90 protein-coding genes, 2 tRNA genes and 3 pseudogenes (2 of these 95 cut by a window edge) are annotated in these 115,343 nt (G+C 55.0%); 22 read left to right on the top strand and 73 right to left on the bottom strand.

The genetic code is table 11. The features are described from left to right. From ACP26L_RS10585 to ACP26L_RS10565, 5 genes are all read right to left on the bottom strand, one after another. Nucleotides 1–28, bottom strand: the beginning of a protein-coding gene (locus ACP26L_RS10585; protein WP_426452487.1) for a DinB family protein. Its footprint begins 470 nt before the window's first position; only the first 28 of its 498 coding nucleotides appear in the window; it begins with the start codon at nt 26–28; its stop codon lies off the left edge, out of view. Between the two features lie 71 nt (nt 29–99). Next, nucleotides 100–1,590, bottom strand: coding sequence for a glycerol kinase GlpK (glpK, locus tag ACP26L_RS10580; protein ID WP_426452486.1), 1,491 nt, complete (start codon nt 1,588–1,590; stop codon nt 100–102). An 11-nt stretch (nt 1,591–1,601) separates the two neighbouring features. Continuing rightward, nucleotides 1,602–2,540, bottom strand: a complete 939-nt coding sequence (locus ACP26L_RS10575) for a transketolase family protein (protein WP_426452485.1) — start codon at nt 2,538–2,540, stop codon at nt 1,602–1,604. Further along, nucleotides 2,533–3,387: a transketolase gene (locus ACP26L_RS10570; RefSeq protein WP_426452484.1), complete on the bottom strand. Its 855-nt coding sequence runs from the start codon at nt 3,385–3,387 to the stop codon at nt 2,533–2,535. Before ACP26L_RS10570 ends, ACP26L_RS10575 begins: the two co-directional genes overlap by 8 nt. A gap of 18 nt (nt 3,388–3,405) precedes the next feature. After that, nucleotides 3,406–4,839 (bottom strand): L-fucose/L-arabinose isomerase family protein, encoded by a 1,434-nt coding sequence (locus ACP26L_RS10565; RefSeq protein ID WP_426452483.1) that lies wholly within the window; start codon nt 4,837–4,839, stop codon nt 3,406–3,408. Between the two features lie 284 nt (nt 4,840–5,123). On the opposite strand from ACP26L_RS10565, the gene ACP26L_RS10560 reads away from it, so the two are divergent. Then, nucleotides 5,124–6,176 (top strand): LacI family DNA-binding transcriptional regulator, encoded by a 1,053-nt coding sequence (locus ACP26L_RS10560; RefSeq protein ID WP_426452482.1) that lies wholly within the window; start codon nt 5,124–5,126, stop codon nt 6,174–6,176. 290 nt (nt 6,177–6,466) lie between these two features. Here the strand turns inward: ACP26L_RS10560 and ACP26L_RS10555 are convergent, their stop codons facing one another. The 16 genes from ACP26L_RS10555 to ACP26L_RS10480 all read right to left on the bottom strand — a co-directional run bounded on the left by ACP26L_RS10555 (nt 6,467) and on the right by ACP26L_RS10480 (nt 34,029). After that, the gene (locus ACP26L_RS10555) at nt 6,467–8,119 is read right to left on the bottom strand and encodes an extracellular solute-binding protein (protein ID WP_426452481.1); all 1,653 of its coding nucleotides are present in this window, start codon (nt 8,117–8,119) and stop codon (nt 6,467–6,469) included. A 72-nt stretch (nt 8,120–8,191) separates the two neighbouring features. Continuing rightward, complete coding sequence (locus ACP26L_RS10550) at nt 8,192–9,067, bottom strand: carbohydrate ABC transporter permease (protein ID WP_426452480.1); 876 nt, start codon at nt 9,065–9,067, stop codon at nt 8,192–8,194. A gap of 22 nt (nt 9,068–9,089) precedes the next feature. Further along, on the bottom strand, nt 9,090–9,962 hold the full coding sequence (locus tag ACP26L_RS10545; protein WP_426452479.1) for an ABC transporter permease: 873 nt from the start codon (nt 9,960–9,962) through the stop codon (nt 9,090–9,092). A gap of 292 nt (nt 9,963–10,254) precedes the next feature. Beyond that, the gene (locus tag ACP26L_RS10540; RefSeq protein ID WP_426452478.1) at nt 10,255–12,510 is read right to left on the bottom strand and encodes a helix-turn-helix domain-containing protein; all 2,256 of its coding nucleotides are present in this window, start codon (nt 12,508–12,510) and stop codon (nt 10,255–10,257) included. A 568-nt stretch (nt 12,511–13,078) separates the two neighbouring features. Continuing rightward, a complete protein-coding gene (locus ACP26L_RS10535) occupies nt 13,079–14,632 on the bottom strand; it encodes an ABC transporter substrate-binding protein (protein ID WP_426452477.1) in 1,554 nt (517 codons plus the stop codon). 130 nt (nt 14,633–14,762) lie between these two features. Continuing rightward, nucleotides 14,763–15,644: a carbohydrate ABC transporter permease gene (locus ACP26L_RS10530; RefSeq protein WP_426452476.1), complete on the bottom strand. Its 882-nt coding sequence runs from the start codon at nt 15,642–15,644 to the stop codon at nt 14,763–14,765. A 31-nt stretch (nt 15,645–15,675) separates the two neighbouring features. Beyond that, on the bottom strand, nt 15,676–16,659 hold the full coding sequence (locus ACP26L_RS10525; protein ID WP_426452475.1) for an ABC transporter permease: 984 nt from the start codon (nt 16,657–16,659) through the stop codon (nt 15,676–15,678). 142 nt (nt 16,660–16,801) lie between these two features. Then, nucleotides 16,802–19,153, bottom strand: coding sequence for an AraC family transcriptional regulator (locus ACP26L_RS10520; protein WP_426452474.1), 2,352 nt, complete (start codon nt 19,151–19,153; stop codon nt 16,802–16,804). 404 nt (nt 19,154–19,557) lie between these two features. Beyond that, nucleotides 19,558–23,049, bottom strand: a complete 3,492-nt coding sequence (locus ACP26L_RS10515; RefSeq protein ID WP_426452473.1) for a hypothetical protein — start codon at nt 23,047–23,049, stop codon at nt 19,558–19,560. A 209-nt stretch (nt 23,050–23,258) separates the two neighbouring features. After that, nucleotides 23,259–24,848 (bottom strand): response regulator, encoded by a 1,590-nt coding sequence (locus ACP26L_RS10510; RefSeq protein ID WP_426452472.1) that lies wholly within the window; start codon nt 24,846–24,848, stop codon nt 23,259–23,261. Continuing rightward, on the bottom strand, nt 24,826–26,616 hold the full coding sequence (locus ACP26L_RS10505; protein WP_426452471.1) for a cache domain-containing sensor histidine kinase: 1,791 nt from the start codon (nt 26,614–26,616) through the stop codon (nt 24,826–24,828). The genes ACP26L_RS10510 and ACP26L_RS10505 overlap by 23 nt, the downstream gene beginning before the upstream one ends. A 229-nt stretch (nt 26,617–26,845) precedes the next feature. Next, the gene (locus ACP26L_RS10500; RefSeq protein ID WP_426452470.1) at nt 26,846–28,030 is read right to left on the bottom strand and encodes a glycoside hydrolase family 88 protein; all 1,185 of its coding nucleotides are present in this window, start codon (nt 28,028–28,030) and stop codon (nt 26,846–26,848) included. Nucleotides 28,031–28,048: 18 nt separating this feature from the next. Further along, a complete protein-coding gene (locus tag ACP26L_RS10495; protein ID WP_426452469.1) occupies nt 28,049–30,154 on the bottom strand; it encodes a TIM-barrel domain-containing protein in 2,106 nt (701 codons plus the stop codon). A 234-nt stretch (nt 30,155–30,388) separates the two neighbouring features. Further along, nucleotides 30,389–30,733: a DUF3024 domain-containing protein gene (locus ACP26L_RS10490; RefSeq protein ID WP_426452468.1), complete on the bottom strand. Its 345-nt coding sequence runs from the start codon at nt 30,731–30,733 to the stop codon at nt 30,389–30,391. A 235-nt stretch (nt 30,734–30,968) separates the two neighbouring features. After that, on the bottom strand, nt 30,969–32,039 hold the full coding sequence (locus ACP26L_RS10485) for a glycoside hydrolase family 88 protein (RefSeq protein WP_426452467.1): 1,071 nt from the start codon (nt 32,037–32,039) through the stop codon (nt 30,969–30,971). A gap of 46 nt (nt 32,040–32,085) precedes the next feature. Next, entirely contained in the window at nt 32,086–34,029 is a 1,944-nt protein-coding gene (locus ACP26L_RS10480) for a beta-L-arabinofuranosidase domain-containing protein (RefSeq protein ID WP_426452466.1), read from the bottom strand. A gap of 152 nt (nt 34,030–34,181) precedes the next feature. On the opposite strand from ACP26L_RS10480, the gene ACP26L_RS10475 reads away from it, so the two are divergent. Then, complete coding sequence (locus ACP26L_RS10475) at nt 34,182–35,069, top strand: AraC family transcriptional regulator (protein ID WP_426452465.1); 888 nt, start codon at nt 34,182–34,184, stop codon at nt 35,067–35,069. Nucleotides 35,070–35,236: 167 nt separating this feature from the next. Here ACP26L_RS10475 and ACP26L_RS10470 read toward each other — a convergent pair whose 3' ends face one another. The 14 genes and pseudogenes from ACP26L_RS10470 to ACP26L_RS10405 form a co-directional block, all read right to left on the bottom strand. Next, complete coding sequence (locus ACP26L_RS10470) at nt 35,237–35,431, bottom strand: transposase (protein WP_426454890.1); 195 nt, start codon at nt 35,429–35,431, stop codon at nt 35,237–35,239. Nucleotides 35,432–35,509: 78 nt separating this feature from the next. Next, complete coding sequence (locus ACP26L_RS10465; RefSeq protein ID WP_426452464.1) at nt 35,510–35,950, bottom strand: DinB family protein; 441 nt, start codon at nt 35,948–35,950, stop codon at nt 35,510–35,512. Continuing rightward, nucleotides 35,938–36,698, bottom strand: a protein-coding gene (locus tag ACP26L_RS10460; RefSeq protein WP_426454888.1) for an IS5 family transposase whose coding sequence is annotated in 2 segments (ribosomal slippage) — nt 35,938–36,359 and nt 36,359–36,698 — 762 coding nt in all. Because the reading frame shifts where the segments join, the coding sequence is not laid out codon by codon here. The genes ACP26L_RS10465 and ACP26L_RS10460 overlap by 13 nt, the downstream gene beginning before the upstream one ends. A 341-nt stretch (nt 36,699–37,039) precedes the next feature. After that, nucleotides 37,040–37,513: a hypothetical protein gene (locus ACP26L_RS10455; protein WP_426452463.1), complete on the bottom strand. Its 474-nt coding sequence runs from the start codon at nt 37,511–37,513 to the stop codon at nt 37,040–37,042. A gap of 219 nt (nt 37,514–37,732) precedes the next feature. Beyond that, nucleotides 37,733–38,038: a tyrosine-type recombinase/integrase gene (locus tag ACP26L_RS10450; protein WP_426452462.1), complete on the bottom strand. Its 306-nt coding sequence runs from the start codon at nt 38,036–38,038 to the stop codon at nt 37,733–37,735. A gap of 151 nt (nt 38,039–38,189) precedes the next feature. Continuing rightward, a complete protein-coding gene (locus tag ACP26L_RS10445) occupies nt 38,190–38,453 on the bottom strand; it encodes an integrase (protein ID WP_426454887.1) in 264 nt (87 codons plus the stop codon). Nucleotides 38,454–38,975: 522 nt separating this feature from the next. After that, nucleotides 38,976–40,319 carry a DUF4179 domain-containing protein gene (locus ACP26L_RS10440; protein ID WP_426452461.1) on the bottom strand — a complete coding sequence of 448 codons (1,344 nt, stop codon included), beginning with the start codon at nt 40,317–40,319 and terminating at the stop codon, nt 38,976–38,978. After that, on the bottom strand, nt 40,306–40,839 hold the full coding sequence (locus ACP26L_RS10435) for a sigma-70 family RNA polymerase sigma factor (protein ID WP_426452460.1): 534 nt from the start codon (nt 40,837–40,839) through the stop codon (nt 40,306–40,308). Before ACP26L_RS10435 ends, ACP26L_RS10440 begins: the two co-directional genes overlap by 14 nt. Nucleotides 40,840–41,177: 338 nt before the next feature. Continuing rightward, nucleotides 41,178–41,960, bottom strand: a pseudogene (locus ACP26L_RS10430) (family 43 glycosylhydrolase); the annotation flags it as partial. A 141-nt stretch (nt 41,961–42,101) separates the two neighbouring features. Continuing rightward, entirely contained in the window at nt 42,102–42,932 is an 831-nt protein-coding gene (locus tag ACP26L_RS10425) for a carbohydrate ABC transporter permease (RefSeq protein ID WP_426452459.1), read from the bottom strand. A gap of 1 nt (nt 42,933) precedes the next feature. Then, complete coding sequence (locus ACP26L_RS10420; protein WP_426452458.1) at nt 42,934–43,866, bottom strand: carbohydrate ABC transporter permease; 933 nt, start codon at nt 43,864–43,866, stop codon at nt 42,934–42,936. A gap of 98 nt (nt 43,867–43,964) precedes the next feature. Continuing rightward, nucleotides 43,965–45,287 (bottom strand): ABC transporter substrate-binding protein, encoded by a 1,323-nt coding sequence (locus ACP26L_RS10415; protein ID WP_426452457.1) that lies wholly within the window; start codon nt 45,285–45,287, stop codon nt 43,965–43,967. A gap of 396 nt (nt 45,288–45,683) precedes the next feature. Then, nucleotides 45,684–48,116 (bottom strand): DUF7594 domain-containing protein, encoded by a 2,433-nt coding sequence (locus ACP26L_RS10410; RefSeq protein ID WP_426452456.1) that lies wholly within the window; start codon nt 48,114–48,116, stop codon nt 45,684–45,686. Between the two features lie 381 nt (nt 48,117–48,497). Further along, the gene (locus tag ACP26L_RS10405; RefSeq protein ID WP_426452455.1) at nt 48,498–49,148 is read right to left on the bottom strand and encodes an IS4 family transposase; all 651 of its coding nucleotides are present in this window, start codon (nt 49,146–49,148) and stop codon (nt 48,498–48,500) included. Here ACP26L_RS10405 and ACP26L_RS10400 point away from each other — a divergent pair. Next, nucleotides 49,141–49,746, top strand: a complete 606-nt coding sequence (locus ACP26L_RS10400; protein WP_426452454.1) for a hypothetical protein — start codon at nt 49,141–49,143, stop codon at nt 49,744–49,746. The two genes, ACP26L_RS10405 and ACP26L_RS10400, sit on opposite strands and share 8 nt — an antisense overlap. Nucleotides 49,747–49,844: 98 nt before the next feature. Further along, nucleotides 49,845–50,192: a hypothetical protein gene (locus tag ACP26L_RS10395; protein WP_426452453.1), complete on the top strand. Its 348-nt coding sequence runs from the start codon at nt 49,845–49,847 to the stop codon at nt 50,190–50,192. A 593-nt stretch (nt 50,193–50,785) separates the two neighbouring features. Here the strand turns inward: ACP26L_RS10395 and ACP26L_RS10390 are convergent. After that, a complete protein-coding gene (locus ACP26L_RS10390) occupies nt 50,786–54,220 on the bottom strand; it encodes a hypothetical protein (RefSeq protein ID WP_426452452.1) in 3,435 nt (1,144 codons plus the stop codon). Nucleotides 54,221–54,499: 279 nt separating this feature from the next. Here ACP26L_RS10390 and spoVB point away from each other — a divergent pair, with 279 nt between their 5' ends. Then, the gene (gene spoVB / locus ACP26L_RS10385) at nt 54,500–56,014 is read left to right on the top strand and encodes a stage V sporulation protein B (RefSeq protein ID WP_426452451.1); all 1,515 of its coding nucleotides are present in this window, start codon (nt 54,500–54,502) and stop codon (nt 56,012–56,014) included. Nucleotides 56,015–56,201: 187 nt separating this feature from the next. Here spoVB and ACP26L_RS10380 read toward each other — a convergent pair whose 3' ends face one another. The 10 genes from ACP26L_RS10380 to ACP26L_RS10335 all read right to left on the bottom strand — a co-directional run bounded on the left by ACP26L_RS10380 (nt 56,202) and on the right by ACP26L_RS10335 (nt 71,253). After that, on the bottom strand, nt 56,202–57,767 hold the full coding sequence (locus ACP26L_RS10380; protein ID WP_426452450.1) for an extracellular solute-binding protein: 1,566 nt from the start codon (nt 57,765–57,767) through the stop codon (nt 56,202–56,204). A 21-nt stretch (nt 57,768–57,788) separates the two neighbouring features. Next, the gene (locus ACP26L_RS10375) at nt 57,789–59,042 is read right to left on the bottom strand and encodes a helix-turn-helix domain-containing protein (protein ID WP_426452449.1); all 1,254 of its coding nucleotides are present in this window, start codon (nt 59,040–59,042) and stop codon (nt 57,789–57,791) included. Then, nucleotides 59,020–60,846 (bottom strand): cache domain-containing sensor histidine kinase, encoded by a 1,827-nt coding sequence (locus tag ACP26L_RS10370; protein WP_426452448.1) that lies wholly within the window; start codon nt 60,844–60,846, stop codon nt 59,020–59,022. The genes ACP26L_RS10375 and ACP26L_RS10370 overlap by 23 nt, the downstream gene beginning before the upstream one ends. 264 nt (nt 60,847–61,110) lie before the next feature. After that, entirely contained in the window at nt 61,111–62,613 is a 1,503-nt protein-coding gene (locus ACP26L_RS10365) for an extracellular solute-binding protein (RefSeq protein WP_426452447.1), read from the bottom strand. Nucleotides 62,614–62,671: 58 nt separating this feature from the next. Beyond that, a complete protein-coding gene (locus ACP26L_RS10360; RefSeq protein ID WP_426452446.1) occupies nt 62,672–65,401 on the bottom strand; it encodes a family 78 glycoside hydrolase catalytic domain in 2,730 nt (909 codons plus the stop codon). A 12-nt stretch (nt 65,402–65,413) separates the two neighbouring features. After that, nucleotides 65,414–66,883, bottom strand: a complete 1,470-nt coding sequence (locus tag ACP26L_RS10355) for a DUF5060 domain-containing protein (RefSeq protein ID WP_426452445.1) — start codon at nt 66,881–66,883, stop codon at nt 65,414–65,416. 18 nt (nt 66,884–66,901) lie between these two features. Beyond that, on the bottom strand, nt 66,902–67,744 hold the full coding sequence (locus tag ACP26L_RS10350) for a carbohydrate ABC transporter permease (RefSeq protein ID WP_426452444.1): 843 nt from the start codon (nt 67,742–67,744) through the stop codon (nt 66,902–66,904). Further along, a complete protein-coding gene (locus ACP26L_RS10345; RefSeq protein ID WP_426452443.1) occupies nt 67,744–68,682 on the bottom strand; it encodes a carbohydrate ABC transporter permease in 939 nt (312 codons plus the stop codon). Before ACP26L_RS10345 ends, ACP26L_RS10350 begins: the two co-directional genes overlap by 1 nt. A gap of 19 nt (nt 68,683–68,701) precedes the next feature. Then, nucleotides 68,702–70,051 carry an ABC transporter substrate-binding protein gene (locus tag ACP26L_RS10340; protein WP_426452442.1) on the bottom strand — a complete coding sequence of 450 codons (1,350 nt, stop codon included), beginning with the start codon at nt 70,049–70,051 and terminating at the stop codon, nt 68,702–68,704. 320 nt (nt 70,052–70,371) lie between these two features. Next, nucleotides 70,372–71,253: a LysR family transcriptional regulator gene (locus ACP26L_RS10335; protein ID WP_426452441.1), complete on the bottom strand. Its 882-nt coding sequence runs from the start codon at nt 71,251–71,253 to the stop codon at nt 70,372–70,374. A gap of 142 nt (nt 71,254–71,395) precedes the next feature. Here ACP26L_RS10335 and ACP26L_RS10330 point away from each other — a divergent pair, with 142 nt between their 5' ends. Then, nucleotides 71,396–72,250 carry a DMT family transporter gene (locus tag ACP26L_RS10330; RefSeq protein ID WP_426452440.1) on the top strand — a complete coding sequence of 285 codons (855 nt, stop codon included), beginning with the start codon at nt 71,396–71,398 and terminating at the stop codon, nt 72,248–72,250. Between the two features lie 75 nt (nt 72,251–72,325). On the opposite strand, the gene ACP26L_RS10325 is transcribed toward ACP26L_RS10330, so the two are convergent. The 3 genes from ACP26L_RS10325 to ACP26L_RS10315 form a co-directional block, all read right to left on the bottom strand. Beyond that, nucleotides 72,326–73,150: an SDR family oxidoreductase gene (locus ACP26L_RS10325; protein ID WP_426452439.1), complete on the bottom strand. Its 825-nt coding sequence runs from the start codon at nt 73,148–73,150 to the stop codon at nt 72,326–72,328. Between the two features lie 86 nt (nt 73,151–73,236). Then, entirely contained in the window at nt 73,237–73,773 is a 537-nt protein-coding gene (locus ACP26L_RS10320; RefSeq protein WP_426452438.1) for a PadR family transcriptional regulator, read from the bottom strand. Between the two features lie 506 nt (nt 73,774–74,279). Beyond that, entirely contained in the window at nt 74,280–75,494 is a 1,215-nt protein-coding gene (locus ACP26L_RS10315) for an IS4 family transposase (protein WP_426452437.1), read from the bottom strand. A gap of 406 nt (nt 75,495–75,900) precedes the next feature. Between ACP26L_RS10315 and ACP26L_RS10310 the strand changes: the two genes are divergently transcribed. Further along, entirely contained in the window at nt 75,901–76,455 is a 555-nt protein-coding gene (locus ACP26L_RS10310) for an SDR family NAD(P)-dependent oxidoreductase (protein ID WP_426452436.1), read from the top strand. Nucleotides 76,456–76,472: 17 nt separating this feature from the next. Beyond that, nucleotides 76,473–77,123 carry an SGNH/GDSL hydrolase family protein gene (locus ACP26L_RS10305; protein ID WP_426452435.1) on the top strand — a complete coding sequence of 217 codons (651 nt, stop codon included), beginning with the start codon at nt 76,473–76,475 and terminating at the stop codon, nt 77,121–77,123. A 471-nt stretch (nt 77,124–77,594) separates the two neighbouring features. On the opposite strand, the gene ACP26L_RS10300 is transcribed toward ACP26L_RS10305, so the two are convergent. Both ACP26L_RS10300 and ACP26L_RS10295 read right to left on the bottom strand, forming a co-directional pair. Then, nucleotides 77,595–78,617, bottom strand: coding sequence for a zinc-binding alcohol dehydrogenase family protein (locus tag ACP26L_RS10300; RefSeq protein ID WP_426452434.1), 1,023 nt, complete (start codon nt 78,615–78,617; stop codon nt 77,595–77,597). Then, the gene (locus tag ACP26L_RS10295; RefSeq protein WP_426452433.1) at nt 78,614–79,561 is read right to left on the bottom strand and encodes an aldo/keto reductase; all 948 of its coding nucleotides are present in this window, start codon (nt 79,559–79,561) and stop codon (nt 78,614–78,616) included. The genes ACP26L_RS10300 and ACP26L_RS10295 overlap by 4 nt, the downstream gene beginning before the upstream one ends. A 224-nt stretch (nt 79,562–79,785) precedes the next feature. On the opposite strand from ACP26L_RS10295, the gene ACP26L_RS10290 reads away from it, so the two are divergent. Beyond that, on the top strand, nt 79,786–80,796 hold the full coding sequence (locus ACP26L_RS10290; protein ID WP_426452432.1) for a LacI family DNA-binding transcriptional regulator: 1,011 nt from the start codon (nt 79,786–79,788) through the stop codon (nt 80,794–80,796). Between the two features lie 189 nt (nt 80,797–80,985). On the opposite strand, the gene ACP26L_RS10285 is transcribed toward ACP26L_RS10290, so the two are convergent. Beyond that, nucleotides 80,986–81,213: a hypothetical protein gene (locus ACP26L_RS10285; protein WP_426452431.1), complete on the bottom strand. Its 228-nt coding sequence runs from the start codon at nt 81,211–81,213 to the stop codon at nt 80,986–80,988. 61 nt (nt 81,214–81,274) lie between these two features. On the opposite strand from ACP26L_RS10285, the gene ACP26L_RS10280 reads away from it, so the two are divergent. Next, a complete protein-coding gene (locus ACP26L_RS10280) occupies nt 81,275–81,559 on the top strand; it encodes a helix-turn-helix domain-containing protein (RefSeq protein WP_426452430.1) in 285 nt (94 codons plus the stop codon). A gap of 56 nt (nt 81,560–81,615) precedes the next feature. Here the strand turns inward: ACP26L_RS10280 and ACP26L_RS10275 are convergent, their stop codons facing one another. Further along, a complete protein-coding gene (locus tag ACP26L_RS10275; protein WP_426452429.1) occupies nt 81,616–82,452 on the bottom strand; it encodes a helix-turn-helix domain-containing protein in 837 nt (278 codons plus the stop codon). Between the two features lie 512 nt (nt 82,453–82,964). Between ACP26L_RS10275 and ACP26L_RS10270 the strand changes: the two genes are divergently transcribed. Beyond that, a complete protein-coding gene (locus ACP26L_RS10270) occupies nt 82,965–83,240 on the top strand; it encodes an SDR family oxidoreductase (RefSeq protein WP_426452428.1) in 276 nt (91 codons plus the stop codon). Nucleotides 83,241–83,298: 58 nt separating this feature from the next. Here the strand turns inward: ACP26L_RS10270 and ACP26L_RS10265 are convergent, their stop codons facing one another. Beyond that, nucleotides 83,299–83,682: a winged helix-turn-helix transcriptional regulator gene (locus ACP26L_RS10265; RefSeq protein ID WP_426452427.1), complete on the bottom strand. Its 384-nt coding sequence runs from the start codon at nt 83,680–83,682 to the stop codon at nt 83,299–83,301. A 144-nt stretch (nt 83,683–83,826) separates the two neighbouring features. Here ACP26L_RS10265 and ACP26L_RS10260 point away from each other — a divergent pair, with 144 nt between their 5' ends. Further along, nucleotides 83,827–84,600: an NAD(P)H-dependent oxidoreductase gene (locus ACP26L_RS10260; RefSeq protein ID WP_426452426.1), complete on the top strand. Its 774-nt coding sequence runs from the start codon at nt 83,827–83,829 to the stop codon at nt 84,598–84,600. A 33-nt stretch (nt 84,601–84,633) separates the two neighbouring features. Here ACP26L_RS10260 and ACP26L_RS10255 read toward each other — a convergent pair whose 3' ends face one another. Together ACP26L_RS10255 and ACP26L_RS10250 are read right to left on the bottom strand one after the other, a co-directional pair. Continuing rightward, on the bottom strand, nt 84,634–85,113 hold the full coding sequence (locus ACP26L_RS10255) for an RICIN domain-containing protein (protein ID WP_426452425.1): 480 nt from the start codon (nt 85,111–85,113) through the stop codon (nt 84,634–84,636). Between the two features lie 529 nt (nt 85,114–85,642). Continuing rightward, complete coding sequence (locus tag ACP26L_RS10250; RefSeq protein ID WP_426452424.1) at nt 85,643–86,446, bottom strand: sialate O-acetylesterase; 804 nt, start codon at nt 86,444–86,446, stop codon at nt 85,643–85,645. Nucleotides 86,447–86,908: 462 nt separating this feature from the next. On the opposite strand from ACP26L_RS10250, the gene ACP26L_RS10245 reads away from it, so the two are divergent. Next, nucleotides 86,909–88,120: a calcium-binding protein gene (locus tag ACP26L_RS10245; RefSeq protein WP_426452423.1), complete on the top strand. Its 1,212-nt coding sequence runs from the start codon at nt 86,909–86,911 to the stop codon at nt 88,118–88,120. Nucleotides 88,121–88,439: 319 nt separating this feature from the next. Here the strand turns inward: ACP26L_RS10245 and ACP26L_RS10240 are convergent, their stop codons facing one another. Beyond that, entirely contained in the window at nt 88,440–88,787 is a 348-nt protein-coding gene (locus tag ACP26L_RS10240) for a DoxX family protein (RefSeq protein ID WP_426452422.1), read from the bottom strand. A 267-nt stretch (nt 88,788–89,054) separates the two neighbouring features. Here ACP26L_RS10240 and ACP26L_RS10235 point away from each other — a divergent pair, with 267 nt between their 5' ends. Next, nucleotides 89,055–90,782 (top strand): cellulase family glycosylhydrolase, encoded by a 1,728-nt coding sequence (locus tag ACP26L_RS10235; RefSeq protein ID WP_426452421.1) that lies wholly within the window; start codon nt 89,055–89,057, stop codon nt 90,780–90,782. Between the two features lie 237 nt (nt 90,783–91,019). On the opposite strand, the gene ACP26L_RS10230 is transcribed toward ACP26L_RS10235, so the two are convergent. The 5 genes and pseudogenes from ACP26L_RS10230 to ACP26L_RS10210 all read right to left on the bottom strand — a co-directional run bounded on the left by ACP26L_RS10230 (nt 91,020) and on the right by ACP26L_RS10210 (nt 95,447). Next, nucleotides 91,020–91,520: a DinB family protein gene (locus tag ACP26L_RS10230; RefSeq protein WP_426452420.1), complete on the bottom strand. Its 501-nt coding sequence runs from the start codon at nt 91,518–91,520 to the stop codon at nt 91,020–91,022. Between the two features lie 296 nt (nt 91,521–91,816). Beyond that, a complete protein-coding gene (locus ACP26L_RS10225) occupies nt 91,817–93,112 on the bottom strand; it encodes a glycoside hydrolase family 27 protein (protein ID WP_426452419.1) in 1,296 nt (431 codons plus the stop codon). A gap of 136 nt (nt 93,113–93,248) precedes the next feature. Beyond that, nucleotides 93,249–93,847, bottom strand: a pseudogene (locus ACP26L_RS10220) (glycoside hydrolase family 43 protein); the annotation flags it as partial. 81 nt (nt 93,848–93,928) lie between these two features. Further along, the gene (locus tag ACP26L_RS10215) at nt 93,929–94,813 is read right to left on the bottom strand and encodes a helix-turn-helix domain-containing protein (RefSeq protein ID WP_426452418.1); all 885 of its coding nucleotides are present in this window, start codon (nt 94,811–94,813) and stop codon (nt 93,929–93,931) included. Nucleotides 94,814–94,934: 121 nt separating this feature from the next. After that, nucleotides 94,935–95,447: a helix-turn-helix domain-containing protein gene (locus ACP26L_RS10210; protein ID WP_426452417.1), complete on the bottom strand. Its 513-nt coding sequence runs from the start codon at nt 95,445–95,447 to the stop codon at nt 94,935–94,937. Nucleotides 95,448–95,591: 144 nt separating this feature from the next. On the opposite strand from ACP26L_RS10210, the pseudogene ACP26L_RS10205 reads away from it, so the two are divergent. Continuing rightward, nucleotides 95,592–95,780, top strand: a pseudogene (locus ACP26L_RS10205) (MFS transporter); the annotation flags it as partial. A gap of 264 nt (nt 95,781–96,044) precedes the next feature. Beyond that, the gene (locus ACP26L_RS10200; RefSeq protein ID WP_426452416.1) at nt 96,045–96,488 is read left to right on the top strand and encodes a hypothetical protein; all 444 of its coding nucleotides are present in this window, start codon (nt 96,045–96,047) and stop codon (nt 96,486–96,488) included. A gap of 123 nt (nt 96,489–96,611) precedes the next feature. On the opposite strand, the gene ACP26L_RS10195 is transcribed toward ACP26L_RS10200, so the two are convergent. Then, a protein-coding gene (locus ACP26L_RS10195; protein ID WP_426454885.1) for an IS5 family transposase occupies nt 96,612–97,372 on the bottom strand; the annotation gives its coding sequence in 2 pieces (ribosomal slippage) (nt 96,612–97,033 and nt 97,033–97,372; 762 coding nt in all). A gap of 108 nt (nt 97,373–97,480) precedes the next feature. After that, a complete protein-coding gene (locus tag ACP26L_RS10190) occupies nt 97,481–100,096 on the bottom strand; it encodes an adenosylcobalamin-dependent ribonucleoside-diphosphate reductase (protein WP_426452415.1) in 2,616 nt (871 codons plus the stop codon). A gap of 349 nt (nt 100,097–100,445) precedes the next feature. Here ACP26L_RS10190 and dat point away from each other — a divergent pair, with 349 nt between their 5' ends. After that, complete coding sequence (dat, locus tag ACP26L_RS10185) at nt 100,446–101,285, top strand: D-amino-acid transaminase (RefSeq protein WP_426452414.1); 840 nt, start codon at nt 100,446–100,448, stop codon at nt 101,283–101,285. A 194-nt stretch (nt 101,286–101,479) separates the two neighbouring features. Here dat and ACP26L_RS10180 read toward each other — a convergent pair whose 3' ends face one another. Beyond that, complete coding sequence (locus tag ACP26L_RS10180; RefSeq protein WP_426452413.1) at nt 101,480–102,322, bottom strand: lipoate--protein ligase family protein; 843 nt, start codon at nt 102,320–102,322, stop codon at nt 101,480–101,482. A 254-nt stretch (nt 102,323–102,576) separates the two neighbouring features. Here ACP26L_RS10180 and ACP26L_RS10175 point away from each other — a divergent pair, with 254 nt between their 5' ends. The 3 genes from ACP26L_RS10175 to ACP26L_RS10165 all read left to right on the top strand — a co-directional run bounded on the left by ACP26L_RS10175 (nt 102,577) and on the right by ACP26L_RS10165 (nt 106,586). Continuing rightward, nucleotides 102,577–104,379 carry a DEAD/DEAH box helicase gene (locus ACP26L_RS10175; protein ID WP_426452412.1) on the top strand — a complete coding sequence of 601 codons (1,803 nt, stop codon included), beginning with the start codon at nt 102,577–102,579 and terminating at the stop codon, nt 104,377–104,379. After that, nucleotides 104,376–105,485: a YqhG family protein gene (locus ACP26L_RS10170; RefSeq protein ID WP_426452411.1), complete on the top strand. Its 1,110-nt coding sequence runs from the start codon at nt 104,376–104,378 to the stop codon at nt 105,483–105,485. Before ACP26L_RS10175 ends, ACP26L_RS10170 begins: the two co-directional genes overlap by 4 nt. A gap of 168 nt (nt 105,486–105,653) precedes the next feature. Continuing rightward, nucleotides 105,654–106,586 (top strand): hypothetical protein, encoded by a 933-nt coding sequence (locus tag ACP26L_RS10165; RefSeq protein ID WP_426452410.1) that lies wholly within the window; start codon nt 105,654–105,656, stop codon nt 106,584–106,586. A gap of 118 nt (nt 106,587–106,704) precedes the next feature. Here the strand turns inward: ACP26L_RS10165 and ACP26L_RS10160 are convergent, their stop codons facing one another. From ACP26L_RS10160 to ACP26L_RS10150, 3 genes are all read right to left on the bottom strand, one after another. Next, entirely contained in the window at nt 106,705–108,069 is a 1,365-nt protein-coding gene (locus ACP26L_RS10160) for an arsenic transporter (RefSeq protein ID WP_426452409.1), read from the bottom strand. A gap of 41 nt (nt 108,070–108,110) precedes the next feature. Further along, entirely contained in the window at nt 108,111–108,272 is a 162-nt protein-coding gene (locus tag ACP26L_RS10155) for a hypothetical protein (RefSeq protein WP_426452408.1), read from the bottom strand. Between the two features lie 217 nt (nt 108,273–108,489). Beyond that, on the bottom strand, nt 108,490–108,717 hold the full coding sequence (locus ACP26L_RS10150) for a YqzE family protein (protein ID WP_426452407.1): 228 nt from the start codon (nt 108,715–108,717) through the stop codon (nt 108,490–108,492). Nucleotides 108,718–108,967: 250 nt separating this feature from the next. Between ACP26L_RS10150 and ACP26L_RS10145 the strand changes: the two genes are divergently transcribed. Next, nucleotides 108,968–109,384: a YjdF family protein gene (locus tag ACP26L_RS10145; protein WP_426452406.1), complete on the top strand. Its 417-nt coding sequence runs from the start codon at nt 108,968–108,970 to the stop codon at nt 109,382–109,384. 325 nt (nt 109,385–109,709) lie between these two features. On the opposite strand, the gene argS is transcribed toward ACP26L_RS10145, so the two are convergent. The 5 genes from argS to ACP26L_RS10120 form a co-directional block, all read right to left on the bottom strand. Further along, complete coding sequence (gene argS / locus ACP26L_RS10140; protein WP_426452405.1) at nt 109,710–111,419, bottom strand: arginine--tRNA ligase; 1,710 nt, start codon at nt 111,417–111,419, stop codon at nt 109,710–109,712. Nucleotides 111,420–111,688: 269 nt separating this feature from the next. Then, a complete protein-coding gene (locus ACP26L_RS10135) occupies nt 111,689–112,174 on the bottom strand; it encodes a GNAT family N-acetyltransferase (protein ID WP_426452404.1) in 486 nt (161 codons plus the stop codon). 112 nt (nt 112,175–112,286) lie between these two features. Next, nucleotides 112,287–113,423 (bottom strand): DUF2264 domain-containing protein, encoded by a 1,137-nt coding sequence (locus tag ACP26L_RS10130; RefSeq protein WP_426452403.1) that lies wholly within the window; start codon nt 113,421–113,423, stop codon nt 112,287–112,289. Nucleotides 113,424–113,652: 229 nt separating this feature from the next. Next, nucleotides 113,653–113,736, bottom strand: a tRNA-Leu gene (locus tag ACP26L_RS10125). Between the two features lie 504 nt (nt 113,737–114,240). Beyond that, nucleotides 114,241–114,324 (bottom strand) — tRNA-Leu (locus tag ACP26L_RS10120). Nucleotides 114,325–114,542: 218 nt separating this feature from the next. Between ACP26L_RS10120 and ACP26L_RS10115 the strand changes: the two genes are divergently transcribed. After that, nucleotides 114,543–115,343, top strand: partial view of an LCP family protein gene (locus ACP26L_RS10115; RefSeq protein WP_426452402.1) — the 5' portion only. It continues 195 nt past the right edge of the window; 801 of the gene's 996 nt are visible here — the first part of the coding sequence; it begins with the start codon at nt 114,543–114,545; its stop codon lies off the right edge, out of view.

Here is a 115,343-nt window from a genome sequence, read left to right as displayed (position 1 = left end):
CGTCTCCGACGATCAGTTGTTTTACCATAGATTCCTTCTCCTCCCTTAGATGAAGTGTAATCTATTCTATATTAGCATATTTTGTAAGAGTTTGGACCGCTATCGGTTAGGGATCACCGAAGCTACTGCACGCTTCCAACCGCCGTAGAGGTTGATTCGATCATCGCCATTCATATTCGGCTCATATAGGCAGGATTCCGCACGTCTCTTCAATAGGTCGTCTATAGAAGACCAATAGCCGACCGCCAGGCCTCCCATATAGACACACCCCATGGCGGAAAGTTCAGCGACACCGGAGCCCCGCACCTGCTTACCCAGCATATCCGCTTGAAATTGCATGAGTGCACGATTCGTGGATGCCCCTCCGTCCACCCGCAGCTCGCGAAGAACGAGCCCTGACTGCGACTGAAGCATCTCAACTGCATCGCACACCTGGTAAGCAATGCTCTCCATCGCAGCCCGAATAATATGCGCCCTGCCGGTTCCACGGTTCATCCCCGTAATTGCCGCTCTGGCATGCGGCTCCCAATAAGGCGCACCCAATCCGACAAAAGCCGGAACAAGATATACTCCTTCATTGCTGGGGGCTTGCGCAAGAAGGGAGTCCATTTCATCGAACGTATCGAACATGCCGAGATTGTCACGGATCCATTTGATACTGTCGCCCGATGTCCGGATAACGGCCTCCAGCGCATACGTCACCGTGCCGCCCTGCCCCCATGCGATCGCCTGTACCAATCCTTCGCCTGCAGGCGGAGGCGCAGTTCCAACATTCATTAATACGGACGTACCGGTGCCATAGGTTGCTTTGGCCATCCCTTCCTCAAAGCAATGATTGCCGAACAAGGCAGCCTGTGAGTCACCGATGAGCCCTGCAATCGGAATGCCGTCGGCCAGCGCCCCGGCACCCTGGGTGAAGCCGAACACCGAATCCGAAGCCTTGACCTCCGGAAGCAAGCTGGAAGGTACGCCGAACAGACGGCATAATTCTTCGTCCCACCGCAGCGTGTGAATGTTGAAGAGAGACGTCCGGCTGGCATTCGTGTAATCTGTCGCGTGAACTGCTCCGCCTGTCAACTTCCAGAGCAGCCAGCAATCGATCGTTCCGGCGAGCAGATCGCCTGCCGCAAGCTTCTCTTGCGCGCCTTCCACATGCTCCAGCATCCACCGCCATTTCGTCGCCGAGAAATAAGGATCCAGCACAAGACCGGTTCTCGTCTTTACGACATGTTCGCAGCCTGACGCTATCAATCGCTCACAGATCTCGGCCGTCCGCTGGCACTGCCATACGATCGCCGGGCAGAGGGGAATCCCCGTCACTCTGTCCCACATCACCGCCGTTTCGCGTTGATTGGTCATCGTCACCGCTGCGAGCTGCTCCGATGATACGGCCGATTTGGCCAGTACTTCCTCCGCATTTTGCAGAACATGCCGATAAATCTCAAGGGCATCGTGCTCAACCCAGCCGGGAGCCGGATAGTGCTGGGTATGCGCGGACGCACTGCCTGCGACCACCAAGCCCTCGTGGTCTACGATGAGTGCCTTGGTGCCTGAAGTGCTTTGATCAATTGCCAGGATATACTTATCCATAGACACCCACCTTAACGTCCCAGAAGGTCGAAGGCAGCTTGTTTCAGACCGCGGACGCTAATGCCGTAATGGTCGAACACCTCTGAGGTTTTCCCCGCAATCGCAGGCTCATCGGGAATGCCGATAATTCGCATCGGTACCGGATGGTGCTGAATCACAACTTCCGCTACCGCGGCGCCAAGTCCACCGTGAATGCTGTGCTCCTCCACCGTGATGATACGGCCTGTCTCTTTCGCTGCACGGAGGATGGCTTCCACATCGAGCGGTTTAATCGTGTGCATGTTGAGGATGCGGCACGATATCCCGCTTTCGCTCAACGCCGCTTCCGCATCCAGCGCCACGCGGACGGTTTCTCCGGAGGCAATGATCGTGAGGTCGGTCCCTTCGCGCATCGTTACGGCTTGGCCGATCGTGAATTCGTAATCGCCCGACTCATATACGTCCTCGACCGGGTTCCTCCCGATCCGGATATAGGCGCCGCCTTCATAGCCGACCAGCGCTTCCGTCATTCGTTTCGTCTCGTGTCGGTCCGCCGGCATGAGCACCGCGAGACCCGGGATGGCGCGGGTTACAGCCAGATCCTGCACCGAATGATGCGACATCCCCAGCGCTCCATAGCTCACGCCGCCGCTTATGCCGACAAGCTTCACATTGGTAGCGGAATAAGCGACGTCCACTTTGATCTGTTCAATACTGCGCATACTCAGGAAGCAGGCGGGAGAAGTGACGAACGGTTTCTTGCCGCTGTGCGCCAGACCGGCGGATATGCCGACAATATTCTGTTCGGCAATGCCGACTTCGACGAATTGCTCCGGATAAGCAGCAGCAAAAGGCGCCATCGCGGCTGATCCGCGGGAATCACTGGCAAGCACCACGATGTCCCGGTCCTCTTGGGCCAGTTTCAGCAGCGTTTCGCAGATGACTTGACGATTCGGTATTTGATTAGCCATGGCTTTGCACCCGTCCTTCCTCCGTCAAACTCTTCAGCTGATCGGACAGTTCCTCCAGCGCCTTCGCAAGCTCCGCGTCGGTTGGCACATGATGATGCCAATGCGGCACATTCTCCGCAAACGATACCCCTTTTCCTTTCACCGTATGGGCCATGATGAGCGTAGGTTTGTTAGGTACGGTCGGCACGGATTCGAAAGCGTCAACCAGAGCCTCCAGATCGTTCCCGTTGAGCGAGACGACATTCCATCCGAAGGAAGCCCATTTCTCGTCGAGCGGGTCAAGTCCCATGACATCTTCCGTCGAGCCGCTGATTTGCAGCCGATTACGGTCCACGATACCGACCAGGTTGTCGAGTTTATAATGAGCTCCTGCCATAGCCGCTTCCCAAACAGAGCCTTCCGCTTGTTCGCCATCGCCCATGAGACAGAACACACGGTACTTCCTGCCATCGCGTTTGGCTGCCAGTGCCATGCCGACAGAGATAGCCAAGCCGTGGCCCAGCGCGCCTGTGTTCATTTCGATCCCGGGGACCTTGTTGTTCGGATGACCAATCAGCTTCGTACCGAATTGGCTGAAGGTAGCAAGCTCCTCCTTCGGGAAGAACCCGCGATCGGCGAGGATGCACCACAGAGATTCTACCGAGTGGCCTTTACTGGCGATGAAACGGTCACGATTCGTATCCTTTGGAGCGGCCGGGTCAATATTCATCACCCGGTAATACAATGCGGTCAGGATATCCGTGTTGCTGAGAGAACCTCCGGTATGTCCCGTCTTTGCACCGTGAATCATGCGCAGAAGATCCATCCGAATCTGAACGGCCTTTTCCCTCAATGCCTTTATCTCCATGGTAGGGCCTCCTTTATTTTATAAACCTGCGCCGCGGAGCCAAGCCTGGATTTCCTGCTCCGTCGGATCTACGGGATCTGGCGTCAACCCCGGTATATAACGGCAGGCTTCATATAATGCAGGGATCGCGTTAGCATGCACGCCAACGGAATGATGGACATAAGGCCCTTGGACGAGCTTTTCTTCCCACAGCGGCCAGTCGTTCACTTCGACCCATACATACGAACCCCGAGTGTAGGGCCCTTGAATGCCCCGGGCTTTGCCGAGGAACAGCTGGTACTCGCCGTGGTCGCCATCGAACCTCGCAAGCGTCATATGGCCTCCCTTGATTTCTCCCTCATGCGTGCCTGGCGCGTGATCGTCGAACAAGAAATGCTTCCGGAGCTTGGGTTTGTCTTCAACCGAAAGGGATACCGGGAAGTTGCCGCAGTGAAAGAGCAGTTCACCATTCGCATTCTCCGGATGCCGAACGGTCAGATCAGCGAAAAACGTAGGGTGCTGGTTCATCGTCGCAGCCTGAGTCATGACCGACGTAATGGCGCCGTGGATATCCGTCTCGCATGTCACGGGGATTTGTTCATCCGTCAGAATCGCATTAGCCAAGCATGGCATAATGCCCATGGCGTCCTGCAAGGAGGACCAGCATTGGATAGCGATCGCCGTACTGCCCGTCTGAATCGCGTACTGCTTCATGGCCACCTTCAGCGCCGCAATCCGTCTCACATCCGACTCAGTCACTTCCGACCAGTCCAGTTTCTCTTTAATGTAATCGACGGCTTCCGCAAGCTCAGAGCTGTTCCCATTCTCGATACGCTTGGAAGCCCTCTGTATATCAACAAGGGTGATCGGATGAATTTCAATGCCGAAGCGCTCGAGCAGCTCACCCTCGTTGCACATCATCGTCCAGAACGATGCCGGACGCGGTCCGATTTGCAGGATACGCAGCCTGCGGAACTGCCGGACGACATTGGCTGCAGCGACGAAGTTCGTGAACCCGCGTTCAAATACCGGATCGTCCACCCTGCTGTTCGTCACATAGGTAAAGGGAACATTGAACCGCCGCAGCACTTTGCCTGTTGCGAACAGGCCGCATTGGGTGTCACGCAGCCGCATGCCGTCCTCCAGGGGAGATTCGTCACGCGGCCCCCACAGCAGGACCGGCTTGCCGAGCGCCTTCCCGACCCGCGCTACGGTATCCTCCGTGCCGAAGTTACAGTGGGGAAAGAATACGGCATCGACGTTCTCCTGCCGGAAGCGCTCCGCGATCAACTCCGCGTTAATGTGGTCATCGTACAGCAAGCCCTCTTGGTTCAGCCCTTCCAGATCGACGATATCGATATCGAGCCCGAAGCTGTCCATCTTCTCCCGGATCATCACTTTGTACCGGAAGGCATCCTCCGCACTGAATACGAAGCGCCTGGTAGGTGCATACCCCAGCTTTAATTTTTTCAAATCGTTATCCCCCTCGGATCGATGAATGGATGAATAGATGATGACTATTACTAAACTAAACAAAACCATATAAACTGAACTAGTTTAGTTATGTTTCCTGTTTTTCCCTGATTCCCCTCTAAATTATCACGATAAAACCCACTAGTCAATTCATTTTTAGTGTATTTTTTATAAACTTTATATTCATGTTTAGTCATAATTAACTTTTGTTTAGATCAATATTGCATATTATGGAGCAGAAGAGTAAACTTAACTTACTAAAAAAAACGAAGGAGGCCTTTTCGTTGAGAATGGAGGACATCGCCCGACTGGCCGGCGTATCCAAATCGGCGGTTTCGCTTGCCCTGAGCGGCAAGCCGGGAATCGGGCAGGAAACCCGCGAACGGATTCTGCAGATCGCCAAAGAACACGATTATCTGCCCAAGCTGCGCAGCGACCAGGCCGGAACGCCTCAGAAGTCCATTACGTTCCTGGTGTTTGCCAATTCGGGGATCGTGCTCCATGAGTATTATCAACAACCGTTTTTTCGGGAGTTAATCCATTTCATCGAGGAAAGGTGCCGGTCGCTTGGTTACTCGCTGATCTTCAGTACAGTCGACTTGGATAAGGACGATCACGAGATCGCCGCTCTTGTGGAAGAGAAACGGAGTCAAGGCGTCATCCTGCTGGGGACGAACTTATCCCGTGCACGGGTGTCCTCTATCGCGCAGCGGCTTCTTCTACCGCTGGTCGTGTTGGATAATTGCTATGAGACGCTGCCGTATCACTTTGTCGGCATCAATAACATGATGGGGGCTTATCAGGCCGGGGTTCACCTTTGTGACCTCGGGCATCGGCATATCGGCTATATCGCCTCAGACGACCGAATTCACAACTTTGAAGAGCGCAAGCGGGGCTTTGCCTTTTCCCTTAAGGAACGAGGCATTGTACTCGAGGAGGATTGCATTTTCTCTGTGGCGCCGACCATTCTGACTTCCCAGGAAGCGTTAAAGCTTCAGCTCGACGCCTATCTTTCGTCGGGCAGAGCGATGCCGAGCGCCTTCTTCTGCGAATGCGACTATATTGCAATCAGCGCGCTGAAGACGTTAGCTGAGATGGGCTTCCGTGTGCCGGAGGACGTGTCGGTCGTCGGCTTCGACAATATCACGGAAGCGAGGATCGTTACGCCCGAACTCACCACCGTTCATGTGGAGAAAGAACGCTTAGCCATACAAGCGGTGGACGTGCTCGTGCGGGATATCGAGAGCGACGTGCCCGTCCGGACCAAAATCGCAGTGGATACGCAGCTTATCGAACGGCAGTCTGCACGGATGTTCACCAAACCGCATCCGGAATGACTACGCATGAAGCACGGGACCCGCGATGATTGCGTCCGCATACTGCAGGGTGAGCTGCCCGGCATCGTCTGCGCTTAGATCGAGCACAGCCTTCTGCGGCAGCCTCCCCCATCGAACGTTCCGCGCAGCTGCAGATGGTGGTTTCTTAGCTCAGCGGATGCCCGGCTGGCGGCGTGCCGCCCAGCTCCTTGTGCAGCAGGGACAGGGGGCAAGCTCCGCAAATTCAGGGCCGTCAGCCACTCCGCCATCCCTATCCTGCGCATTCGCGTCCCCCTCCCTTCCGGATTCATCTACTTCATCTCCGCCTGCTTAGCTGCCGTTTCCCAGAGATCCTTCATCAGGAAGGAATCGGCCTTCTTCGTGCTGTACCAGTCGATCATGAACTCGTCAATCTGCTTGCCCCCGGCTTTCTCCCAGGCTGCCACTGCATCCTGGTACGCCTGGTCCGCCGTATATTTCGATCCGCCCAGCACGGCCTTGAGCCAGATATCGTTAATGTCCTTCGTGACGGTATTCAGCGTCGTCTGCAGCTCCTTGGGCAGCGTAGGCATGTGTTCGCCGAGCGTGACGGTCCGGTATTTTTTGCCCGGATCCATGTAGAGCTTCTTCGCACGTTCATAGATCTCGAGGCCCGCCTTCTGCTCAGGCCTGGACGGGTCGAACTGGCTCGCGATCAGCGAGCACCGCCCATCGAGCAGCCGGGAATACGGCTGGGCAAAATCAGCCGCCCAGGCGACCTCCGTCTTGGTCTTCTCCGGATCGGCCGGCTTCGGGCAGCCCTTCTCATCCAGGCGGTGGTGCGTGCCTTCCAGTCCGAACAACAGGGTACGGCCCGTCGCTTTCCGGTCAAGGAAATCGATATAGCGGATGGCCGCCGCCGCATCCTTCACCCGGGCGTTGATCGCCGTGGTCGCCTGCAGGGGATTCTGCACTTCGGGGATATACTCTCCGGCCGTACTCTTCGGCAGGGAGATCGGCTCAACTACCGCCTGCGGCGCCGATTTGCGGAGTGTCGCCAGATCCGTAACCGTGAATTCAAACCAACTGCCGACATAGGTCGGATAGATCCCGACCCGCCCGTTCAAGAATTCCTGCCTGGCCTTGGCGCCATTCTTGTCATTGGCGAAATCCTTATCGACCAGCCCTTCGTCGAACAAACGCTTCTTGAAGGCAACCGATTCCCTCGTATACTCAAACGCGCGGCTCGGCTGATCGTTCACCAGGCCGTAGCTGGACCCCGGGCTCCCAAACATGCCGTCAATCACATTCTCCGACCGCCAGCTGAGCGCCATGCCGTACGTGTCCTTCTTCCCGTTGCCGTCCGGGTCCCTTTCGGCGAAGGCCTTGGCCACCTGATACAGCTCCTCCGTCGTCTTCGGCACCTCCAGGTTCAGCGCCTTCAGCCAGTCCGTTCGGATGAACAAGCTGTTCAGAGGCGACGTCTCCAGCACCCGCCCGATTTTATAGATTTTCCCGTCCGGTCCGGTGGTTACTTTCTTCAGTCCCGGATAATCCTTCAGCAGCTGCTTATATTCCGTACTGTACTTCTCAATGAGGTCATCCAGCGGCAGCAGCTGTTTCTGGTCGATCAGCGGATTGAGGATGTTCGGGTCGAATTCATTGATGATGTCCGGCGCACTCTGCGAAGCGAACAGCACGTTCCACTTCTGCGCCGGATCCGTGCGCGGGATGGGTACGAAGGTCACGTTCGCCGGCCCGTTCTCATTCAGCCACTTCGTCCAGCGGTTATTCTCGATCTTGCCCTCTGAGGCCGGCACGTTCCCCCGGTCATAGACCGACACGGTAATGTCGCCTTTCTTGTCAGCCGGCCCCTCACCTCCTGCCCCTGACGGGCTGTCGGCCCTCTGCGGTTCGCCGCTGCATGCAGCGATCAGGGCCATCGACAATACGGACAGAACGGCGATGCACTCTTTTTGTCTCATCGGCACGGTACCCCTCTCTATCTTGTGGTATCAACGGACCTGACTCTATTATCCTCACTCTGACGCCATCCCTCACCCTTTCACGGAGCCGATCATCACCCCCTTCACGAAATACTTTTGAATAAAGGGATATACGATGAGCATGGGAACGATGAGTACGATGATCCCCGCGGCCTTGATTCCTTCCTCCACAACATGAACCTGATCGTCCGGCTGGACGAGCATGCCCTGCTGCAGCACGCTCTGACTCTGAATCATCTGCTGAACCAGCACCGATACATTCTGCATCGTGGAGTCATTGATGTAGATCAGCATGCTGAAAAACACATTCCAGTAGGCCACGCCGTAGAACAGGGACAAGGTCGCAAGGACCGGCATCGAGACGGGCAGCAGTACCTGTACGAGCAGACGAACCTCTCCGCAGCCATCCATCCTCGCCGCCTCCTCCATCTCGATTGGAAGCTGCTCGAAATACGTGCGCAGGATGAGCATGTTGTAGGTGCTGACCAGACCGGGCAGCCAGATCGCCCAATAGGAATCGATCAGGCCCAGGCTCTGGACCACCAGGTACGTAGGAATGAGGCCGCCCGAGAAGATCATCGTGAAGATCATGGCCAGGGTCAGTCCCCTTCGGGCATAGAAGAAGGGGCGCGATAACGGATACGCGGCGAGCAGGGTTGTGAGCATGCTCAGCGCCGTTCCGGTGACTGTGATGACGGTACTGTTCCGGAAAGCTTGGAGGATCGACGTGCCGCTCGCCAGCAGCTTATACGTCTCCAGGCTGAAGTCCACCGGCCACAAGGTCACCCGGCCCGTCTGGATAGCTTCCGAACCGCTGAAGGAAAGCGCTGTCAGATGCAGGAGCGGAAACAGGGACGAGCAGGCCAGCACAGCCAGCAGTACATAGTTGACGGCATAGAACACTTTTTCTCCGGGTGATGCACGCATAGGAATCCTCCTCCACTTCTGATTAAAATAACCCTCTGCCATAGCGTCTTGCGGCTCCGTTCACGATCAGCAGCAGCAGGAACGATACGCAGGATTCGAACAGCCCCATCGCGGATGTCAAACTGAACTGGGCTCCCTGCAGGCCTACCCGGTAAATGTAAGTGGAGATGACATCCGCCACATCCTTAACCGCCCCGTTCGACAGGATGAACACCTGCTCGAAGCCCACCTCCATCACCCGTCCCATCGAGAGAATGAGCAGCAGAATCATGGTCGGTGCGATCCCGGGAAGCGTAATGTGCTTGATCTGCTGCCATTTGCCTGCGCCGTCGATGTTCGCCGACTCGTACAATGCAGGGTCTATGGCCGCCATCGCCGCGAGATAGATGATGGCGTTGAAGCCCATGTCCTTCCACACGCCGGCCCCGATGAACAGGGTCACCCACGATCCCGGATTGTACAGGAAGGGGTAGGGCTCACCGAGCAGGCCGGATAACCACTTGTTGAGCGAGCCTTCGATGCCGAACACCGTGATCACCATGCCGCCCACGATAATCCACGAGAAAAAATGAGGCAGATACACCAGCGTCTGGGTGAGCTTCTTGAACCACATCCGTTTCACTTCATTGAACATAACGGCCAGCGCAATGGGAAACGGAAAGGCGACGACAATCTGCAGTACACTCAGCAGCAGCGTGTTCCTGATGATGCGGACCGTGCTGTAGTTATGAAACAGCTTCTCAAAGTTGTCCCAGCCGACCCAGGGGCTTCGCAGCACGCCGTCATATAAGTTGTAATCCTTGAATGCAATGATGATGCCGGCCATGGGGACGTATTTAAAAATCAGGTAGTACAGAACAACGGGCGTGAACATGATCAGCAGCGGGAGGTTCATCTTGAATCTCCGGCGGATGAGCCGCCTTTTTGGGGCAAGTGCTCGGGCATCTCCTGCTGCATCTGTTGGAATGCTGTTCATGGGGATCTCACTCTCCTGCGCTTGGTGAGTCCACTATATCCTCTACGGACGGACGCCATCCATCGCTCATTTTCCCGGAATCAACCGAATTCCCGGCAGAGGAAAAAGGACCGCGCAGACTCCGTGCGCGGCCCCTCCTTCCGCAGCAGGCAGCTCCATCAACAAAAGGGAGCGCATCAACAAAAAGGAGCACATCAACAAAAGGGGAGTGTCAGCCCTTGACCTGCTCCTGCCTGCGATAATCGCCGGGTGTCAGACCCGTCAGCTTCTTGAAGGAGCGTATAAAGGTATTGGGATGCAGGTAGCCGACCCTCCCCGTAATGTCCTGGACCGACTCACCGGTAGAGGAGAGCAGCTCCTTGGCCCGCTCCACCCGAATCTTCGAAAGCTGCTCCGTAAAGTTGATGCCGAGCTCCTCCTTGAACAACCGGCTGACGGTCTTGACATGCACCCCGAACGTGTCACCCAGATGCTGGAGCGATAAATCCGGGTTGGCATAGTGCTCCTCGAGATAGACTTTCATGTCCTGTACGAGCCGGAAGCTCCCCTTGTCCGCCCGAAGCTCCGCCATGCTCTGCGCCAGGCTGGCAAGGATGCCGCGCAGCTCCCGCTCCAGCTCCTCCAGCGTCTCCCATTGATCCACTGCCTGCTCCAGCCGGATCAACCCTTCCTGCAGCCATCCCCCGCTTAGCTCAGGCGGCAGATTCGCCAGCTCCTTCTGGAGGAAAAACACCATGCAGCCTGCCAGGCTGCTCACCTCTTCCCTGGAGTAAAAGCCGCCTCGGATGTCGCTGAACATGCGGTCATACCTGCCCTCCCAGCTGCCATCCCCCGCTCGAAAGGCCATCGCCAGCTCCCGGACGGACTGCAGGGGATTGCCCGGCTTCAGCCTGGAGACCGCGTCCAGCTGCCAGTAGCCCGCGACCGGTTCCGTTCCCAGGGAAGGCATGTAAGCCAGAGCCTCCAACGCCTCCGCGTACGATTCATGCACCTGGTCCGCCGTCCCCACCCAGGTTCCGATGCCGATGGATACCGTGAAGTGCAGATGGTCCTGCACCCAGCGGATCAGCTCATCAGCGAGCCCCTTGATCCGTGCTTCATGAACGGAGCCCTCCCGCCCGGAGGGAGGCAGCCTATGAACCGCCGCCAGCTGCTCGCTGCCCGTCCACTCCGCCCAGATCCCCGTTTCTGCCAGTTCTGCGGTTTCCTTCATGACACCGGACAGCACGAATTTGAGCAGGTTCTGATCCCGGTGGGAATACGTATGGATGAAGGTGGAATACCTGTTGATCTTGATGACGCTTACAACAAAGGAACCGGACTCGTACGGCAGCTTCAGACTGCGCATCTCCTCCTGCCATTCCTCCGGCTGCAGCGTCCGTTCCCCCTCCAGCCACGCGTGAAAGAAGGTTTTTCTTCGGTAGATCAGGTTTTCCTCGTGCTGCTTCTGGTAGTCCCCGGCCTGCTCCAGCAGATGCTCGAGGGCGGATTGAATGAACTTGAACTCATCGTGTCCATCCTTGCGGAACAGCTCCGCACTCTTCTTCTCCGTGTACTGCTGAATCCGGTCGACTATGGACTGTACCGGCCGCATATTACGCCTGGATACGAAGACGATGCCCAGCACGCCCAGCAGGCAAAAGCCAAGCAGGATCAAGATCGAATATTTCGAGAGTGCAGACACAACCCGGAACAGATGCCCATGGGCGACCCCGCTCCGAATGCTCCAGCCGAGATAGTCCGAGGCCGTAGTGGATTGAACAAAGGAGCTGTCATCCGCGTTGGAGTAAATCAGGCTCCCCCCTCTGTCGTAGAGCGACACCTGCTGGTTCTCCAGCGAGCCTGTCATGGACTGCACGAGCCGGGCTACCGACTCGGTTCTGACGTTCACCACGATAACCCCATCGGTGCCCGTGAAGAGAGGCGTATACCGGACGAGGGACAGCAGCTCCCGCGGCTCCTGCTCTGTGAACCCCCGGCGGATCTCCATCCACGGCCGGTTCAGACTTGGCTGGGCCAGCGCTTCCATAATAATTCCCTTGTCGCTGAACTCCTCCAGGGGCGTGACCGATAACGGAGTGAGTACCGTGCCATCATAAGTGCGGTACAAGTAAATGGATTCGATGAGCGGCATAGCCGTCATCATATTCTTCAGCTTCACACCCGGCATGACCGAGGAGTAGAACCGCTCTTCCCTCAGTCCTTTCTTGAAAAAATCCATCATCGTATCATCCGCCGCGATTTCATTGGAGACCAGATTATCGATAAGCTGCAGTTCATTCTCCAGCGATTGCAGCAGCTGACCGGCGAAGATCCGGTTCGATTCGGCCGCTGTTCGCTGCGACACGTCATTAAAGGCCATGAGCAAGCTGAACATCAGCAGGGGAATAAGGAGCAAAAAGATTAGGATATAGGAGAGCGTCCACCGGTGAAACCAAGTTCTTGCCAAAGGTAAGGATGCCTTCAAATTCCACCCTCCTGTCCATGCAAGCGGTTTAATTCTACAACGATATACATTCTCTGGAATATGCTGACATTCCTTCCCCCTATGCATTGCATTGCAGATCTGTCCTTCAACGTCAGCCGGCGGACCCCCGGGACATCACCGTCCTGGGTCTGCCGGCTGACGAAGGAAACTTGCATGGGCCCCGCAATGACCCCTGGGTCATCGCCTGCATATACTGAGTCTGGAAATGATCCACAAAACATCATGTCGCGGAGATTGTCGTGGCACGAATCCCCAGTCTCTTTGAAGGCCGGAGGCAAATCTTTATTCATAGAGTAACGGGCGGCGGCCGCCGCGGTCGTGCAACGATCATTTACGGCGACTCTAGGGATGGCGGAAGATGTTCCCTGAGGAAGGCTGTCGTACGGGTCAGGGACGTGGATGTGGTTGGCTAAGGCCCCGATGCGTCGGCTGCGTCCGTATTAGGACTATTCCGAAAACGTCAAAAACGCCCCACTAGGCTCGAGACCTGGTGAGGCGTTTTTTCACATCCCGCGTTCCTTGATTGGTCTGTCTGTCAGCCGTGCCCCTATTTGCCTCCCTTATCGAGGTAAGCCTGAATCTGCTTCTGCAGCTCGGCACGCAGTTTATCCAGCCCGAGCGGCTTCAACTCTGCATTCAGCTTGGTAAACTGGGCTTCCCAGTCCTGGAACTGTCCTGTCTTGAGCTGCTGGACGAACGGCTCGGTCTTCGAGGCGATATTGGCGAATTCGCCCTTCACATTCGTGTTGTCAAAGGTAAACCTGGCGAGGACCGGGGCGTAATACGTGTCCGGCTTCGCCGAATATTCGTAGTACTTCTTCGCCGTTTCGTCGAGGTCCGCGTTCAGCCGGATCATAGACGGGTTCCAAGTCAGCTCATACCCGGGGAAGCTATAGTTCTTGGACTCACCGAGCAGCTTGATCCCCGTGTCGCCGACCGCTTCCCAGTGCTTGCCGGCAATGCCGTGCTCGAAGAGATCATGATTCTCCCGGGAGGCGAACAGCCAGTCAAAGAATTTCATGGTCCGGTCGATATGCTCGGAGGTAACCGGAATGGCAACCGAGTTGTTGGATCTATAGTTTGTGGCGATGCTCTGCGGCTTCATCTCCCGCACATCCTTGCGGAAGACGAAGAATTCCAGATCCGCCCCGGGCAGCGTCTCCTTCAGCTTCTTCCGCTCCGCCGCATAGGAAGAGATCGTGCCGTAATACGAGGCGGCTTTGCCGGACATGAAGTAAGCTCCGTGGTCCTTCTGGCTCAGCACATCCTTCTCCAGATACTTGCGCCACTCGGCCCACTTATCATACTGCGGGAAGGCGGTTTTCATTGTATTGTACGGGGCCGGAAGCTTCGCCCACTCCGACGCGGGATCTCCCGCAATCACGATGTTCTTGACGGTCTTCAAATCATCCGACAAGTGCACGAAGGAGCTGATTCCGTTAATCAGCATCGGCTTCACGGTCTTCATCACAGGCTCGTCGCTGGCCCAGATATCCTGATAGCCGCTGACCCCTTTCAAGGCGAGAGGCGTCATCCCCTTCTCTTCCGCCAGCACCCGGTCGTAGAACTTCTTCAGATCCGCATAGGAGCTGATCGGGGCCATACCGTATTTCTCCCGCAGGTCCTTGCGGAGATAGATGACCTGGATATCGAAGAAATATTGGGTGAACGGGATTGTATAGATATGGCCGTCATCACGCCGGTTCGCGTCGACGAACTCCGGCGGGAACGCTTTCTTTAATCCCGGGTATGCATCGTTGTTATAGTACTTGTCGAGCAGGGCATAGGCTCCCTGGGGGATGAGCTCCTTGAGGTTCATGAACTCCGCATCGAACACGAAGTCCATCTCTTCCCCGGCGGCCATCATCAGCTTGACCTTCTGTTTATGGTCGCTGATCGGATTCCATTCGAAGCTCAGCTTCGTGTTCAACGTATCCCGGGTCCGCTTCTCAAACTCCTCCAGGACGAGCGGCAGGTCCTTCGGCTGGTCGCCGAACAGCATCCCCTTCAGGGTGACGGGCTCCAGGTCCTTCCCGGAGCCTGCCCCTCCCGGGTCGTCGCTGCCGCAGGCTGCCGTGGTTCCGAGAAGCGCCGCAGCCATTACGGCTGTTATTAGACGTTTTGCTGTTATTAGACGTTTTGCTGTTATTAGACGTTTTGCTTTCATCGATGTTTCCTCCCTTTTGTTCCCCGGCTTGGTTGTGATCCCGGATTCTATATTGATTGGCAGATCAGCCCTTAACTGCGCCGACCATCAAGCCCTTCACAAAATACCTCTGAAGAAACGGATACAGGAGCACGATCGGACCGATCGTTACAACGGTGGTAGCCAGACGTACCGTAATTGCCGGCGGAATGAAATTCGGAATCATAACGTCAGCCGCAATCTGGTTCACATAATCGAGGTTGTTCATGATCCGCTGGATGAGGTACTGCAGCGGGAATTTATCGGGATCGCTGATATAGAGCAGTGCGTCGAACCACTTGTTCCAATAGCCGAGCGCGTAGAACAATCCTACGGTGGCCAGGGCCGGCAGCGACACGGGCAGAATGATGCGGAACAGAATATAGGCATCGTTCGCTCCGTCGATCTTCGCGGATTCCGCCAGCGATTCATCGATAGAGGCGAAGAAGTTGCGCAGCAGGAACATATTCCACGCGCTGATCAGCCCGGGGATGATCAAGACCCAGATGGAGTTCTTCATGCCGAGATACTTCGAGATCAGCAGATAATTCGCCACGAGACCTCCGTGGAACAGCATCGTGAAGTAGGCATAGAAGGCGATGGCGTTACGGTACTTCACTGTCTTGACGGAGATCGCATAGGCCATGGCGCTTGTGAAGATCATCGAGAGCGCCGTACCGGCCACCGTGACGAAGGTCGTTACGCCGTAGGCTTTGTAGATCGTATGGTCCTGGAAGATCAGCTTGTAAGCTTCAAGGCTGAATTCGACCGGGAACAGGGTGTACCCGTCCCTCAGGATCGTGGATTCAGTCGTGAACGAGGAAGATACGACGGCGGCAATCGGCACAATGCAGTAGAGCGAGAACACGGTCAGTATGAGATAAAACGAGAGCTTGAGCAGCTTGTCTGGGACGCTTTCCCGGATCATGGACAGGCTCCTTTCCTAGTTTCATTTGGTCTTAAAATATAGCCGATTCCGGCGCGGTCTTCTTCGCGATATAGTTCACGGTCAGCACCAGCACGAATCCGATGAAGGACTGCAGGAATCCTATTGCGGCCGACATGCTCATATCGCCCAGGTCCATCAGTGCACGGAAAACGTAGGTGTCGATGACGTCGGTAGTCGGGTACAGCGCGGGATTTCTCCCGATAATGGCATAGATCAGGCCGAAATCCCCGTTGAAGATGCCGCCGACCGCCAGAATGGTCAGCAGGATTACCGTCGGCTTCAGCAGCGGCAGCGTAATATAGCGGATCTTCTGCCAGCGGCTGGCGCCGTCCATGGAGGCCGATTCATAGATGTCGGGGTTCATCCCCGCAATCGTCGCCATATAGATGATCGCCCCGAAGCCGGCGCCGTGCCAGATCTTCAGCAGGACCAGGATCGCCGGCCAATACTGCGGCGAGGACAGGAAAGCAATCGGCTGCACGCCGAGCATCCCCAGGAACTGGTTAATGAAGCCCCCCTCCGTCGCCACGAAAGCGGTCATGAACATGGCCACAACCGTCCAGGAGAGGAAGTGCGGGAAGATCATCACGGACTGCGAGATCTTCTTGAACCACCGGCCTCCCAGCTCCGTGACCATGATGGCGATCGCCACCGATGCCAGAGTGCCGAAGGCGATGAACAGGATGTTCAAGAAGACCGTATTCGTGACGATCTTCACCCAGTCATTCGAACGGAAGAAGAATTCGAAGTTCTTGAGGCCGACGAATTCGCTTCCCGTAATGCCTTTGACCGCCTTGAAATCCTGAAAGGCAATCACAATCCCGCCCATCGGCAGGTAGCAGAAGATCAAGAACCAGATCATCCCCGGCAGGGCCAAGGCGTACATGAATTTGTTGCGCAGCAGTTCATAGAAGAAGGCTCCCAGGGCTCCGCGCTGCTTTCCCGAGAGCTTTCCCCGCAGAACCTCGGGCTGATTCATGATCGTATCGCTCATTTCCATCCTCCTTCATTTTGTCTTCGCTTGGCTTCTGTGTATGAGGCTAGATTAGAGGGAAACGGCACACTCCGAAAGTACGGAATCGGACAAAGACACTGTTTTTTCATCCCCCAGGTACTATAAAATCCGGTCAAACCCTTCAATTGCTGCCGATGGCCTCATCCGGACGGTCTGCCTCGTGGGATTTACGGAAATGATCCGGCGTTTTGCCGCTGTATTTCTTGAAGGAGACGTAGAAGTAATTGGTGTTCTCGAAGCCCACCATCTCCCCGATCCGGTTCGCCGGATATTCGGTTCGAAGCAGCAGCTCCTTGGCCTTCTCGAAGCGGTATTCGCTGAGGTACACGTTAATGGATACGCCGACGATCTCCTTGAACACGCGCCTCATGTAGTTCGTCGACAGCCCGCCAACCTCCACCAGCGACTCTACGGTGAGACCCGCGTCCCTGTAATGCTCATGGATGTAATCCTTGATCTTGTCCACGAGCAGCTTGTTCTTCTGCGAGGAATCCCGGTCCCTCTGCGCCACCGCCTTGCCGCACAGCTCCAGGTACCACTCCCGGATCTCCTCCAGGGTCTCCCACTGGTACAGCCGCTGGCCCAGATGGCCGATGCCGAGCCGGAATTCTTCGCCCGCCCCGCCCATGACGGCCGCCGTCCGCGCGGTGGAGACGAGCAGCTGGGTCAGAAGCAGCATGATCTCGTCATAAGAGGTCCGGCTGAGCATGGTCGTATATTCTTCCACTGCCTTGCGGGTCTTGTCCAGGTCGCCGAGCTTGACGCTGTCGACTACCTGCTTCTCCAGTACCGACGCGTGCCCGCCCGGCAGCGGCTCACGCGCAGCCTCGAAGCCGGCGGGAACCAGGCATCCCCTGCCAAGTACCAGCCGGTAGCGGGATGCACTGTATGCGCAGGCCCAAGCGCCCGGAATCTGCGGGAGCTCCTCTGCCGTTGTGCCCATCGCGGCAGAGACGCTGAGCTTCAGATATTGGGCTGCACTCTGACGAATGCGGGTGAGCAGGTCCGCGAGCTCCTCCTCCCTTTGTACTTCCACCTCAGCGCATATCTGGGGGATGATCAGCGTGACAGCATCCCCCTCCTCTTCGAAGGCGGTCACTCCCCACGCGCTGCCGCCAACTTCCTCCGCAATATTGCACAGGGCATATTTCAGGAGGGAAATGTCGGCCGCACTATAAGAAGCGCCCAGCTGGCCGTAATCGTCCAGACGAAGCAGGCAGACCTGCAGCGGCCCATCCCCCAGCTCCATTCCGGCTTCCTTGAGTTTACGGGCCATCTCGGCCGCGTCCGACCAGCCGCCGGCCGTTAGCAGCCGGAGGGCTTCCCTGCGTCTTGCGGACTGGTAGCCCGCCGAGCGGACCTGCAGATCCTGCACCTTGTTCTCGAGATAGTGGAAGGCGCCGGAGAGCAGATCGAATTCCGAGCGGTGAGGCCGCTCTCTCTCCTCCGCCTGCACACTCCTCACGCTTGTGATCAGCCGGTGAATCGGGCTGTAGATCATCCGGGTGAAGAAGGCTGCAGACGCCAGCACGATCAGGAGGAGGATGGCCGTCACCCCCAGAATATCGTTTTTGATTCCGTTCACTTTGCCGAGCAGCGTCTCGTAGTTGATCAATCCGATGAAGGTCCAGCTGAGGCTGTCCGACTTGATATAGAAAGCGCGGTGCTCCTTCCCGTCCAAGGTCAGCTCCAACGTCCCTTTGGACGTTCGGCTCTTCAGGATGTCTTGGACATAAGACTGATCCGACAGGCTGCTGTTGATCTGCGTGCTGTCCGAATGCGACACGACGGTCCCCTGCCGGTTGATGATCATCGACTGGAACGACCGGTTCCCCGTTCCGTTCATCACCATATCCTGCAGCACGCGCTGATCGAGGTTCAGGACCATAGCCCCGTTCGTCACCCGGTCCTCTCTCATATTCAGATACACGATGGAGATCAGATGATGATCATAGGCTTTGCCGTCAAGCTTGAAGACCGCATGCCGCGGAAGGAAGATGCCCGCACGGAAGGGCTCGGTGCTCTCGAGCAGCTTCAGCAGATCCCGGTCGTAGAACTCGTCAAACGGCCGGGCGGTGGACAGGGAGGAGAAGACAAGCTTCTCCTGGAAGTTGAACAGATACACCGAATGCACGAGCGGATTCGAGCTCGCCGTCTCGTAGAGCTTGCTCCCGATGCGCCCCATCTCCTGCGTGCTGTAATCCGTGCTGTAGAAGGCCGGCTGAATCTCCGTGCTGGCGAACACGCCGGCAAAATGCTTATAGGTTGAACTCAGGAGCAGGCTTGCCGTGTTGTACGACTGCTGTATGGCCCGGTCCGTAGAGGAGTTGATCTCCGCCGTCAGGTTCTCGGACACCTTGGTGGTGACGATGATCGTGAGTGCGCCGATGACCAGCAGACCGACGAAGAGATAGGACAGGATAATACGGATCAAGAGTGGTTTGTTCAGCATGAATGCTTTGATTCGCTGCATTAGCGGCCCTCCAGTGCATAATGGCTTCCTTTGTAGCTTCGCAGCTTGGCTTTTGGGGATGCCCCCTCCTTCACTCGAGCGGTAACGAGAGCTCTCGATGACTACTTTCCGATAAGTCAAAAAAGGACCTTTGGGGGTCCCTGCCGGAGCTGCCTATTCGTTGGATGCGGTTACAATTCGTAGTAAAAACAGCATACCATAGGATGGTGTGCTGTTTTTTTAGAGGGATATGCGGATTTTTAAGGGCTGCGGCGGGCAGGACATCCAAGATCGGATATCCTGCCTTCCCTGCTCTTTCAGGCGAGTATGAGGCCGCAGCATGTATGAAACCACGGAAGACACGGCTGTTGGGACTGAGAGGAGGACGCATCCCGGCTGAGCTGCAGGGTCAGCAGGGGCCGTCCCTATCCTAGGTCTGGGCGGCCATCCCGCTGACCTGCGGCGCAGCCGGACGCTTCCTCCCGGATGGTCTTCCCGCCTCCCATCTCACGGATTCGGAGGCCGATGTCCTCCCCGTTCCCGTCCAGCCCCCGGATGGAGAACTCCTGAATCCGGCCGTCCGTAAGCGTGACGAGGATGCGGTCCGCTGAGGGCGCTTCCGCCGACCGGATGGCCGTCGCTCCTTCATGCGGCTCGATAATCGACACGAAGCAGGCTTCCTTCCCCGTGGCGCGGATGCTGACCGTCTTCCTCCTCGCCGGATCATGGCCTGCCGGGTAGTCGCCGCCAAGCGAGGCTTCGAACGCAGCGGCGTTCAGCCCCGACAGGTCGAACACGGCCACGGCCGGCTGCTGAGGGTTGAGCGGCTCGAACGGCAGCGCCTGCGAATAAGGCACGCCCGACAGGTGAACAGGACCTCCGTAGTAATCGGTCCCGGCTGCGGTGCCCTGATCTACGTTCTCGTAACGGGCAGGAAGCTCGGTCACCGGGACGCGCCGGCCATCTTCCAGAATCACGGCAGGGTCTCCCCAGAAGAGCGTCTTCTTGGCCGCCCGGTCGACACTGACGCGAAGCTGCAGCTCGTTGATCCCCTGCAGGGGGACGTTGATCTGCCGCTTGCCCAGAATCCAGGCCCCAAAGCGGCCCTCGGATAGAACCTCCCCATCGCCTGATACTTCGTAGGCGACCCGCTTGTTCACCTGATCGGCCTCCGGGTACCATCCCGTCATGATCTCCTGCCGAGGCGGCCACAGGGAGCGTAGGTGCAGCTTCATCGGTCCCTCTTCGTTGTACAGGATATGCCGGCCGCCCGCGTCATCTCTCCGTATATCGTACTCATGGGCGAATCGGATAAGGGCCGGGCCCCCGCAGCCGTACCAGTCGCAATCTGTTACGAATTGACCCGCTCCATAAGGATCTTCGTTCATCTGCCCGGTGTGCCTGAGATGCTGCAGCTGCGGCGCTTCAAGCCCCTCGAAGCCCTGATAATGGTGCAGCGAGTCGAAGACATGCTCCTCTTCTCCCCGCAGGTAATCGGCCACGAGGACATAATCGTCCGTCACGGCTACGAGCCTCCGCTGCAGCACAGGCTCGGAGTACTCGCCGGTATCTCCCTGTACCCTTGGGATCGCGGGCACTGGCATGTCCCGCCCCTCTATCCACCCTCTCTCCTGCGGGAACGTCTCCGGGTAAGGCGTCTGGCCGCCATAAGGCGGGTCCATCCACCGCGCGGTCGTCTCCACGGCGCAGGCCTGCAGCATGGCTCCGCTGTGGAACAGCAGCCGTTTCGATGCTGCCGGCTCCTGCATGCGCTGATCGACCACGACCATATTGTGGGACAGGGACGCCTGCACCCACATTTTGAACATGAACGATCCATATCCGTACCAAGAAGCCAGCGGACCATAAGCATTCCTGCCATATCGCGTTAGCGCCGTCAGTCCCGTCCGGTCAAAATGTCCGTGATACCCCCCATGCGAGCCGTATTTGACCACCGCCGCCAGCTGATCTTCCGGCCCCGCCCCTTCCTTACGGGACCGCAGGATAGCCAGACCGACATTGTCGGCATAGGCCGAAGCTTCATCATGAACCTCTGCCGGCTCCGGCAGCTCGCCCACACCGTACACGAGATCACGCCGGTAGGCTTCCCGCAGCACGGAGGCATAGGCCGGATCCCGCCATACATGGTAAGCAAGGTCGTACCACCGGATCGTATCCTTCGCCGTGGAATCGTTCGTTCCGAAGAGAATCCCGCGGTGATCGATGAAAGGCAGCATCGCGTCCCAAATATCCTTCACGGTTCGGTAGTTCCGGGTAACCGGCCCATGCTTCGCGAAGGACATGCCGAGGAACGGCTTATCCGCCGACTCCGTCCAAGGGGACAGCATGGCATTACTCCGGTACGAGGGCCGAACCCGCAGATCCTTCAGTCCGAGACCCCAGGGCTCGCAGGCCTGCACCAGCCTTGTGAACATATCTGCGAAGAGGATGACATAGTTGCTCGCCCCTTCAAAATACCAGCCGTCATCCATGATGCCCGTGCCCACCATATCCTTGAAGCCGCCCGGTCCGTCGAGAAAGCGCCGCACCCAGTACATATCCTGGATGGCCAGCGCGCAGAGGAACGCCCCGGCCATGCCGCCCGAAGGGATGTTGTTCGTGTCCCCGTCGGTGATCATCCAATCCGCCTTCTCGATATACAATTGGAACGCGGCCTCGATCCTGAGGTGATCCCCCTCCGAGAAAGCGCCGGAGTCATACAGGAGGTCGTAGCAGGAGGCGGCATCCAGCATGAACTCGCCTTCGTGGATCAATCCCCCGCCGCATACCTTCGGCCCCCTCGGCGTGCGCACCCCGAGCTCTTCGGCAGCCGCGTAGATATGAAAATACGGCGACTCCGTCGCCGGGTACCCATGCTGCGGATCGGCAAACCGCTTCAGCAGCAGAGCGGCTTTATCCCGGTAGGCGGTTCGGCCGGTCAGCTTCCAGGCCACGGCCGCAGCATGCAGGTTGAACCGTTCCGCGAGTTCGAACGCATACGGCCCGCCCGCTCCCCGGGCTCCGGGAACCACCCATTCCTCCGCCCGCCGGACGTAAGCCTCCAGCTCTCTCCGCGCCCACTCGTACTTCTCCAGGTTACGGCGCACCTTAGTCCAGCCGGCTTCGGTATGGATGATATACGGATGGGGCAGCGTCCTGACCGTGTACAGCTTCAGCTCCCGGGCCCGGCTGGAGTCTCCGTTCGGCACGGCGAAGATGCGGTGCTCCTCGTACCCGCCCGGCGCGATGCCTTCGTGCACCTCTGCCGCAAAGCTTACGATGCCCGACTCCCCCGGCCCCAAGAGCAGCATGCCCGTCTCCAGCTCCGTCTTCATGGACTCGTACCCGTAAGCTGCTGTGCCGAGCACGACGGCTTGAGGCTCCTGCGACTGGTTGCTCACGGTGAGATCGTACCGCGCGGTTTCACCAGGCTCCGCGGATCCGGATCGGCGATCGGCATGCAGCCGCAGGCCTCCCTTGGCTTGGAGCCGGATACGGCGGATCGGCAGGGTGTCCGCTGCTTGTTCTCCGCCCGTATACCTCACCGTCAAGCCGACCTTGGCGATCAGCCGCCAGAAGGCCGGCGCCGCCCGCATGGCGTCGAACCGCTCGAAGGCGGCTTCGACCGGGGTCCAGCCTCCCCCTGTGACGGCGAGTACGGCTGTCGTCACCGGAATATATTCGGGCCGGCCGATGTGCAGCGGGTAAACGTTCACCGTCAGCTCCACCGTCGCGCCTTCCGGCGGCAGCCGGAGTTCGAGCGCCAGTGCCTCCCAGTCCCTCCAGTCCTCCGGATGCTCATATTGGAATACGGCTTCCGCTCCGGGCACAATAGCGGCACTGGGGCCTTCTGCGCCTTCTCCCTGTTCCGTAATGCTGAGCCCGTTCCAGGCACGGGGATCCGTTATGCGTATCATGGGTTCGATCGTCCCCTCCTCGTCGTTGAGTTGAATAGAGTTGAGATGAACACCATGGTACACGTTCCAATCCGACATGGGTACATTGATCATAGGAGATTTCTTTAATCCCCAACAATCCCCAACAATCCCCAACGAAAAGGAATCATCAAAATATAACAAGTTGTTTAAAACGAAACCATAAAGAAAAAGAGCAGGACAGGCGCTGATCACGCCCTCCCGCTCTTATACTCGTGCGGCAGCTTGCCGAACTGCTTTTTGAACATGTCGCTGAACTGCCTCGCGTTGTTGTAACCTACTGCTTCGGCGATCTCATAGATCATAAGCTCGGTCTGCAGCAGCAGCTTGACCGCCTGATTCATCCGGATCTCCGTCAGGTACTGCTTGAAATTTTGTCCGGTATGCTTTTTGAAGAAGGAGCTGAAGTAGTAAGGGTTCATATACACCATGGAAGCGATGCTCTCGAGGGTAATATTCTCCTTATAGTTCCCCTCCATATAGTCCTTCACCAGCTTCATCTGCTGCGCTTCCTTCGCTCCGCTTCCGGCCTGAAGCCGGCAAAGGACCGCGCGGAGCTCTGCCGTAACGAACCGCTTCACCTCATCGAAGCGGTCGTATCCCTGCATCGTCCGCAGCCACACCTGCTGTTCCCCGGCGGAAGCTGGAGCGGCAACACCCACCTTCTGCAGCCCCTCCATCAGCTCGAACAGCAGCGTATAACAGCTGGCCACGGCAGCCTCCCTGCTGCCTCCGGCCTCCAGAGCGATCCTCTCGAAGAGCTCACCGAGAATCTCCAGAAGTCCCTCTTCCTCCTTGGCCAGCAGGGACTGCAGGACGGACTCCTTCAGCTCCCCGTGCCACCCGGCAGGCGTTGAGCTCTTCTCCTCCCGCGGCATCCACGGATGGACACGGCCGGCACCGTCAAAATAACTGGCCTGCAGAGCCTCCGCTGCAGCAAGATAGGAAGCCCTGATCCCGCCGAGCCCGGCGGCCTGCCGGCCTACGCCCAAGGTGACGCCCGTCTTCAGATACTCGCGGATCTTCCCGGCCATCTCCTCTGCGAGCTGGAACATATCCCTGCCGGAGGCATGATTGACGATCAGGCACAAGCCTTCCGCCCTGCCCAGCACCACCCCTGCGTCCTGCACCTTCATAAGCTCCTCGCACAGGTTGGTGACGGCAAACAGCAGCAGGCGCTTTTCATGCTCCTCCCAGCTTCCCGATTGGTGCGCTTCAAGCTCCAGGGTCATCACCGTATAGCATGGGAACGGCAGGTCCGCCTTCAGAATCCCGAGCCGGCGTTCCGCCTCCTCCGTCCGGATCTCCTCTTCGGCAAGCCGGTCGAAGATCTCCTCGAGCTGGGACTTCTGGTCCTTCTGCTCGTATACCGCGAGCTTGCCCTTGGAGCTCATCTCCTCGGACTGCTCCCGGACCAGCGCAGCCGCTTTGCCGATCGCCGTGAGCAGGGCGTCCTTCTCGATCGGCTTCACCAGATAATCGACCGCACCGTAAGCAATCGCATCCTTGGCATAGGCGAAATCCTGATAGGCGCTGACGAAGATTACTTTGGTCCGCAGCTTCCGATCACCGGCCCACTTGATGACATCGATGCCGGTACCGTCAGGCATGCTGATATCCGTAATCACAAGATCCGGCTGCCGCTGCTCCATGAGGTCCATAAGTCCCTGTCCCGTCCAGGCCTCCGCTATGATCCGAATACCAAGCTCTTCCCACGGAATCAGCTTCTTCAGCCCCCGGATAATGATCGGCTCGTCATCAGCCAGTATGGCGTTCAGCATCCGTACTCCCCTCCTTCTGGTATGGAAAAGTCATCCGCACCGACGTCCCGATATGGCGGCTGGAGCTCACCTTCAGTCCGAAGTCCGGCCCATACAAGCCTTGAATGCGGTCATGCACGTTCTTCAGACCGATGCTCCCGGGGTCGCCCGCATTCCCGCTCTCCAGTCTGTCCCGGACCTTCTCCAGCGTCTCCTCCGTCATGCCGACGCCATCGTCGTCCACCGTGATGCAGAGGAGCTCCCCGGGCAGCAGCTCCGCCGTAATCCGGATGCTCCCCTTCCCGGACTTCGGCATTATGCCGTGATACACGGCATTCTCGACCAAGGGCTGAATGGACAGCTTCGGGACCGCTGCCCCCAGCAGGCCGGCGTCGAACCGGAAGTCAAGCGAGAGCCGGTGCTCGCCGTACCGGTATACCATCAGGCGGAAGTACTGCTCAATGTTGTTTTTTTCGTCCTGCAGCGTCACGCTTTCTTCCCCGTAATCAAGCACATACTTGAGCTGATGCGAGAGCGACAGGATCATATCGCCGACCTCGTGGTCGTCGCTTGCCACCGCGCTCATCCGGATCACTTCCAGGGTATTGTAGAGGTAATGCGGCCGGATCTGGCTCTTCAGCGCACCGAGCTCCGCCTGCTTCTGCTTGATCTGCGCGACGTACACTTCGTCAATATAGCTCTGCAGCCGGACGACCATCTTGTTGAAGCCGTGGCCGAGCAGGCCGATTTCATCGTCCGTTCTCACGGTCACCCGGGTATCGAAGTTGCCCGACTCCACCTTGGACATCTCCCTGGTGATGCTGCGGATCGGTCCCGAGAAGCGCCTGGAGAACAGGACGGCCACAATGAGCAGCGACACGGCACACAGAAGAATCACGACAACGACGGTGTTCATCATCTGGGTGAGGGTCCGGAACATCTCTTCCTTGTAGACTTCCCCGACCACCTTCCACCCGCTCCCCGCGATCTCCTGCTCCGTCCTTAAGTACTCTTCGGACTCGGCCGGCGTATAGACCTCTCCGATGCGTTCCTCCCGATTGCTGTACAGCACGTTCCCGCTGCCGTCCAGAACATACACCGTATCCTTCGGATTCAGCGCCATCTGCCTGAAGATCTCGTCGAATGCCCCCATGCCCACATCCATATAGAGCGTCCCGACAATATGCTCCTGCAGTCCGGCCATGGAGATGTCGAGGAGATTCCGGGCGAAGGTCATGACCGGCGGGTTCGTTCCGCCATGATACGGCTGCCCGTGGGAAGGGAAGAAGGCCATATTCCTGCTGTTGCGCGTCAGTTCCTCCTTCCAGGCCGGAGCAGGGAACGGCACACGGATGTTCATCGTCTTGTTCTCCTTGGTCAACCGCTGGAACGTCCCGTCCGGGAACACGAAGAAGATGTTCTGCAGGTGGCTGTCCGTATACAGCACCGTCCGCAGGAAGTCGTCCACCGTAGCGGCCAGCCGGTAATCCCCCGCCTTCTTCTGTGCGGAGATCGCTTCGCCGAGATGCCCGTACTTGCCCTCAACCCCATACGAATACATCACCTTGGAGATATTATTGTACTTGGCGTACATGTCGTCGACATTCCGGCCGGCGAACAAGAGCATTTGTTCATAGTTGTTGACCGTGTACCGTTCCATGTAGCCGCTGAAGGTGCTGAGCGACAGATAGCTCAGGGCTAGCAGGGGAACCAGGCCCACGAGAATGAAGGACAAGGTGAATTTGGCGAAAATGCTTTTGCGCAGACGAGAGAAAGTCGACCTGTACACGGGCTCCGCTCCTTGATTTGAACGTCATTTGTATTATCATAACAGGTTCCGGAGGACTTACCTACCGATTCGGGCGGATTCCAGCGAATTCCAGCGCTGGACTGCCGGCTTCGTTCTTGTGACAATAAGGGAAGTCCCTGCACGAGGTGCTGCAGGGACGTTCACGGCTTGCTTATGGAATCCGGACAGCAAGTCTGCATCATCGCAGGAAGGGAGCTATATCGGTGGCTTACCAGTAGGGCTTCCAGTTCTTAAGCACACGGACCAGCGCCTCGAAGTAGTAATAATCGCCCCATAGATTGCACTCGTCGATGCCCATGCCGCGGGGCTTGTTATAGACCGCATGCTTCAGCACACCGTTCGAGCCGGGCAGGTCCGCTGTCGTGTAACGGCGTCCGAGCGCCGCAAGCAGCTCCAGCGCCAGGTCCTCGTATCTCCGCTTATCCGGATCGCCAAGCGGCAGGTGCTTCGTCAGCTCCAGCATGCCGCACACGGCAATCGCCGAGGCCGAGCTGTCCTTCTCCTGCTCCGTGCCTTCCGTGAAGACCAAATCCCAGTACACTACGCCGTCCTCCGGAAGGCGGGTGAGAAAATAGTCCGTCAGCCGCTTCGACAAACCAACGAGTGACTTGTCTCCGGTATAGAGATAGCTCAGCAGGAAGCCGTACATCCCCCACGCCTGGCCGCGGGCCCAGCAGGAATCGTCGGCGTAGCCCTGATGCGTATTGCCGTACTTCGGCGCCCCGGTCTCCACGTCCATATAGTACGTATGGTAGGAGGTGTCGTCCGGACGGACGAGATACTTCGCCGCCTGGGCCACATGCGTCTTCGCATATTCGGCATAGCGTGTCTCGCCCGTTACCTCGGACGCCCAGTAGAGCAGAGGCAGATTCATCAAGCAGTCGATGATCATGCGCCCGCACTGCTCGGGGTCGCTCAGGTCGCCCCAAGCCTGAATGATACCCGCTTTGGGAAAATAACGTGCCGCAAGCAGGTCCGCCGCTTGGAGCGCCGTCCCCTTTGCCGTCTCATTGCCCGTCAAGCGGTACTCGGCAACCGCCGAGAGGGAGTACAGAAAGCCGAGGTCATGCGTCTCGGTCTCGATCTGCTCCTCGATCCGCTGCTTATAGCTCGCCAGCTGGTATTCCGCCGCTTCCCGGTACTTCGCTTCGCCGGTCAGGTCGTACGCGAGCCAGAGCATGCCCGTCCAGAAGCTCGACGTCCATTCGATGTTGCCGATCCCGGGATAGACGTTCCCTTCGCTCGCCGGAGCCGGATACGTGTCTCGGAATACGGGCAGATTGCGCTCGATGACCTCCAGCACGAAGCCTGCCGCCCTTTCGAAATAGGCTCTGCCCAAGCCATGACCGTCCGCCGCTTCCACTGTGCCGCTGTCCTTGATTTCCGTCGTCATTTCTCTTTAAACCCCTCTCTATTGATCCCCGTCGATCGCCGGGTAAGGCTCTTGAACCTGCTCCCAGCCGATGATTCCATACTGCCTTCCCGCGTAACCGCCCTGCCGCGTGATCTCTCCGGCCGTCTCGGCGTTCCAGGTCAGCTTCACCCAGTTGTACGAGCCGTCCCGGTAGGCGAAGGTACTGCCATCGTCCTCATACAAGAGGAACTCTCCGGGCCGGTCGCCGTACACCCTGATGCGGAGCTCGAAGGAGGCATCCTCCGGCACGCTGGTCTGCGGTACAGCAAGCGGCAGCAGCGTATTGTCCTTGACGAACACCGGAATGTGCTCCAGCTTCGGCCGCACGAGGTAAGTGCGTCCGCCGTCGTACCCCTCGCCCGTCCAGAAATCCCTCCACCGCCCCCTTGGCAGGTATACCTCGCGGCTGGAGGTTCCTGTTACCAGCGGAGCCACGAGGATGGAGTCCCCCATCATATAGGCGTCGTCGATGCCGTACGTCTTCGGGTCGTCCGGATAGTCCATCACCAGCGCACGGAACGGAGGCAGTCCTTCGAAGTGATATTTGGCGAAGCTCGTGTACAAGTACGGGATCAGCGACATCCGCAGCTCGAAGAGGCTTCGGCACAGGTCCCTGACTTTCCCGTAATCGTCGAAAAATTCGCCTCGCACATTCTTATCGCGGTCCGTCTGCATCCACGGCGGATTCGGAATGCGCCAGCAGTTCAGCAGCGCCAGCGGCGAGAACACCACCGTCTGAATGCGCCGGATGAGGTCCTCGGCCGATTCGGCCTGCCGGACTTCCGGCGACCAGAGCAGGCCGGAGAAGCCGCAGTTCACGACGCCCCGGATGAACACCTTATGATTGTAAAGATCGCTGTAGAGCACGAACGGCTGCGGCGCTGCGAGGGCGCCGGAAGCCCTTACCTGCGAGAAGGTCCGTTTGCCCGCTGCTTCGAAGGGAGCCGCGATCGCCGACTGGTACAGGGTACCGAGCTGGTTGTGCATCTGCTCCCCGTCCATGCCCGACGGGAATGCCGCGGTATCGGGAAAGGACCAGTTGGAATGCACATAGTCCGAGCTGTCGCATTCGTCCAGCTTGAAGCCGGCGATGCCCTGCTCCACGAACTCCCGGAGATGGTAAGCAGAGAAGACGTCTTTGGCTTCCTTGACCGCGAGGTCGGGCACAAGCCCTTCCCACACCTCTTCGCTCCCCGAGTGCGGCAGCAGTTCTTGGTACATCGGGGAGGTCGGATGCACGAAGAGATGCTCCCACAGATTCACTTTGTAATTCATGCCATAGAGCCGCTCCAGCATCTCGCGGTGCCCCTGAAACCGGCCTTCGTCCCAGACGAAGGAGCAGGAGTAGGCCCGGGTCTGCCAGCCCGGTTCGAAGCCGAACACGTCAACCGGCATCCCGTCCTGCCGGAACCCTTCGGCCAGGCGCATCACATCCTCCGATCGCGCGGCACTGTAAGCGCGGTACCAGACGCCGAGGCCCCAGGCCGGCGGCAGGCAGCCTCCGCCCGAGAACAGGTTATACCGCTGGACCGCGTGCAGCAGGTCCGGCCCTTCGAAGAAGTACACGTCGATGCCTTCAACCGCCGGCACATCGACCACTACGGACCGGTCCCCCTGCGCCATCTGGTAGCCGTACAGCTCGATCTCGGAGGTACCGACCTCCTTGGCTTCGTCCTTCCGGTGCGCGGACGCCCCCTTCGGGAGATTCGTGCCGCAGTAGAAGGCTGCGTATCTGGATGTATCCACGAGCACGCCGTAGCCCGCTGTCGATACGTAGAAGGGAACCGGCGCATGGCTGTCCCCGGTATCGGCTACGGGATCGCTGTTCACGCGGATGACCTTTTTGCGGCCCGTATGATTGGTCCGGTGCAGCTGCAGACCGAAGCCGTAGATCTGCTCCTCCTTCTCCAGCGGCAGCTCAATCTGTACCCCTCTTCGCGTGCCCTGCACCCGAATCTTTTCTTCCGGAATCGGCGGCCGGCCTGCACAGACCAGCTTCTCCAGCGCCTCCCGCTGGATCGGATGTGACCTTAGGTTTACGGGCGTATGTTCCTCCGGCTGGCCCCAGCACAGCTTCCATATGCCGTTCGCGATATTCTCCACAGCAACGTCCTCATTTCCTGGGATGATCCATAGATGACAGCAGTGCATCCCCATGTTTGCCCCTATTATAGTCCTCCCCCAGCCGAATTGGAGTGAGGTTATTTAAGAGGAAAGTGCACTTTTTTAACGATCACGCCGACGGATCTCCTTTTTCCATGAAATTATGATCAAGTCAAAAAGGCCGCCTGCACTCCCAAGGAGATCCGGCGGCCTTCTCACGATTACCTCATCCGATTAGCCCCAAAAGAGGCCCCTATTGTCAGTATCCACAATTTCTAATTGTTTCTCGAAATCCTCGCTAGGCATAATGTCATCTACAAAATGCCATTTGTCCTTGCTATCCCTCCAATAAACCTTCCATTTCGTATCCTCTAATCGAAATTGGGCAATATCAAATTCCACCCATTGATCGCTTCGAAAAGCGGGTCTTTCTTCAACAAGAGTGACGTTATTCCCTCTGATCTTAAATGTCATTCTCATTTGGTTTCTTATCTCTTTAGGAACCTTCGATTCCGTGTATTCGACCATGATTTTTTCAATTCTCTTCTTAGTAAATGCGTCAAGCGGCAAACTTCTCACTTCTTTCTTTTGTCACGGACCATCGATTAGTCTCAAGCCCCGATGCAGCACCAGTACGCTTGTTGCCATCGACAAATCCATAATTTTTAATTACGGGCAAGCTTCGTTTTTTACAGTATACACTAAAATGCCTTTATGCTTAACATCTTGCTTCCTGACAATAACGTTATCGAGAACTCTACGAAAAAAAGAGACTGAAAATCTCATAACAACATGAGATTTCAAGTCTCCATAATCAACCAAAGATCCGGTTCTTCCAGCCCTCCGCTTTAGCCATGGCTTCTACATAATAATAGTCGCCGAAAATCAGCGAGCAGTCCACATGGTGGCCGAGAGGCCGGTTTCCTGTCGCTCCGGTCAGAATGGGACCGAAGCCGGGCCGGTCCCAAACGGCATAGTTCTCCGTCAGCGACTGAAGCATCCACTCGGCTGCATCCTGATAGGTCTTCTGCTGCGCTGCCGGCGCAGCCTCGGCCAGATCGAGCAGGCCCGAAGCGGCAATTGCGGCGGCGGAAGAATCGCGCGGCTCGCCCTGCAGGCTCGGCAGCCTGAAGTCCCAATAGGGCACGCCATCCTCAGGCAGATGGGACAGAAAAAAATCTGCCGCACGCCGGGAGGCCTCCAGGTAACGCGGGTCCCCTGTATTCTTGTAAGCGAGCAGGAAGCCGTACAAAGCCCAGGCCGCCCCTCGGCTCCAGGCGGAGTCCGCTGCAAAGCCCTGTCCTCCCAGGGATTCGAGGAAAGCTCCTGTGGACGGATCGAAGGACAGGATATGGCTGACCGAGCCGTCTTCCCGCATGCCGTACTGCAGGAACGTATCCGCATGGCGCACCGCGATCTGCGCATATCTCGGATCACCGGTTTGTCTGCCCGCCCAGAACAGCAGCGGGAGATTCATGAGGCAGTCGATGATGGCCCACCCCGCCACAGGCTGACCGTCCGGCCCCTGGTTCCATGCCCGCAGGAACCCGCCTGCGGGATTGAAGCGGGCCGCGAGGTAGTTCGCCGCCGCAAGTCCCCGGCGCCGTGCTTCTTCATCCCCGGTCAACGTATGCTTGATCACTGCCGTGGGCAGGAACTGGAAGCCTACGTCATGATTCATCCCCCCCTCGGGATGAAGCAGCCAGGGCTCCATCTCCACGTCCCGTTGCCAGGCGGTGGTCTTATAGCATTCATCCTTCGTCATATCATAGAAGATCCACAGCATGCCGGGATAAAAGCCGGACGTCCACCAATCGCTGCGGCGGAACCGGTAAACCCCGGTGGAGTCGGCATGGTCGGGGATTCCGTCACCCACGGCTTCCATAAGGGCGTTTATTTTCTGTTCGATGCGTTTCCATAGGCCTGGCCTATTAGTAATCCCGCTCTTCACTTCGACACCTCCCCATTACCCGTTCATCCGCCCCATGAGCCCGTACCGGAAAATAGACCGAGTAGGTCTCATCCTTGATCTCATACAGGGGAACGAACCGGAATCCATGGTCGATCCCCACTGTCCGGTAGTACCCCGGACTCCACCACCCGTGATTGCGTTCCCGGTCCGGAGCCAGCATCGTCTCCGGCCGGTCCGGATCGCCGATCAGTATGCGCTCTTCCGCCGTCAGGCCCGCAAGCACGATCGGACCGTCCAGGAAAGCGACGGTGCCCGGCTTCCCCGGAAGAGCCTCGGCCTTCAGCTCCTTGGGCAGCTCGACCGTAACCGTATCACCGCTCTTCCATTCCCTCACAAGCTCCACGAACATGGAGGGCCGCAGCTCTCCCTGAAGGGGAGCAGCTTCACCGCTAACGTTAATCACTGGCTTCCCGCTCAGCCACCAAGGAAGGCGCAGGCGCAGCTTGAAAGGAACGGCCCGGTCGGTCTCAATGGTCAGCCTGTACACGAACCGGTCCGGACGGTGGACCGGGATCGGCGGGAGATCAACCCGGGTGATGGCCGTCATGCCTGTGACAGACCAGCTGCCCAGCGGCTCGATTCCGTGCTGGCCGTCCTGTTCGATCCGCAGCCGGACGGCAGCGCCGCCCATCTCGTATTCCACCTCTGAGGGCAGCCATTGACAAACCGTAAGGCCGTCTTCCTCTTCCATGAAAATCTGCCCTTCATAAGAGGCATTCGCCTGCATCAGAGTACCGTGACAGCACCAGAAGTGCCGTGTCGGCGTTCCCCAGGTCTTCCTGCTGCCGGCACCGAGACCGATGAAGTACGAGATCATGCCGGTCTCCCCATGCTGGTGGGAGAGCACACCGTTGACGAACCGCCGCTCCCAATAATCGGCATAGGCGGGATCTCCTGTCCAGCGGAGCAGCACCTGCGCCAGACGCATCATGTTGTAGTTGCAGCAGTGCTCCTGCCCAACGCCCAGCCTGGCGGCCATGTCTCCCGCAGGCATCCACAGCTCGCCGTTATCCCCGGCTCCTGTCGCGACATAACCGCGCTCGGTTACAGCGCAGCGCCAGAAGGCCTCCACGATCCGGCGGTACCGCTCTTCGCTGGTGACTTCCCATGCCCGGGCCGCACCGAGAATCTCGGGGATCTGCGTGTTCGCGTGCTTATTCGTCAGGATGTCCCGTCCTTCGAGCAGCGCATCGAAGAACCGTCTCCGGTCATATCGGCGGAGGAGCTCCAGATGCTGCTCGCTGCCTGTCACCCCGTACAGATCCGCCCAGGTCTCCAGCATGCCGCCGGTCTCGAGGTCGAGCAGGTCGTCCATCTCTTCCCGGGTGAACCCGTCCGTCCACCGGTGGAACCAGGCCGCCACGCCGGTCATCAGCTCAAGCGCTCTCGTGCTGCCCGCCAGCCGGTACATGTCATAGAGTCCCATGAGCAGCTTGTGAATCGTATAATGCGGAGCCCATACGTACTTCCCCTTGGCGATGCGCTCCATATAAGTCTGCGGAAAAGCAGCCAGCCATTCTCCCCCGTTCGCTTCCTGACATCGCGCCAATTCAGCCACAATGTAATCCGCTTTCGCTTGGACGAGCCCGTCCTTCGTCTGCCCATAGATCGTGGCGGCGGCCGACAGCCAGTGCCCCGTGATGTGCCCGCGCAGCTCGCACGTCGGCGCCTCCCAGCCCCAGTGCCAATGCTCGGGGCCGTCCATACTCGTCGTCGTGGCGCTTGTCGTGCCACCGTTGCCGCTGTAGCTCCACAATCCCGCTTCCAGATAGAAATTCCGCAGCAGGTTCTCGTTCGTCAGACTCAAGATGTACCGCTTGTTGAGCTCCATTCTTGCTTGAAGCGGCCCGGACGCAGGCTTGACCCGGCCCGCCGGGAGCTCTCTCATCACTGGTTTCCCCATTGCCTTACCATCCCCCTTACTTTTTTTACTTTCACACCTCCATTCTAGTTCTTCAATCCAAAGGGGTACATGCACTAACTTTGCGATTGCCTATACTTTTTTTGTTATTTATACTGGGATCAATATCATCATCGGGAAAGGAGCATCCCCTGTTGAACTACGCGATTGAACTGACCGCAGACCGCTTTCCCCTAATCCGGGATATTGGATGGAACCGGACGGACCGCCTGTATTCCCACCCCGACCGGATCCTGGATTACCATGTGTTCCTGTATGTATCCCGGGGCAGCATGCAGGTCGTGGAGGAGGACGCCGCTTTTGTCGTCCGGGAGGGGGAGTTCTTATTCCTTCACAAAGGACTGCATCACTGGGGGCTGCCTCTCACCCCTCCTGGCACCGAGTGGTACTGGATCCATTTCAACACAGGACCGGAAGAACGGACGGATTATAAAGAGCATCCGCCGCTCCCGGGCATCGATTATTACACTCCCGATCATTACCGGTACCAGATTCCCCTCCCGAAATACGGCACGGCAGACCCGGGAACGGAAGAGCGGCTGGCCTCCCTGCTCGCGGGCCTGCAAGAACCCGGCAGCCACCGGATGACAAGGACCAGCTTAAGCGTCTATTCCTTCTTATTGGATCTGCATACGTCCGCCTCGCATGCGGCGAACGGAGCCGTGGGCTCCGGATCGCGCTTGGCTGACCGTGTGATGGCCTACTTGTCCTCCCGTGTCGAAGAACCTTACGATGGAGTCAAGCTGGCCGCCCACTTGAACATGAATTACAGCTATGTGTCCTCATCCTTCAAGAAAGCAACGGGTCAAAGCATCATCGCAGCGCATACCCGGCTCAAGCTGAACATGGCTGTGAAGCTGATCCGGCACAGTACGCTGAACATCGCCGAAATCAGCGAGCGGCTCGGCTACCAGAACCCTTTTTACTTCAGCCGGGTGTTCAAGAAGATATTCGGCGAACCGCCGTCCGCTTACGCACGCCAATTTTATCAGCCGCAGAGCAAGGAGAAGGAGGGGGAATGAGCACCTCCTCCCTCTTCAGTCTTATGGGGGTTCCCCCAGCAAAACGCGGATTTACAACGCTAAGGCAGCCTTCTAAGCTACCTTAAAATGCAAAAAGGCTGCCCGCTTTCGAAATCGGGTTCAATCGAAACATGCTCTAAGATCCGGTCCCAAATGCCGGCGATTTTTCAACGACGGAACCGGCTGTAGACGGTGAACCAGGAGCCGTAATATTCTGGTAAATCCCGCCAGGCCGCACCTGTTCGCGCTACCCACAGCATGGCGTTCAGCATCTGGCGATGGTTGTTCGGGGGTCTCCCTCCTTGCGGTTTTCTTTCGGCCAGCAGCAGGTCCTTGATTTTATCCCATTGGTCGTCACGGATTTCGTATCGTCACATCATGTCTATATTTACCCATTTTATTGGGTCATGGTTTGCATACACGCCCTAGTTCAACATTCCTTAGATAGATGTGGATGTATAGTTCTTATTCAAACACAGTTTTGCAATATAGAAAATTTGACCCATATGTTCAGAGTAATGTGCAGCACATTGGTGAAGCATGTCCAGATTAGTCCTCTCCCGAGTCCTTACTAATTGCTTTTCTTCCAATTTTTCATCACTAATTTCACCGATCATTTCAATAATAAACTTAAATTGATTTTCAATAGTCGTTTCTAATTGGGGTTTCGTTATGAACGTTTGTTCTAACTCAACTTCCCGATTTCTTTCGATTTCTTGCTGCAGGATTCCCCTTAAAATCCTCTCCTGAATATTACCTTCTATATGTTTAATTAATGACGATATACTATGACTCGCTTCGTTCGGCTTCCAATTGAGTTGTTCATCATCAAGCTGACTAATAGCTTTACTAGGGCCTGTATGCAAACCTATGCGAGCCACACCATAATCGAAGCTAGGGTCAAAAATGCCCTAAACGTACAGGCCAATTTATCATAGCGTGTGGCTAATCGGCGATAATTCTTCACTTTATTGAAAAAGCATTCGATCAGATGCCTCTCCTTGTAAATTTCTTTATCCCATTTCCGCGGTTTCCGGCGGTTTTTCTTACTTGGAATCACCGAAGTGGCGGATTGTTCCTTTAAAAGGTGGAGAATCCGGTTGTTGTCATAAGCACGGTCGGCCAGGACCTGCTTTTTCGTTAAGTCCATCTGCTTTAGCATCTCGTAGCCGGTTACTGAGTCATGACATTGGCCTCCGGTCAGCACAAACCGCAGCGGGTTCCCCAGGGCGTCGACGACCGCGTGGATTTTGGTGGTCAATCCGCCTCGGGACCGCCCAATAGCTTGCTTGAGGGTCCCCCTTTTGCACCGACCCCATGCTGATGGACCCGTACAATTGTCGCGTCAATCATGACACTTTCAAAATCAGGTTCAATCGTAACGTGCTCTAAGATCCGATCCCAAATGCAGGCGATTTTCCAGCGGCGGAACCGGCTATAGACGGTAGACCAGGAGCCGTAGTATTCAGGCAAATCCCGCCAGGGCGCACCTGTCCGCGCCACCCACAGCATAGCGTTCAGCATCTGGCGATGGTTGTTCGCGGGTCTCCCTCCTTGTGGTTTTCTTTCGGCTGGCAGCAGGTCCTTGATTTTATCCCATTGGTCGTCACGGATTTCGTATCGTCTCATCATATCTATATTTACCCATTTTATTGGGTCATGGTTTGCATACACGCCCTAATTCTTTTATGAATTTCCCCAAATTTTTTTATTAACCAATCCCGGTTAAATTCATAAGACATAGAATATCCCCCTTGATCTTGACTTGATCTTGATATGATACTAAAAAATTCTAGATATTGGTTGAATTATCATGCACGTTAACGTAATGAAGCTGCCGATCATGTGCCGGCAGCTTCATCATGGTTGTTATGGAGCTATCGTCTCCAGTTACTTCAATTGTCTTTTTCATTATTTTGTTAGGCGATGGGATTACTGCATAATACACAACTATTTCACTATACCTCCCCTCATTCTTTTCCAACTAGGTCAAGTTGAATGGTCTCCTCATCTCCGTTCCACCAAACATGCATTTGCAGAGGCGATTTTGGATTTGCAGATTGACCATTACCACCCGAGGAACCAAGATTGTAAACATGTCCTGCTTTATCTACGCTAGACAGTGTCCCGTTACCATCTTCCCCTCCATCCGTGTCATATTCATAACGTAGCTCCCCAGACGGATTTAACTTTTTGCTGATATATTTCATCATCAGTTTCGATGTGTGATTCTCTTCCCCTTGGGGCTTATAAACAATATACACAGCTGCCCAATGATCAGAATGTCCCCGAAATTCATGGATATATTCCATTTCGGTACCAACTGTAAGATCAGGGATAGTATTTTGTTCCATGCCGATGTACATATTATTTTCCTCATGTTGCTCGCATCCACCAAGTAACAAAATGCCCGCTAATAGCACCAAAAAGATCAATTTCATCAAATAATATAACTCCCTTCTATAAGGCGGAATTCAATATTCCAATTTTAGCATATTTATCCACAATACTGCCCTTTAGTTGAGTGAAGACATTATTTAAGACAGCCTCACCGTCATTTAAAAGAACCGGCGGTAAAGTTCACGACGACGTTCGCCGCGCAGTTGAGCGTAAATTTGAGTGGTTGATGCTTTTTCATGCCCCAACATACCTTGAATAAAATCTCAAGGCGCACCATTATCAAGCAGCTGGCACGCGTAGGTATGACGAAAGCGATGCGGATATACATTTGCTTCGAGCTCCCCCCGGTCCGCAAGCCGTTTTAATACCCACCTGATTGTCGGTATGGTCATTCGTCGTATAGGATTTGTATCTGTTACGAAAAGAGCCTTACAAGAATCCACGCGGCTGGCCAGATACTTCCTTAGCCATACCTTGCACTCCGTTGTGAAGTAAACCTCCCTCTGTTTTGCACCCTTGCCATGGACGATGGCAGAGCAGTTCTCCCAGTTCAGGTCCTCGATGTTCACTTTCTCCACTTCTCCAACCCGGCGCCCGTACTATAGAGGAACTACAGTAGAGCTCGTTCTCTAAGGGATAGGCACGAGATTTTCAAATGAATCACATCTTCCTCGATTAAAAACTTTGGGATTCGCTTCTCCAGTTTAGGTTCTCTTAGTTTTAGTGCAGGATTTGAAGCCAGGTATGCCTCTTCATAAGCAAACCGAAACAGGGACCGAATAAACGGATCCGGTGCCCTAAGCTGCTGGGCTTCAACCGATTTGATTGTTTTGCTAGGTATTCTTTTAGCTGTTGTAATGTAATTTCTGAAATATCAAGATCTCCAAGCTCACTAACCAGCATCCTTAGCTGTAGAGAGTATGCTTTTAATGTGCTTGGACTGAATCCCTGAATACGCTTATCGGCTTCGTACAGTCTCCACAATTCATTTAAGTTCAAGAGAAAAACCTCCCATTAGGCCTATAAATCTAGGGTTGCTCTAATAAGAGGTTTTAATCTGCTTGCACTGAACTTGCACAGTACTTCAAAAACATTAAGGTACTAGCTAAAAATAGTACTCCCCAATATTTGGTATGTGGTCGAAAATATAATTTAAGCGAGGTGATGAGAAAGTGATTTTTTACTTTTTAGGACTAGGAATATTCATCATATTAGTAGTTATTTCAATTATTTACTTTTATAAATTCCGTACAGTTTATTCGCTTTTGTTATTCGCCGTATCAATCGCAGCTATCATTTTTGCGGTCGGAGTTAACTACTTATTATTTCATCGTATGGGAGCCCCTTAAATCCTTGGGATATAAGGCAGCTGGAAGATGAACTATCGTCAAACGCGAAATTCGTACACTTCGCGTTGTGGCTTTTCAAGGTTTATTTTCACATGACGCAACAACGGTTAAAAAAAATTAAAGAAGCATCGTTCAAGCCGATGCTTCGCTTAGGAACCTACTTGCTAATAGGTATCATAATTTCCAGTTCCTTAATGTAATTAGTTTTCGGATATTCATTAGTAACGAAAGTGATTTGCCGATCAGGCTTCATTGCAGGAAACTCCGCAATAAATTCGTATTTCTCTGGATCTTCGACCCGGAATGTATTAGAGGGGATTCTTGTGTTACCTTCCTCGTCCATGATCGAAAGGACGGCTTGCCTGTATGGATTATCTCCAACCGTTCTAAAGTGTACTACAGTCTTGTCCATAAGTTTCTCCACTTGTGTAATCTCCAAGCTGCCAGCTTCTCCTTGTTGGAGCACAATAGGATGTTCCACTGACGGCAAATCATTCAGCACCGCTGTAGTGGCAATTACTTTAAAATTCGGCTCATCCACATAAGGTTTTATGGTTATGGATGAAGGAATAGTTCTGAAAGGGATAAACTCGGTTTCGGAAATCAAATTCATACGGTTATTCATTTTCTCTCCGTTTCCATTTTCAGCAAGGGGTTGCAGCATCGTTCCCTTGTCGTCAAACATAGCATACCGTGGAGCTTCCGACTCCTTCCCGGCAGGAATGACCGAATCCATTACCAAGTGCGTTGTGCTTGGAGCAAGGCGTATTTTTTGTACAGTGATTTTCATATCCCCGTGAGTTTTGCTCATCATGGGAGTGATAATGCGGTTTTCGGAGGATGTCTTCTTCACGGGGAATTCGAACACAAATCTCTCGTGTTCCATGCCCTTGAGGAATACAAGAAGCGTTAGATCAAATGAGTCTGGAAGTTTCTCTGGCATAACAGGCATAAATTGAACAAGGCTGGCAGCCGTTTTCTCATCAGTTGAATTCTCTATATCGGTACCGCTTGCTGTGAAATTCCAGCTCTTCTCATTAATGAGCGGTTCCACTTCTAAAATCTCTTTAATTCCATTGGGTGAATGCTGAACTAGCCCTATCGTTAGACGTGAACCATCATAAAAAACTTCCGAAATTCTAAGGGTAACCCCGTTAAGCGTAACGCTCTGATTGATGGGCGTAATCAGTTTTTTCTCCACTGCAGTTTGCAGCCCCAAGTCACCTGCGACTTTAAATACGGATTCGAACAACGGAATTTGGTTTAGTGTTTGGGCCATGACCGGAGAGACAAAACCTGATCCAATTAAACAAACACCCATGATTGCCGCGGCGGCAGATGCTAATGTCATTTTTCGAGCCAAGCCTTTTGTACGCTTGGAAGGTATTGTGGGTAATGAAGCTAAAGTATTGTCGATACGAGCTCTAACCATGTCAGGAAGTTCAGTAGGATAATGATCGATCATTTGTTTTAGTTCCTTTTCTAAATTAACACGGTTCATAGCAATTCTTCCTTTCAGTGGAGTTTTCAAGCCATCTGGCCAACGTTTGCCGAGCGCGGTGCAGCCGGGTTTTCACGGCCCCTTCCGAAGTTTCCAGAATTTCGGAAATCTGTTTTAAAGACATATCCTCGAAGTAATACAAGACAATGACGGTCCGCAACGTTTCATCAAGCCTGTCAACGGCCTCCCTTAGATCTACTGCTCCATATTCGGAGACGGAGGATGATGCAGTTGGAAATTCACCAACCAACATGTTAGTCTTCTGTCTCTTCAAAATTTTTTTGCATTCGTTAATGAGAATACGGAACATCCATGTTTTAAAATAAGCCGGCTCTTTCAAAGCATGAAGGCCAATGTACGCTTTCAAGATCGCTTCTTGAATGGCGTCGGCGCAATCCTCATCTCTTTTGACGATTGATCTGGCTACACCGTATAGATTCAGTTCCATTTTTTTTATGAGACGGGCAAAAGCTTCACGGTCCCCTTGCTGAGCTAGCCTCACATCTTGTTCCATCTGCACATTATTCGTCCTCCTTATAAACCTCAATACATAGATTAGATCAAAAAGCGGGCTGGTTGGTTATATTGAAATTTATGGAAATACTGAAGACGCGGAACGAAGCAAGCTGAAGAGTGCCCCAACAGGTTCCCTTCATCCGTTAGCTTCTTTATACTATCTGAGTTATCACAAAATATTCATCAAGATATGAAAAAACCACTCAAGATTGAAGTGGTTTCTTTAATAGATAGACTTCCAACAAGGATACTGAACTCTTACCATGTTTTTGTGCCCACTTACCTAAGTTTTTCCTCACTATTTCGGTGCTGCCTCCACGCTATCCTGCCCGTTACTTCAATGGCCGCAAAAGGATGCGGTGGCAGATCAGGCGCAGGCACCTCGAGCTCGGGCAGCCTTCCCCCTGAGGCAAGCCGCAGCCACCCGTCCTCGGTCCAGACGACCTTCTGGATCGCGGTTTCCCTTCCGAGCGGGCTCAGGCCGCTGCCGTCCGGGAGCTGCCGGCTGCAGATATGCACCATGTACCACTCACCGTGCTGCGTTTCGACCAGATATCCGTGGCCCGCTTTTTGCAGTGGGTGATCCGGGTGCCCTGCCGTGGTCAGAATGGGTCCGACCAGCCTGCGCTCGGCCTCGCTGTATTCCTGCATGAGGATGCCTGCGAACCGGCTCTTCTCCTTGCGGAAGTCCCACTGCATATTGAACAGCCACTTGCGCCCGTCCGTATCGTGGAACAAAAAATGGTCGAACCCGCTGGAGTTCAGGTAGATAGGGTCCGACCATGGACTCGTGATCGATGGAGCGGTCACCAGATAGTTATGCAGGTCTTTGTAGACGCCTCGGCGGGCTTTGACATCCGTAACACACAAGTAGAAAGTGCCGTTGTCATAGCTGAGCGCCGGAGCCCAGATACCGCCGGAGCTGGGAGCCCCGAGCAGATCAAGCTGACTCAGCCGGTCCAGGGGTCTGGTCAGCGGCCGCCAATGGACCAGGTCCCTGGAGTGATGAATGACGACACCCGGGAACCACTCGAATGTCGAGGTGGCGATGTAATAATCGTCCCCCACCCGGAGGATGGAAGCGTCCGGCTGGAAGCCGAGAAGAATCGGATTGGTGATGTTCATGAAGAAGAGATCCCCTTTCTGGAACGCCATACGTTGGCCTGCATGAAAAAAGCATCAGCTTGAGTTTCACTGATGCGTTTCCCTGGATGACTTTGGGCAGTAAACCTGCCTTTTTGCCGTTTCCGTTGGATGGATGAACCGCTACCCCTTGGTGGCACCGGCGGCAACGCCTTTGACGAAATACTTCTGAAGCGCGACGAAGGCGATCAAGACGGGGATGATCGAGATCGCCGTACCGGCGAATACCATGTCCCACTGCGAAGCCAGCTCGCCGACGAATTTGAAAATCTCGACGATCATCGTCTTCGGCTCCCCGGATGGAAGCACGAGCATCGGCATCAGGAAGTCGTTCCAGATGCCAAGGCCGTTCAATACGACCATGCTTGCCGTGCACGGACCGAGCAGCGGGAACACGATCCGCCAGAAAATCCCGTAGCTCGAACAGCCGTCGATCGACGCCGCCTCCTCGATCTCCCTCGGGATGCCCTTGATGAAGCTCGTGTAGAGCAGGACGCCGAAGCCGACCGAGCCCGACAGGTAGATCAGGATCGGGGCGCTCAGAGAGCCGTACAGACCGAGCAGCTTCATTTCCTTGAACAGCGGAATCATGTAGACCTGGAACGGGATCATCATGCCGGCGAGGAAGTACATGTACGCCGCGTTCGTCCACTTCTTGTTCGTCCGCTCAATGGCGTAAGCGGCCATCGGGATCACGGCGATCATGAGTACGATGGAGGTTACCGTGAGGATGACGCTGTTGACCATGGCCTCCGGGAAGTCCGTCTTCGTCCAAAGGTACTTGAAGCTCTCCACATAGAAGGTCTGGGGGAAAGCGACGGCGCTGCGCAGAATCTCACCGTTGCTCTTGAAAGCCGAGATCAAGCTGAAGTAAATCGGGAAGAAGAAGATCACCGCGAGCAGAAGGGCAGCCGCAAAGAGCAGGATGTCGAAGATTTTGTTCTGTGTTTTCATGCTACATCTGCACCTCTCTCTTGCGCAGTATACGAATCTGGATCAGCGATACGATCAGGATCAGCAGGAATAGGACTAGGGACAGCGCGGTTCCGTAGCCTTGGCGAAGCTCGCCGAAGCCGACCTTGTATACGATGTAGGTCAGGGTCTCGGTGGCGAAGCCAGGTCCGCCGTCCGTCATGACCGCGATCTGGTCGAAAATCTTGAGCGACGCGATCATCGACAGCATCACGCATACGGTCATGGCTCCGGCGAGCAGCGGGAAGGTAATATGCCGGAACTGCTGCCACCGGTTCGCCCCGTCGATCGACGCCGCTTCCGTTAATTCCGCCGGAATGCCCTGCAGGCCTGCGAGGTAGATGATCATATAATAACCGGACGATTTCCAGACCGTTGTCATGATGATGGCAAGCAGCGCATAATCGGGGTTGCCGAGCCAGTCGATCTTCAAGCCACCAAGCCCCATTCCATCGAGCAGCTGTGTGACCACCCCGAAGTTGTAGTTGAGGATGATCGTCCACACGAAGCCCATGACGATGCCGCTGAGCAGGACCGGGAAGTAGAACACACTGCGGAACAGGTTCCGGAACCAGCGGACTTGGTCTACCACAATGGCCAGCGCGATGGCTGTGACATTCTCCAGCACCACGAGCACGGCCGAGAGAATAAGGGTGTTCTTCAGCGCATTGTGCACCCGCTCGCTGTGCCACATCTCCACGAAGTTATCGAATCCGATATACCGGATATCCGTACTGACCCCGTCCCATGAGGTGAAGCTGAGGTAGATGCTGCTGAACGTCGGTACGATCACGAACAAGGTATACAGCAGAAAAGAAGGCAGAATAAATAAGACGGAAAACGAAATCCAGGGTCTCTTTCTCTTTACAGTCATGGTCTCTGCGGCCCTCCCGGGGCTCGCCAGATTCATTGCCATGCGCGCTCACTCCTATCCGGCTTGCTGGTAGAAACGAAAGCCTCCGCCGTCCGTTCAGCAGAGGCTCCCTCTCTTTCTTTCTATACAACCTCACTTGCTTACTTCTGCATCGCCTTGACTTCGGTATCCCACTCCACATCGGCTTTCTTCATATATTCAGTGCCGAAGTCGCCCTTGGTCAGCCATTCCTGGGCCATCTTGTAGAACCAGTTGCGGAATTGCGGCGGGATCAGATTCTCCCCCCAGAAGTTGTTCATCTGAAGCGACTTCTTCACCTTCGGGTCCGCCATCATGTCGATGACTTCCTTCATCTGAGGCATCGATTCGTACGTCACTTTCTCTTTGGTGGCCGGTATGCCGTTGATCGCCTGCAGGAACTTGGCGTACTGTTCTTTGCTGAAGAAGAATCGGATATATTCTTTCATCGCTGCCGTCTTGTCCGCATCCTTCGCGGCACTTGCGGACAGCGCCCAGCCCGACGGCTGCGGAAGACCGACTACATTGACGCCGCCCTGCTCATCCGGCACCGGATACCAGCCGAAGTCGAAGTTCGGGTCCGCCTGCTTGATCTGTGCGAACATCCAAGGGCCCGAGTAAAGCGCAGACGCTTTGCCGGTTACGAGCATCGATGCCGTCTGGTTATCCGCCGTGCTCAGATAGCCTTTGTCCACGTAGCCTTTGCTGAACAGATCCGAGAATTTTTGCATGGCCTTCATCGGCCCTTCGTCCGTGAAGCTCACTTTGCCCGCCGTACGCTGGCTGTTCCAATCCGGATTCTTGATGTATACTTCGTCGATCAGGAATTTGTTGATCCAAAAGCCCCAGTGAAAAATATCCTTGCCGCCGACCACAATCGGCGAGACGCCCTTGGCCTTCAGCTTCTCCTGGGCGGCGATGAAATCCGCATAGGTCTTGGGCTCTTCCGTAATGCCGGCGTCCTCATACATCTTCTTGTTGTAGATCATCCCCTGCGGCCCGGGCAGAACGATCGGAGCGACATAAGAATTGTTATTGACCTGCGGGATGCTCTCGAATAAACCGTGCAGGTCCGACGGGAGCTCCGCGATTTTGCCCGCGTCTGCGAAGAGCTGCGTATCTCTCATCTCCACCAGATCCGGGAACTCGCCTACGGCATCTTTTGTCTTCAGCCAGTCGAGGTATGCAGCCGACCCGCCCTCACTGATGTTTTTGATCTTGATCGATGGGTTCGCTTTCATAAAAGCGTCCACGGCATCCGCCATCGCCTGCTTGGTCGCCGGATCTCCCGTCGCATAGGCGAGCGTGAACGACACCTCTTTCTTCTCCGGATCGGCCGATGACCCTGCCCCTCCACTCTTCTCCTCGCTGCCCCCGCATGCGGTAATCACCAGGCTCAGGGCTGCAGTGCCCGCCAATACCTTCAGGAACGATCGTTTGCTCATGTGGTAAGAACCTCCCCTTCGTCTATGAACTAAGACTACCATAGGGCCTTCTTTGTTCAAATGCGTTTTTTTAAGCGCGATATGCGGGTATTTAAGAACCTTCAATTATCAAAACGCTAAACACCATGGAATCCCATGCCTTAGGTGCTTCGGACGGAATGGATATTGGGTTCCAGCCGCTGCTGAAGCCGTGTCCGGATAAATAGATTATCCATAGGTATGGACACGACCTCTAAGGCGATCGCTCCGCTCTTCCATCCCATACCCATCCAACGAAGGATCGGCATCCACATTTGTGCGTGATCACGGGATTGATTGACTCCACTAGCAAAAACCCCTTTATTCCGTTGGTGATCTCAATGGAATAAAGGGGTTTTAAGCATCCAGCCTTTTTACCTATTCGTTCACCGCTTCTACTTTGATCCGGTTCAGCTGGAACCGATCCGAAGTGCCGCCGATGAATACCCGTATCGTCTGCACCCCTGCGGTTAACGTCACCGAACGGACCGGCGTGTACGTCGACCAGGCGGTTAGACTGCCCGTTGCGGGGAGCGGGGTCTCCGTTCCGGCATCGGTGCCGTTAAAGGCAAACTTGACTGCTCCACCGCCGCTTGGGGAAGCGTAATCGACACTGACCTTGTACTTGCCTGCGGTCGGAACGTTCACCGTATAGGTGAACCATTCGCCGGCGTCCAGATCGGTCAGCGCATAACCGCCGGTGGAGACGGGCTGAATATCGACGCTGTCCCCGCGGTACTGCCCCCCTGAATTGCCGGCAGAGAGATCGTGATACGTCCGTCCTTCGCCGCTCGCAGGGAAATGATCATAGTGCTCGGCTTCGACGGTTCCGGGCAGAACATGAATTCCGAAGGTCGGAACCCCGTTCGTGAAGCCCTTGACCGGATCGCCTGCCGCCAGGACCGGCCTGCGGAACGTGAGCGCTCCCCAACCGGGATGATCCAGGCTCCAGCCGGTTTGCTCATAGCCGGACTTACTGATCGCCACATCTCGTGATCTCTCCGTCCAAGGGGCGGAGCTGCCCTGTCCCATCCTCACCTGGAAATGGGCCAACGCCTGCTCGTAGACCGGCCGTTTGCCCGGGAAGTCGCCCCGGCTCACTTTGACAAAATCACTCTCGAAATGCGGATTGATCTGTTTGGAGAACCATCTTCCGGTCCGGTCCGTCCGCTGAATGAAGTTATCGGGCTCCCAAGGTGTCGTCTGATCCGGGAAGGAGGCAATATAGGACGTATTGTAGCGCGCCATAAATTCGAAGCCCTTCAGCAGCCGGTTATCCCATGCATTCCACACGTCGTCGCCCTGATTCCATGCCACCTCGGCTATGCCCGCTGCCGTTCCCACTCCGAAGAAGGCATGCTGCTGGTCACGCGAGCTCTCCTGATTCTGTCCGTTCTCCCAGATATAATGCTGGAGGACGCCGTTATAGCCCCAGTCTGGCGTCGTGCTCTGGCGGTTTGGCTGGAACGTATCGAAGTACGTATTCGTCGCCAGCTGGGTTCCCGAGCTTGAAGGTCCGGAGGCGTAGGGGATATCGTCCGGTCTGTGGGGCAGTCCTTTGAAATAACGCAGAGCCCTGTCATACATGGTCCGATTGTCAAGGAAGACACCCATCGTAATCATCGCTCTCCAAGCGATGAGATCCTGGTTCCCGTGGCGGCCCGGATCGCCGTTGTATATTCTCCAGTAGAAGGTTCCGTTGTTCTGTGTTACCGCAGCAGGGACGCCTGCAGTGGAATACCCGGGATAGACGAGCATGTCCTTGAACTTCTGAAGATCCGCAGCCGCCCACCCGCTGTAGGTGCTCTTGATGATCTCCGCCGCCTCGACCAGCTTCCAGGCATACAGGCCGGCATTCAGGGCCTCCGTACCGCCGCCGGTTACCTCTGTCAGATTGCTCCAGGTATTGAAGATCTGAACCGCCTTGTCGGCATGGCGCGTATCTCCGGTAATCGCCCACATCAAGGCGTTCAAGTAGGCGGCCGTGACATCGGATTCGAATTCCGACCGGTGGGCGCCTTCCCTGTGTACGGACGTCCAGCTTGGATCTCCTTTGATGGTATAGGAATAACTGGATTTCGCATCGGATTTCAGGTCATTGAAGGAGGTCATATACGGTTCGACGCCGGCCTGCACCATGTATTTCATCCGATCGAGATCCGACTGCTTGAACATTCCGCCCGGATGTACGAAAGGTGCCGGTGCCGTGCTTGCCGTGTCTGTTGTAACGATAAGCACCGGGACCTTCGTTCCATTCTCCTTCGTATAGAACTCGACCCCCGCTTCGCTATTCGCAGCCGGGTCCTTGATATACAGGCTCGCCGTCTTGTCGCCGGTGTATTCGCCCTTAATATATGAGGTCACATCAAACTCCGCCAAGCCCAAGGAGGTGATTTCCCCGGCGCCGACCTGACTGCCGACGGGCGGCCGGTTGGTATACGTAAGCCCGGTTTCCGTCCAGCTGTCGATGGATACGGCATAGATGGAACGGCTCGTATGAGCCGTCTTGCTCGTGGTGTACAGCCTCAGCTTCGCCGAGATGATCGTCCCCTGAATGCCGCTTAAGTCGAATTGGAGATAAGCGCTCCGGTCATTCCCAGCAGACTGCTTGGTCACCATCGAAGTGGCTTTCCCATAATTCACCTCCGCCGCATGGGAGCTGACATAGCTGTCTGCGGCGGGGGTCAGATTCAGAACGGGGGCAGCTCCTGCAGCAGGCTGCACGTTCAAGGGCGCGAGCATCGCCGGAAGCAGAACCGTGCACAGACCCACAAGGACACTTTTCTTCCATTTTGCTCTTCTCTTAGTCATGAAATACCTCCTGAAATAGAATGAATGATTCGTTCGCGGAAACCTTACGTAAGCGTTCACAATTCGCTGTGCAGCGGAAGCCTGTCACCTCCCTTCTTGGTGCAAACATACCACGGCGCCACAGGGATTACCGAGTGTAATAAATAACAATCGGATCACTATGTAACATTATTGGAGTGTGATTCTTACCCTTCTCTCTCAAAAAAACAAAAAACCAGGCCTATTGATTAACCAAATTCTGTTAAGTTATTTTTTTGAACCTTATTAAGAACAAGGTTCGATTGAATGACCCAGTTGCTGGGCAATTTATTTAAGCTGAGCAATCGGGTAAATCTTACAAAAGACAGATCGAAGCAAGCCGGAATCATGGAGCGGGTCGTATCAAACAGCCATTTCAACAAGACATAAATAATCAGTGCCAGCGTACAACTGACCGTACACTGCATTTTGTGTGGTGCCGAAGAGAACAGGGACGTTTAAGTGCTGTTTAATCCACCGAAAGAACGTCTCAATTTCCCATCGTGTCTTATAAATTTGCGCTATTTCTTCCGCTGAAGCTTTCAAAAGATTGGTCACTACACGAATTTCATGTCCTTGTCTGTCTTCGAACATTACTACTAGATGTCGTTTCTCTAAGCGACACTGGAGCGTACCTAATTTACATGTTATATCGCGAACAAGGGACGAACCATCTACTTTTTGGCGACGCAATGCTCGAGGTCGAACTAAATGAACATTATCTTTTAAACGGATGATAAAAGACTGACGTTCTTCTTGATAACGGTCGAATCGCTCTATTTTTCCGTAGGCCCGATCCTGTACCAAGACATATTCTTTATCGGCAAGCCCTTCACCGACAGGGCCATCGTGCTTCGATCCGATCGATTCAATGACCTTTTGGGGCATGGAAGAAGCAGCCTCAAGCGATACATGCAGCTTAATTCCCGCCCGTTCTCCGTGAAATAAAGCCCAAGGCAACCGGGATTTCCCCACCGCAATGGTGGTGGAATCAAGTCGATTGCACTTGGCCAACAATAATCACGATATCAAATTCGCTCCTTCTGCTGAGGCCAGCAGATTTGTTAAGCAGTTGACAGACAGCGGATTGGCTCAAAAAATCACAAGGGATCCTTCAGGTAACATCAATATTTCAGTCAGCGACGCAGAACTTGAAAGCGCTTATCATTACACCCAAAACGATATCGCCACTCTGAAAACCGTACTAAAAGCCGCGAACGAAAACAAAGAACAACTTGCGAAAGCACAACAGCTCGCTAGTAGGATGGTAAGCAACAGTACTTCACAACCAAGCCTTTCTGAATCGACCGTTAATCCTAATCTTTATTTTTCCAGTTGGACGATCCACTTCAGCAATAGCGATATTAAAATGTATCTTTGGGCCGCTATTGCTGCAGGACCAGATGCTGTAATCCTTTCGATTGCCGCTTTAGGAACACTTACCGGAGGACCTGTAGGAGCAGGGTTGGCCGCAGTATGGGGCTTTATGGGCGGAGCAAGCATCGCCATCTTCATGTACTACTGTACGATCGCCGTTGCTAACAACAAAGGTGTGTATATAAAAGTTGTTTGGGACGGCTGGTTCCCTAAACCAGTTATCGATACGGAATAATTTTACATTTCTTGGAATTTTAAAGTATACTTTAGGGAGAGGAACTTCTGGCCTCTCCCTGAATCAGTTGAACAAACGAATCCAAATGGAGGGAATTCATGAATTGGAGTAAAATGGCATGGCTGTCGATGGTCGTTTACTTTTTTCTATATGGCCCGCTGTGGATTTACATCGTTACAGACCGATTCCATCCGGCGGTAACGGTAGTGTGTCTGGTGATCGGACTATTCCTGATGCTCAGAAGAAATTATGTTACGTTCAAAGGCATGATTCCTCATCCATTCACCGCTGTTGAAATTTTACTCGCAGCTGCATTGAACGTCCTGATCTTCTCTCCTGTTGTGCCGTCCCGAATGAAAGCAGCGATTTTCGTGATCTCACTCCTTCTCTATGTCCCCACTTTCTTCAAGCTGCTGGACATTTCACAGAAAAAACAAAGAAGCTGACCCCGTTTCACGAGTAAGGGCAGATAAAGTTCTGCCCCTCCTCATCAAATCATATGTGAGGGTTCCCCATAAGATCGTTAGACAACCCTTCACACTGCCATCGGAATGACCCGATCCCGAACGATGGGGATGCCCAGCGGCCTCTGTTTGCCATCCTTCTTAGGGATCTACTGCCTCTTTATAAAAAAAATAATTTGTGCAAGGAGGGGCCTCTCCCGTTCCACATCACAGGGCATTTTATCAGCTATAATCCCCCTCCCTCTGACAAGAACTTGCAAATCCCATGAACATGTCAACAATTCCCCCCTCTTTGTACAACATTTTCTATTTCCAATTATCGCCATAGAATTTAGAGTAATATTTGTAAACTTTACTTTATCGCTTAGTTTCTGTCGCGGCAAGATCAGCATGTTCAGCACTATATGGAAACCGGTTTCAAAAAAAGTCAAAGAGGATGGTGTTTTGCATTCCGGAAAACTTGCTTGGAGGAAAAGTTGTCTGTATTTGTTGAGCTTTTTTCAAAAAAACCGTCTTCTTCCAGGGCTGCCCCCCGGCCGAAGACGGTCAATTGGACTTATTCTATACGCAGATCCTTACCTCACCTGCTCAGCTAATGGCTTCCCTTCCCCTGCCGTCTCCTCGCGAAGCAGCTGTCCCGCCCGGTACTCCGTGAACCGGACGGTAAGGTCTTCCCCACCAAGCCCATCCACCGTGATGACTTGGGTGCGCCCGTCCTTCAGGAGCACCTCCACGGAGCGCTCATCGTGCGACCGGACCGACTTCACCATGGCGTCCGCTTCATAGGGCTCCACGACGGTGATGAAGCGCGCAGCCCTGCCCCGTGTCCGGACCCCGTAGGTCCGGCGTCTCTGCTCCTCATCCCCCGGGAAGGCATCCGCGCCGATCAGCCCTACGAAGCGTACGGCTCCATGGCCTCTCAGATCCAGCGTGATGACTCCTTCCCTGTCGTGGTCTACCGGGCTTGCCGGGATCGCACCCGGGTACTCCCGGCCCACGATCGTCACCCGGCCGCCCTCGTAGTCCCGGCCGAAGCCATAGCCCTGATCGACATTATCATACTGCGGACTGAGATCGCTCAGGTACCTGCGGCTGCCATCTGCCAGCTCCAGGTAAGCTTCGCCCCAGAACAATCCCTGCTTCGTTCTCTGTGGATAGTTCTGTTCGTTATAGGTCGGTTGCTGCTTCACCCGCAGCGTTAAGGTCTCCGCCCCGAGCAGATTCACATCGCACCGGCCTTCACCGAGCAGCCAGGCGCCGAATTCGCCTTGAGCCGTTACCGCTCCGTCCACCTCCACCCGGTACTCCATAGGAATCGTCATCCCGTGATACTCCGCTGCCAGGCCCACGACCTGCTGCGTCTGGCGGGGCCAGGCGGTATGCACATCCATATGCAGCTCCCCCGGGGTATTGTGGAACGTCCGGTTGCCCCGCTGATCCTCCCCTTCACCGAAGATCGTGCAGAAGCGGGCCGTGCTGGTCCCTCTCGCTTCATACCAGTGGCAGTCTGTGATAAACTGCGCATCGGACAAAGGATTCTCCGTCCATTGGCCGGTATGTCCTTTCTTCTCCAGCACTTCAGCCTGCAGCCCCTGGTAGCCTTTGATCTGGAACAGGCTGCTGTACTCATGCTCCCGCTCGCCCTGCACATCATCGAACAGGACGATGTAATCGTCGGTGACGGCCATGACCCGTCTCTGGAGCACTGGTTCGGTGAAATCGGACATCTCGCCATACGGCGGCGCATCTTCGAGCTCCGGCAGGGAGCTCGCGTTCCTCCGGCAGCGCTCCTGCAGGGTTTCGTCGTCGTTGTACACCATCCCGCCGTAAGGCGGATAAGCCCACCTTGATTTCGTCTCGACCGCCGCAGCCTGAATCGCTTCTCCGCTGTAGAATAGGAGCCGCTTGGAATCGCTCGGCACCTGAACCTTGTCGTCGACGACCACCATGTTCTTCGTCATCGAATTCTGCACGTAGAATTTGTACATGAAGTGCGCGTAGCCCCACCATACATGCTCCGGATTGAAGAAGCTGCGTCCATAGCGCATCACCGACAGAAGAGCCGTCCGGTCAAAATGCCCGTGGGCATACCCATGCGAGCCGTACCGCAGAACGGCCTGGATCTGCTCACTCTGCTCCCGCCCCGGCGTCTGGCTCCGCAGCATGGCAATGCCTACATTATCCGAATAAGCATTCTTCTTGACATAGGAGGAAGCAGTTTCCGGCAGCTCGGCATGGCCGAAGATCGGATCGGCGTGAACGCTCTGCTTTATCACCGGAATATACTCCGGATCCTTGTAATAGTGGTAGGCAAGGTCATAGGTGGAGCCGAAGTGCACCCCCTCCAGCTTCTTCTCGTCCGAGTCACTGATGCCGAACAGCACTCCCCTGTAATCCAGGAATGGAAGGGTCGCGTCGAACATATCTTTGATGCAGACATAGTTCTTGACGCTGCCGCCCCACTTCTTGTTGTACATCCCGAACCTCACTTCCGCATCCGCCCCGCGGTAGGTGCTGTTCACTTCGTCACTGAAGGGGACCGCGAAGTGCGTATGCAGGATGTTGTATCCAAAGGGAAGCAGCGCGCGGGCAATATGGATAAACATGGAAGACACCCAGGTGTTGTAGCCGACGGAGCATTCGTACCACCAGCCGTCAGTAAACAAACCGTACTTCAACTGGTCGACCGCCCCTCCCGGGCCGAACACGAACCGCAGGGCCCGTTCGATATCTTCGATCGCCAGTGCGCAGTAGATTGCCCCGGTGATTTCGGACAGCAGCCAATTCGAGATATGCCCGTACTGGATGTGATGGTCGAGAATATCCATATAGATCCGGAACGTCTTCTCCACACCCTTGTGCTCGTCCGGTGTCAGGACGCCTGCGCTGTGGATGATGTCATAAGGAATGGCGAGATGCTGAAAAAAATGCCCTTCCTGGACATAGCTTTGGGAGCAGCCTTTTTTCTTCCGGGGGTAGCCTGTCTCTTCGTCGATAAAATAGCGCAGGAACTGCGCCACCTTCTCCGCATACCGGGTCTCGCCCGTCAGCGCATACGCGTAAGCGGCCGACATGATCCCATGCTCCTCCTGGGTGTCGTAGCAGTAATCCCGCTCCTCCACCGGAACCGGAGGCTTGACTTCCCAGTTGTCCGCGTCAGCAAGGATCTGATCAACCCCTGGCTTGAACTGCGGGTACTTGTCGATCTTCTCCCGGGTTTCGCGCCACTGCTGCGCATTATGGTAAATATAGGGGTGTGGCAGCCCCCTTAGCGTCTTGAACTCTACCTTCACGGCACTGCCGCTGTCACCATTCGGTGTAAACTGCAATACTGTCGTTTCGTGGCCTCCCGGTACCATCGCCGGATGCACCGTGACTGTAGCCGTAATCTCCTGACCGGCTCCCGGCTCCAGGACAAACTGTTCCGGCGTTATCGCGGGAAGCAGGGATTCCCACCCATAGAAAAGCTGTCTCACCGAGACACGCTGCCGGACATCCGTGCAGTTGTGAACGCTCATCGTATAGATGACGTCCTCGCCCACAGCCCCCGATTGACCAAGCACATTCGCCGCCACATAGATCCGGTCTCCCCGTACGAGACGGGCGGAGAGAAGCACCGCATCCCCCTGCAGCTCGAAGCTCTTCAGGAACCTCCAGATGTTGGCCTTGGCACCTTCGATCTCAAAATCGGTGAGCTTCACAGTTACCCGGTGCTCTGCGGGTCCCGCCAGCAGGAGTCCCGTGCTTACGCTCCGCCCATCCATGAACCGGGCTGTCACTCCGATCTCCGCCTCCTCTGCATCGGTGAGCAGATCGAGCTTCAACCCATACCAGCCCATCGCGTCCAAGGACGTGTCGTTCCCACGCTCGAACCCAATCCCATACCAGCTGGCGGCATTCGAAGGCGTCGGGTACTCCAATGTGACGGAATCCGCAAGCGCACAGCCGCTCTCCGCGTCCAGTGCTCGCGATACGTTCCATTCCTTCAATAGATCGATCTTTGTGATCACAGCGATCCCCCCATCTTCACCTTCAGCCCGGCCCCTACGAACCGGAACTCTCCTGAGTGTAGTGGGGATTCCTGTCATCCAGTAGTTTGATCGCTGGCGATTCCACCGATTCTCGTCCAACCGGTTGTTTGAAATATACCGGATGGGTTGATAACTCAAGAAACCTACCGACGAGATTAGGAAGCATGTTCACATTTTTTTCCGAATAGTCTAATACAGTGGTAGTAGTTGAACAACTGAAGGATGTGAGTCCCGATACCGAAACCGTCGCAAACCTTCATGAGGGGTACGATATTCTTGTCCGCCGCCGCTCTCATCAACCGCATCTTAGGTTTAATCAGCGGTATGTTCGTAGCCCGGGTGCTGGGTGCCGAGGGGATCGGCCTGTTGATGATGGCCCATCCCCTGGTTCCGCTGGTGATCACCATTACGGAGCTCGGCCTGCCTGTCGCCATCTCCAAACTGGTCGCTGAGGCCGATGCCCGCGAGGACCGGACCAAGGTGAGACGGATCCTGCACGTCTCCTTATTCGTTACCGGATTCCTGAGTGTCACGCTGACGACTCTCTCTCTTCTTGGCTCGGAGTGGATTGCTTCCCTACTTCTCAGCGATCAGCGAGCCTATTACGCCATGCTCGCGATTACGCCCATTGCGCCGATCGTTGCCGTCTCCGCGGTACTTAAGGGCTACTTCCGCGGGAAGCAGCGAATGCAGACCATCGCCGCCTCCGACGTATTGGAGAATACCGTGCAGATCGCATGTGTGCTGGCCTTGGTACACGTCCTGCTGCCCTACGGCGTTGCCTATGCCGCCGCCGGGGCTATGGCCGCCTCGGTGATCAGCGAGATCAGCTCTCTGCTGTTTCTGCTGGCAAGCTACAAGCTGCGCGGGGAAGCCAAACTGCCGGGCGAGACATGGGGCGCCCACCTTCGGAGGGGCCGGTCCACCCTCTCGGAGCTCCTTCGAATCGGCCTGCCGACTACCGGGAATGGGTTGATTCACTCGCTCTACGGCGCCTTCCAACCGCTGCTCATTACGACCAGCCTGGCTGCTGCCGGCGTAAGCACGGCGCTAGCCACCAAACAGTTCGGGATGATTGCCGGATATGCTTTCCCGCTGCTCTTTATGCCCAGCTTTATCACGCAATCCCTCTCCACCGCTCTGATCCCGGCCATCAGCGAAGCGGCTGCCAACAAGAACAGCCTGCTCATGCACGAAAGAATGGATCAGGCTTTGCGCCTGGGCTTTTTGATCGGGGCACCGGCCACTGTCATCCTGTACGTTTGGTCCACGCCGCTCACTACGCTCATTTATAACGCGCCGGAAGCCGGCCATCTGTTGAAAATCCTGGCGCCGATGTTTTTCCTCCATTATTTCGATGCGCCGCTGCATGCCATCCTGCTGGGGCTTGGCCGTGCGAATGCCACCCTATGGAATTACATCATTACAACGGTGTTCAAAGTGGCTGCGATCTATGTGCTTGGCAGCGAGTTCGGCATTGTCGGCATCGCTTTCGCGCTGGGCCTCAGCATCGTGCTCATCACGGTACTCAACTTTAACTCCATCACCGGCAGCATCGGGTTCTACTGGGATATCCGCCCCTATGCGAGGGGCACATTTGCCATGATCATCATGGTACTTTGCGGGCATTGGGGTATCCGGTATCTAGATCACTTGGCCCTTCCCATGCTGTGGAACACCCTCGGTTCCGTCGTCTTCTCGCTGCTCGTTTATTTCGCCGTATTGTCCTTTACCATGGCCTGGAGTCGGAGAAGCAGAAGAATTCTTTCATAGTGATAAGCTCGACCAGCCCCTATCCTACCGTAAGCTTAGGCCTGAAGTACGCGATGGAGATTACCGCTTTTTACCGGCCGCTCTCTTATCCAGGGCGGCCCTTTGCGCATTGGCTGACAGGAAAAGACCGCGACTTCGACGCATGTGACCAATAGATGTGCTTGTCCTCCGACTGGCTGGCAAACGATCACTGCACCTTTTCGTACCACTCTCTGGCGCGCCTGGTCACCTCGCCGCCGCCGGATGCATACCACTTCTCCACGAACTCTTCGAACTTACTGATCGGGTACTGCCCGAGAATAATCTTGGTCGCATACTCCACATACAGCGTGCGGTTGTTAATGTCCGGGAAATCCGCGTAGATGCTGGCGGGCAGGCCGTCTCCGGCAATATTCTTACTGTAGATTTGGGCCTGCTCCATATTCCGAATCGTCTGGTCCACGCTCCACAGTCTGTCTTCCGATGCCGCACCTTTTAGCAGTTTAGTGGTGAAATCCAAGGTGGCAAGCTCCTGCCAGGGATGCAGCAGCAGGTTCTCCTGCGTCCTCTTATCATCCGGGAGCCGGATCGCCCTGCCGTCCTTCAGGGTATAATGCATGCCTTCGACACCCAAATACAATGATTGCCAATTGCGTTTATCGTACAGGTTGTTCAGCAGCTTTAACGTGGCCATCAATCTCGTCCTGTCCTTGTTGTTCTTGACGACCCACTGCGGGTTCCCCACCTTCTTCTTGCTGTAGAAGCCCTGATAGCCGGGTACTTCAGGCACAGGCATGACGGAGAAATCCCCCTTCACCCCCGTGTTCTTGTACAGATTATCCAGATACAAGTGGGTTTGTTCCAACCAGTGGTAGTAGCTTCCCACCCTGTCCCCCTGCACTTTCCCATCCCACTGCAGCTTGTCATTGAGAAGCGATTCCTTATCCAGCAATCCCTCCTGATGCAGCTTCGACAGGAACGCCAAGGCCGCTTTCATATTCGGCGTTACCGCGGAATAGGTCAGCTTGCCATCGTACAGATCCCAATCCGGATAGCCTTCGATCATAGCAACACCGTACATGGCAAACAGATGATCCATCCAGCGCACTTCCTGCCGGCCGCCTGTCGGAATTTCGTCCTGTTGTCCATTGCCGTTGGGATCCTGATCCCGGAAGGCCTCCAGCACCTGGACATACGCTTCTTGTGTTGTAGGCATCGATAATCCCAGTACTTCCAGCCAATCCTTGCGGACCATGGCAGCGTACCTGCCGTAGTCCATGACGATCGGGATATAATAGATTCGCCCCTGGCCGGTGGGGTCGTTCGCCTTCACGACATCCCAAACATCCTTCGAGATGCCCTGCCAGACATTCGGTGCATAGGCCGGCAGCAGCTCGGTCAGATCCGCTATCGCTCCGTTCTTGGCCAGATTGGATTCGATCCCCTGCCAAGGCAGGAACAGGTCGGGCATTTCACCGGCAGCGATCTTCAGGTTCAACCGGTTCTGGTAGGTCGTGCCCCCATTCCATTCCACATACGGACTAATGATGCCGACGCCCAGCGTCTTCTTATACAGCTCATACAGCCTGCTGCCCTTCTCGATCGGCCTGTATCCGTCATTCGTCCCCCAAACTTCCAGATCGATGACCCCCTCCGCTGCAGGTTCGACGGCACTCGGGTCAGAGGGAGCGTCCGCACTGCCGCTGCAGCCGGACAGGACGATCATTACAAGGGCGCAGATGGCCGCGAGCCCCCTAAGCTTGTGGATCACCATCCCAGCCCCTCCCTGCTGCGGTTAACGATCTGCCACTTGGTCATGGGTCCGGCGGCGGTATTCACTCGGCTTGCAGCCCGTCGATTTCTCGAACAACCGGGAAAAATACTGCGAATCCGAGTAGCCGACGGCCTGGCAGATCTCATATACTTTCTGATCGGTCATCGCAAGCAGTTCCTTCGCCTTGTTCATCCGGATCTGAACCAGATAGTTCAAATACGTATCTCCCGTCTTCTGCTTGAAGAGCTGGCTTAAGTAATAGGGATTGATGTAAAAGCGGGCCGACAAATCCGCCAGGGAGATGGGTTCGTGGAAATGCTCCTCCACGTAGGCCTTGATCTCTGCAATCGTATCTTTCTTCCTTGATAACGCATGCTCGTTTCGATAATACTCCGCGTAGGGACTGACAGCTCCGGCCCCCTTCCCCATGCTGAAGGTGAGTGCGTGCCGGGCTTCCTCGAAGGACAATCGAATGTCGACGGCCTGTTCCTTCACCGTGCCGACACCGGCCGCCATGGACAGCTGCAGCTCCTGCCACAATGCCTCCTTGAGACCGTGCAGAGCATCGACCAGCTCCCCGTACGCGATGCTTCCTTCCTCTGTGACAAGCACGGCTCCTTGAGCCGCGGTATACCGGAACGGGTAGACGCCTCCAAAGGCGCTGAATGCCCGGTCTACAAGGCTGAACACGGAATCAAATCCGATATCCGCGCCTGGATTCATAGGGCTGTCGAACTCCAGCAGGACACAAACGAAAGAAGTATGTGTGAGTGGAATATCGGCTGATTGAAGCAGCTCACGGACATAGCCCGGATTGTCGCCGCCTGCATCGATAAGGTCGCGCAGCGTATGCTGGAGGAGCACGCTCTTCAGGTTGTCAATTTGCTGCATGTCTCCCCGCTCCACCCGAATCTGCTCCATCGCTTCATAGACGCTCTCCCGCAGCTCTTCTTCCTCTACTGGCTTATTGATATAATGCTGAACGCCGAGCCGCATCCCTTTGCGCGCGTACTCGAAGTCCGCGTATCCGCTCAGCAGTATGTATTTCGCCTTACAGCCGGCCTCCTGCAGCATCGCAATCATATCCAGCCCGTCTGCATGCGGCATCCGTATGTCCGTGATGACGATATCCGGCTTACAGGCTTGGATCAGCTGTGCACCTTCCAACCCGTTGTAAGCCACGCCTGCAATTTCGCATTCCGGGATATAGCGGCCCATCAATTTCTGCAGACCGTCCACGATTCCTTTCTCGTCATCCACCAGCACGACTCTCATCCGAGGCACCGTCCCTTCCGTATCCTGACACCGTATGATGGCTTGGGATATGAATCTCGACCACTGTCCCTTTTCCTCTTTCCGAGCGGAACTTCAAATGATACGGATCGCCGTATTGCAGCTTGATGCGTTCGGCGATATTCTTAAGCCCAAGACCTTCGCCGCTGCGTTCATCCAGCTGCTCCAGCTTGTGTTTATCAGACTGCGCCTCTTCCAGCATGGCGGCCAGTTCTTCCTGCTTGTCCCGCGGCATCCCCATCCCGTCATCGATAATCCGGATGACAATCCCCCCCTGCTCTGTCCAGAAGCCTTCTATTCCAATGTTCATGAAGTGGCTGTAGTCCCGGAAGCCGTGGATCATGCTGTTCTCCACAATAGGCTGGAAGACAAGGGGAATGATGCTGCACGCGAGCATGTCCTGCGGCAGACGGATCTGGAGCCGGAAGCGGTGGTCGAACCGGATATTTTGCAGGTCCAGGTAGTTTTTGGTGTATTCCAGCTCATGCTGAATCGAATGAACCCTGCCTTCCTTGCCTAACGTCAGACGGAACATGCGGGCGAGGATTTTGATCATATGCGCAATCTCATCTTCTTCCTTCACGAGCGCCTTCATCCGGATGGATTCCAACGTATTGTACAGCATATGAGGATTGATCTGGTTTTGCAGCGCAAGGAACTTCGCCTGACGCTGCTTGATCTCCGCCATGTACACGTTCTCGATTAAGGTTCGAATCGTGACGATCATCTTGTTGTAGCTGTGAACGAGGCTGCCGATCTCGTCGCGGGAATGGGCGCTGTCAATGGGCACATACTGCCCGGCTTCCGCCTGCTTCATGCTGCGGCGCAGCCGTTTGATCGGATTCGTGATCGCGTAGTTCAGACCAATGGACACGAGGGCCATAATGGCAAAGCCGGCCAAAATGACGAAGGCGGTGACCGTTTGGATTTGCCGGATCCTCAGCATCAGCTTCTCCCGGGGGATCATCGTCGTAATCGTCAGCTTCCCCAGATTCACATTTCCTGATATGACAATACTCTCCTTGCCGCCAACCTCCTGCGAGTATCGATCCCCCGCATTCAGTACATCCTTCCAGGTTAACCGGCCGGTAGCCGCATCGGAATGATAGACGGGCTCTCCGGATCTGCCGCTAATGATCACGCTGATATCGTATTTGTCCCGGGCAAGCACGAATTCGCGGTTGGGAGTCATCAGCGTGAACGGGTCCAGATCGATGAGCAGCCATCCCGCGAACGCCCCATCATACGTGAACAGCTTTCGGCCCACCGTAGTGATGGCGCCTTCCCCATGATCCTCATAGTAAGCTCTGTCGTGCAGACCCGTGACAAAAAACGCATCCTCCGAGTCCCCCAGCCGTTTATACCAATCCTGCGACAGCAGCGCTTCTTCATCCACGATGCTTGTTGTATTCGTATAATAATACAAGGTGTCGTCAGGACCTATCAGCATCACAGTACCCATCTCCGGCTTGAGTAAAGCAACCCGCATTAACATGCGGCGGACCATCTCTCTCTGATTGATCTGCTCAGCCATAGTCATGTGCTGACGATCCCTTAGACCGGATATAAGATCGTTGTCGACGAGTACGGTCTTTGTAATCTTATCGTATTCCTGCATAAGCAGGTCGAGCGAATTTTCGATTTGAGAAGTATACAAGGCTGCGAATTCCTGGGAAGAATCTTCCAGACCGGCCACCGATTGATTGTAGATAATAACGCTTACAATAAAAACAGGAATCGCGCAGCCGAGGAGATACCCTCCCATCAGTTTATTCTGAAGCTTCATATTTCCGATCGTTGAAAGGAGTCTTCGCATCCAACTGTTGTGGTCCATATCCCGATACGCTGCACCTCTTTCAACCGATGTGGTCTATGACTGGGAGAGCTTCATAAAACAAGTGCGGCAATCCGGGCGGCCGTGATGGACGCATGAATTACCGCATCTGATTTGGATATGTCTACATACTATCACAAGATCTGCAGTTTTCTCTACTCTACCCTTCGCATCGCTGCGTATGAAACCTCCCGCTGCCTGTTTCGTGAACAGGCATCAGCCTTTGGACTGCTGATAGGATGCGTTGAACTCTTCGATGACTTTGGCACCGCCTTCGGACTTCCATCGCTCCACTTCCTTCTGGAAGCCTGCTTCATCGATATTCCCAAGAATATACTTGTAGGTGGCATCCTTGATGATTTGGCCAAGCCGGTCCTTCTCTTGGGTATAGGTCGCAGAGTCAAGCATAATCGTCGGGTCGGCTACCACATGCTTTTCGTTATCCAGGTACAGCTGGTCCGCTTTGTTATTGACCGGATAGTTGGACTGCCCTCCCAGGCGGCCGTTCGTATCCGCTTCTCCGAGCTCCAATGTTTTATAAGGGCTGACTTCCTTGTCGATCTTGGCCTGATCCGCAATCGGCACGGCCACTCCGTCTTTCGTCGTATAATGCTCCCCTTCGATGCCCCAGATGAGCAGGTTGGAGATCTCAGGCGACATCATCCCATCCAGCACGTTCAGGATGCGCTTCAGTTCTTCTTCCGTCTTGACCGCCGACTTCGGGAAGAGCAGAGGATGATTGTAGCCGGCGGTGGACCAGACGGTGAATTCGCCGCCTGGACCTTTGATTTGGTTCTGCACATCGAACTGCGCTGTCGCATTCGACTTCACGGTATCGGTATGCAGCGGCAGCACATCGCACATGCATCCGATATAGGCGCCGGCTTTTCCGCTTTTGACGAGATTCTGCTGATCGACCTTACTTGTAACCGGGAAATCCAGGTTGATATAGCCTTTGTCCCGCAGGTCCTTCATATAGTTCATGGCGCTCCTATACTCCGGGAAGGTGAACGCAGGCATCAGCTTGCCATCCTGAAGCCCCCATTCATTCGGAGTGCCAAACCAGGAGGCGATCGTCTTGAAGGCACCGAAAGCAAGGTCTCCCCGGTCAGCAAGTCCCATCGTATCCTTCTGACCGTTCTGGTCGGGGTCATTCTCCGTAAACTGCTTTAGCATGGTATACAATTCATCGGTATTGGTCGGTGCAGCCAATCCCAGACGGTCAGCCCAGTCTTTGCGGAAAATAAGCCCTTGGCGGGATAAGGGCCTGCCTTGATACAGCGAGTAGAGCTTGCCGTCGACCTTCATATTGTTCAGGATCTCATCCTTTAACTTGCTCAGATTCGGATACTGCTCCAAGTAAGGCCCGATTTCCCAGTATTGGCCGTCCTTAATCGCGTCACGGTTGGCCCCGGTCAGCGAATAGATAGCCACATCCGGCAGATCGCCGGTAGCGAATGCCGCATGGAGCCTTTCTTCGAAGGTTGTGCTCGGAATCCATTGAATCTCGAGCGAGGCATTCAGCTTTTCTTCCAGGATCTCTTCGATTCGGGGATGCGGTGTCTCTGCCTGATGAAGAGGCACCATAAAGGAAACCGTTAACGGCTTGCCTTCCTTGCCGGCCGCTTCACCTTCAGACTCCGGCGGCGCGCTGCAAGCCGTGAGAGCAATGGTCATCACAACTAACGCTGCGATGCCCCGTCTGTTGAACCTCACCATGAACTCAACTCCCCTTCCTGTGTGACGGCCTTCGATATTCCGCCCGAAGCCGGCTTCCTCATTCGCTTCCCTCCTGCTTCGTCATGCAGACCGTCTCGGCCGGCAGAACGGAGACGAAACGGTAGGTACCCGAGCCAATCCCGTATATCTCCCCGGCTTCCTCTACGCTAAGCTTCTCACAGCCCTTTATCTTCTCTTCGGCCGCACCAAGCCGCACATCATCGATCTTAACAAGCCTTCCCGGAACAACCACCTTGGCCTTCGTCCCCGGTGGAATGGTAACCTCCAGCCTGAATCGTTCGCCCTTCCGGTACCAGCTTACGCGAATCTCGCCATAGAGCGATTCGTAAGCGGCGCGCACGTACTGAAGCCCGCCTCCCGGATGAGGCCGGATGATCGTTCGGGCGAAGCCGGGGGCATCTGGATCGGCCTCGATGCCCGCCATATACCGGTACATCCATTCCCCCACCGATCCGAGCGAATAATGGTTGAACGAATTCATGCCTGGCGTCTGGAACCCCTTCTCCTCCGTCCAGCCGTCCCAACGCTCCCAGATAGTCGTGGCGCCGTGCCTGATCGAATACATCCAGGACGGGAACTGCTCCTGCCTCAGAAGGCGGTAAGCGATATCTGCCCTCCCGTGATCGGTAAGCGCCGGCAGCAGATACCCTACGCCCAGGAAGCCCGTCGTCAGCCGGTCGCCGCTCGCTTGGATCTTCGCGACGAGCCGGCGGATGGCGCTCTCCCGCAGAGGCTCTGTCAACAACCCGAAGGAAAGCGCAAGCGCGTACACCGTCTGCGTATCGCCATAGATTGTACCGTCCTGCGCGACGAAGGCGCCGCGGAAGGCGGCGGTGATCTTCTCATACAGCGCGCCGCAGCTTCCGGCATCCTCGTCATGCCCCAAAATGGCCGCAATCCGCGACATCAGCAGCGCATCGTAGGCGAAGTAGGCCGTCGCCAGCACTTCGTTCGGCGTGTTCTCGCCAATGGACAGCCAATCGGCGTAATTCGCATACCCCGGCCTCACCAGACCATCGGTCGTCCCTTCCAGATAGGCCATCCATCGCCGCATCGATTCGTAATGGGTCGATAGAATCCGCGTATCGCCGTACATCGTATACAGCGTCCAAGGAATGATGACGCCTGCGTCCCCCCACCCCGAGTTATCCGGGGCGAACCAATTCAGCCGCTCATTCCACATCTTGTGCCGAATCCATCCGGCATCCGGAGCCACGTCGGTGAAAGCACCCGATGCCTGCTGACAATCCGCGATATCCTGCATGTACTTGGTGAAGAAGCGGGAGACGTCCATATTGTATGATGCGGTACGCGCGAAGATCTGCGCATCTCCCGTCCAGCCCAAGCGTTCATCGCGCTGCGGACAGTCGGTCGGGACGGACAGGAAGTTGCCCCGCTGTCCCCACACGATATTGCGGTATAAGCGGTTAATCATGTCGTCGGACGTCTCGAGCGTTCCCGTCACCGGCGTATCCGAATGAACGACCTTGCCTGTGATCGTGCCCAGATCCGCTTCCCCTTCGAATCCGATCAGCTCTACATAGCGGAAGCCGTGGAAGGTGAAGTGAGGCTCATAGCGCTCCACTTCCCCCGTTCCTCTGCAGATGTAGCAGTCCTGCTGCACGGCTTTGCGCAGATTGTCCAGATATAGCGTGCCATCCGGATTCAGCATCTCGGCATGGCTGACGACGATCCGGTCACCGGGCTTCCCTGTCACGGCCATCTCCGTCCAACCGACCATGTTCTGCCCCATATCAAAGATGAACGTTCCCGCCTCGGTACGCCTGACCGAAACGGGCTTCAGCACCTCCAAGATGCGGATCGGCGGCTCCAGCGAGGCGGTCAGCATGCCGTTATAGCCGGGGCGAACCTCAGGTGTATCCCAGCCGGAGTCGTCGTATCCCGCCTCGTTCCACCCGGTTAGCTCCAGCCGGGCGTCGTAGCTCTCGCCTTTGATCATATCCGAATACCGGATCGGACCGTCCGACGTCCGCCAGCTGCCGTCCGTCGTCACCATCTCCCTTCGTCCGTCCTTGTATTCGATTGACGCTTGCAGAAGGAAGAACGGCCGCTTCCCGTAGACATGCCGGCCGAGGAACCCGACCGTACCGGCGTACCAGCCGTCCCCGAGGACGGCGCCGAAGACATTGCCGCCTTCGTGCAGCGAATCTGTAATATCGTACGTCTGCACCTGCACCCGCTTCTCGTAATCCGTCCATCCCGGTGCGAAACAGCCGCCGATGCGAGCGCCGTTCACGTACAATTCATATACGCCGAGAGCCGTCGCATGCACCAGCGCACGCTTGATGCTGCCCTGCGCGGTGAATGCTTTGCGGAAAAATGGACTTGGCTGCAGGCTTCCTTCCTCGAGCAGCTCTGGTTTTCTTCCGATCCACTTACTTTTCCATTCCCCGCACTTCAACAGCCCCATCGTCCATTGAGCGGCCGTGCTCCACGCCGAGACGTTCCCTTCCCGATCCCGCACGCGCGTCTTCCAATAATATGTACATTGGGATTGAAGAGGCAGGCCGGCATATTCGATATGCGCCATCGCAGAGGACTGTACCATCCTGCTGTCCCACAGATCGCCTAGGTCACGGGCCAGCTTCTCCTCGCTCGAGGCGACAAGCACGTGGTATGCGGTCTGCTCGAAGCCGCGTTCTTCGGCTTCGATTCTCCAGGACAGCCGCGGATGAGGCGTATCCAGTCCCAGCGGATCAACCAGATATTCCGTACGACAGCCTACGACTGAGAAGTACGGGTTCATGTTCATCCCCCCTTAGTTGACACGTTGAATCCGGACGGCCGTATACAGCTGATCCGGAAGCTGAAGCCGGCTGCGGCCGCGAAGCGTATGGTCCAGCTTGGTTACGGTCATCTCCCAGGTATCGATGATCTCGGCAGTGAACTCTGCGTCCTCCGGCAATGGGATTTCCCTATAGCTGGGCCGGTGAATGCCGAAGTATTGGAGGTAGTACTCTCCTTCCAAGCCGATCGTCGGCACATCGTAGATGCCCGGAATCGGCTTGTATCCGGCAGGCGCTTCTTCGAGGATGGACTTTAGGAAAGCGATCCTCTCCGGACTTTGCCCGTACAGCCGGCCGCCCTTCGCCCACCAGATTTCGTTCTCCGGATGGGTATACGTCTCCCCATGCGTGCAGTAAGCGCCGCGCACGACCGACTCCCAGAACCGCCGGGTCATCTCTTCCGCCGTGATATTGCCCCAACGCTGCGGGAGATTGCCTTCGTAGCAGCATTCGTCGATGACGATCGGCTTGTGGTAATCTCTGCGCCAGATCGGGGGAAGCGTCACATCCCAGTGCTGAACGCTCAGATGCGTCACCCAAGGCTTCGCGTGATCATAGAACCGGACGCTCCCATGGTCATACATCCGCGTTCCGTTGTGTATCGATCTCGGGTGCCCGTACGGATCTTCTTCCTGCACGATTCGGAACAGACGGTCCCAATCGGCCGGCTTCTTCTCCTCCATAAAGTCGTATTCGTTGGCGAGCGACCACCATACATTACGGTATGCGGAGAGCCTCGCCAGCACATAGGACAAATAAAAATCATCCACCTCCGCGTCCATCCGGTCAAAGCCCCAATGTCCTTTGTCGTACGGATGGAAGAGAATCAGGTCCGCTTCGATGCCCAGCTTCTGCAGATCCAGGATCCGGCTCTCCAGCTTGGCGAAGAATGCGGGATCGAACCTCGTATGATCGAATCCCCCGTCCTCCCGGCGGGCGAACGGGAACGAATCGGGTTCTTCCGAGTTGAACGCGTAATGTTTCGGGAACACGCACATCCGGAGCTTATTGAAGCTGTTGTCCGCGAGTGTCTGCACCGTCTTCTCCTGCATGCCCTGATTCAGATGAATCCAGGCATAGCACGTCGTACCGAACGGGTGGAAGACGGTGCCATCCTCATGGGCGAACCGGTATTCGTCCATGACTCTTACCGGACCATGATTGCCTGCCGACGGAGGCGTACACACGAAGCTGCCGGAGAACCCGTCGAGCTCCGGAACCGCGCTGGAGGTCTCGAACCGCCATTCTCCCTGCCGATCCGGCATGAAGCGAATGCGGTATATGCCGCTACCGTCGTAGAATCCTGCCGTCTTTACTTCGCGGCCGCCGAAGCGGAAAGCGGCCTGGAGCGGAACATCCCGGTAAGGATTCCCTTGATCGGGACCCTCCAAGCGGAGTTCAAACACGCCCCATTGTTCCACCTGTTCATTTACCATGCTCATCTCGCAATGTCCACCTTTCTACCCTTTAATACCGGATGTTGAAATGCCTTCCACAAAATAGCGCTGTAAGGAAAAGAAAATCACCAAGCTGGGGATAAGGGACACGACCGACATAGCCATCATCGCCCCCCAATTGGACTGGCTGGAGGAGTCCAGGAACAGGCGCAGTCCGAGCGGCACCGTATACTTGGCCGGCGTATTCAGATAAAGAAGCTGGCTGAAGAAATCGTCCCACGTCCAGATAAAGGTGAATATCGCCGTCGTGATCAGCGCGGGCAGCGCAAGCGGCATCACGATCCGCCAGTAGATCTGAATCGGACCACAGCCGTCGATACGGCCTGATTCGTCCAGATCGCGGGGCAGCCCCCGAATGAACTGCACCATGAGAAAGATAAAGAATGCGTCGGTGGCCAGCAGCTTCGGTACCGTCAGCGGACTGAATGTATCCACCCAGCCGAGCTTGTGAAACAGCACGTACTGCGGGATGATCGTAACATGGTGCGGCAGCATGATCGTGACCATCATGAGCCCAAACCAGATGTTCTTTAAGGAAAAGTCGAGTCGCCCGAACGCGTAAGCCGCCATGGAGCAGGATACGAGGTTGCCGAGAACGGCCAGCAGGCACAGGATCATCGAGTTGGCCAGGAAGCTGCCGAAGGAAGTCCCGGAAATCCCCTTCCACCCTTTGGTATAGTTGTCGAGCGTCATCTCCGCCGGCCATAGCCGCAGATCGGAGAAGATCAGATGGTCCGGTTTGAATGAGCTTGAGATGAGCCACAGAATCGGGTACAGCATCAGGATGCCGAGCGCCATGACCAGCGCATGGACGAGCCAGGCCGTATGTCTGGGGTAGGCTTGCATTACGATTTCCCCCCATCGGCGTAATGAACCCAGTATCTTGAGGTCCCGAACAGGATTGCGGTGCAGCAGCCGATAAGCAGCAGCAGGATCCAGGCCATCGCTGAAGCGTAGCCCATCTCGAAATGCGAGAATCCCTTCTGGTACAAATACAGCGTATAGAACAGGGTTGAATCGATCGGTCCGCCGGTGCCGCGGCTGACGACGAACGCCTGCGTGAACGCCTGGAACGACCCGATCAGCTGGATGACGAGGTTGAAGAAGACGACCGGCGACAGCATCGGGATGGTGATGCTGAAGAACTTCTGGATCTTCCCTGCGCCGTCCACCTCGGCCGCCTCGTACAGATCCTGCGGAATCTGCTTCAGTCCCGCCAGGAAAATCACCATCGACGATCCGAACTGCCACACCGTTAGAGCAACGATAGAGTACAACGAGTACGTCGGATCGGATACCCAATCCGGCGCCTCGATGCCGAACGCACCGTGAAGGAAGAGGTTGAACAACCCGTCCGCTCCGAATATCTGCCTCCACAGTACCGCGATCGCGACACTACCCCCGAGCAGCGTAGGAATATAATAAAGCGTCCGGTAGAAGTGCAGCGCCCGCAGCCCTTTATTAAGAAGCATGGCGACGGCGAGCGCAAAACCGAGCTTCAGAGGAACCGAGACGAATACATACGTCAGCGTTACTTTCAGGGACTGGAGGTAGCGGGTATCCTCAAGGAACATGTTCTCGTAATTCGCGGTGCCCACCCACTTCGCGGGTGTCAACAGATCATACTGCGTAAACGACAAGTAGAGTGAGCTGATCATCGGTCCCAAGGTCAGAACGAAGGTGCCGAGAAACCAAGGCAGCAGGAAGAGGAAGGGAACCGCATTCTTCTTCCATAGCCTTCCTACATAGCTGTGAGTGCGCTGTGATGTAACCGTCTGCTCCACATACGGAACCTCCCCGTCTTCATGATTTGGATTTGGATTTGCTGACGGCAGCCGCAGCCGCTTTCACCGTCTCTGCCGCCGCTTCCGCAGCGGATGCCTTGCCGAAGGCGAGCTTTTGCGCGCTGTTGCGCAGCGCCGTGTCCCACTCCTGGATGTTCGGCATTTCCCGGTCCATTTGGCGCGAATGGTTGACCGCAACATCCAGATAATTGTACGTCTTCAGTGTGATCGAATCGGCACCGGCCTTTAGGGCATCGCGCACGACGGTGGAACCCGGAATTCCCCGGTCACTGCCCAGAATCTTGGTGGCTTCCGGGTCATTAACGAAAAAGTTGATGAGCTGGGCGGCTTCTTCCGGATGCTTGCTGTTTTTATTGATCGTCATGAACTGGCTTGGCTGGATCCACATGCCGTTCTCCGTACCGCCGCTCGGCAGCGGGACCATCTGCAGCTCATCCTTCATCGCCCCCTGGAAGGCGACGAACTGGTTTGACCAAATCACAAGCATCGCGAGTTTGCCCTCAACCAGCATGGAGTTGTCCGGTGTCATCTCCAAGTATGCGGCGGACTGCGCAGCTGTGGGAATGATGCCCTCCTGGCGGAAGCGGTTCCACATTTCAAACCATTTGGTTCCAAGCGCTTCGTCGAACGCGATTTCGCTGCCGTTATACAGCGCTTTGCCGTTCTGTCTTACGAAATGCCCCAGGTAGTGCGTGAAGCCGGATTGATCGGCGAAGGCGTAATACCCTTTGCCCAGCTTCCCGACGAGCTGTTTGCTGTAGGCCTCCATCTCTTCCCAGGTCCAGCCTGCATTCGGCGGTTCCATGCCGGCTTTCTTGATCAGCTCCGTGTTGTACACGATACTCAGAGCATTGGAGCCCATATTGATCCCATACTGCTTGCCGTCCAGCTTGCCCGTGGAGGCGATCTGCTCGTCGAACGTCCCGAGATCGATCGGTTTGCCGATGTACGGGTCAAGCTCCAGCAGCGTCCCGCGGGAGACATAGTCTGGGTAGTTGTTCCCCAGCTGAATGATGTCGGGAGCGTTGCCGCCGGCAACCAATGTGTTCAGCTTGTCCCAATACCCATCCGCACCCAGGAACTCCGCGCTGACTTGGATATGAGGGTTCTTCTGCTTGAAGAGATCGATGACCTTATTGGTCGCGTCATGCCGGGCCTGCGAACCCCACCACATGATGCGAAGCGTAACGGGGTCTTTCCCATCGCTCTTTCCCTCCTTCTCTGCAGAGGACTCGGACGATGCGGCAGGCTGCGACCCGCTGCCTGTGCTTGGATCGCCCCCACACGCTGCCAGAAGCATGAACGTACTGATGACCAGCAGTGAAGCAGGTTTTCTTCCGATTCTCATGTCTACAACCCCTCCCTATGGATAGCAGTTGATGCCGGGATTCAGCTCCTAACCCCGCAATCGGATTAAAGAATCCGCTTACATTTACTATACCTAAGGCATTCCCTTCGCTCAAAGGGACGTTATTAAGTTTCTACCGGGTCATTTTTTAGCTTTATCTGCTGTCCAATAGCCCCTTTGTCGACCCGTCGACCCCACGAAATAAAAAAAAGACAAGAGCCCTGCCATAGCCAGGAGGAATCTTGTCTTTTCTTCAGTCGGTTTTCTGTGCTTCAGCCAGCTCAGCCAGCCTTTGATCGATTTCCTTGTACCTCAGATGTTCACGTGGTAAGTTGTACGGCTATATCGAGAAATTGTTTAACGAGGACAGAGTTGTTATCCGTTCGCCAGGCGATGCTCATGTCTGCGAGCGGGGCATTCCCCTCGATGTTCACATACGCTACGTCCCGCGCATGAATATTCGCCGTTGAGCTTGGTACGATACTTATACCCAGCCCCGCCGCAACCATGCCGACGACGGTTTGTATTTCTTTCACATCCTGACGGATGATCGGGCTGAAGCCGGCATCACGACACTTCGAGAGGATATCATCGTACCAGCTCGGCCAAACCTCCCTCTCCACCAATATAAATCGTTCTGCCCTAAGATCGCCCATCGATACGGAAGAGCGCTGGGCCAGTGGATGCATTTTCGGGACGACCACGATGCAAGTCTCTTGACGAACGGATAAGAGCGACAGGTGCCGGTCCACGACAGGCGTTCTTACAAAGCCGATGTCGATGTCTTTCCTGCGAAAAGCCTCCAGCTGCATGGGAGTGGGCATCTCGTGAAGAACCAAATCCACATTCGGATACTGCTCCTGAAATACCCGAACAAGGTTGGGAAGAATATCGAATGTAGCCGATCCGACAAAGCCCAGCACTAACCGGCCGAGCATTCCCATCTGGGCCCTTTGAGCTGCCGCCTTTGCCCGCTCTAATTGGTTGAGGGCGTGGCGTACCTCTTGCAAGAAGACCTTTCCCGCAGGGGTTAGCTCTACATGCCGTTTCGATCTCTCGAACAGCAGGACTCCCAGTTCCTTTTCGAGCTGCAAAATCTGTTGGCTTAGTGGCGGCTGTGTCATCTGCAGCCGCATGGCCGCACGGCCAAAATGCAGCTCTTCCGCTACGGCAATGAAATATTCAATCTGACGCAGTTCCAAGCTAAGCTCCTCCGGATTAAGTCGATTTTCGAATGAATCATACGTTGTTTATATATTAGACGATAACTCCTTTTCATTGTAAAGTGTCGTTATCGAGGAATGCAGGTGCGGAAACCAGATGGGATAAGAAAGGATCTTTTCGATGAAAGCTTCAGTGGCTTTGTTGTGTCTTGTATGGGGATTTAACTTTGTGATCATGAAACTGGGCAATGGTGCGTTTCCTCCCGTCCTGTTTGCCGCGCTGCGCTTTTTGACCGGAGCCTCCGTGCTCCTTGGCGTGAGCTTTATAAAAAAAATCCCACTGCCCCATAAATCGGATTTGAAGTGGTTCCTCCTCTGTGGACTGCTCCAAACCACCCATTTTAACATTGCCATTCAAATCTCGCTGAATTTTGTCAGCGCCGGTCTTACCTCTGTTCTGACTTACAGTATGCCGCTTTTTCTATCGCTCATGGCGCATTGGTGGATTCCCGGAGAACAGCTGACGAGGAGAAAGACGGTCGGAATCGTGCTCGGCCTGGTTGGATTAGTGATCTCTATGAATATCCAATGGGGAGGCTCCTTGGGGGCTATCTTATTGGCGTTAAGCTCCGCGATTTCTTGGGCTGCGGCCAGCCTGCTGTTTAAATTGAAATTGCAGCATTGTGACAGCATTCAATACACCACTTGGCAGATGACGATCGGAGCGGGGGGATTATTGCTGTATTCTTTTTCCTTTGAGCATGGGGAATGGCATTGGGGGATCATGCCTGCCATTTATATTCTGTTCTCAGGGATTGTTGCCTCCGCCTTGGCGTTTGTGATGTGGAATCACATCCTGAGTCGTACGGAAGCAAGCAAAGCATCCATATCGTTACTGCTTGTGCCCGTCGTAGGTGTCATTTCCGGATACCTATTTCTGAACGAAAGTTTACAAATCGTGACATTGGCCGGATCTCTACTTGTACTGGCAGGCATATGGGTTGTAAATAGTAAAGGCTTTCACAGTGTAAAATAATAAGAAATTCCAAGAAGGAGCAGCCGCGGCATGCTCCTTTCGTATGTTTCACCCTCATTACATCGTTTTCCCTTTTCAAGAAAAATGCCGGGCTATATTCGTTAGGTATTCCACTTCATCCGTATGCTCTTTCATATGAATGAGCATCTTGGCATCTTCCCCTACTACATACCGGAATTGATTGGTACCGTCTGTGGCCGCTCTGTATATGGTTTCGGCGACAATTTCCGGAGGGGAGGCGTATGACGGGTGTTTCTCCATCTCACCCAATTTACTCCGAAATGCGGTAGTAAATGACTTATAGTCTGTTAAGGCATCATCAAAAAAGAACTCCATCGATCTTCCGCCAAAGTCCGTTTTAATCGCACCTGGTTCAATCAATTTTACTTTGATGTTTTGTGATGCTAATTCGTAAGACACCGACTCGGAGAAACCCTCCACAGCAAATTTGGATGAATGATACAGAGACATCGTGGGAAAGGTCACTCTCCCGCCCATCGAAGAGATATTGATCAATAGACCTTCTTGATGGGATCTAAAATGCGGCAGCATGGCTTTCGTCATACGGATCAGACCAAAAACGTTCACTTCAAACTGTCTTCTAATCTGCTCTTCCGTAGCCGCTTCGATAAGACCCATTGTTCCATACCCAGCATTATTAAGTAGTACATCAATTTTACCAAACCGCCCAATCGCTTCCGCTACCGCAGTTCGAATGGTATCTTCTTTCTCAACATCGAGCCTAAGCACTAATACATTATGTAAGGAAATGAATTCCGTTTCCCGTTCGGGTGAGCGCATCGTGGCCGCTACGTTCCATCCTCTTTGGGCAAAATGGTTTACGGCAGCTCTGCCAATGCCCGTTGAAGCACCCGTGATAAATATGGTTTTCGTTTTCATAACATTCCTCCTAAACGTTTTGGGAGCGTTACATCATCAACATGTTGGTACAAATTTCATTTCGCAATCGTTCGGATTCACTACGTTCAGCCCTGCTCTTGCACCAGCTTCTCCAGGCGCACCACCCCCTCGGCAATCGTTGTCAGTTTAGCCTTATACTCTTCAATCCCAATTTGGATGCAGATGATCTGGGCCGGATGCATTTCATCTTTATAAAGCGAATATTGCCCAAGCAATTGATCCAGCTTTTTTTGTGATTCCTCTTGGGCTTGCTTCAACCAACTAATCACCTTGTCATACCCGACGAATTCACCAAAATAAAGCCTCATCATGAAGTCGGATTTTCGGATACTGTCCCCCTCCAGCGGGGCTAATAAATAAGCGTTAAAATGATCTCTTCCTTTAGGCGTTATATATAAAAGATTTTTGTTAGGCTTACCGTCCTGGAGCACATTTTCCTTAGTGATCAACCCCTCCTTTTCCATTCGGGCAAGTGTAGGATAAATCGTTCCATAGCTGGAACTGTAGAAATTAGAGAACACGCCCTCCAGTAGCTGCTTTATTTGGTATCCGGTCAATGCTTCTTTCATAAGCATGCCTAAAATAACATCCTGACTGTTCAATAATTGATCTCCTTGTCATGATAGAAATATTTGTATATTGCCACTGACCACAATATATCAGACCAATATATATCGTGTCAATATATACATTAAGAAGGTATCCTTTTTCCTGGGAAGCGCGAAATTCGACGACGTAATTTGGGAATCTGTGGGAAATGAGCATATCAGAAAACGAATGTATCTAAAACATGCGATGTACTCTCCGCGTGCTGTCCGGTGCATATCGAAAAAGGCACCCCATCGGGCAATGTCATTAAGTTAATCTCAAAGACAAGATCGGAAAATGAATCTGAAACGGCATGGGAAAAGCCCTGTGCCGTTTGTCTTTTGTTACAAGACTGAAAAATGGTACAGCAAACAAACGGATGACGATCCGCTAAAAAAATGTTCATATGAATCGAATTATGCTACTCTGTAGACGAAGCTGACAGCTGATTTATAGCGGATTTTGCGCGTGTTCTTTTGTCCCGGGCGAATGGGTCGAATCGGCAAAATGTTTTTGCGAATCAGCGCTTCAACATCGAGCGGGGGTTCATCACCTCCGGAGCGCAAGAATTGTCTACAAACGTGAACGGCAACCGTGAAATTGACTTGATATTGATGCCGTTTATCCATTTGCGAATGACGACGTGCGAGGTCATCATTTCAGCGAAGTTGTAGAGAATCATTCTTGCATAAATCTCTTGGGTGATGAACGCTTGCTTCTTTGCGTGGAAACTCGTCAGACCAACCGTGTATTTTAATGCCCTAAACGAGGTTTCAATACCCCATCGCATGCGATAAAGGGACCTGAGTTCATCGGGCGGGAAGTCCGCGGCAGAAAGATTCGTAATGACGGTTTCATAGGCGCCGTCAGGCAGGACGAAACGAACAACCCGAAAAGATAGCGGGTAAATCATGTTCTCATGAGCATCCAAAAAATCAAATGTGGAATTGGATGGAAGGAATTTGTACCCCGGATAAGCTTTGAACGCTTTGGTTTGTTTTCTGGTAAGTGTCAGATGAATGTCCCGATCAAACTCTCCGCTAGCGGGCAAACGTAAGCTAGACAGAATACCACTGGAATCCAAATCCTTTACCCGAATGACGTAGTTCCACCCAATACGTTCAATATGCGCGAAATTGTTGTAGCTTTCATAGCCTCTGTCCGCAATCACAATGGTTTTGCTCTTGATGGGTGAACGATCAACCATGGTCGCTAGTGCCCTTCCCTCGTTAATTAGCCTTTTTGGCTGGACAAGAGCATCCACGTAAAGTCTGTTGCATAGGTCGTACGCTGCGTTCAAATGCAGAAGGTTATAGCCTTTCGTGTTGGGTTGACTTTGAAAGTAGCTGTTCTTCTCAGCCGGATCCGTTGCGATATGTAAATCCGAACCGTCAATGGCAAGTAATCGATACCCGCGGTAATCCTTAATATCCTTATACGTTTGAGTGAATTTGTGAAATAAGCATTCTACAGCAGACGGCAAAATTTTATTGCGTTGTTGGACAAAAGCGGAAGTTGATGCCGTGTTTACGTTATAACCTTGCGATTCCAAGAGCTCCTTGTATATGCTGTTTCCGCCCATAGAGATCAGAAGTTGCATCATCGTTTCGAAGGACAGCTTTTTCTTCCGGGTAAAGTCTATTTCAGGGTTTTTGACATAAGGCGCTGGTGCCGCTGACATCTCTCGAATGAGAGTTGTCAGCGTTTCTTTTAGTGAACTCGCGTAAGCATGCATGGGCGAAACCTCCTCGTTTTTTCAAGGGACTTCGCCACACATTTCCAACTGCTTGTCAAGGCTTATTTGTCTTTTGGGGTACAAAAAAGAGCGGGCTATCTATTCGATAACCTGCTCTTGCTTTTGAATATGGGGCACACGCTTTAACTTAATGACATTGCCCCATCGGGTGCCTTTTTGATTTATCGATTTGCCGCATGCCATTCTATCGATTTACCGGAGGAGTGGGCGAATGCATTCTTCCCAAGCCGTCTCTCTTGATGGAGATTTAGATCATACACTCATCTGTGATCTGCTTGCTGTTTGTTTATACCATACCGTGACAGCAAGTGAGAGCAAACATACGGCCAGCAGTATACGATATACATTTTCATAAGCTAAGCCAAGCGGGATGCACTTCTGCATCGTGAGAATCATTCCGCATACAGCAACCGAAAAGGACCCTCTAGTTGATTCTATTTTCGTCAAGGCCGATGTCTCGAAACCGGAAGAGGTTAAACATTATGTAGATAAACCGGTTGAACGCTTTGGCACCATCGATTATTTCTTTAATAATGCAGGCATTTCGGGCAGCGGTACATTTTTCTTGAATTCCACGATAGAAGAGATTAATCAAATCGTTGGAGTCAACTTAATGGGCGTTTTATACGGTATTATTGGTCTCACCAAGAGTATGGTTGCTGAATATGCCAAACACGGATTACGTATCAACGCCATCGCCCCTGGTCCAACGGAAACGCCTATGGTGAAATCGTTTTATGCAGCAAATCCGGAGATGAAAGCTAATGCGACAAGAGGCATCCCTCAAAAACGTTTAGGCACGCCGGAAGAAGTTGCCGAGCTGACGGCGGGTTCACGAACACAAAATGAACCGTGCCGGGAGTCCCCGCATTATGGTTGCCGGGAAGTGCCGAATTCCTTTACAATATACTCCAGAAGCCGCTTTGGAAGACAGGCCTGAGAGGAGATTCAGCAACCATGCTATTTCAGCCGAACGAAAGACTGGTTATGATCGGCGATTCCATCACTGATGTAGAGCGCAAGCGTCCGGTAGGCGAAGGGAGAAATGCAGGTACGGGAAAAGGCTACGTATCCTTCGTCGAGGCACTGCTCGACTCTGTATATCCCGAACTCGCGTTGAGAGTTACGAATATGGGGATCAGCGGCAACACCGTAAGGGATCTCGATGCACGCTGGCAAACCGACGTGCTGGATCTGAACCCGGACTGGGTGTCCATTATGATCGGCATCAACGACGTATGGCGCCAGTTCGACCAGCCGCGGCTGAAGGAAACCCACGTACTCATTAGCGAATACGAAGCAACGCTGGACAAGCTGGTAGCCGTTACACTGCCCGAGGTCAAAGGCATCATCTTAATGACTCCTTTCTACATCGAACCGAATGCTGACGATCCGATGCGAGCGATGATGGACCGGTACGGTTCCGTTGTGAAGCGAATCGCGGCCAAATACGGCTGCCCGTGTGCGGACACGCAGGCTGCGCTGGAACCTGTACTTCGCGAATTGTACCCCGGAGCGCTCGCCTGGGATCGGGTGCATCCAAGTTCCACAGGCCATATGGTGCTGGCACGTGCGTTTTTGAACACCGTGGGCTTTCAGTGGAAATGATCAAGCGGACTAAGCTCGTTATGGCGATGTCTTAGCCACTCACCTCCTGAGGCAAATAAAAGAACCGGCTGTGAAGCGGACTTTAGCCAAAGTCCATCATCACAGCCGGTTTTTCCATTGTGGTGCTGCCCTGTCCCGCCCATTCCCGCTTATGCATTCTGCCTGGCTGCCGAACCGAACAAGCCCGCACAGTGGGCTTCCCGTTCCGACAGTTCGCGGTGTGAGCCCTGCTCGTTTTTTGTGACTCAAGCGTGCTGTACAAGAAGCTGGCCGGCGAGCTTCCGGCAGGCGCGGTACTCGTTGTAAGCATATCTCAGTCCGAGACGCACCCGATCGTTTCGTTCCCTATAGCAGACTCCATAACTGCTCCACACGCCTCGGCACTGCGGATTGAAATTGAATGTTCCTACTGTTTTCCCGTACATATACGGCTTGGTCGCTCACCGGTTACCACTCTCCTGCGGGTTTGTATTACGTTGTCTGCAGCTCCACAACCGCTTTGATTACTCCGGACTCAGGACGAAGCCAGCTGTCATACTGTCCGATCAGCTCATTGAAATCCGCGCGGTGAGTGATAAATGCCCCCGTATCGATCGCTCCTTGACGAATACTCTCGATCACTTGGACGAAATCTTCGCGAAGTGCATTCCGGCTGCCCATAATCGCCATCTCCCGCTTGTGGAAATCCGGGTCATGGAAGGTGATATCGGATTTGACCAGCCCCACATACACCAGCCGGCCGCCATGGGACACATAGTTGAGCGCTTGTTCCATTGATTTGGCATTGCCGGTTGCATCGAGAACGGCCGTCGGGAAGTCCCCTCCGGTGATGGCTTCGATTTCCTTCAGGGGGGCGTTCAACCCATTCACAATATAGTCGGCAGGCACCCACGTTTTGCAAAATTGCAGCCGCTCTTCGTTGACATCCAGTGCAATCACTTTCGCACCGGCCAGTTTGGCGAACTTCATCGTACCCAGACCAATCGGGCCCGCACCGATCACCAGCACAAAGTCTCCCGGACGAATGCCGGCAACCCGAATGGAATGAGCCCCGATGCTGAAGCATTCTACGATGGCGGCCTGGTCCGGGCTCAGTCCATCTGCGCGAATCAGATGCCCGACCGGAACCGTCATATATTCACGCAGGCCTCCGTCTTGATGAACACCGATGACGCTCATCTTCGTGCAGCAGTTCGTCTTGCCGTTCCGGCATGCGATACACGATCCGCAGTGGAGGTAAGGGATGACGCTGACAAGGTCCCCTGCAGCGATACCGAGGTCGTTGTCGGGAATCTCAGCGACTACGGCCGACAACTCGTGTCCGAGCACACGGGGATAGACGAAATAAGGCTGGTTTCCTTTGTAAGCATGCAGGTCCGTGCCGCAAATGCCGACCCGCACGATTCGAATGAGCGCCTCCCCTGGACCTGGAGCCGGGATGCCGACTTCCTTCATCACTAAGCGATTGGGTTCTTCACATACGATGCATTTCATTGTACACGCACCCCCGTATTGTACTCCGGTTTCCCGCTGGGCCAGGACAAACGCTGAATAGGTTCAAGTCTGCGGCGAACTTCCCGAATGACCTCGAAATCCGGCTCTTCCAATGCATACGCGATATTCGTCATCATGTTCTGCGGCTTGGACGTACTGACGAGCGTCGTCGGGACACTCTCGTTGTTGACAGCAAACTGGATCGCGATCTTAGGCAGTGACACGCCAATCGAGGAGCAGTATTCGAAGACTTCCTGGCAAGTTTGGCGTATGATCGGTGCTGCCGGATGCCAGGCCGGCGGCTCATTGCCGGACAGCAGCCCCATAGACAGCGGAGAAGCATTGACCAGCCCGGTTCCCTTGTCAGAGAGCAGCGGCAGGAGCTCCAGCAGAGAATCATCATTCAGAGAATAATGGCAGTACGATAGAATAGCATCGACCGGCTTTTGGGACAGTACCGTTTGGAATATAGAAAGCGGCAGGCCGGATATGCCCGTAAACCGGATCTTGCCTTGTCTCTTCAATTCCTCCAGCGCCGGGATCGCTTCACCCAGAATCTGGTTCATGTCCCCAAACTCAATATCATGCAAAAATAAAATATCGATATAATCCGTATGCAGGCGCGTCATGCTTTCCTCCACGCTTCGAATGATCCGGTCATAGGAAAAATCAAACTGGTCGGCTCCGTATCGGCCCGCTTTGGTGCTGAGAATGTATTTGTCTCTGGGAATGTCCCGGAGCGCCTGACCAAGTACCGTCTCGGCCTTCAACAAGCCGTAATAAGGAGAAACATCGATATAGTTTATCCCCTGGTCCACGGCCTCATGGACGGTTTGTATCCCCTCCTTGTCATCGGTTGGATGGAATACGGATCCCAGCGAGGAGGCGCCAAAACTTAATATGGATACATCGAGTCCAGTTTTACCGAGCTTGCGATATTTCATCTGTTCCCCTCCATTCTTATCCGTTGTCCCACTGGAAGGCTGCAATCCTTGCGGGCGCGCCGCTGCTCTCCCGAATCTTGACCGGCAGCGTCCTTCATGTTGATATCGTAATGTTACCGATAACAAAATAGTATCACAGGTTATTCTGAACGGTCAACGGTCCCGCACTTGAAATCCTTCTTCCGTTGTTCCATTATGAAGGAATAGAGAAAGGATGTTTGGTCATGGTAACCATTTACGATATAGCGAAGAGGGCAAACGTCTCTCCGATGACGGTATCCCGCGTGATCAACAATTCGGCCTCCATCAAAGAATCCACAAGGGCCAGAGTGGAGGAAGCCATACGGGAGCTCGAATACGTTCCGAACAAGCAGGCACGCAGTCTTACTTCGAAGGAGACGCGGCTCGTGGCGCTTGTGATTCCCGATATTTCCAATCCCTTTTTTACGAATATTGCGCGGGGGGCGGAGGATAAGGCGCAGCAGCTCGGATACCAATTCATACTGGGGAACACGGATGAGAATAAGGACAAAGAGGCCATGTACATGAATATGCTCATGTCTACCGGCGTAGACGGCGTATTGATCGTACCGGCCGGCGACGACTCCGCCGTGAATCTGAAGAAGCTTGTGAAACGCAAAATCCCCTTCGTGTATGCAGACCGTACGGTAGATTCCGTCCCCGCCGATTCGATTACTGGCGATAACTTGATCACCACCCGCCAACTGGTTCAACACCTCATTGAGCTGGGGCACAGGCGGATCTGCTTGATTAATGGACCAGGCGATTTGTCTAATGCTCGCGAACGTGCCCAGGCTTTCCGCGACACGCTGGTTTTGTCGGGGATAGAACCGAATCCGGCTTACATGATCGAAACTCACTTCAAGCAGAACAACTTCGATGAGATCTTTGCCAAGTTGGCCTCACTCCAACAAGACGAGCGGCCTACCGCTATCGTGGCGGCCAATAATTTCATCGGAGTGAATACTTTACGCGCCTTGCGTTCACTTGGCATTCGAGTACCGGAGGATATTTCCGTTGCCTGCTTCGACGACCCGGATATTATTCCGGACTATAACCCGTTTTTGACTGTAGCCAAACAGCCTGCATATGACATGGGGTATATCGGCATGCAGCTCTTGATTGAACGGGTTCAGAGCGAAGCTCCCACAGCATCACGCAAGATCGTCCTCCCCTCCGAGCTGATGGTTCGGACCTCAACATCGAGAAGATGAGCCTGTGAAGCGCGTCAGGTTGCATGAAAAAAGGAGAGGCCAAACCCCTCCTTTCTCGTTTTGCCCTAAAATAATCTGCTACTGCTTCATCAGTGCCCGCACTTTAAAGAGTCCCGGTCACTGTCCCTCCAGCAGCTTTTTTACTTGGAACAAGCCCAGGCCATACAAAGCGCCTTAGCACACAATGAATCAATGAGGTTGGACGACAACCCGATAGGTACCCGAGCCAAGCTCCAGAACAAGCCCGCTTTCTGTCTCATGGGCCGACAGAACACCGGCGGCCTGCGCTGCCGGGACGTTATTAACAGCTGCATTCGCGATCGACCCGCGGGGCAGCCTCACTTCGGCCGTCGGAGGAAGCTCGAACTCGTAGCTTGCGGCTCCGTCGTCACCCAGGCTCCACTCACTGCGGATCAAGCCGTACGCGGACCGGTACGATGCTTTCGAGCAGCCGCAAGAGCTAACTGTTGACGAAGCGGTGTCCTACATTGACCGGAATTATGCCGCCGAGCTTAGGCTTGGTGAGCTGGCTTCGCAAGCGAATCTGAGTGAGAGGCAATTCAGCCGTCTGTTCCGGCGCCAGACAGGCATGACCTTCACGGATTACGTGCAGAGCATTCGGATGGACGCTGCTTGCCGGATGCTGAAGCACAGCCGCATCAGCGTTGGTGAGATTGCCGCAGCCGTAGGCTATTCCGATTTGAAGTTTTTTCACCGGCTGTTTAAGAAAAAAAACCGGGGTTACTCCCCGGGAATATCGTAAGGCTTAGCCGTGATCTGCATGCGATGCGACGGCTTCCTTCTTCCCCCTGTTCCTTGTTATTTGACCAGATGCTGCCGGTAGGTCAGGGGGGTTACGCCCATAATTTGGCTGAAAATTTTACTGAAATACGACGGATTGGCAATCCCTACACGGCAGCCGATCTCCGATAATGGCAGGGTTGACTTGCGAAGCAGTGAACAGGCATGCCGGATCCGGGTTGCCCGGGTATACGCAACAATGGTCGTACCGGTCGATTCCTTGAACAGATGAGCCACATGGTAAGGCGACAGATGCAGCTCGCCCGCCAGGTCCTCCAGCCGGAACGGCTCCATATAATGTTTCTCAATCCACCCCATGATATCTTCTACATGATGATTATGTTTCTTCAGGAAAGCCGACTCCCCGTCAGGACTTTGCTTCAGCTGATGCACAAGGCTGAGCAGAAAGACGCCCATATTCTCCTCGAAATCCGCCTCTCTCCTGCTGCCCATCGTGGAACCGAATTGCTTAAGCAGAGCCACGAACGGCTCGGTCTCCGCCATGGCATTCACCGGATGAACATTCGCCTGCTGCGCGGTTAATCGCTGGAAGAACCCCTTCAAACTCGGAAAATCATTCAAATAGCTATGCAGCACAGCCGGCTCAAAGGTCAGCACACTCCGTATAAAAGGCTCTTTCTCCGTCACCTGGATCTGAATCCGGTGCATCTGGAACGGTGGAAACACCAGCAGCGTACTTGGCTCGATCGAATACGATGTCCCGTCGATAATGAGCAGCCCCCTGCCCTCATGCACATAGGTAAGCTCCATTTGGGAATGGGCATGAAAGACCTCACGGAAATAATCCGTTGACGTTTTGCGATACTCGTAATGAAACCAGTTAGACTGAACCATCCCTTCCTTCGCCCTTTCTGATTAACCGCAAGATGTAAACATTTTACCGCAAATTTAAGCGACACAAAATCACTTTTTCTATATACTCTAGCAACAATTCCACTTGCTGTGGCGATAGCCTTCATAGCAATACCCTCCGTACGTTCCGTGCACGTCGGCTTACTGTTTCGGCAAAATATTTCGTGAGTATATGTCTATGACACCAAAGGAATATCGAATGAAAAACCTGGAGTTCCCTTTCGATGCCATTTTCTATGAGTAAGCTTCCTCGAGACGGCGAATTTATGGCCGGGCTTTGCGAGAATGGTTAAGGAGCAGATTCAGGAATCCGGAGGCCAAGCCCTGGTCGTAGAGTGCGATATCCATTCGGCTCAAGACGTCAGGCGGGGAATTCACGCTGCAGGGGACCATTAAGGGAGACTTGACATTCTATTTGCCAATGCCGGTATAACCGGGGAGATGGCGCCGTTCGAAACCATGAAAGAGGAAGCGTGGGACCGCACTATCCATCAATGGCTGCACTAGAACTGGCCCGGTATAAAATCCGCGTGAACGCGATTTGTCCGGGCGCCATCCAAACCAACATAGGGAAATCGGTTCACAACTCTTCCGATGTAGAAGGCATTGAGATCCCGGTCCTATTCCCGGAAGGAGATCAGCCGCTCGAACATGGACCGGGGACAGCCGAACAGGTTGCTGATTTAGCTGCATTCTTAGCTTCCGACTCCTCATCACATATTACGGGAACGGAAATCTTCATTGATGGGGCGGAATCACTTCTTACATAACGCAGCGTCGCTAAATATTACATCACTACCAGTTTGATGGGTTTTCATCGGGTTCCGTTTATTCGTCTTCTTTCTCCTGCTCTGCCTTTTGCAGCCGTATATCGTCAACTCTGTTCTTGTAGGTTTTTCCCCATTTCTTCATATCAAGGATGATCGGCTTTAACGTCTCTCCGAATTCAGTCAGCGAGTATTCCACTTTAGGAGGCACCTGTTTATACACTTCGCGGTGAATCATGCCATCCCGTTCAAGCTCGCGGAGCTGCAAAGTAAGCATAAATTGCGTCAGTCCCGGATAGAGCCGCCGGAATTCACTGAATCTCTTCGGGCCATCGATAAGATGAAACAAAATGATCGCTTTCCACTTTCCCCCGATGACATCCAAGGTCGTTTCGACAGGACACACTTCCACCCTCGCTTCGAGCTTGTTTTTTCGATCTCCCATAGCCATGACCCTCCATTAGTTTGATTTTTCATACTATATTATAAAATTATGCGTACTTCTCTAAATTCAATATTCATTTTAATATAACACTCATACGGCACTTAATTAAAGCGTCGTAAGGCAATACAAAGGGAGAGTGGAGTCATGTCAAAGAAGGTGTTGATTGTTTATGCGCACCCAGAGCCCACTTCGTTAACAAGCCAGTTCGCTCAGACGGCTGTGCAAACACTTCAGGGGCAAGGGCACGAAGTCATGTTGTCCGATCTGTACGGTATGCAATGGAAGGCCGTGTTCGATGAACGCGACTTCCCGACCAGAGCTGATCCCGGTCGATTGTCCTTCGTGACCGAGTCGGGGCACGCTTACTCGACTGGCCAACAGACGGCAGACGTTACATCGGAGCAGCAGAAGCTGCTTACCGCCGACGCCGTGATATTCCAATTTCCGCTTTGGTGGTTTAGTATGCCAGCCATCCTCAAGGGCTGGGTGGACCGGGTGTTTGCTTATGGGTTGGCTTATGGCTACAAAGATGAAGGTAATCGCTATCGTTACGGCGATGGTGGCTTGGAAGGAAAGCGTGCCATACTGTCAGTGGCCGTCGGAGGCCCGGAGATAGACTATTCGCCGCGAGGTATCAACGGGCCGCTGGAGCAACTGCTGTTCCCTATCACCCACGGCACGCTCTACTTCTCCGGCATGGAAGTGCTGCCCACCCATGCGGTCTACGGAACCGGTCGCATCACGGCAGCCGAAGTAGACGCAGCGAAGGCAGCTTGGTGTTCACGTCTTGAGCATCTCTTCGAAGAAGAGCCCATCCCCTTCCGGCGTCAAAATGGCGAAGATTATCCGGACCGTCACGTACTCGGAAACCACGTAGCTGTTGGACAGACCGGATTGTTGGCACACATTGCAGAGTAGCGCAAGGCACCTCCGACAAAGGGGGCTTGCCCATCATCTGCTCAAAAAGCACGATGGATCAAAAAAGGCACTTCGCAGGACTGGGGAGTAATCTCCATTCCTTACTAAGTGCCTTTGAATCTTCCTGCTGGACCTGGGCTCCATCGGCAGTGGAAGCCCCATGATACTGTATTGGTCGCCGCCAAGATGAGTGACAACCCACTGCTGGCTGGTTTCACTATTTGGGGTCCATGACTGTACTGGAGTTCCGTTCGTTGTTCCGCTTGCATGCAGTACCTTGCCGCCCGGACGCGCAACGAACCGATAGGTGCCGCTCGCAATATTCCCGCCGGGAAGCGCCGCGGTTCCGCCACTGCTGGCCGGACGGGTGTAGAGAAGCGTACCGAAACCGGGTTGGTCGAATGTCGAAGCATGTGATGAGTTTGGACCGCCTTCGGGTCTTACCCGCTGGGCACGCGCGGCAATGTTCGGCACCGATAAGCCTTTGCGGTTGGCGTAATGATTGTAGATCATTTCCCAAACCGGGCGCAGCTCATGGCGGACGGCGCTGGATATGGCCGTTTGCGTTTGCACGGCGCCATTCGTGCCTGAGCCCCATTCGTAGGCCGCAAACGGTACGTTATCGTCTCCGTCCCTCAGTATTAAACCACAGATGTCCATAAGATCGGTTTTTGGTATGCGGGAATAGAAGAAACGCTCAGAAACAATTCCCCTGGTCTACTCTACTGCACGCATACTCCACAATCCCCTTTGGAGATTAAATACTATGTTGGTCTTTCCCAGCCACACGTGCCGCAGGGATACTGCCTTGGGCGGATGCTTGCTTCAACTACGGTCACCTCCAGATTGTTATTCGCATCGCGAGCGGTGTGACTTTATTATGAAACGGCCCCCAAATTCCGGCAATGAGACAATTTTGTCAAGCATATCCCCGCTAAATGAATCCTTTCGCCTACATTCTGCTATTCTGTCGGCAAAGTACTACGCCAAGCTCCGCCGAAAAGGAAAAAACCGCTCCCATGAGCGGCTCCCAGGTACCTCTTTATTTCTGAGAAACATATCGTGACTGACTCCTCGGATCGTACAATTCGGGTTCTTTGTTGAGGGTGATGTGCAGTGCCGTGTTCTTGCCCGCCTCAGCCCCCGTAATGTTGTAACCCTTCTGGGTATAATGGAACGGATCTTTCATAAGCCCTTCGGCAGCCATACCCGCAAATTGGGTTGACACCAGCACGGCGTTGGAATACGTCCTGCATAGATCCGTTTGGGCAAGCATGATCTCATCGTATAACGTCGGATGATCCCGATGACAACCAATTCGTACGAGATAGCACCTCTCAAGCCCGGCAGAAACCATCGCGTCGATCATCCGCTTTAGTTTCGTGCTGTACTCTTCCCCGGACATGCCATGATCCGCATCGGTTTCACCCTGGCACCAAACCATAAACTTATGTTTTATGGCATAGCCGTTTTCTGTGAGCCAGCTTTCTGCGGTGTGATAACGGGATAAGGCATCTTGTAAGAAAGCCCCGTCCCGCTGCCAAAGGTTAATGGATGTCCCGCCCTTGGAGCAGGAAACACCGATCATCGTTCGATTTGTAAGGCTGGTGTATTCTGTGGCAAAGGCTGAGACCATGGACCCTGTTTTAGTCTTCTCACTGACACCGCTTGCTTCATTGTTTTCGTTCACGCCGAATGGCTCGGATAATGGATGCAGCTTGGTGGGATCAGAGATGGCTCTGAATTCGAACGCGGTTCCCGACTGCACTTTCGGCGCCTCCGAGGCTTCACCTCTGCCTGCCATATTGGACTGCCCCATGAACATAATCAAATCTACCTCTTGCACCGTTATTACACACCTCCTCTTAGAATAAAGTACTCCCATAGTGTCTATGTCCTTTGAATGAATGATCTACCTTAAGCATATAGGGTGATTATAATCAATTCTGCCACCAACTGTCTAATGAATTACGGAACAATTCTAATTCGTTATGTATCAAGCAGCATCACCATTCGAAAAGGAATCTAGTGTAAATTTTAGGATTTATATCCTTATTTTATGTTATGTTGATTCTAGGGATCTCCCAATTCTTCAACGATAGGATGGTGTTTGGCTTGGCATATAAACAGCCGCTCTTTGGCACTTCTGGTGATGATCTGATCCGGGTTTCCCCCGAAGGGAATCAACACGTCTTTGGCCGCGATGGGAACGATTCAATCTATGCACCGGGAACCCGCGGAGGAAGCCTGATTCATGGCGGTTCAGGCGATGATCTGATCACCGCTGAGGGCCCAATCCATCGAATTTATGGGGGCGAGGGAAAAGACGAGTTTACGCTATTTTCGGGGGGGCAACATCGTATTAGACAACCTGGGGAATGATGGAGCACATTTCATCGGTACCGGCACAGACGCGAAAATCGCGAACAATACTGTCGATCTTGGAATCGGAGACGACTATGTGAACGCCTATGACCAGAAGAGAATGAGGGTGAACATGGGTGAAGGCGATGATAAATCCCATCTTTACTCGCACCGCGGCAGCATATGGAAAGGCGGAGACGGTGACGACGAGCTGGTGATTTTCTCTACAACAGGAGGACGCTATGAAGGTGGAGCAGGCAACGATTACCTCATAGATTGGCCCGGTGACGAATATTCACCTCCAAGTTGGAGTGAGGGAAATAGCTATTCCGGCGGACAGGGCAGGGATATTATTGAGTTGACCGGCTCCCGTCATACCGTTCATGGCGGAGATGGCTCAGATGGGGTCCGCGGCTATGCGTCCAATTCGGTACTGTATGGAGAGAATGGAGATGATTCCTTAGGCATATCCACATACAAATCAACCCTCTATGGAGGGGAAGGTGATGACTATTTTGGTGAACATACAGCCCTGTCATCCTTCTATGGAGAGGAAGGCAATGACACGATAGGAACCGGCTACTTTCTTCATGATTACAGCTTTGGAACCTATATGGATGGCGGAAGCGGAAACGACCATCTTTCTACCGCGGGGACGGACGCTATGATGATCGGCGGTTCGGGCAATGATCGATTAGATGTGGGAGGCAATATCTACAACGACCTTGATTTGAATGATACGATGATTGGCGGCCCGGGAGCGGATTTATACGCCATAGGGCCCGCTGTTGGAAAGTGCACGATACGAGATGATGGACTCGCTGGAGAGGTAGATACGTTAAACCTTTTGAGTGCAGGCTACAATTTGAATGAAACCCAGTTTACCCGCGAGGAAGATGATCTGATCGTCACCTTAGTAGACGAAGTGAACGAGCTGAATGAAGTGATCGTTGAGGGGTTCTTCGGAAATCCGGCCTCTAGAATCGAGCGATTCGTATACGGTGAGGGAGAGGACAGTTTCGTCTTCACGGATGAGGATGTCGAGCGAATGATCCAAGCCTCGGCTGCCTCTGCAGGTACGGCAGGTGCATATGAGAAAGTATCCGATACTGGAGCCCAGCTGCACGAGCTTCTGATCGGCCCCGGAATTGGATGAAAAAGTGGCAGCGTGAAGGTGACATTCTGCTCCATAGTCAGAGATGAACAAAAAAGGCGCCAGTCGGGAGAGCTTAACGTCCACCCGACTCGTGCCTTTTACATTCCATCCCGCCTGAAATCGGCACATAGGTTCTATAATAAAACCACTTCATCTTCGATTTTGCTTTTACATTCATCCCACTGCATTTCAGAAAAGGGCTTGATCGGAAAGGCAATTGCTCTATCATTGGAATTGCATTGTATGCTATAGCATATTATTGGTTGACTTAAGACTTCCTTCAATGAATATGTTCGGGAACATGACTGCTAGTGAATAATTAAAAAAAGGGATAACCTGCCGACGTAAATGACAAAACACATAGGATGATTGCTGGAACTGCATTCTTTACAGGGTCACGAGCGATAACCAGCAAAATCAAAGCAGCAACAAGCATGGTTGAGCCAAGCAATAGGCCGGAGATCAAGACGGCAGCAGGTAACCAAATTCCCACTATCATTCCAATAGAACCTACAATCTCAAGAAATCCGGTTAAAAAATTAAATACGGGCGGCAGGCCAAAACGTTTGAATTCGTTGGCCATCTTCCCAGTGATGATTTTCGTTCCGGTTATCATAAAGAAAACACCTAATACAATCTGATGCGCATAGGCTGAAGTATTGCACAATACATGGAAGGACCATCATGAACGGACCGCTGATACCCGAATGATGGAACGGAACTTGGAGTCGAACCAGCACGGAAACGGAGATGAACTTCCCGGCGGATGCTTCTCTGGTCTCTTCGGCGTGTTTCTCCATGTACTAATTTTCACCTGTTTTTTCTGCTAATTAGTAGGATATTTTCGCCGAATTAAATGTGATAACATGGCAGTACAGAGTGTTTTTCCCATTCTAGAGGTTAAAAAAATCAGAGAAGAGAGGGAAATGATAGTATGGCTAGCCAAAAGATCAAAACGCTGCTCTCCATGTTACTCGCAATCACCCTGCTGCTCACCATGATGCAAAGTAATGTTAGCGCTTCCAGATCAAGTGAAAAGAAGGAAGCCAAGGAAAAGAACGACATTCAATCCTACGTCAACAAGATGCAGCCCGGATGGAACCTGGGCAATACGTTTGATGCAACGGGTGCGGATGAAACCTCCTGGGGCAATCCCCGCGTAACGAAGGAGTTCATTGAAGAAATTGCCGAGCAAGGATTCAAAAGCATCCGTATTCCAATCACATGGGATCAGCACACAGGAAGTGAACCCCCTTACACCATTGACCCGGCCTATCTGGACCGCGTGGAAGAAGTTGTTGATTGGTCGCTCGACGAGGGCTTGTATGTCATGATCAATCTCCATCACGATTCCTGGCTGTGGATCAACCAGATGAATCAGCCGGAGAAAGAAGCGGAGATCCTGGCGCGGTATAAGGCGATCTGGCCGCAGATTGCGGAGCGGTTCAAGAATCACTCGAACAAGCTGCTGTTTGAAAGCGTTAACGAACCGCGCTTCGGCAGCGGATGGGGAGCCGATCCGGTGGTCTCCAACCAGCTGGTCAAGAAGCTGAATGTCTCTTTCCACGAGATTGTGCGCAGCTCCGGAGGGAAAAATGCTGTTCGTCCGCTCGTGCTTCCGACCTTCGAGACCAGCAGCTCCCAGGAAAATCTGGATGCGCTGTACAGCACGATCAGCGGGCTGAATGATCCCCATCTCATCGCAACCGTCCACTATTATGGCTTCTGGCCGTTCAGCGTGAATATTGCCGGCTTTACACGCTTCAACGAAGAAACGAAGAACGATATCATGCAGACCTTTGATCGCGTCCACAATACGCTGGTAGCGAAGGGGATTCCTGTCATTGTCGGTGAATATGGTCTGCTCGGTTTCGACAAGAACACCGGAACCATCGAACAGGGCGAGAAGCTGAAGTTCTTTGAATTCCTGCTGTATTATCTGCAATCGAAGCAAATCACGCATATGCTGTGGGACAATGGACAGCACTTTGACCGCACCACTTACGAGTGGAAAGATGCCGAGCTGTTTAACATGCTGAAAGCCAGCTGGAAAGGCCGGTCGGCGACGGCTGAGAGTGATCTGGTCTATGTCTTCAAAGGCCAGGAAGTGCAGGATCAGTCGATTCGCCTGGATCTGCAGGGCAACCGCCTGACGGGACTCAAGGTCTCCGGCAAGCAGCTCAGCAAAGGCAGAGACTACGAGCTGGAAGGCAGCGTGCTGAAGCTGAAGGCAAGCCTGCTCTCGAAGCTTACGGCATCTGGGGAATTCGGCGAGAGCGCCGTGATCACGGCCAAGTTCAATAAGGGCGCCGATTGGAACTTCCGTGTGCTTTATGTGGACACACCGGTACTGGAGAACACTTCGGGCACCACGGCAGCTTTCTCCATCCCGACCACCTTTAACGGGGACCGCCTGGCTACGATGGAAGCCGTATATGCTGCCGGCGGCAACGCGGGTCCGCAGAACTGGACGCCGTTCAAAGAGTTCGCTTATTCCTTCGCCCCTTCCTATGAAACGAATGAAATCAAACTACTGGAGAACTTCTTTAAGGAAACGAATGACGGCGAGGTTATCCTGAAGTTCCACTTCTGGAGCGGCAAGGTTATTACTTACCACATCACCAAAGGAGGAACGCAAGTTACTGGCAAGATCGCTTCATAAATTACAGTTTGCCCGTACATTTGAACGAGATTGGCCGCCCCCCCCTTCCTCTACTGAGATCCGCGCTGCGATCGAGAAGGCAGTGTTGAATCACAATGCAGTTGGGAAAAACGACACTAAGCGCCCTTGCCGTGATGGCGGGGGCGCTTACTTGCATTCAATAAGATGCATTATCGCTGTGTCCGATAACACTGTGAATATAGAATGGAGTATACCTCGTAGGGGCTCGCTTCGGGGCTAGGATATGCCGCCTTCGGCATAGGCCTCCCACTCCTCAAGGGATGGGCCATATACGCCGGAGACGCGCAGACCGGCTTGGCGCATCAGAATCGTCATCTGGCCCCGGTGATGAATCTCGTGCGCGGCGACGGCATATAGCGTCTGGCTGTTGGACCACTGCTCGCCGTACATATCACACGACTCCTGCAGGGAGGCATCAGTCCACTGGGCCGACAGCGCTTCGAGCAGGCCCTGGCTGGACTGTCTGTAGGCAGCGGCGATCTCCGCTGCGCTCGCCGGCACCGGGGAATCCATGGCAGGAGCATCAAACTTCAGACCGGTACGGGACAGCATCTCATGATGGGAGGTGACGATATGCCAGGCCAACTCTCCAAGGGTACGGTGATTTTCCGCCACCTGCTGCTTGAGCGATTCATCGGTCAGCACATCGAGTAGTTTTTGCGTGGAACCGCTTTCGAAAGTCCAGGTCTGTTTGAACGCTTCAATGGATTGGAACATTTTTATCATCCTCCAGTGGATACGGTTGTCCGGTCTCCTGCCGGCAGCTCTGTCCGTTATGCTGGTCCATACCATCCTATTCCATTTTTTCCTTCTCTGCAAATATTAAATTTTCCTAAAAAAGAAGGAACTGGTGTTCCTGTGTCGTGAAAGCCAAAGAGCCCTCTCCGCTGGCAGGAGCTTTGGCAGGGTACACCAAGGCACGGTGGCCGGAGGCGTTTAGCGTTCCGATCGATTTCGGGGATCCCCCGGGACACACCCGGCAGCTGCAGATTCCCATAGGAAAATATTTCCACTTACTTATCGAGTTCGTTCCGCAGGATATACAGTGCCGCTCCGTGGGGAGGAACCTCAGCAGAGAGCTCCAGATCCAGTAACCTGGTTTCGCGTCCGCTCCAAAGCTCCTTGGCCCGCACGGCTCCGCTTATTCCTAAACCAGCCAGGGGCACGGATATAGCGGCAGACTCCTCACCTGTATTGAACAGTGCGGCGTAGCGCTCACCGTCCGGACCTTCGGCCATCCAAACAATACGGGCACCGTCCCGTAATACCTGACGGGCGCCAAAGCTGCAGCGGTGCATTCGAAGAACCTCAAGGTTCGTGAGCAGAGACAGTGTCCACTCATCGTTATCCCGGAGCTCTCCGCCAAACATGAGCGGTGAACGGAAAATGGTCCAAAGCGTCATCATCGTCAGCTGCTCGTCCTGTGTGAATCGCGTCCATCTGTCGGCGCCTCCGCCATCAACAGAGCGGATACCGATATGGCCCAGCGGAAGCATGTCGCAATCGGGCCAACAGCCTGGCTTCGGAATTCCTTCCCATCTCTCGCAGCGATCAAACATGTCGAGCAGCAGCGGCCACAGATCCCAGAAATCGTCGGTCATCCGCCACATGTTGGCATGGGCCACGAAGTGATCGGCCTGCTCGACAGGCGCCGGTCCAGGAGACAGACTCAGGACCATCGGCCGTCCGCAGCGGTCGATCGCCTTCCGGATTAGCTCGATCTCAGGCAGATGAGCCTCATACAGCTTCGAAGCGGCAATATCATCGACCTTGACGAAATCGACTCCCCATTCGGCATACAGCTCAAACAAGGAATCATAATAGGCTTGAGCACCCTCCTTGCCAGCATCTACACCGTACATATCCGTATTCCAGGGACATATCGAATTCGTATGAGCGATATCTCGAGCCGCAGCGGTTGTACCCTTGATCGGTGTATTATCATGAACGGCCTGCCGGGGAATACCTCGCATGATATGGATGCCGAATTTTAGTCCGAGCCCGTGTACGTAGTCCGCCAGAGGCTTGAACCCGAGTCCGTCTTTCGCTGAAGGAAAGCGATTCACGGCCGGCACGAGACGCGAGTACTCATCCATCTCCAAACGGACGAAAGGGCGGTATTGGGATGAGATGGCACCCGGTTCATACCATTGGATGTCAACGACAATGTATTCCCAGCCGTAGTCCTTTAAATGCTCAGCCATATACTCCGCATTTCCGCGGATTTCGGCTTCGGTTACGGCTGCGCCGTAGCAATCCCAACTGTTCCACCCCATCGGGGGTGTTGGTGCGATGGTATGATTCAACATATGTTCCTCCAGCATGATATTGGAATGAATTGCTCCCATATCCACATCATACGATACCGGAAAGCTTGATATCTACAGTAATCTTATTCATTTGATTGTAAAATATTGCGGTCACTATCTCGAATCTTTGCTGCGTCTACATTACGCTCACCTTGGCTCTTGCCGTGCAACCGGCCGGGTCTAGCTTCCATCCCGGTTTGCCGAAAAAGGGAGTGCCGTCCGGCTTCCAGAACAATCGCTGGACGCGGGCATGACGGTTCGGATCGTACAGTGGCTCCCCTGGAATTTCTTTATACGGCCGAGAATGATAGACGAGAAGATCTGCGGAGCCGTCTTCGGACTGCGTGAAGCTGTTATGTCCCGGACCGTACTCGGAAGCAGACTCGTCACTGACGAATACCGGCTCCTTCGATTGGGTCCACGAAGCCGGTCCAATGGGTCGCTTGTGTCGGACGCCGTTAACAAGCCCATACAATACCGGTCGTCCGTTCCGCTAGCGGAATAGGCCACGAATAATCTTCCGTTCCGCTTCAGGACAGCCGGGCCTTCATTCACACGATGAAGCTGGATTTCCCAGTCATACTCCGGGGAGGGCAGCTTTACTGGGGCTCCAGAAATCGTCCAGGGACTGTCCATTGGAGCAATATAGAGGCAGGCATCATCGATAATCTGGGCCCATACCAAGTACCTTCGCCCCCTATGCTCAAAGGTCGTCGCATCCAGGGAGAAGCTCTCGCTCGGCAATTCTCCCCTTTAAATTTCCATAGTAATCTTAGTCGTTTGATTGTAGAACATTGCGGTCATTTCCCCTTACCGTTAATCAAAGAACATCCGGCTAAAAGTCAATTGTCCCTCACTGGAACGGAAGCTGCCCGGCGTCCGACCCGTCAATTTTCGAAAGGCCTTAACAAAATAACTTCCGCTTGAATATCCGACTCGTTCTGCGATCTGCTCGACGCTCCAATCCGTCTGGCGAAGCAGCCGCATCGCCTGTTCGATCCGAACACGATATAAATAGTCGTTAGGCGACATGCCGACCGCTGCGGTGAATGTCCGCAGCAAATGATACTTGGATAATCCAAGCTGTTCAGATAGCTGGTCCAGGCTCAGCATCCGGTCATAATGGGATTCCAAAAACACGGCGGCTTCCCGGACTTTGGCCGGCCACTCCTGCTCCGCCCCGTACGGTGCGTACGCAAACCGGCACAATTCGGAGATGAAATGATACATGTAAGAGGAAGCGGTGTACGGTTCCTTGATCCGTCCGGAATTCGCCTCCTCCCAGATATACTCCAGATAACGAATGGGTCTGCTCGTCGGCTGCAAATATGGCGTTTCTCCCAGTCTTCGTTTCGCTTCCTCCCAATTCGGCAGGATGAGCGACGGCCTGAGCAGCACAAAAATAAACGACCACCGGGAACCTCCCTTCGGAAAATAGTAACGGTGATCCCCGGGAATTTGCGTCATAAATGCGCGTCCAGCTTCAATCCGGTACGTTTTCTCTCCGGTTTCGAAGACCCCCTCGCCTTCCAGCGTATATTGGAACAGCAGAAGCGGACCATCCGTCCGTTCGAGTCCATTCCAAAGATAGGTTGAACTCGTTACCTCCTCCCGCCCGACGGCAAACAATTCGCACATGGACAAATTCGCCGGAACTTTGAAACGGAAGCCGAACGTTCCTGAAACGGTCTCGGATGTCATGTCTTCCTCCTCCTTTATTTCGCTTGGTGTGAACTACTATTATGCTATCATATCTATGAAGTAAGACAACAAAAACAGGCAGCTCAAAATGCAGCCACCTGTTTAACCCACGATCTTCCAACTACCATTTGCCTGCGATCCGGTCCTGTTCAGCCTTAGTTATTGTTGCCTCGTAAACGTTCTTGTCCAGCTTATCAAGCTCGGCTGCATATTCCTGCCACGTCGCTTCGAAGGTATCTTGGGCTTCGTCTAAGATGACACGGATCGTTTCAATCGAAATCGACGAGACAATTTTCCGTTCTTCGGCCGCTTCTTTCAGCTTGGATAGAGACCAATGCCTAAAAGGGTAGCCGATCGTATGCGGTGGGATCTGTGCCAGATCGATGATCCGCTCCCGCTGTTCTTCAGTAAAGGTGGGCGGTCTCCCTCCGCCATAATTGGGCTTGAGTGAATCCATGCCTTCTTGATTGAACCGGTGAATGGTCTTACGGATATGTTCACCGGAAATGTGATACATCCGACTGATCTCAGGGACTTTCATCTTTCTGGCAGAGGCAAGGATGAGAAGCGAACGCCGAACCTCCACAGGTTTCTGTTCCCCTGCGAGCAATATGCAGCAGGCGATTTTCTTCATCACTGGTCAGATCTCGTACAAATAAAGTCATGACATTTCACCCCGAATTGTAGTTGTTACGGATTAATTACCCGTTTTACCAACTACGATCTTACCCGTTTTACCAACTACGATCTTACCCGTTTTACCAACTACGATCTCAGAAGGGGCACTAGCTACACCTATCTACTTCTTATGCCTACAGCTCGCCGAATAGGGATGGCGTTGCTCCTTATGCCGGTCCAAACTGCAGGGCTAAATCAACTACCTGACCGTCTTAACCCGCATGGCACAGCTATTTCTAATACTGTTCGTCAAGTTGCCGGGGCGGTTGGTACTTCATTGCTGGTGACTTGTGATTGGACTCTTGCTTTCGTTTTTCATTAAACGTGTAGTTCAAGCCATAGAAGAACCCACTTCATCAGAACTGAAACAAATGGTAGTGAAAGAAGCTAAATCTCTATGGGTAACGAACTAACCTCTCTGAACAAATGCTTTATAATAACTTAACTGTAATATTTTAGTAATCATGATACAATGATTGTGGCTGGCCAGCCTTATTTGGAAAAATGTTTGATACCGGTGATAAACAATGTCGGAGAAACAGTAGGAGGAATTATGAAAAAGATATTTCATTCCGCTGCCGTATGTATGGTAACTGCCTTACTGCTGGTAATGCCACTACAGGCACAAGCTGCCACCGCCGAAACTGAACCAAATGATTCAATAGACAGTGCAAACGTGCTTTCACTGCCCGGCACCTCCTCAAGGAATGGGGCCGCCACCGCAGACGGCAACATTTCCTCTAGCTCTGATGTGGATTGGTGGAAAATCGAACTGCCTTGGGCTTCTATGTTTACTACTTTAACCGTTCAAAACATCGAGGTCATCGGTGCTCAGTACGAGGTATATGAGTATGGCCAGAAAATAGCAGGACCCATGACGGGAAGTTACTCAATCACTTCGAAGTATGGGAAAGATATGACAATAAAAGTCACGAATGCGACACCCGGCACGTATCAGGTAAACTCGAGTTTTTGGCGAATGCTCAAGTTTGGTTAATCTTAACCATAGAGTAGTACTAACGTACATTCAACAGCCCTTCGCAGCAACGAAGGGCTGTCTCTTATTTTCATATCCTCCATCGAGATCCGCTTGCCAACTATTTAGGGACTGTATCCACACCTATGTGAGCCACACCATAATCGAAGCTAGGGTCAAAAATGTCCTAAACATACAGGCCAATTTATCATAGCGTGTGGCTAATCGGCGATAATTCTTCACTTTATTGAAAAAGCATTCGATCAGATGCCTCTCCTTGTAGATTTCCTTATCCCCTTTCCGCGGTTTCCGGCGGTTTTTCTTACTTGGAATCACCGAAGTGGCGGATTGTTCCTTTAAAAGGTGGAGAATCCGATTGGTATCATAAGCACGGTCGGCCAGGACCTGCTTTTTCGTTAAGTCCATCTGCTTTAGCATCTCGTAGCCGGTTACCGAGTCATGACATTGGCCTCCGGTCAGCACAAACCGCAGCGGGTTTCCCAGGGCGTCGACGACCGCGTGGATTTTGGTGGTCAATCCGTATCGGGACCGCCCAATAGCTTGCTTGAGGGTCCCCCTTTTGCACCGCCCCCATGCTGATGGACCCGGACAATTGTCGCATCAATCATGACACTTTCAAAATCAGGTTCAATCGTAACATGCTCTAAGATCCGATCCCAAATGCCAGCAATTTTCCAGCGGCGGAACCGGCTATAGACGGTAGACCAGGAGCCGTAGTATTCAGGCAAATCCCGCCAAGGCGCACCTGTCCGGGCCACCCACAGCATGGCGTTCAGCATCTGGCGATGGTTGTTCGGGGGTCTCCCTCCTTGTGGTTTTCTTTCAGCCGGCAGCAGGTCCTTGATTTTATCCCATTGGTCGTCACGGATTTCGTATCGTCTCATCATATCTATATTTACCCATTTTATTGGTTCATGGTTTGCATACACGCCCTAATTAAATTGCGATCACAAAAAAAAAAAAAAAGAGGCCCGGAGGCCTCTCTCTAAAACTTAGCTGCAGCGGCTGTAGCCGCAGTTGGAGCAGTTCTTGCAGCCCTCGCTGTTGATCAGCGAAGCGGAGCCGCACGACGGGCACAGATCCAGCGACGTGGCCGCATTGCGGGTCACCGCGTACTGGGCCGGCGCCTCGTGGATCACGTCGACCTCCTGCGTTGCCGTGACGAGCTCATCGGCACTGTCGGTGAACTCGCCGTGGGACTCGAGCGCCTTCGCTACGGCGTCCGCGATGGATTCGACACGGTTGGCGCCGAAGCCGATCGCACCGGAGCCGCCGATGCCCTTGAGGTGCTTGACGAGCAGATCAACTTTGTTCCCATGGTCGCCGTAGCGCAGGAACAGGGAGCATACGCGGCCGAGTGCTTCGGACATCGCGAATACGTCCGATCCCGCCTTGCCCACGTTAAGGAAGATCTCACTCGGGGAACCGTTCATGTCGTTGATCGTGATATAAGCCATGCCGAACGGCGTGTTGAACTTATAAGTCGCGCCGCGCAGCACCTGCGGACGGCGCTTGTATTCTTTGTCGAAGACCTTCTCCGTCTTCGCATCGATGTTCACTGCCAGCGTCTTGGACAGGCTGGTCAGCGAAGCATCGGAAGCCGGCGCAGCAGCGGGAGCGACTTCAGCCGCGGCCGTGTCCACAGCCGGTGCGCTGACCGCTTCCGCCTTGTCTTCCTTCTTCTCCGTCGAGAGTACCTGCACGTCGCGGGAGCCGTCGCGGTAGATCGTTACGCCTTTGCAGCCGAGATCGAACGCCAGCTCATAGAGACGCTTCGTCTCTTCGACCGTGAAGTCCGCCGGGCAGTTCGCCGTCTTGGAGATCGAGCTGTCCACCCACTTCTGGATCGCCGCCTGAGCGCGGATATGGTCTTCCGCCGAAAGATCCATCGCCGTCACGAAGTGAGCAGGCAGCTCCTCGTTCGGATGCGCGTCCTTCCACTCCTGGGCGATCGGCACATACTGCTTGTCGAAGCCGAGACGGCTCTGACGGTAGTATTCGAAGGCGAAGTAAGGCTCGATGCCGGTCGACGTGCCGACCATCGTACCCGTGGAGCCTGTCGGCGCCTGGGTGATGACGGTAACGTTGCGCATGCCCTTCTTCTGGATGGCCGCACCGACTTCCGGATACGTGGCCACCATGTTCTTCATGAAGCCGCTCTGCAGGAACGGCTCGGCCTCAAAGTGCTGGAAGGAGCCCTTCTCTTCCGCAATGTCAGCGGAAGCGAGGTATGCTTCCTTCGCCATGAAGCCGTAGAGCTTATCGAGGAACTCAAGCGATTCCGGGCTGCCGTAGCGGATCTCGAGCTTGATCATCAGCTCGGCCAGACCCATGGAGCCGAGGCCTACACGGCGTTCGCCCTGCTGGTTGATCCGGTTCTCTTCGAAGTGGTACGGCGTCTTGTCGATGACGTTATCGAGGAAGCGCGTGGAATATTGGACGGTCTTCGCGAGCTCGTCCCAGGCGACGTCGTGCTTCTCTTCGTCATAGAACTTCGAGAGGTTGATCGCGGACAGGTTGCAGACGCCCCACGCCGGCAGCCCCTGCTCGCCGCACGGATTCGTGCAGATGATCGGGTTGAAGTACCAGGAGTTCGACATCTGGTTATAGTATTCCATGAAAACGACACCCGGCTCGGCAGACTTCCAAGCGGATTCGATAATCGTGTGCCACACGTCACGTGCCCGTACCGTACGGTAAGGAATCACGTTGCGGCCGGCCTTTTTCCACTTGTCGAGATCGCCGTCCCATACGTCGTCGTATTCCGGATCGGCCGTGTCGGGATACACGAGCTCCCAGTCGAGGTCTTCCTTCACGGCTTTCATGAATCCGTTGCTGACGCATACGGACAGGTTCGCGTTCGTAATCTGCCCCATCGTCTGCTTGACGGTGATGAAATCGACCACGTCCGGGTGCCAGTCGTTGATCATGAGCATAAGCGCGCCGCGGCGGCTGCCGCCCTGCTCGATCAGGCCGGTGGCATAGCTGAAGAGCCCGCCCCACGATACTGCGCCGGAGGACGAACCGTTAACGCCGCGAACGATGGAACGGCGTGGACGAAGCGAAGAGAGGTTGATCCCTACACCGCCGCCGCGGGCCATAATCTCGGTCATCTCGGATAAAGTCGCCATGATGCCGCCCCGGCTGTCATGCGGGGAGGGGATCACGTAACAGTTGAACAGCGTGAGCTCGTCGCTCGCACCGGCCCCCGCCGCAATCCGGCCGCCGGGCACTAGCTTCCAGTCGTCAAGCACGTAACGGAACTTCTCTGTCCATTCTTTTTGTTTCTCGGGTGTTGCTTCCACGGAAGCCATCGCAGCAGCCAAGCGGTCCCACATCTCCTGCGGGGTCTTCTCGCGGGTCAGCGTCAGCTTCTCGACGGAGGATTCGACAACCTCCCCGCTGCGTGTACGGACCTGTACGGTATTTCCCTGACGCTCGATGACTTCGCCGACTTCCTTCGCCGGAAACTTCGGATCGTCCTTCGTCAGCACGAGAACGGTGTCGCCCACCTTCGTCTTCGATGTATCGGCGTCTTTCATCGCATAACGGTCAAGGAAAATTTTCTCGCTCAAGCCTTCCAATTTGGTCTGCTGTATGGTCTTCACAACAACAACCTCCTGTATGTAAGATCATCATAATGTACAATATCTGGTTGAGATTTCGATTATACAATACAATATGTAGTGTTTCTAATGGTAAATAAGCGAATTTCGGGGTTTAGTACAAGCCGCCGTGCGATTCTCTAGCTTTTTCTCGGCCGCGCTCTCTTTCTCGTTCGTGCTGAAATAAGGAATTTCGACAAACACCCCGCTGTCAGGCAAATATCACCATGGAGTCTTTTGACAACCTACCTCCGGATTGGTAGTCTGAACTCATCATAACACAAGCCCCGGGGATGAAGTCAAACATATGTTCCCCACCCTTGGCTTATTGTATGACAGGAGGAGCAGCCATATGTCTCAAATCTACTGGTACCAGAATCAATTCCTGCCGAAGGACGAAGTACGCATCTCGCCCGAGGACCGTGGCTATTACTTCGGCGACGGCGCCTACGAGGTGGTCCGCGTCTATCACGGCAAGCTGTTTGAGGCGGACGCTCATTATGACCGGCTCGTCCGGACGGCGGAAGCCATCCACATGCCCCTGCCCTTATCCAAGAGCGAGCTGCTGGACGGCCTGAACGAGCTCGTAGTACGCAATCAGGTGCAGGAAGGCACCGTCTATCTCCAGTTCACCCGGGGTATCGCTCCGCGCGCCCACAGCTTCCCCCAAGGGGCCGAGCCTGTTCTTATGGCTAACGCCAGTGAACTGAAGCGCCCCCTTGCGACCATGGAAAACGGCATCCGCACCGTCACGATGGACGACATCCGCTGGCTGCGCTGCGATCTCAAGACGCTGAACCTGCTCGCCAATACGATGGCGAAGCAGCATGCGCTCTCCCAGGGCGCAGACGATGTCATCCTGCACCGCCAGGGAACGGTCACCGAGTGCAGCGCCTCCAACGCCGCCATCGTCAAGGACGGCCGGATCATCACGCATCCGGCCAATCATCTCATCCTCCACGGCATTACGCGCATGGTCATGCTCCGGCTGGCAGAACGGCTCGGCATCCCGGCGGACGAGCGGCCGTTCACCCTGGACGAGCTCCGCTCAGCGGACGAGGTCTTCATCACGGGAACGACCGTGGAGATTACTCCGGTGATTTCGATTGACGGTCAACCCGTCTCCGGCGGTCAGCCCGGACCGGTCACCCGGCGTCTGCAGGAAGCCTTCTCGGAGACCATAACTTCCTGATTATTTACCACGCGGGTCCGTCTTTGCAACAGATAAATATGACGAAAAAGCGAAAGCCTGACGGCTAGAGAGCATCAGCCCGGTCACCGCACAGCAAATCCCCCGGAGTGGAAGCCCAGGCTTCTCTCCGGGGGATTGTTGTTTATCCCGCAGCAGCCATCCGCCGGCACAATTCAACCGGAAGCGCCAGCGGTCTACCGGCGCAGATTCCACTCCGGATTCCCGTACTTCTCCGTGACCAGCCGCTCCGCCAGCTCCGCCTCCCTAGGCGTCAGCTCGCCCGGCACCAGCCGGATGCCGAGCCCTTCGGCGATGCCGTGGGCGAAAGCCTCCTCGACTTGCGCGAGCGTCACGTCCGGCAGGCCGGCCGCCTGCCGCAGGTCGTTGATCGCAACCGCCTTGCGCAGGAACTGCGCCTTCATCCGCTCGCCCACCCGCTCGCTGGCGAACTTCAGCAGCCCGAACAGCTGGTCCGCATCGAGATCCAGCAGGATCGATCCGTGCTGGAGCACCACGCCCTTCTGGCGGGTCTGCGCGCTGCCTGCAATCTTACGTCCCTCGACTACAAGCTCATACCAGGACGGCGAATCGAAGCAGGCTGCCGAGCCGATCGACGCGTACTGGCTTTTGTCCTCCTCGCTCTCAAGCTGCACCATGTCGGCGGCAAGCCCTAGACGCCGGAAGCCGAGCAGCAGGCCCTCGCTCAGCACCCGGTAAGCCTCCGTCACGCTGCGCGGGATGCCTTCGTACTGCTCGGAGACGATCATGCTGTACGTCAGTTCGCGGTCATGCAGCACGGCACGTCCTCCCGTGGCCCGGCGCACGAAGCCGATGCCCTCACGCTCCAGCGCCTCAAAATCAACCTCCGTCTGCGCCTTCTGGAAATAGCCTACCGACAGCGTCGGCGGGTTCCATCCATAGAAGCGCACGGTCGGAGGCACCCGGCCTTCGCTGTGCGCCGTCAGAATCGCTTCATCTACAGCCATATTATAATCCGGAGCGGACAACCCGCTGCGGATCCATCTCCACTCGTTCATTCTTTCATCCTCCTGTGATTTCAAGCGGCCCCCGGCGGATACGCCTCATAGGGCACCCTGCCCCGATGACCGGGCCGCGGGCAACGCAAAGCCTCCCTGGCAGCACAACCCGCTCAAGGAACACCCGTCTCTCCATCATAATGGATCGTGCTTTCGTTTGAAAGTTTTTCTTTGTGTACATACTAGGAATTGATAAGAGGGGTGCAGCAGGCCCGAAAACCTTCACCTATTGTCAAAGAAAAGGAGCGCGTGAGATGCAGCCAACCGATCGGAAGGTACACTTACGGCAGTTGAATGAGCATGTCCAGGTCCACTTTGAACGGGATTGGTTCGAGGAACTGCATGAGCGTGCCCTGCGCAACGGCCCATGGGACGACTTCACCATGTTCAAGCTGGCGCATGAAGCGGAACGCGCGGGACTCATCCACAGCTTCGACGAGCTCCAGTGCCTGACGCATCTGCCGAGTCTCGTGCCGATGGACCATCAGATCGAGACGGCGAAGAAGGTGCTCACCGAGATGCGCGGGCGCGCCATTCTGGCGGATGAGGTGGGTCTCGGCAAGACGATTGAAGCCGGCCTGATCCTCAAGGAGTACATGATCCGCGGGTTGATCCGCAAGGTGCTCATCCTCGTCCCCGCCTCCCTCGTGCTGCAGTGGGTGCGCGAGCTCAACCAGAAGTTCGGCATCCCGGCCGTGGCCCAGAAGAAAGAGTATATGTGGGCTCAGAGCGACATTGTCGTCGCCTCCATGGACACGGCCAAGCGCGACCCGCACCGGGAGATCGTGCTCGGGCTCGAGTATGACATGCTCATCGTAGACGAGGCCCACAAGCTCAAGAACAAGAAAACGACAAGCTACCAGTTCATCAACGAGCTGCGCAAAAAATATTGTTTGCTCCTAACCGCCACGCCCGTGCAGAACGATCTCAGCGAGCTGTACAACCTGATCACCCTGCTGAAGCCGGGCCAGCTCGGGGGCAAAACGAGCTTCCAGGCCAACTTCGTCGTCGACAAGCGCATTCCGAAGAACGAAGAGCAGCTGCAGGCCGAGCTCAGCAAGGTCATGATCCGCAACCGGCGAAGCGACGGCAATGTGAACTTCACGAAGCGCATCGTGCGTAACATCCCGCTCCAGCTCTCCCCCGAGGAGCAGGCGCTGTATGACGGCGTCACGAACTTCGTCAAAGGACGGTTCGAGGAGGCCGGAGGCGACCTCAGCTCCGTGCTGTCTTTGGTGACCCTGCAGCGCGAGGTGTGCTCCTCCCGGGACGCCGTGTTCATTACCCTCGTCAACATGTTCAAAAAAACGGACGAAGCCTCCCCCCTGCGGCCCCGCATCTGGGAGCTGGTAGAGCTCATCCGCTCCATCAAAGCGAACACGAAGGCCGAGAAGGTCATGGAGCTCATCCGCGACATCAACGATAAAGTCATTATTTTTACGGAGTACCGCGCTTCCCAGGAATATCTGCTGCAGTATCTCAAGGACCACAAGATCTCGGCCGTGCCCTACCGAGGCGGCATGAACCGGGGCAAGAAGGACTGGATGATGGACTTGTTCCGCAACCGGGCCCAGGTGCTGATCGCGACCGAAGCCGGCGGCGAGGGGATCAACCTGCAGTTCTGCTCCAATATGATCAACTTCGACCTCCCGTGGAACCCGATGCGGGTAGAGCAGCGGATCGGCCGCGTGCACCGGCTCGGGCAGAAGGAGGATGTGAAGATCTATAATCTCTCGACCACCGGTACGATCGAGGAGCATATCCTGTCCCTGCTGCATGAGAAAATCAACATGTTCGAGCTCGTCATCGGCGAACTCGATACGATCCTCGAGCGCTTCGAGAAGAAAACGTCGCTGGAGTCCCACCTCGCGAAGCTGATTCTCGCCTCCCGCAGCCAGGATGAGATCCGCCGCCAGCTGGACGACCTCGGCCACACGTTCACCCAGGTGCGCTCCGAGGTGCAGCAGGAGGCTGCCGACGGCTCCCGCCTGCAGTCGATGCTGAACGCCGTCGGCCAATCCGTCACGGACGGCGGGCTGGAGGAGGTGCAGCCATGATGAACGCCGAACAGATCCGCAGCTTCGTCATGCGCTACCTGGAGGCAGAGCAGTGCGAGATTCAGGAGAAGCACCCCGCCTACGTAACGGTGAAGCTTTCGCCCTCCGCCGACCGGGACCTGAACCACCGTCCGTATTACTGGAGCTTCGTAGAGCGCACGGGCGTGACGCCGGAGACGATGACCTGCACATTCGTCTTCGACCCGGAGACGTATCGTGAGCTGCATCCGCCCCCGCAGGGCATGCCGGGGGCGCCCGGCCCGATGGCGGCGCCTCCCGGCATGGCCGGTGCGGGGCCAGCCGCCCCGGGCGGGGCGGCTCCTGCGCCGGGAGGGGCGGGCGGGGCGCCGCAAGCCGCACCCGGGCCCGGGCAGGCTCCCGCCGGGACCGCCGCTGCCGGCGGACCGCTGCCGCCCGGCACACACCCGCCGCAGGGCGACAGCATCCTCGGCCGGTACTTCGGCTTCGTGCCGACGTCCTTCACCGCCCGGGTTCCGCGCGATGAGATGACCTACGGCTCCCGCCGGCTCGAGCAGATCTTCGGGGCTGTGCGGGGTAAGGGCCGCTTCGTGCGCCTCTTCGAGCATTACGTGCCCGAGCAGCCGAAGATGACCTCGACCGTACCGTATGAGAGCTGGCTCGCCGTCAACTACAAGGTGGAGCTCGCCTGCGACATGAAGCGCAGCGAGATCCACTCGATCGGCATCCAGCTGCAGACCGGGCAGCTGCGCGAGGGCTTCCACGAGTGGATCTCCGGGCGCCGGATGACTCCGCGCCTTCCGGCCCACGTGTATGTAACGCCCGACAAGATCACGCTTCCGCGGGCGGTGCTCTTCCTCGAGCAGTATCTCGAGGAGAAGCTGGCCGCTTACGATCACGGGTGGGCGCGTGAAGCGCAGCTGCGGCTGCGGGAGGAGCTCGAGCGGATCCGGGGCTACTATGATTCGCTGCTGCAGGCCGCCGAGCCCGACAAGCGCCCCGAGATCGAAGCGCACTACACGAACCGGATCAACGAAATCGAGTGGCAGTATCACCCGAGGGTGCATGTATCCGCCATCAACTGCGGTTTATTCCATGTGCCCGCTGCGAACCGGGCGCCCTTCTGACGAAGCGCCGCGAAGACTAGCGGTTCTTCGGGAAAAGTTTTTTTGTAACGCTTACAGGTTCTAACAAACTTTTCGCCGCATACGCTGTATAGTAAAGACATATTCGAAGCAGACAGCGCATAGAGCCGAAAGCCAAACTTACTTCCCAGCAAAGATGGTGAAAAAATTTTGAAGAAACTCACGCTCGCTCTAGCCGCGCTGCTCTTAACCGGCGGCCTACAGGCCGCAGGACCGCTCGAATACGCTCCCGCGCATGCCGTGGAGCAGCAGCACCAGGAGATGGGGCAGACCAGCCCCCCGGCCCCGGCCGATCCCGCGCCGCAGCAGCAGACCGCAGGCTCTCTCGAGGAAGCCGTGCAGGCGCTCATCCGGGAGCTCTCCTCACAAGAAGGCTTCGAGTCCTGGGCGAAGGCCGAATGGACAAGCTACCCGCTTGGTCCGGGCACCCACGGCTGGGTCGTGCTGCTGAAAACCGACGGTATCGAAACCGGTTATCTCGTCATTCACGATGCCGGATCAGGCCGGTATCTCCTCTCGGAATACGGCCGCGGCGAGTACCCTTTATTCAGCTTACAGACGCTGCATCATTCTCTGGTGCGGCTTGACCTTATCCCATCCGATGCTCACATTCAGCGCCTGTATTACAATCCGCTTGAAGCCCTATGGCAGATTACCGCCCCGGGCGGCAGCCCTGTCCGGTATCTCGATGCCAAGACGGGCGAGGAGCTCCCCTTAAGCTCCGGCGACGTTCCCCACAAGGAACTGCCGGCCGGCGAAGGCAGCTCGTATCTGACCGGGAGCCCGGCTCCCAGACCCGAAGTCCTGATCGGCGGTGCCCCCTTCGATGCCTATGAACGGCTTCCCTGGGTAACCTCGCCTCCCGCTTCCCCCCCTTCTGCCACTGAGCTTGGCGAGTGGTTGAAGCAGGGCCGCAGGCCGATCTATGCCGCTGAAGTGTACGGCGGCCGCTATCTGATCCCGCTGGCCGTTACCGGCCTGCAGACGTGGTCAAGCGGTACAGCCTACGTCAGAGCCCAGCAGGATGATGAACGCTATCTTCCTCTCGGCGCCCTGCAGCACTTGGGCGGGTTTTACCCCTAACCTTGGTTTCTCTCCTCTCCTATATAGAAAGCTTCCAGCCACCCCGCTCCGGTTTTCCGGCAGCGGACGGCAAGAAGCTTTCCTTTTTTTGTATTTATGGACCTTCCCGCCGACCGCGTCATGGAGCGATATATCTGTACATCCATTCGATCCAGTAAGCCAGAATGAACAGCGTAAAGAGCATGGCAGGCGGGATCGTGGCGAAGGTGACCTTCACATATTCCTTCCACGGCAGCTGCACCTTATGTTCCTTGAGGATGCCAAGCCAGATCAGCGAAGCCAGCGTCCCGATGGGCAGCAGCAAAGCTCCCAGGTCGCTGCCGATAACGGCGGCGAGGTAAGCGGTTTTGAGCGTCATCGGATCCAGCTCCATGCCTGTCAGCGTCATTGTTCCAATCATAAGTGCAGGATGATTATTGAACAGGACGGACATCAGTGTCGTCAATCCGCCCATCACCATACTCGCTGCAAGCAGACTGTCCCGGACCCATGGCTCGAAGACGCTCACGAGCAGCCGCGTCAGTCCGATATTGTTCAGACCGAAGATAATCACATACATGCCGAACGCAAAAACAAAAATGTGCCACGGCGTCTTCCTGAGCATGTCCGTGGGAGGAATCTTCAACGCCGCCCAGCGCCACAAGAGCAGCAGTACCGAGCCCAGGACCGCCACAAGATCGATCGGGATCCCCAGGTAAGAGGCCAGGAACAGTGAACATCGGACGAGGAAAACGAATAATAAGATCCGCTGCATGAAGCGGTCGCGGTTCTGCATTACGGTGATGTCGGCCGGATGCTGCAGGGGATGGTGCCCCGGCCCGTGAAAATGGGGCGGCCGGTGCGGCAGCTTCTTCGGCAGGCGATCCCGGAAATAGAGGAACAGCAGGCTGACTAGGAACAGCAGCCCGAGCATCGATGGAATGAACATCATCAGCGTATGCATGTAGAGGTCCATGCCGACGATCTTCAGCGCGATCAGGTTCACGATATTGCTTACGCCGATCGGCGCGCTTGAGGCTGTTGCGATCAGCGAACCGGAGAGCAGATAGGGAATCTTCTGGTGGTTCTTGAGGCCAAGCCTTTTCAGCAGGATCAGGAGGATCGGCGTCGTAATCAGGATACTTCCGTCATTGTTGAAGAACAGCGTCATCAAAAAACAGATCAGGTTGACGTACCAGAACAGCCGGATGCCCGAGCCCCTGGCCCGGGCGGCCAGTCCTTCGGCCGCCCATTGAAAAAAACCGAAGCTCTCCAGCACGATGGCCATGACGATCGTCGCCATAATGGTAATGGCCGCGCCGCTGATCGTTGAGCCGATTTGGCCGAGGTCCGCCAGCGTAACGCTTCCGCTGAGCAGGACAATGACCGCTCCGATGACCGCGGGGACCGCTTCGTTCAAGCCCCGCGGACGGAGAAGGATCAGCAGCATCGTCATGAGGAAAGAGAACACCGTCAAACTGATCATGGCCGGTTCCGTCATCATTCATGAACTCCCCTTCCCATGTAGGTACGTACGGTGATTTGTCATTCCCTGGCGAGCGCAGGAGGCAGCTCGGGCAGATGGGCTTCGGGCAGCGCGGCGGCATAAGCCTCCGGTTCAGCTTCCGCCGCCCATTGCGGGTGCGGCGGCTTCAGCACGAAGTACAGCGAACAGCCCGCGACTATGACAATCAACAGGGTAATCATGGTCATTCCTCCTTTCGCAGCCGGACACCGTTATATGAATCTCCGTGACGGATTCATAGGAAGGCCATCTGCCGTTGATATAAATCCATACTGCATGATACGTTGCCCGCGGGAGGGATGTTCTGAGCGAAAAGCCTGTCTTTCCACGAAATCCGCTGGTGCGGCAGAGGGCCATTCCGCTGCAGAACAACAAAAAAAAGCTTCAGCCGGACTACGGCTAAAGCTTGTTTCTTCTTCTTTCCTCTCGCAATCTTCCAATCCCGCGGCGCAGCGGTTCGAGCCACATGCTCATAGCCAGCGGCAGCATGCCGAACCAGCGATACTGCCACTGCTCACGGGCCTCCCGCTTCCCGGCACGCTTCAGCTTCCGCTCTTCCTTCGGGGTCTCGAAATATTTGATGACCTGAACGGTCAAGTATTTGACGAGCTCGTCGCCCTTGGCCATGCCCTTCCCGCCCTTCTCTGCTCTCAGCCTCAGTATAGCCCGGACCGGCTTGAGTCAAACGCCGGCCTTCCTTATAATGGAAGGGAGCGTAAAATCGCGGTCCGGTTGGTAGCCCGGATGCACGGCGGGGCTATCCCTGCAGACAAAGAGGAGTCAATACACTCACAGACTTTGTCGGCTCCCCCGCCGTGTCATATCCTTCCCCCCTCGGGATGTCCATCGCTCGTAAGATCAGAGGGAGGGACATGTCATGAAGCTGACGGTGTATTTTGAAGGCGAGTTCTGGGTTGGAGTGGTGGAGCACGAGTCCGGCGGGGTGTATAAAGCCTGCAGGCATATCTTCGGCTCCGAGCCCTACGATGCGGAGGTGCTGGAATTCGTACGCGGGGAGATGCTGCCCCTGCTTGAGCGCACGCAGGCCGGCATCGCTTTGGACTCCGCTCCGGCGGACCGCGGCCGCGTAAGCCCCAAACGGCTGGCCCGCGAAGCGGCCCGGGAGATGCGGCGCACCGGTGTGCGCAGTCTGGCCCAGGAGGCGCTGGCCCGGGACCTGGAGCACCGTAAGAAGACGCGCCGGATCGTAACGAAAGCGCAGAAGGAAGCGGAGCAGGCCCGCCGTCGCGAGATTGCCGTGAGCAAAGCCAAAGCGAAGCACCGCGGCCGGTAGCGGCCCAGATACAAGACGCGCGGGCAGGCCGGGACCTCATCGACGGATGAGATCCCGTAACTCTCCCCTCTGGAACGAAGGGCCTCGGCAGCGGGAGAGAGCGCCCCGTCATTCCCGCCTTCTCCCGGCCGCACCCGTTCCTATGGGCCTGAGATCGCAGGTTAATCTTTCTGTCATGTTCAGTGAGATCATCCTGACATGAAACCGTCATTCCTTCAGGTATGGCCAAAAACCCCGCCGACCACCAGACATCCAGTCTGCGGTCAGCGGGGTTTTATGCGCAGCAGCGAAGGCTGCCAATTCGTGTTTACACTTTATCCAATCCCTACACTTCTTCCGGCGCTTCCAGACCGATCAGCGCAAGGCCGTTGCGGATCGTGGTGCGGAAGCAGTCGGTCAGAGCCAGGCGGGCAATCCGCACTTCAGCCTCGTCCGCCGTGACGATTTTGCACTGGTGGTAGAAGTGGTTGAAGCTCTGGGCGAGATCGATCAGGTAGCGGGAGACGATGGACGGCTCGAGCTTGTACATCGCCTGCTCCAAGCGCTCCTTGAACAGATACAGCTGGCGCAGCACCGCCTGGGCCTCCGGATTCGTCAGCTGCTCCGGGTTCAGCGACGCGGCCGCCGTCTCTGCCGGATCGGCCTTGCCGAGCACACGGCAGGCACGCGCATGCGCATACTGCACGTAAGGTCCCGATTCGCCTTCGAAGTTCAGGGCATCGTCCCATGAGAAGACGATATCCTTGATCCGGTTGTTGCTCAGATCGTTGAAGATGATCGCGCCCACACCGATCTGGCGGGCGACTTCATCCTTGTTCTCCATCGTGGGATTCTTCTCTTCAATGATGCTGCGCGTCTTCTCGATCGCCTTCGTCAGGAGGTCTTCGAGGTTAATCACGTTGCCTTTGCGCGTCGAGAGCTTCGCGTTCTCCAGCGAGACCTTGCCGAACGGCACGTGCTGCAGTTGATTCGCCGCCCACTCGTAGCCCATCAGCTCCAGAACCTTGAACCACTGGTTGAAGTGCAGGCTCTGTCCGGCATCCGTCACATAGACCGCCTTTTCGAAGTCATATGTATGTTTGCGGTAAAGGGCAGCCGTTACGTCACGGGTATGGTACAGGGTACCTCCGTCCTTTTTGACCATCAATGCCGGTGGCATGTTATAATCGTCCAGCCGTACCAGCAGTGCCCCCTGGTCCTCTTCCAGCAGGTTCTTGGCCTTGAGCTCGTCGAGCACCGCAGCCATCTTATCGTTGTAGAAGCTCTCGCCGGCATAGGAGTCGAAAGTGACCCCAAGCAGTTCGTACATCTTATGGAATTCCTTCAGCGAGATGTCCACGAACCAGCGCCACAGCTCCTGCGCCTCGGCATCCCCCTGCTCCAGCTTCACGAACCAGGCGCGTGCTTCATCGTCCAGAGCGGGGGTCTTATCCGCTTCGTCATGGAACTTGACATAGATGCGCTGCAGCTCCGCGATGCCGTCCGCTTCGACCGCTTCCTTGTCGCCCCACAGCTTGTAGGCGACGATCAGCTTGCCGAATTGGGTTCCCCAGTCGCCGAGGTGGTTGATCCCCACGCTGTTGTAGCCCAGGAATTCAAAAATCTTGTAGAGTGCATTCCCGATCACAGTGGAGCGCAGATGCCCGATATGGAAAGTCTTCGCAATATTCGGCGAAGAGAAATCGATCACGACATTGCGGCCCTGCCCAATATTCTGGGAGCCGTAGCGATCCCCCTTCTCCCGCACTTCACCCACCACCTGGGAGGCGAACTTGGCAGGATTCAGGTATACGTTAAAATAGCCTGCGACGGCATCCACCCGCTCGACGGACTCATCGCCGCTCCAACCCGCTTTGAGCTCTTCGGCAATCGCCTGCGGAGCTTTGCGCAGCTGTTTGGCCAGTTTGAAGCAGGGCAGCGACAGGTCGCCCATCTGCGGGTTCGGCGGGTATTCGATCAGGTCCGCGAGCGTGTCCCGGTCCAGACCCTCGAACTTCCCGGCCAGCTGCTGCGCAAGCCATTGTTTGTAATTCATAATAGGATAAACCCCTTTCGTCGTACGAAGAAGGCGGACAATGAAGACAGCTCGCATCCAAAAGAGCCGGCCGCCGTCCAGCTTCCGTTGCAGCCCGGACTCGGAGCGGCTCCTCCAATTACAACAAAGCACCCCGCCTTGGGGTGCCTGAATGCGGTGCTTCTTGACTTTCCAGCCTTTGCATACCTTCCATTATATCGGGAGGCCAAAACCGAGTCAAGCTTGGCCGGCCGTGCTCCGAAGCAGCCAAGATCTTACGGCCGCTGCGCTTAGAGCATCTTCTGCAGCAGGATCACATCGAGCATCCGCCCGAATTTGAAGCCTACCTGGCGCATGGTGCCGACGGTATCGAACCCGTACACGTGGTGGATGTGGATGGAGCTGTCGTTGCCCTCCACGATCCGGGACAGCACCGTGTGCAGTCCTGCCGCGCGGCCGGCTTCCAGCACGGCTTCAAGCAGCTTTTTGCCGGTGCCCTGCCCCCGGTGCCCCGCATGTATGTATAAGGAAAGCTCCGCAGTCCGCGCATACGCGAGCCGGTCGGAGTATTGGTTGAGGGAGGCCCAGCCCACGACCGTACCGTCCTGCTCTGCAACGATCACCGGATAAGCGTCGCCGTGCTGCTTGAACCAGGCCTCCTGCTGCTCCAGCGTGCGGGGAATGGTATCGAAGGTGGCCACGGTATTCAGCACGGCCTCATTATAAATATCGACAATAGCGGGAAGATCGCCCGCTTGGGCTTTTCTGATGATCATGTGGTTATGCCTTCCTCTCTGCACCTTACAGGTTCTACTGCCGCATACTATAGCAGGGTTTGGAGAGGATGACAACGGTCAATTTCTGCCTGATTCAGGAAGGCCGTAAGCCTCATCCGTATATGGCCCGGTCGATCGAAGCCTCGCCCCCCGACCACAGCCTGCGGCTGGTCCACTCCGCCTCGCCCGTCCAGAAAGGGTCGTTCTCCGGCAGCCCCAGCGGGAGGAAGACCGCCGTACAGAGGTACAAGCTGCCTGTGGAGATATAGCCCTCGCCGAGATTCTTCTGATGCCCGCAGAAGCCGATGGTCAGCCAGCCCTCCGCGTCGAACGTGCCGGGTGCTTCGACCATCCGCCGGATCACGGCAGTCAGAGCGCAGCGCACCGAAGCAGGCTCCACGCCCGGTGGCAGCTCCCGGCGCAGCGACATCTGCGCGAGCAGCTGGAACGCGCCGAAGCGGTACGCCAGCGACCGCCCGACCGGCGGGAAGGTGCCCTCCGGCGAGATCAGCCGCTCCAGTACGCCTGCGTGGCGCTGAGCGCGCTGCAGCACTGGCTCCCGCATCGCCTCCCACTCGGGGAAGCGGCGGCCCGCCTGCTCCGTGATGTCGATAAGCATCGGCTGGATGACGAAGGAATTATAGTAGTCCCAGTGGAACTCGGGACCGTCTCCGTACACGCCGTCGCCAAGGTACCACTGCTCATGCTGGCGGAGGGCATAATCGATCCGCATGGGATCTCCACCCTCGCCGGCCCGGTCCAGGAACGCTTCAATCATCCCACTGAAAAGAAGCCAGTTCGAGAACCAGGGCCGGATCGCCCGTGTCGACTTCAGCGCCTCGATCACCTGCCGCTTCACGCGCCCATCCAGCCGGTCCCACAGCTCCCCGGGAGCCCGCATCAGCGCATGGGCGAGGAAGGCCGCATCCACCAGCGGCTGCGTGCCTTCGCTGAAGTTCATGTAATCGGGCGACGCCGGGTCGGTCCCTGCATCAACGGCTTCCCGGGCCAGCCGGGCGTAGGTTTCGCGCAGGCGTCCTTCCTCCCCTTCGCGGCTGCCCGATTCGAGCCAGGGAGCGATCCCCGCGAGTGTCCGGCCCAGCGCCTCCAGGTGCGAGCACTGCGCGCGGTCTTCCGAGTGGGCTTCGACGGGCATGAGCTCTTTCAGCCGGCGCCCGGCAAGGGCATTCAGGACCGGTCCGGCGATCCGGCATAACGTTTGAATACAGTAGGTGCGGTGCTCGTGCATGAGGCAGTCCCCTTTACAGTGGAATGATTAGAGTGAAAGATAAGATGTTGCTTTTTATTATTTAAACGTTTAAATTTTCTTTGTGGCTATTATATCAGATGGTATCCCGAACTGCATTTGTTTTTTTGCCATGCGGACAGTTGGCTGCGACATGTGGCCCTGACCTAATGAGCATACAAATAAGCAAAGGCCTGATCCTTCCGGATCAGGCCTTTGCTCTTGTTCGCGATGCGGTCGAGAGGACTCGAACCTCCACGGCTGTTACACCACTAGAACCTGAATCTAGCGCGTCTGCCAATTCCGCCACGACCGCGTATGTCGTACGGTCTAACCTCGACTCGTACATTCATCGGTATATTGCATTAGGGCATGACGTCAGGCAACCATATCATGTGTCTAACGCCCCGCTTCTTACCAATAAAACGTAGTATATACCGATCGCTTCACGAAGTCAAGCCCGTACGAATTGGAATATTGCGCTGTAAATTTCGGTTCCGCATTAACCATCATGATTGCAGGATAAGAATCAGAAGGATCAACGTATGGATCAACAAGTCCGATCCTTCGAAACGGATGAACAGAACAACATTATTCTGTCTTAGGAACGTTCATGATTCGTTTTATTGTCGTGCCTTCCCTTTGTTTTCCGAAGCTCGGGCAGGCACTTCTCTTCCCATCAGCCTCGCCACTTACGTGTAAAGAAAGATTAGTCATAGGGAGCGATATAACAAAAATGCCCCTTATCGGAAATGCATCTCCGATTAAGAGGCAAGTATCTGTTCACTTCGATGCACTGCTTATTTAAAGGAAGAAGTAATGCGGTCGAGAGGACTCGAACCTCCACGGCTGTTACACCACTAGAACCTGAATCTAGCGCGTCTGCCAATTCCGCCACGACCGCATAATGGGTGTCTTCAAAGTAAAGCTTGATAAAAAGCCTTATCTCATGGAGACAAGAGGTATCATACCACCTCCCCCATCCGCAAGTCAAATCTTTTTATTGGTAGCCGATATGTGATACAATTCGTATACAAAATGAAGTCGGTCCTTTAATCGATACGATTCGTATCCTATTGTATGTATGGTTCCGGTTTACGTCCTGAAGAGTAGGTGTACAGCATGCGAAAGTGGGTCAAATACGTCATTGCCGGGACCATCGTGGTCGGCGTCGCAGCCGGTTGGGTCTACCGGGAACTGCTGCCATCCCGGCATTTTGAAGAGAAAGAGCATCCGGTCGTAGCCGTTCCGGCAGCGGAGGTTCCGCCCTCGGCCGAAGCCTCGGCAGCAGCGGGCCCGGCAGAGCCTCCGGCGCAGCCCGGGAAGTCTGAAGAGGCTCCCCAGGATGACGGGGCCTTTAATGTGCTTGTTCTCGGTCTCGATACGCTCGGGGAGCGGTCCTCCAGGTCGGATGTCATCATGCTGAGCCGGGTTAAGCCGCAGGAGCGCAAGGTCAATCTGGTCTCGATCCCGCGTGACACCCGGGTGCCGCTTCCGGGCATCGGCCTGACGAAAGTGAATCATGCCCACTTCATGGCCGAACTGAAGGGGGGCGGGGAAGCGGGTACGGAAGCCTCGATCCAGGCGGTGAGCGACCTGCTGCAGGCTCCGATTCATTATTACGTCAAGATGAACTTCAAGGGCTTCGTCGATTTCATCGATAAGATCGGCGGAGTCGATATCAATATCCCGGCCGACGTCTTCCTGACGGCCATCCAGCAGAACCTTCCTGCCGGCCGGCAGCATCTCGACGGGTGGAAGGCTCTGGCTTTTGTGCGGGAGCGCTACTCCCTCGACAACGGGGACTTCGGGCGGCAGGCCGACCAGTCGGCGCTGATCCGGGCGGTAGCTCACAAGCTGCTGTCCCCCGAACGGCTGCCCGAGCTGCCGGGGCTCATCAAGGAGATCAAGAAGAATGTCATC

The sequence above is a fragment of the Paenibacillus sp. S-38 genome (assembly GCF_049942825.1).
Classification (GTDB): domain Bacteria; phylum Bacillota; class Bacilli; order Paenibacillales; family NBRC-103111; genus Paenibacillus_G.
Note: the sequence above shows the minus strand (reverse complement) of the source record. Positions and strands in the feature narration are given on the sequence as shown.

Coding starts and splice junctions, on each gene's coding strand:
- ACP26L_RS10270 (WP_426452428.1), top strand. CDS start 82,965: ATGGCTGCACTAGAACTGGCCCGGTATAAAATCCGCGTGAACGCGATT.
- ACP26L_RS10360 (WP_426452446.1), bottom strand. CDS start 65,401: ATGAACCCGTACTTCTCAGTCGTAGGCTGTCGTACGGAATATCTGGTT.
- ACP26L_RS10155 (WP_426452408.1), bottom strand. CDS start 108,272: ATGATTACCCTGTTGATTGTCATAGTCGCGGGCTGTTCGCTGTACTTC.
- ACP26L_RS10555 (WP_426452481.1), bottom strand. CDS start 8,119: ATGAGACAAAAAGAGTGCATCGCCGTTCTGTCCGTATTGTCGATGGCC.
- ACP26L_RS10260 (WP_426452426.1), top strand. CDS start 83,827: ATGTCAAAGAAGGTGTTGATTGTTTATGCGCACCCAGAGCCCACTTCG.
- ACP26L_RS10290 (WP_426452432.1), top strand. CDS start 79,786: ATGGTAACCATTTACGATATAGCGAAGAGGGCAAACGTCTCTCCGATG.
- ACP26L_RS10545 (WP_426452479.1), bottom strand. CDS start 9,962: ATGAACCTCCCGCTGCTGATCATGTTCACGCCCGTTGTTCTGTACTAC.
- ACP26L_RS10530 (WP_426452476.1), bottom strand. CDS start 15,644: ATGATCCGGGAAAGCGTCCCAGACAAGCTGCTCAAGCTCTCGTTTTAT.
- ACP26L_RS10145 (WP_426452406.1), top strand. CDS start 108,968: ATGAAGCTGACGGTGTATTTTGAAGGCGAGTTCTGGGTTGGAGTGGTG.
- ACP26L_RS10535 (WP_426452477.1), bottom strand. CDS start 14,632: ATGGCTGCGGCGCTTCTCGGAACCACGGCAGCCTGCGGCAGCGACGAC.
- ACP26L_RS10245 (WP_426452423.1), top strand. CDS start 86,909: ATGGGGGCGAGGGAAAAGACGAGTTTACGCTATTTTCGGGGGGGCAAC.
- ACP26L_RS10215 (WP_426452418.1), bottom strand. CDS start 94,813: ATGACATCCGAGACCGTTTCAGGAACGTTCGGCTTCCGTTTCAAAGTT.
- ACP26L_RS10550 (WP_426452480.1), bottom strand. CDS start 9,067: ATGCGTGCATCACCCGGAGAAAAAGTGTTCTATGCCGTCAACTATGTA.
- ACP26L_RS10325 (WP_426452439.1), bottom strand. CDS start 73,150: ATGAAAACGAAAACCATATTTATCACGGGTGCTTCAACGGGCATTGGC.
- ACP26L_RS10510 (WP_426452472.1), bottom strand. CDS start 24,848: ATGCTGAACGCCATACTGGCTGATGACGAGCCGATCATTATCCGGGGG.
- ACP26L_RS10515 (WP_426452473.1), bottom strand. CDS start 23,049: ATGATACGCATAACGGATCCCCGTGCCTGGAACGGGCTCAGCATTACG.
- ACP26L_RS10130 (WP_426452403.1), bottom strand. CDS start 113,423: ATGCACGAGCACCGCACCTACTGTATTCAAACGTTATGCCGGATCGCC.
- ACP26L_RS10525 (WP_426452475.1), bottom strand. CDS start 16,659: ATGAGCGATACGATCATGAATCAGCCCGAGGTTCTGCGGGGAAAGCTC.
- ACP26L_RS10375 (WP_426452449.1), bottom strand. CDS start 59,042: ATGAGAGTCGTGCTGGTGGATGACGAGAAAGGAATCGTGGACGGTCTG.
- ACP26L_RS10135 (WP_426452404.1), bottom strand. CDS start 112,174: ATGATCATCAGAAAAGCCCAAGCGGGCGATCTTCCCGCTATTGTCGAT.
- ACP26L_RS10150 (WP_426452407.1), bottom strand. CDS start 108,717: ATGGCCAAGGGCGACGAGCTCGTCAAATACTTGACCGTTCAGGTCATC.
- ACP26L_RS10235 (WP_426452421.1), top strand. CDS start 89,055: ATGGCTAGCCAAAAGATCAAAACGCTGCTCTCCATGTTACTCGCAATC.
- ACP26L_RS10170 (WP_426452411.1), top strand. CDS start 104,376: ATGATGAACGCCGAACAGATCCGCAGCTTCGTCATGCGCTACCTGGAG.
- ACP26L_RS10520 (WP_426452474.1), bottom strand. CDS start 19,153: ATGCAGCGAATCAAAGCATTCATGCTGAACAAACCACTCTTGATCCGT.
- ACP26L_RS10370 (WP_426452448.1), bottom strand. CDS start 60,846: ATGAAGCTTCAGAATAAACTGATGGGAGGGTATCTCCTCGGCTGCGCG.
- ACP26L_RS10575 (WP_426452485.1), bottom strand. CDS start 2,540: ATGGCTAATCAAATACCGAATCGTCAAGTCATCTGCGAAACGCTGCTG.
- ACP26L_RS10380 (WP_426452450.1), bottom strand. CDS start 57,767: ATGGTGATCCACAAGCTTAGGGGGCTCGCGGCCATCTGCGCCCTTGTA.
- ACP26L_RS10425 (WP_426452459.1), bottom strand. CDS start 42,932: ATGAAAACACAGAACAAAATCTTCGACATCCTGCTCTTTGCGGCTGCC.
- ACP26L_RS10420 (WP_426452458.1), bottom strand. CDS start 43,866: ATGGCAATGAATCTGGCGAGCCCCGGGAGGGCCGCAGAGACCATGACT.
- ACP26L_RS10340 (WP_426452442.1), bottom strand. CDS start 70,051: ATGAGAATCGGAAGAAAACCTGCTTCACTGCTGGTCATCAGTACGTTC.
- ACP26L_RS10570 (WP_426452484.1), bottom strand. CDS start 3,387: ATGGAGATAAAGGCATTGAGGGAAAAGGCCGTTCAGATTCGGATGGAT.
- ACP26L_RS10305 (WP_426452435.1), top strand. CDS start 76,473: ATGCTATTTCAGCCGAACGAAAGACTGGTTATGATCGGCGATTCCATC.
- ACP26L_RS10225 (WP_426452419.1), bottom strand. CDS start 93,112: ATGTTGAATCATACCATCGCACCAACACCCCCGATGGGGTGGAACAGT.
- dat (WP_426452414.1), top strand. CDS start 100,446: ATGTCTCAAATCTACTGGTACCAGAATCAATTCCTGCCGAAGGACGAA.
- ACP26L_RS10180 (WP_426452413.1), bottom strand. CDS start 102,322: ATGAACGAGTGGAGATGGATCCGCAGCGGGTTGTCCGCTCCGGATTAT.
- ACP26L_RS10350 (WP_426452444.1), bottom strand. CDS start 67,744: ATGCAAGCCTACCCCAGACATACGGCCTGGCTCGTCCATGCGCTGGTC.
- ACP26L_RS10485 (WP_426452467.1), bottom strand. CDS start 32,039: ATGGAAGCCGTGGGTGACGGAATCCCCGACCATGCCGACTCCACCGGG.
- ACP26L_RS10480 (WP_426452466.1), bottom strand. CDS start 34,029: ATGGGGAAACCAGTGATGAGAGAGCTCCCGGCGGGCCGGGTCAAGCCT.
- ACP26L_RS10410 (WP_426452456.1), bottom strand. CDS start 48,116: ATGACTAAGAGAAGAGCAAAATGGAAGAAAAGTGTCCTTGTGGGTCTG.
- ACP26L_RS10200 (WP_426452416.1), top strand. CDS start 96,045: ATGAAAAAGATATTTCATTCCGCTGCCGTATGTATGGTAACTGCCTTA.
- ACP26L_RS10440 (WP_426452461.1), bottom strand. CDS start 40,319: ATGAACCGTGTTAATTTAGAAAAGGAACTAAAACAAATGATCGATCAT.
- ACP26L_RS10210 (WP_426452417.1), bottom strand. CDS start 95,447: ATGAAGAAAATCGCCTGCTGCATATTGCTCGCAGGGGAACAGAAACCT.
- ACP26L_RS10365 (WP_426452447.1), bottom strand. CDS start 62,613: ATGGTGAGGTTCAACAGACGGGGCATCGCAGCGTTAGTTGTGATGACC.
- spoVB (WP_426452451.1), top strand. CDS start 54,500: ATGAGGGGTACGATATTCTTGTCCGCCGCCGCTCTCATCAACCGCATC.
- glpK (WP_426452486.1), bottom strand. CDS start 1,590: ATGGATAAGTATATCCTGGCAATTGATCAAAGCACTTCAGGCACCAAG.
- ACP26L_RS10255 (WP_426452425.1), bottom strand. CDS start 85,113: ATGATCTACAATCATTACGCCAACCGCAAAGGCTTATCGGTGCCGAAC.
- ACP26L_RS10265 (WP_426452427.1), bottom strand. CDS start 83,682: ATGGGAGATCGAAAAAACAAGCTCGAAGCGAGGGTGGAAGTGTGTCCT.
- ACP26L_RS10300 (WP_426452434.1), bottom strand. CDS start 78,617: ATGAAATGCATCGTATGTGAAGAACCCAATCGCTTAGTGATGAAGGAA.
- ACP26L_RS10355 (WP_426452445.1), bottom strand. CDS start 66,883: ATGAGCATGGTAAATGAACAGGTGGAACAATGGGGCGTGTTTGAACTC.
- ACP26L_RS10395 (WP_426452453.1), top strand. CDS start 49,845: ATGAATTGGAGTAAAATGGCATGGCTGTCGATGGTCGTTTACTTTTTT.
- ACP26L_RS10330 (WP_426452440.1), top strand. CDS start 71,396: ATGAAAGCTTCAGTGGCTTTGTTGTGTCTTGTATGGGGATTTAACTTT.
- ACP26L_RS10275 (WP_426452429.1), bottom strand. CDS start 82,452: ATGGTTCAGTCTAACTGGTTTCATTACGAGTATCGCAAAACGTCAACG.
- ACP26L_RS10230 (WP_426452420.1), bottom strand. CDS start 91,520: ATGTTCCAATCCATTGAAGCGTTCAAACAGACCTGGACTTTCGAAAGC.
- ACP26L_RS10415 (WP_426452457.1), bottom strand. CDS start 45,287: ATGAGCAAACGATCGTTCCTGAAGGTATTGGCGGGCACTGCAGCCCTG.
- ACP26L_RS10160 (WP_426452409.1), bottom strand. CDS start 108,069: ATGATGACGGAACCGGCCATGATCAGTTTGACGGTGTTCTCTTTCCTC.
- argS (WP_426452405.1), bottom strand. CDS start 111,419: ATGAATTACAAACAATGGCTTGCGCAGCAGCTGGCCGGGAAGTTCGAG.
- ACP26L_RS10500 (WP_426452470.1), bottom strand. CDS start 28,030: ATGACGACGGAAATCAAGGACAGCGGCACAGTGGAAGCGGCGGACGGT.
- ACP26L_RS10315 (WP_426452437.1), bottom strand. CDS start 75,494: ATGCATGCTTACGCGAGTTCACTAAAAGAAACGCTGACAACTCTCATT.
- ACP26L_RS10295 (WP_426452433.1), bottom strand. CDS start 79,561: ATGAAATATCGCAAGCTCGGTAAAACTGGACTCGATGTATCCATATTA.
- ACP26L_RS10175 (WP_426452412.1), top strand. CDS start 102,577: ATGCAGCCAACCGATCGGAAGGTACACTTACGGCAGTTGAATGAGCAT.